Raw genomic sequence first — 113,820 nt, forward strand, 5'->3', positions numbered from 1 at the left:
GTGACAGGCCATCAGCCAGATGCGCCGTGACCTTGCCGTCCATGATGAGCCGCCAGGCATCTTCGTTCGAGATTTTCGGCGCGTCGATGCCGAGATTGCGGCAGACGGCCTCCATCTCGATTTGCGACAGCATGCGCCCGATCACCCGCTCGCCATCGTCACTTTGCAACCGATAGACGCGGGCATTGCTCTCCGGCAGGCGCCGCCAGATCGGCAATAACAATCCCGTCACCAGATGGAAGGTGCCGGTCGAAAATTCGGGAATTCCGGCGACCTCGGCATTCCAGACCTCGGCGAATTCTGCTTCGTCGGCTTCCTTCCAGTGGCTTGATGTAAAATCCTCGACGCTGATCGTATCGGCCTGCATGGGGCGAACAAGCCGGAAGCGCCGCTGCAGACTGCCATCATCAAGCATCAGGCTGGTCGCCGCTGTGCGAACCGCCGCGCGGTGCGAGCGTTCATTGACCAGCAATTTGCCATCACTTTTTGTTTCCCTGTCGCGGGTTCCCCGCTCCCCGCCGCATTGGTTGCGTTCCCTGTCGCGGGTTCCCCGCTCCCCGCCTCTTGCGATGACCAATGCATCATCGACGGACATCGGCCTGTTGCGGTCCTTGCGTTCAATGGAGAAGAGCCGGGTTTGTGCGCCGCTGTCATGTTTCCAGACGGTGCGACGGTCGGTGACGATCAGGCTCTCGGCACGGATCGTCTCGAGCCCGGCGTCATGCACGCCCGCCGCGATTGCCGCTTCGATGCGGGCGTTCAAGAGTTCCTCAAAGGCGGCGAACAGATCATTCTGCATCGCGATGGGCAGCGCCAGCAAGCGATTGAGGAACGTCGTGATCGGCGGCAGGTCTTCCTTCAGCGTCCCACCCTCGGAGATCAGCGACAGGCCGGTCGCCTCCTCGAAACGTGTGAGCGAACACCCTTCGATACCACCCTGTGCGAGCAACATGTAAAACTGCCGCAGTGCAGCGCGGGCCTGATCACCTTCGAGATTATCTTCGGCGCGAAACAGGCCCTGACCGCCGGTCTGGCGTTGGCCACGCGTGATCGCGCCCAAGGTATCCAGGCGCCGGGCGATGGTGGAAAGAAACCGCTTTTCAGCCTTCACGTCCGTGGCGATGGGCCGGAACAGCGGCGGTTGCGCCTGATTGGTGCGGTTCGAGCGACCAAGCCCCTGAATGGCGGCATCGGCCTTCCAGCCGGCTTCCAGGAGATAATGCACCCGCAAGCGCTGGTTCTTCGCGCCCCGGTCGGCGTGATAGCTGCGCCCGGTACCGCCGGCGTCGGAGAAGACCAGGATGCGCTTGTCGTCATCCATGAAGGCTTGTGTTTCAGAGAGGTTCGCCGAAGGCGGGCGGTTTTCGACGCAGAAGCGGTCACCTATGGGGCCGGCACCCGGCTTTCGGACGATCCGGCGGGACCGGCCTGTCACCTCGGCGACCTTGTCCGTCCCGAAGTGCTGGATGATCTGGTCGAGCGCGCCGGGCACGGGATCGAGCGTCGCGAGTTGCTCGATCATGCGATCCCGCGCTGCCAGGGCCGCTTTGCACTGGATCGGGTTGCCTTGCGGATCGAATGCGGGGCGCGAACGCAGATTGCATTCATCGTCCGTGTAGGATTCAAACAATTGCGTCGGGAAGGAATGCTGGAGGTAAGAGCCGACGACCTCGCGCGGGCTCAGGTCGATGGTCAGGTCCTGCCATTCCTCGGCGGGGATGTCGGCGAGCTTCCTTTCCATCACCGCTTCGCCGGTAGAGACAAGCTGGATCACCGGTGCATGACCATCGGTGATGTCACGCTCGACGCTTTTAATCAGCGTCACCACCTTCATACCGGTGATCAGACCATTGAAGAACCGCTGCTTCGCCCCCTCGAATGCCGATTTGGCGGCGGCCTTGGCCTGGCCGTTCAGCGTCCCGCGCTCGCCGGTGACGTTTGTGGCTTCGAGCGCCTCATTCAGATTGTTATGGATCACCTGAAACGCGGCGGCATAGGCGTCATAGATCGCCACCTGCTCCTTTGTGAGGGCATGTTCGACGATCTCGACCTCGACACCTTCGTATGACAGCGACCGCGCCGTATAGAGCCCGAGCGCCTTCACGTCGCGGCTCATCACCTCCATTGCCGCAACACCGCCCGCTTCGACGGCCTGAACAAACTCGCCACGGTTGACAAACGGAAAATCCTCGCCACCCCAAAGCCCGAGCCGCTCGGCATAAGCAAGGTTACGCACATCGGTGGCGCCGGTCGCCGACACATAGACCACGCGGGCATCCGGCACAGCGCGCTGCAATCGCAACCCGGCGCGGCCCTGCTGCGACGGCGCGACATCGCCGCGCTCGCCCTTGCCCCGTTCTCCCTTGGTACCGGCGGCATTGGCCATGGCATGGGCTTCATCGAAGACGATGACGCCATCAAAGTCATGGCCAAGCCAGTCGATAATCTGCTGAAGGCGTGAGGTTTTCCCTTCGCGCCCGGCGGAGCGCAAGGTGGCATAGGTGACGAACAGGATGCCTTCGCAAAGCCGGATTGGCGTGCCCTGTTTGAAGCGCGAAAGAGGCTGGACCAGCAGCTTTTCCATGCCGAGCGCCGACCAATCGCGCTGCGCGTCTTCGAGCAGCTTATCGGACCGGCTGAGCCAGACCGCCTTGCGGCGGCCCTTGATCCAGTTGTCGAGGATGATGCCCGCGACTTGCCGCCCCTTGCCGCAACCGGTGCCGTCACCAAGAAACCAGCCACGTCGGAAGCGTACAGCGTTTTCTGCCTCGTCAGCGGCGGCATGAATATTGTCGAACGTATCGTCGAGCGTCCACGATCCTGCCAAGTGACGCGAATGGGCTTCCCCAGCGTAGATGACACTCTCAAGCTGCGCGTCGGAAAGCACGTCGCTCTTTATTATATGCACCGGCAGATGCGGTCGGTAGCTCGGCTGCGGCGGTGCGACCGAGGCCATGGCGGCGGACTGCACCAGCTTTGTCGGGTGCGGCTGCGCGCCTTCGATGCAGATGGATTGCAGCGCGTAACCTTCATAGAGCGTGTCGGCGAGATCGGCACCTTGGGTGGCCGTCCATTCGACCGGATCATAGGCAATTTCCGTGGCATCGGGAGCGGCGGAAAGCCTGGCAGACTGCGGCTTGCGCGCGACCGGAGCGGGGCGGATCGGCGTGAGTGCCTTCAACGTGCCAAGCCCAATCTCGCCCTCCACCTTCATGCGCGGCGGGACATGCCGGGTGACAGCCGCAAGCAACTCGGCGGCGGTTTGTGCCCCCGACATGATCGGTGGCATGATCGGTGGCATGATCGGGGAGATGCCACTGTCCGGGGCTTTGTCGATCACCGTCAGGCGGGTCTCGAATGTGGTGCCATGCTTGGCATAGGCGTTCCCATCGATGACGCAGGAAAAGTGCACCGCGCCGTTCAGTCGCTCATAGGGGAAATTGTGTCCGGTGATCGTCACCAGCCGCCCGCCAACGGCCAAGCGCGCCAGGGCTGAACGGACATGATGAAAGTCGGCGTCGGCTGAACGCCCTTTCACATTCATCGCCACCGAGAAAGGCGGGTTCATGATGACAACAGAGGGCGTAACATCGTCCGCCAGCCGATCATCGATGCTGGCCGCATCATGGGTGGAGGTGACGGCGTCGGGAAACAGCCGCCGCAATAGCGCCACGCGTGTCTCGGCGATCTCGTTGAGCGCCAGCCGCGCGCCCTTGGTTTCCGCGAAGATCGCCAGCAATCCCGTGCCCGCGGAAGGCTCCAGCACCACGTCATCGGGCGTGAGCCCGGCAGCGATGGCTGCCACCAGTGCCAAGGGTGCCGGGGTCGAGAATTGTTGAAGCGCCTGGGATTCTTCCGACCGGCGCGTATGGGTGGGGAGCAGCCCGGCGATGCGGCTGATCATCGACAGAAGCGCGGCGGGCGATGCCGCTTTCTCCTGGCAAGCGCGGCCATATTTGCGCAGGAACAAGACCTGGGCTACCTCACAGGCTTCATAGGCGTCTTTCCAGTACCAGAAGCCTTCGGCGTCAGAACCGCCGAAGGCCTCCTCCATCGCCTGGCGCAGGATGCGGGTTTCAATGGTGGTGCCGCGCTCCAGACCGGCAAGGATGCGGTTGGCGGCGGTGAGGATGGATGAAGCCTGAGTTTCAGGCGTGCGCCGCGTTGTAGCGGCTTTTTCAGCAGCGCAGGCGGACGTGCAGGAGCGTGCAGACGGCTTCACAGCCGCCGCAGGTAGGGCGAAATTCATGGGAGTTCTCCGATTTCAGGGAAAAGATGTGAGGCCGCGCGGGCGGCCTGCGGGTCAGTATTCGCTGGGCAGCATCAGCACGTTGTCGGTGAGATAAAAGGCGATCTCATCAAGCGGGAAGTCGGTGTAATCGATCTTCTGCGTGAACGTCACCTTGCCGTTGCCGTTTTCGCAGGTGAGGCGCGCCGTCTTGTCCTCGGCTACATTCAATTTCCAATGCTGGAAGGGCTCAAAGCGAATCGACGGGTCGAGCTGGTAGGCGGCAATGTCGCCGAGCAACCAGACGGCGCCGCCCTTTTCGGCAACGAACCGGACGCCCTCGGTGTAGCGAAGGCCAGTGAGCGGATAACGGTAATGGCAGGTGCTGCCGATGAACTGCGCAAGGTCTTCGCGCGTGAGATCGTGCGTGTCGAGCATGGGATGTCTCCGGGTTGAGGGTTTGAAAACCGAACCGGAACAGGCTTTCTCTCACCCGCTCCGGTTCACCCTTCCCGGAAACGCCTCTCACTTTTTAACCGAACGGTTGTTCACCCGAACCGCCCACCGCTGCTGGTGCCACTGCTGGTGAAGGTGTAGGCATTGGCGGTGATGCTTTCCTCGACCATCTCGTCGGCGTTCCGGAACTCGTATTCCGTTTCCAGCCGCGCATAGAGCCAGCGGGCAAGATCACGCATTGCCTCGGCGATGATGTCCTCGGCATCGGCGGTCGCCTCGGCATCATCGCGGCGCACGTCGAATTGCATGGTGTTCTCGTGGCAATAGGGACCACGCTGGGTGATGATGGCGTAGAGCTGATAGAAGTTGCGTTTCTGGACAGCGGCCAAACGCGCGGCGATGTCGTGCAATTCGGCATCCTTGGGCGCATAGGCTTTGATCCTGGCGGCGCTGCCCTTGGCGTAAGTCAACCTGCCTTCGAAGCTCGCGCCATCGCCTTGGCTGTAAAAGCCGGAAAACCGGATGCCGGGCTTTTGCCGCGTGCCGCCGCCCATCAACCGGACGGGGTGGGCTTTCAGTTCGACGCCGAGGATTTCGCAGATGGTGGAAAAATCATCGCAGGTGCAATCCCACCATTCATAGTCGAGGTTGCTGATCCGATACCATTCGCGGGCGCGTTCCCTGGCAGCGTCGGAGAGTTCATCGAAAGGGAAGACGGTGGTTTCAATGACGGTCGGCATATGAGCCTCCAAAAATGAAAGGTCCGGCCCCTCATTTGATCTGCGCAGTCTGTGCCGCACAAATTAACCAGGGCGCCGGGCCGTGATGGACAGGAATTGACGGAAGGTTCACTCGGCGGCGGTGAGGAATTCCGGCAGATCCTCCGCGGAAACGTCGGCCTCCGGCGCCTCCGTTGCATCCGTGGTCCCCATGGACTCGACACCGGACGTCCTCAGCGGTTCGGGCAGCCAGCCGGTGCCCTCAAGCAGCCGTTCGGCCTGTTCGGCCATGTCGGATTTCCTGAGGCCTTCGATCAGTTCCGCCATACCAGCGCCCCTGGCCTCGGTCACCGCCTCCAGAATGCGCGCCTTGGGCACCCGGTTCAGATAGTTATCGGCGGTCGGTTCCCACCCGCCGGCGGCCATGTCGAGCGACAGGGCGCAGGCAAGCTGGTCGGCATGGTGCCGGCGGTCCTGTGCGCGGTTCCACGGCTCATGCACCGCGTTGACGGTGAGCGCGGCGCAATGGGCGAAGAGCGCCATCCGGCTGTCATGATCGAAATCGCAAAGGAACTCCCAGAGCAACTCGGGCTCGTCCGGCAATTGCTTTTCCCAGTTGGCGTGCCGGTCATCGATGGCCTTCGCCGAGACGCATTCCTTCAGATCCGGTCCCTGCACGGAAAAGCCGCTGCTCTTGCCCGTGATCTCCAGGCAGCTATCGGTGGCGTAGCGGTAGAAGGTCTGGAGCACCAGCCCATGCAATACGGCGATGAAGGCGATGTCCGGGTCATTCGCCAGGGCATCGCGCAGGGCGAGCGTCCGATGCGCCGTCAGTTCCATCACGAGACGCTCCGAGAGCGGTTTCAGGTCGTCCTCGTCCTCTTCGATGGGCTGGGCGGTATCGCCGGACAGGGCCGCCGCGGGATCGACCCGTCGGGTCTCGCCGTCCGCACCGACATGGACGATTTCTTGCGTGTCGCGGACAAAAGCGTCGGCGTCGGCTGCATCGCCATCGGCCTCATGCGCCTCGTCCCCCCTGGCTTCATCTTCCGGCCGGACATAGCCGCGCTCGACCTTGAGCCTGCCGTCGCTGTCGATGCTGACGAACACGCCCGCGCAAGCGATATCGGCGGGATCGTAGATGACGGGCCTGTCTTCGAAACCGTCGAGTTCAGCTTCGATCTCATCCAGTCGCTGGTCGACCCCCTCGGGCAGATCCTCGTCCGCGCCGGAGTAGCGCTTCTCGAAATCCGCCATTTCATCGCGCAGGACTTCACGACGGGCGTGTTCCTCGTCGGTCAGCGGTTCCATCTCGCCCATGGCGCGACGCAGTCCGGCAGTGTGGCCGTAGGGAAAATCCTGGGCCGTCCGGGTCCATTTCCACCCTTCCGCCTTCACCGCGTCGGCCTTGGCGGTGAGCTTTTCGCCGACCAAGCGCTCCAGCAGCGCCACATCCTGCAACCAGCCATCGTCATTCTGCGAAAACAGATCGCGCAGGACGCTGCCCCCTTCGGCTTCATAGGTATCGAGGCCGACGAAACGAACCCGCTTGTCCGATACCCGAACGGCGTCTTCCGTCAGCAGTTTGCGGATATAGTATGGTTCCTGGTTGTAGCCGCGCTGCACAGCCTCCCACACTTGCTCCTGCCGCTCATGGTTGGTTGCGATGCTGAAGGCCATGAGCTGTTCCAGCGTCATCTCGTCAGCAGCATAGATGTCGAGCAGCCTGGGCGACACACTGGCCAGTTTCAGCCGCTGCCTGACGATCTGCGGCGTGACGAAAAAGCGCGCGGCGATCTCGTCTTCGCCCAGTCCCTGGTCCTTCAGGGACTGGAACGCGCGGAACTGGTCGAGCGGATGGAGCGCCTGCCGCTGGACATTCTCGGCGAGGCTGTCCTCTTAGAGAATGCCGTCTTCGCGGATGACGCAGGGGACGGGCGCGGTTTTATTGAGACGCTTCTGCTTGACCAGCAGCTCCAGCGCCCGGTAACGGCGCCCACCCGCCTGCACCTCATATCGGTCCAAAGGCTGACCGTCCTCGCCAAGGATGGGCCGCACGCTCAGGGATTGCAACAGCGTGCGCCGGGCGATATCCTCGGCCAGATCCTCGATCGACACGCCCGCCTGAACGCGGCGGACGTTGCGGTCTGAAAGCACCAGCTTGTTGAAGGGAATATCCCGGGACCGGGACAGGGTGATTTTCCTGGATGTGTTTTTGGGGCTTGCCATGTCGGTTTCTCCAGAACGGGCGGAGAAAGCCTTCTTTCCCCTTCCAACCCGTTCACGGAAAACCCGAACTTCCCTCTCACTTTCAGGCCACTGACTGGTTCAGGTCGGGATTGCAGACCTCCGCCCCCGCCGTCGCGCAGGACTGCGCCACCACGATCAGCGGGGCACAGGAAAAGGCGTGCCGAGGTTCCGGATCGGGGGTTCTTCCGACCGCGATCATCGGACCGCTGATGGCGAGCTTCATTACCCGGTCGAACTTGACGCAGCAACTATCGATCACCGGCAGCCCGGCGGCAATGGCCTGGACCTTGACGGTTTCGCATTCATAGCCAGAGAGGCTTGCGTTCAGATAGTGCAGCGAAAAGCCGCCGCGGCCGACCGTCAGATGACCACCCAACGTGGCGAGTGCCCAGTGATGCACTTTGGCGATATCGGCGCTGTCATCAAGATTGCGCATATATGGATACCCCCAGTGTCAAGCGATCTTTGAACGGTATAAGCGTGTGATCGGATGCGGTCATATATCAGGCCTCAATGTTGCGGCGCTTTGATGACCGCGGGCCGGTATGGTGATGCGCGGAGGCGGGTCCAAATCATGAATGAATGCTTCGACGCCTGTTGCGTAGAAATGGTTTTCCCGCTCCGGATCTTTCCGATCAGTAATCTCCCATGCTATTCGTCGATCTCTTCACACGTCCCGGATGCCGGGGCGAGGCGTTGCGCGAGTCGCGCTTACACCACTGCCTCCGGATTCCGATAATTTTCCTGTTTTGTCAGCATGGCCCAGATACCCCTCGCCATCCTGTTGGCCAGTGTGATCGCGACCAACATTTTCGGTTTGCGGTCCAGCATTCTGGCAAGCCAGCTGCCCTTGCGGACACCAAACCGCGTCGCTGCGGTGATCACCGACATGGCCCCGGTGATCAACAGGCTTCGAATGTCCTTCTGCCCCATCTTCGAGACCTTGCCGAGCCGGTCCTTGCCGCCCGTCGAGTGTTGCATTGGCACCAGGCCGAGCCAGGCCGCAAAGTCCCGCCCTCGTTTGAAGCAACTCATGTCCGGGGCAAAGGCCTCGATCGCCAGAGCGGTCTGCAACCCGACGCCCGGCATGGTCGTCAATATTCGCACCTTGCCGGATGATTTTGCCTCAGCCTTGAACTGGTTTGTCAGATCGGAAATCCTGGCCGACAGCGCCTCAATGTGCTCAAGGTACATCCGCGCAGTATCGCGCACGAGGTCGGGTAAGCCGTTGCTTTCGTCGTCCAGCGCAGCAATCAGCTTTTTCAGCCCGGCCTTGCTCTTCGGACCGATCACGCCGTATTCGGCAAGATGATCGCGCAGGGCGTTGATCGATTGCGTGCGCTGGCCGATGAACATCTTGCGGGACCGGAACAGCATGGCCCGAGATTGTTGCTCTATGGTTTTCACCTCGACGAACCGCATGGTCGGCCGGGATGCCGCCTCGGCGATCGCCTCCGCGTCCGCCCTGTCATTTTTCTGACGTTTGACATACACCTTTGCATACTGAGGTGGAATCAGCTTCACCTCATGGCCCAGCTGGCCGATCTCACGACCCCAGCCATGCGCTGTGGCACATGCTTCCATTGCAACCGTGCATTCGGGCTGTTCGGCCAGGAACGGCATGAATTGGGCGCGGCTCAATTTCTTGCGGTAGGCAACCGAGCCGTCAGCGCGCGCCCCGTGCACCTGAAAAACCTGCTTTGCAAGATCAACGCCGATGACGCTAACTTCCGACATGTGGTTACCTCCTCCATTTTCTATATCGATGCCGTCCAATGTAACGGCATCTGGCACATTGTGATGCCTTGGGCGGGGGTATCCACACTATCATGAATGATCTGCCGCGACGGGCGGCGCGGACCCGTTGCACGCCTGTCGACCCGTCATTGGGAAAAGGCCGCCCCCGGAAATCGGGAACGGCCAGCATCGGAAAAGATGAAAGGGGGAAACAGCACTACACGCCACACATGCCGTCGCATTCATCAGCGAAGATATCGAGCTGTCCTTTGTCCGCCAGTGTGTCGATGTCGGCATCATTGAGCGGCAGGCAGGAACGGTGCAGGAAAACCTCACCGCGCAGTTTGATGATGGCCGGGTCAGCCGGTCGATGGCGACAGCGTCGTCCCAGGATTCCGGATCTTCCTCGCGCATCCGCCGCCACGGCTCCATCGACATTTTCAGGCGTACGATTTCGTCGAAGGATATGCCAAGCCATTGCTCGACGACCGGGTGTTTGGGCGAATGTTTCCCTGCTATCCCGACCATCTCGCGAACCTTGCGCCGGATTGGCACAATTTTATACTCCGTCGTGCACTGGCGGCGGATCATGCCGATCTTGCCGGATGCGGATCGGGTAAAGGCCTGGATTGAGGCCCAGTGCTCACCGCGTGCGCAACGCACAAGCCCGTCGCGGATATTGCCGTTCGAGACCACATGCACCGGAAACGGCAACAAGTTCGGCGAGCGCAGCCAGGCAAGATGATCATGGACGGCCTTCGGCTCCCAGCCGGTATCGGCGAAGACAGCGCAATCGGCATCGGGGTGATCTCACCATGGGCCGCCATCAGCGCCAGCGTGGTCGATTGCACCCCGGCCCCGAGCGACAGCACCCGCAGCCGGATGGCGGACGGATCAGCCGGTGGCGGAAACAACACGTTCATGACCGACCTCCTGCGCGACTGCGCCGCCATGTGGCGGGTAGCTCGAAGGTGCAGGTCCAGATGCCCTTGCCAAGAAACCGCGCCTACCCTCGGCGGCGGTGTAGTTGTAGAGCCGGTTGGCGTCCCGGTCGGCAATCGCCCAGCCGTTCCACGCGACCCATTCGGACAGATCCTCGCCTCCGGCATAACAGACCGAGACATAGCGGTCCTGAATATCGGGGGTCGTGTTCTGCCAGACCTCGCAATTGACCGGGCGACCGTAGAGGAATGCGGCGAGCGCGGCTGCTTCTCTGCCGCAGGGTCAGGCGGCACCATCGCGGCAATGGCGGGTCTGGTCAATCTCCATGGCATCGACCCCGTAGAGGCGGTACTCGTTGCCTGCGATCTCGATCGTATCTGCATTGATCACATTGGCCAGACCGGAATGTTCATCATCAAGCGCGGGCCAGAAGGACACCAGGACAAAAAACACCATGCCGAGTGCAGCGCTCGTTCTGACAGGTTGAAACATCGGGAAGTCTCCTATTTCGGGTTGCGGACAAACAGGCTCTCTACTGGCCGCCGGCCCTTCACCCGCCCTGGACAGGCCTCTCGCTCCGACCGCTCACTCCGGTACCGGTTTCCCCTGCGGGTCCAGCAGTTGCCGGTAACCGCCCCGCACCATGGTGCGTGCTCCGGCCAGCAGACGCTGGACGCGGGTGCGGTAGCCCGCATCCCAGTCCTGACCTGCCGCCCGGCTCCCGAACAGGATGCCGGCGATCTCGCACTGGCTCGCCCCGGACGCCGCCCCGTCCAGGGCGCGCAGCATCAGAACCCAGCGCGGCGCGCGGCGTTCGGGCACCCAGAGGCGCCTGAGCAACCGGCCCCGGTGCGCCAGGCCGTAAAGGCGGCTTACGCTGAGCGGCTTGTTGCCGAATTCCGTCAGGCCGCGCAGGGTGCAGCCCGGCAGCACCGGACCGGCAAGCGCATCCCCGCCAGTCACCATCAGTTGCAGGTGCCGGGCGCCATCGCTGAACAGAAGATGCTGGCCGTCACCGCCCCGCACAACACCCCTGAGCAACGGAAGGCGGCCGCAGCAGAGCGCATCCGGATTGTCGGGAACTGTAGCGGCCAGGGGGTCGATCAGCGGCCCTGCCTCAAGCTGCAACACCTGCGGATTGCACGACGCCAGCCAGAAGAACAGTCCGCCGCCCACGACGCGGCAACAGCGCACGCCCCAAGGGGCAAGCGGACAGTCCATGTCGCAGATGACATGGCTGCTTGTGTCGAAAGGGCAGCAGCACAGACCGGTCAGATCGGCTACAAACGCCGGATTACGCCGCAGCCATTCGCCGGCCCAGCGATGCCGGTCGCCTGCCAGCAGCGGTCGGTAATGGTCGGGGTTGCGCCAGTCGGCGCATGGACTTATGCCGGGCTCGGATTCCTTCTCCTGCATGGGCGTTTCCTCCTCTTAAGTCGCCTGCCGAAGGCGAGCAGAGAAAGAAACGGCGGCGATCTGTTCGTTGTCTGTGTGTCTGCGCCTCCGCCGCCCGTATCAAGTATGACCGATACGGCAAGGGAAACGCGTCTGCGCGCGACCCGCGGAATTCTGTTTACCCGGTATGTTTATCCGGTATTGATCTGCAAACGGCGATATGTATTATGGGTACCTATTTGTATGTACAAAGGGTGTACTTGTCTCATGGCTCGCAAGGACGTTGCATTCAAGATCAGGATTGACAAAGAGTTGCGCCGTGCCTTCGTTGACGCATGCCGGGATCAGGACCGCCCTGCCGCGCAGGTACTCCGTGAGTTCATGCGCAGCTTTATTGCCGGGCAGGCCGAACATATCATGCCGACCGTACAGCCAATGGTGACTACGCGAGACACAAAAGCAGGTCGAAAGACGGGGGACTAAATGGCACGTGCCAGCCAGAACGAAGGAAACGGACCGACAGCCGCCAGCGAGAATGTCAGAAATCTAGATGGCTTCGTGTGGTCGGTCGCGGATATTCTGCGCGGAGATTTCAAACAGTCGGAATACGGCAAGGTCGTGCTGCCCTTCGTCGTGCTACGCCGCCTCGATTGTATTATTGCCAGGTTTCAGGGTGGGGGGAGCGTGGCGATTCCGAAAGAGCGAAATCGATCAATGGACGAAAGAGCAATCGACCAAAGGAGAAGATGCCGGCTCCTCGGGCAACACGGATCAGGAGAACAGATAATGTCTATATATTGGGTGATAGGCGGATGGAATCGGCGCTGCGATGCGGCAGGAAGGTTACAAAGGGCAGGCTGAATGAGTACTACCAGGGAAACTGAGCGTGCGGAACTGCACAAGACCATCTGGCGTATTGCCAATGACCTGCGCGGCAGCGTCGATGGCTGGGACTTCAAAAGCTATGTCCTCGGCATGCTGTTCTACCGCTTCATCTCCGAAAACCTGACCGGCTATCTCAATGAGCAGGAGCGCAAGGCGGGTGAACAGCGCTTTAACTACGCTGCCCTGAGTGACGAAGATGCCGAATTTGGTCGCACAGAGACAGTCAGGGAAAAAGGATTCTACATTCTGCCGTCAGAACTGTTCGCGAACGTAAGGAAACGGGCAAGACTTGATGACAATCTCAATGAAACCCTGAGCCGGATTTTTGCCGACATTGAGGGGTCTGCGGCAGGCACCGACAGCGAAGACGACTTCAAGGGCCTGTTCGATGATCTTGATGTGAACTCAAGCAAACTCGGAGCAACGGTGGCCAAGCGAAACGAGAAGCTGGTCAAACTGCTGGAAGCCATCGGTGATCTGCCGCTCTCCAACGGGTCGGGCAGTTTTAGCGAAAACACCATCGACCTGTTCGGCGATGCCTACGAATATCTGATGCAGATGTACGCCTCCACCGCCGGCAAGTCAGGTGGCGAGTTCTACACCCCGCAGGAGGTGTCCGAACTGCTCGCCCGCATCACCGTGGTGGGCAAGGACGAGATCAACAAGGTTTACGACCCGGCCTGCGGTTCCGGGTCGCTGCTCCTGAAGTTCGTCAAGGTGCTGGGGCACGACAAGGTGCGCCAGGGGTTCTTCGGTCAGGAGATCAACCTGACCACCTACAACCTTTGCCGCATCAACATGTTCCTGCATGATGTGAACTACGAGAAGTTCGACATCGCCCATGGCGACACCCTGACCGACCCGGTGCACTGGGATGACGAACCTTTTGAAGCCATCGTCTCCAATCCGCCTTATTCAATCAAATGGGACGGCAAGGACAACCCCCTGTTGATAAATGACCCGCGCTATGCCCCGGCGGGTGTACTGGCTCCGAAGAGCAAGGCCGATCTGGCCTTCACCATGCATATGCTTTCCTGGTTGGCGGTGAATGGCACGGCGGCCATTGTCGAGTTTCCCGGCGTGCTCTATCGCGGCGGGGCCGAACAGAAAATCCGCCAGTATCTGATTGACAACAACTACATTGACGCCGTCATCCAGTTGCCGCCCGATCTCTTTTTCGGCACGACCATCGCGACCTGCATCATCGTGCTGAAGAAATCCAAATCCGACAATGCCGTGCTGTTCATAGATGCATCGGCAGAGTTCGAGCGCAGCGGCAACAAGAACAAACTCACTGAGGAACACCAGAAAAAGATTTTGGATGCCTTTAACGACCGCAAGGACATCGAACATTTCGCGCAAGTGGTGCCAAACGAAACGATTGCCGAAAATGATTACAACATTTCCGTATCCTCCTACGTCGAACAGAAGGATGACCGAGAGGAAATCGACATCGCTGAGCTTAACGCCGAGATAGTCCGCATCGTTTCAAGACAATCAGAACTGCGGACGCAGATCGACGCCATCGTGGCTGACCTGGAGGGAAACTGAGCATGAGCCGGATTGACGACCTGATTGCGGAGTATTGTCCGGAGGGGGTGGAGCTTAAAGAGATTGGAGAAATCGCGGAATTGGTTCGTGGGAACGGAATGCCGAAGTCAGATTTTGTTGAGACTGGAGTTGGATGTATCCATTACGGTCAGATCTACACGCGCTACGGAATTTGGGCCACAGATACGATTTCCTTTGTGCCGCCTAAAAAGGCAGAGATTTTGGCAAAAGTCGATCCAGGCGATCTCATAATTACGAACACAAGCGAAAATCTTGAGGATGTTTGTAAGTCTGTTGCCTGGCTTGGGAATTCTCAAATCGTAACAGGCGGCCATGCAACGGTAATCAAGCACCAGCAAAATCCAAAGTACCTATCCTATTATTTTCGCACACCGGAGTTTTTTGCGCAGAAAAAGAAATGGGCCTTCGGAGCGAAGGTAGTCGATGTTTCAGCAAAGAGCCTCGCGAAAATCCGCATCCCCGTCCCCCCTCTTGAAGTACAGCGCGAGATCGTGAAGGTGCTCGACACTTTCACGGAACTTGAGGCTGAACTTGAGGCTGAACTTGAGGCGCGTCGGCGGCAGTACCAGTACTACCGCGACGCGCTATTGACCTTCGATGAGCACACTACTGCCGAAAGCAAGCAAGCAAGCAAGCAAGCAAGCAAGCAAGAATAAGGTGGGCGACATTGGGTGAGATTTGCAAGATAAATCGTGGCCGGGTGATGTCCAGGGATTATCTGAGGGACCATGCCGGGCCATATCCGGTCTACTCGTCGCAAACCGGCAACGAAGGTATCTTTGGCTTCATTGATACCTATGACTATGATTTTGAATCCATCACATGGACAACCGATGGTGCCAATGCCGGATCAGTTTTTTATCACGGCGGCGAGAAATTCAGCATCACCAATGTTTGTGGCTTTCTCAAAGTTGAAGACGACAACACAGTCGTTCCCAAGTATCTGTATTATACGTTAGGGCGGCTGACCAAACGTCATGTGAGTAAAGGCATGGGCAATCCGAAGCTGATGAGCAATGCCATGTCGAAAATTCGCATTCCAGTCCCACCTCTTTCCGAGCAGGCCCGCATCGTCGCTATTCTCGACAAGTTCGACGCGCTGGTGAATGATCTTTCCAGTGGCCTGCCCGCCGAAATCGCGGCCCGCCGCAAACAGTATGAATACTACCGAGACCGGTTGCTCACGTTCAGGGAGGCGGCCTGATGCCGGTTTGCCGGATCATCGCCGGGCCGAACGGTGCCGGCAAAACCACCTTCGCGCTGGAATACCTGCCGCTGGTGACGGGCTGTGCAAGTTTTATCAATGCCGACCTGATCGCCGCTGGCTTATCCCCGCTCGCACCGGAACGAAAATTTGTTGCTGCCAGTCGTATCTTTCTGCAGGAAATCGAACAACGCATCGCCGCGCGCGAGGATTTTGCCTTTGAGACCACATTGGCGGGGCGTGCCTATCTGCGATTGGTCAAGCGCCTGCAAGCCGAAGGCTGGCGGGTGGCGTTGATCTATCTGGCCTTGCCCGGTGTCGGGATGTCGAAACAGCGCGTGGCTGAGCGCGTCGCCCATGGCGGGCATGATGTTCCTGTAGCGGATGTGAAGCGGCGCTTTCCGCGCAGCCTGCGTCACCTGCTTGACGATTTCAGCCATCGCGTCGACAGTTGTACGTGCTTCATGAACGATGGCGAAAGCCCGGTATTGGTGTTCGAGCAACACGGCAAAGACCGGCATATTATCCACGACGATTACTACCAGCTTCTGCTTGAGGAGAGCCATCAATGAACACAACACAAAAACCCACACCTTCGCCAGAAGGACAATGGCAATTGGAAACGCTTCGCCTGGCCGTTCGTAAAGACTTGGAGAGAAAGCGGCGTCTGGGTCAATATGCTGTCATCTGGCAGAACGGCCAACCCGTCGGAATGGGTGAGGATGCGCCGGACCATGCCCCAGGCCCCAGGCACCGGAAACCTGCATGAACGAAGACATCGCGTCATACCGCATCGAACCGGTTGCGCTTTCAAGCGAAAGTACGGTCGTTGCCGAATACCTTGCCAATGAAGTACGGGAAACGGCGTATCAGTCGGAGGCCGAACTGGAACAGGTCTTTATCAGACAGTTGCAAGCACAGGCCTATGAATATCTTCCGATTACCTCGGAGTCCGACCTGATCGTTAATCTGCGCCGCCAACTGGAAACGCTCAACAGGATGACATTCACTGATTCGGAGTGGGAACGTTTTTTTGGCGCATCCATTTCCGCAGCAAACGACGGCATCAGGGAAAAGACCGCGCGGGTCCAGGAAGACCATGTTCAGGTCCTCAACCGGGATGACGGCACGATCAGGAACATTCGCCTGATCGATAAGCAGCATGTTCACAATAACAGTCTGCAGGTCATCAACCAGTATGAGGCAGGGGACGATACCGAGGGAGCACGGGCGGGTCGCTATGATGTGACGGTGCTGGTGAACGGCCTGCCGATGGTGCATGTGGAACTGAAACGCCGTGGCGTGGATATCCGCGAAGCCTTCAACCAGATCAACCGCTACCAGCGCGACAGTTTCTGGACCGGGTCCGGCTTGTTTCAGTATGTGCAACTGTTCGTCATCAGCAATGGCACGCTAACCAAGTATTACAGCAACACGGTCCGCGACGGGCATATCGCTGAACAGCGCGGCGGCAGACGCAAGCCCGGGAAAACATCCAACAGCTTTGCATTCACCAGTTGGTGGGCCGACGCCAGAAACAAGCCTATCACCGGCCTGACCGACTTTACCCGAACCTTCTTCGCCAAGCATACAGTGTTGAACATCCTGACCCGCTACTGCGTGTTCGATGTGGACCGCAAGCTGTTGGTCATGCGGCCCTATCAGATCGTGGCGGCCGAAAAGATACTGCAACGCATCGCAACCAGCACGAACCATCGGCAGTTGGGCACAACGGCGGCGGGCGGCTATATCTGGCACACGACGGGCAGCGGCAAGACGCTGACCAGCTTCAAGGCCGCACAACTCACCCGCGACCTGCCGGACATCGACAAGGTGCTCTTTGTGGTTGACCGCAAGGATCTGGATTACCAGACCATGCGCGAATATGAACGTTTTGAGAAAGGGGCTGCCAACTCCAATACGTCGACAGCGGTGCTGCAACGGCAACTGGAAGACCCGAACGCTCGCATCATCATCACGACTATCCAGAAGCTCAGCCGCTTCGTGGCAACGAACAGAAAACACCCGGTCTATGATGCACATGTGGTGGTGATTTTCGATGAGTGCCATCGCAGCCAGTTCGGCGACATGCATGCCGACATCACAAGAGTCTTCAAATGCCACCACCTGTTCGGCTTTACAGGCACGCCGATCTTTGCCGACAACGCAGGCACTCACGGTAACCCGCGCAGGCGCACAACCGAACAGGCATTTGGAGAAAGGCTACACACCTATACGATCGTCGATGCCATTAACGACAAGAATGTTCTGCCCTTCAGGATCGACTACATCAATACGATCAAGACATCGCCAGGCCTCAAAGATAAAAAGGTATCGGCCATTGACACGGAGCGGGCGTTAATGGCTCCTGAGCGCATCACCCAGGTCGTCAGCTACATCCGGGAACACTTTGATCAGAAAACCAGGCGACAAACCCACTACCGCCATGACGGCAAGCGTCTGGCTGGTTTCAACTCTTTGTTTGCCACCGCCTCCATCGAAGCCGCAAAACGCTACTACACCGAGTTCGCAAAACAACAGCAGGGTGTTCCACTCGTCCGGCAACTGAAGATTGCTCTGATCTACAGCTTTGCCGCCAACGAAGAGGAGGGCGATGGTTTGCTGGGCGAGGAAGCGTTTGAGACCGAAAGACTGGATCAAGGGTCGAGAGATTTTCTGGGGGATGCGATCAGGGACTATAATGCCTTGTTCGCCACCAGCTTCGATACATCGGCTGACAAGTTTCAGAATTACTACAAGGATGTTTCGGAGCGTCTCAAAAAGCGCGAACTGGATCTGGTAATTGTGGTTAACATGTTCCTGACCGGCTTTGACGCCACCACGCTCAACACGCTATGGGCGGACAAGAACCTGCGCACCCACGGGCTGATCCAGGCCTGGTCGCGCACCAACCGCATCCTCAATTCGGTCAAGACATATGGAAACATCGTTTCCTTTCGCGATCTTGACCAGGAAACCAACGAGGCCCTGGCGCTTTTCGGGAACAAGGATGCGAAGGGTATCGTGCTCCTGAAACCATACGGAGAATACTACGAGGAGTACCGGACGCTCATAGAGGAATTGCTCGAAACGTTTCCACTCAACGTGGGTGTTGCGGGCGAAGCAGATCAGAAAGAGTTCATCAAGCTGTTTGGCGCGATCCTGCGGCTGAAAAATATTCTCACGGCATTCGATGATTTTGCCGGCAACGAAATCCTCAACGACCGTGAGTTTCAGGACTACCAGAGCCTGTATCTGAATCTCTACGCCGAGTTCCGCAGCGCTTCCGAAGCGGAAAAAGAGTCGATCAATGACGATGTGGTATTCGAGATCGAACTGATCAAGCAGGTCGAGGTCAATGTCGATTACATTCTGATGCTGGTCGAAAAGTACCTGCGGAAGAAAGGCACGGGCGAAGATAAGGAAATCCGGGAGACAATCGGGCGTGCAGTCAATGCCAGCCCGAGCCTGCGCAACAAGAAAGACCTCATCGAACAGTTTGTGGATTCCGTTTCAGCAAACACGAGGGTCGATGCAGAGTGGGCTGCCTTCATTGCGGCCAGAAAGGCGGCGGAACTTGACCGGATCATCGCGAACGAAAGTCTCGATGCCGAAGAGACAAAGGCATTTGTTGACGATGCGTTCCGCGACGGCGCGATCCCGGTCACCGGTAAGGCCATCATGAAAATCTTGCCACCAGTTTCGAGATTCAACAAAAACAACGACCACGCGGTGAAGAAGCAAACTGTGCTGGACAAGCTCAGCACATTTTTCGACCGCTTCTTCGGGCTCTGAATATGGCACGCAACACTCTCTTCGCAACGATGATCGCCGACCATAACACCTGCCTCATTCCAGCAACCTCACCACTGTTCAATGCTCAACATCACCATGGCGGCGCACGTTTCTGGCCGGTCGGGCGATTAAGGGAGCGGTTGAACTTACATAAGGGCCATAGGCGTTTTTCACACCCCGGGCGATCCTTTGGCAAGGATTTCCGCAGTGAGGATGACTATGGTAGAAACCGAAAATTTCGAAACGGGCCCGACTGGTCAACCGGCTTCCGACGATACATCGGACCGACCGGTCCTGTCAGTGGATTGCGAGCGGTATGAACGCTTTTTGCGGGACAATAACCTTACGGACGACGAGAAACGGGAATTCCTGAAGGCACTCTGGACCATCATCGTCGACTTCGTCGATCTCGGCTTCGGGGTCCATCCGTTACAACAAGCCTGTGAGCAGCCAGCAGGAAAGACTACGGATGCGACGGTGGCCATAGTATCTTCGAACCCGAGAGACACCAAACAAGACATTGTGGCCGCCAGCGACCCGCAGGATAGAAAGATGGCCCAAGAGGAAGACCTGAGCCCATGATACCAACTACAGATGAAGACATTTCACCTGGCACCAAAGCCGTCATTTACGCACGTGTCTCGTCCGCCAAACAGGCAAAAGTCGGAGACGGTCTCGGATCACAAACAACACGCTGCTCGGAATATGCTTGTAGAAAAGCGTGCAATTTTGACCCCCTAAGCGGGGAAATCGGCGTCCAAATTTGACCCCTCCCTATGGTTGTAGACATCCTTTTCATTGAGCAGTCGATGGAGAGGCAAGCGGGATGATTTGCGTGGAAACTATTAGAAAAGTGCGTCGCTTACACCTGATCGAAAAAAAGAGCATCAAGGAAATTTGCCGTTCGCTCAATTTGAGCCGTGCAACGGTTCGAAAGATAATCCGATCGGGAGTGACGGAGTTCAAATATGAGCGCAAATCGCAGCCATACCCGGTGCTCGGGCCTTGGCGCGCGCGTCTGGATGAAACGCTTGAGGAGAACGAGGCGCTTCCGAAGAAACACCGCAAGCGGATGACCAAAATCTGGAAGGAACTCTCCGATGATGGTTTTGGCGGCGGGTATGACAGTGTTCGACGCTACACAAAGAATTGGCGCATTGCGCACGGCCGACAACAGGCGCAGGCGTTCATCCCGCTGATCTTTGATCCTGGGGAGGCGTACCAGTTCGACTGGAGTGTGGAGACGGTTTTGATGGACGGTGCACTCACGACCGTGAAGGTTGCCCATTTCAAACTTTGCCATAGCCGCATGCCATTCTCCATTGCCTATCCGCGCGAGACGCAGGAGATGGTCTTTGATGCCCACGACGAGGCCTTCAAATTCTTTGGTGGAGGCTGCATCAACGGGATCTACGATAACATGACGACCGCCGTCGATGCGATCCTGTCGGGCAAGGAAAGAAAGTTCAACAAGGCATTCTCCCGGATGTGTTCTCATCATCTGGTGAACCCGATCGCCTGTACGCGCGCGGCCGGTTGGGAGAAGGGTCAGGTTGAGAATCTGGTCAAGGAGAGCCGCGCCTATAGTTTTACACCGCGTCTGGAGGTGGCCGACTTCGATGAATTGAATGCCCGGCTGCAAAAAGACGCGATCAAACGCGCAAAAGAACTGCGGCATCCGGAAAACCTGGAGGTGACGGTCTGGGAGGAGTTCCAGCAGGAAAAGCCGCTGCTGACGCATCTGCAGAAGCCCTTCGTCGGGTTCCGTGAAAAGACGGTCGCCGTGAGCCGAACCTGCCTGATCAACTTCGAAAGAAACAAATACAGCGTTGAGGCAAGAGCTGTTGGACGTCAGGTCCAGTTGCAGGTCTACGCCACGCGGATTGTCCTGCGCCAAGACGGTGAGATTGTCGGAGAGCACGAACGGTGCTTCGGCCGAGGAAAAACGATCTTCAACCCTTGGCACTATGTGCCCGTCCTCAAGCGCAAGCCTGGCGCTCTGCGCAATGGAGCACCGTTCCGTGACTGGGACCTACCACCGGCAATGACGCAGATCTGGACCCATCTGCGGGGCACATCCGACGGAGACCGGCAACTTGCCGATATTCTTTTCGCTGCTTACCAGCACGACATTGATGTGGTCGAGGCTGCCTGCGAAGAAGCTCTAAAATCTGGCCTGCGCAAGGCCGATGCGATCCTGAACATTGTCTCTCGGCGCACCAATCCCCCGCCGCCAAAGGCGATTGAGCCGCCTGCCCACCTGCAGCTGAAAATGGCACCGATCGCGGATTGCGCTCGCTATGACAGGCTTGGAGGCTCCCATGCAACTGCGTAAGGAAATTCTCGAACTTGCCCGTCAACTGAAGTTGCCAGGCATCGTCAACTGCTTTGACGAAGTGATGCAGGCCGCAGCCAAAAACAACTGGCGGCCCCAACAGGTCGTGGCCGAACTCCTCACGGCCGAACTGGCCGAAAAGACTGCGCGCTCGATCCGGTATCAGATGGGTGCCGCAAAGTTCCCGGTCTGCAAGTCCTTACCTGAGTTCGACTTCACGGTCAGCCCCGTCAACGAGGAAGTCGTGCGCAATCTTCATGACGGCGATTTTATGGACCAGGCCAGGAATGGCGTGCTGGTCGGTGGAACCGGATCGGGCAAAACGCATCTCGCAACAGCGATCGGGGGCCACGCGGTCAATAACCGCCGGCGGGTCAGGTTCTTCAGCGCTGTGGATCTCGCGAACAAGCTGGAGGCTGAACATCGCGAAGGCAACGCCGGGCGGCTCAGCGAGCAGCTGATCCGCGTCGACCTCGTGATTATAGACGAACTCGGTTATCTGCCGTTCGCAGAGTCTGGTGGACGATTACTCTTCCATCTCATCAGCAAACTGTACGAGCGAACGTCTATTCTGCTAACAACCAACCTCGCATTTGCTGAATGGCCGAGTGTGTTCACAGATGCCAAAATGACCACTGCTCTCCTGGATCGACTGACACACCATTGCGATATCATCGAAACCGGGAACGAAAGCTGGCGAATTAACCACCGCGACTAACCTCGAAATCGGGGAATAAATTCAAAACAGACAGCAGGTCAAACCTTCAGTCGAGCTACGCTCTCTTTTCGGTTTGACCTGCTGTCCACCCCCTCCTGAATCAACCTAAACACGACCCCCTCAACGCCCCTCTTAGCTCCAAGGGGGGTCAAATTTGGACGCCGATGGGGGGTCATTATTCAATGCCGATTGACAATATGCTCGCTACAAGGGTTTGGTTGTTGCAGAAACCTTTACCGACGATCTGAGCGGGTCGCTCACAACCCGCCCCGGTATGAAGGCGATGCTCGCATTCCTCAGTAAACACAGGGGTCGGGAACCGATCGTCGTCATCATCGACGATATCTCCAGGCTGGCCCGCGGGATCGAGGCACATCTGCAACTGCGTGCCGCGATCGGTGAGGCCGGCGGTGTCCTCAGAAGCCCGTCGATTGAATTCGGCGAAGATTCCGACTCCATACTGGTCGAGAATATGCTCGCCAGCGTCTCGCAACATCAGCGCCAGAAAAACGCCGAACAAACCGTCAATCGCATGAAGGCCCGCACGCTTAACGGCTACTGGTGCTTTCAGGCGCCCGTCGGCTACAGGTACCAGCGCATGGCCGGACACGGAAAGCTTCTGGTCCGGCACGAACCCCATGCCTCGGTCCTTCAGGAAGCGCTTGAAGGATTTGCTTCCGGTCGTTTCGATGCCCAGGTCGAGGTCAAGCGTTTTCTGGAGCGTCAGCCAGACTTTCCCAAAGACCTGCCGAACGGTGAGATCCGAAACCAGAGGGTCAAGGACATTCTCACGCGGCCCATCTATGCCGGTTTCGTCGAGGTTCCCAAATGGAATGTATCCTTGCGAAAAGGTCACCATGAGGGTCTGATCACTTTTGCAACGTTCGAGAAAATTCAGTCAAGGTTACGCGAAGGCGCAAGGGCTCCAGCCCGTAAGGACATCAACGAGGATTTTCCATTGCGCGGGTTCATCCGGTGCGGTGACTGCGATAAGCCACTGACCGCATGCTGGTCGAAAAGCAAGACCGGCAGGAAACACCCCTATTATCTTTGTTACAACAAGGCGTGTGTCAGCAATCGCAAATCAATTCCCCGGGACCGGCTGGAAGGCGAATTCGAGGGTATCCTCAAAGCCATACAACCAACAGAAAACCTGTTTTCGCTCGCGAAGGCCATGTTCAAGGATGCCTGGAACCAGAAACTGTTGCAAACCCAGCACGCAGCGGCTTCCCGCAAAAAGGAAGCCGCAAAGCTCCAGAAGCAGATCGACCGACTGCTGGAAAGAATCGTTGAAACGGACAATGCGTCCGTCATTACCGCTTACGAAAACAGGATAGCGGCCCTTGAAAGACAAAAGCTGGTCGTAAACGACGATATTGAAAACCGAGGCAAGCCGAAACGAGCTTTCGATGAAATGTTCGAACTCGCGTTCACCTTCCTATCAAACCCTTGGAATCTCCTGACTTCCGACATTTTTTCGTATAAGTCATTGATATTATTATGCCTTGGTTGCCAAAAGGCACTACACGGACTTTTTTCGCCAGCGATTGTTTCGGAGTGTTGAGGGAGCTCAGGCTTTGGTCTGGCCAGTTTTTCGGGTGCGCCCGGGGGGTATCTTGAAAGGGGCTTCGTTCCAGGTCAGGCCGACGCAGGTGAGGATGCGTCTGGCATCGACCGTGGCATGGCTTGGCATGCCGTAGCGGTCAGGGGTGCCTTTGTGGCGCAGGATCGAGAGCTGCAATGCGTTCAACTCGTTGCGGATACGAGCCGGGCTCATCGGGTGTCCGAGCAGGTCCAGATGCTTGCGCAGGTGCTGCAGGCAGCAGAAGGCCATGTAGCAGATGGCGATATGGGCCCGGACCCGACGCGGCGACCAGTGATAGATGGGCCGGATTTTCAGATCGTGCTTGTTGGTGCGGAAGCAGGCTTCGATCTCCCACAACTGGTGATAGCGGGCAATGACGTCCTGTGCCTCCAGTTCGTCCGCACCATGAACAACAATGGCATGCAGCCCGTCCCATTGTGCCGCTGCCTTGATCTTTGCATCATCCAGCGTGACGTCCCCGCTGTCGGGGAAGGCCAGGAAGCGGCCATATCCCCGGCTGCTGAAGCTGCCGGGTTTGCGAGAGCGCTTGAGCTTCTTGTGCAGCTTTTCGATTGCCTTGTCGCGCTTGTGGGCATCATTGCGTGCCCGGGTGGGTGACCAGGTCACAATGACCCGCGCTCCCTCCTGGTCGATCACCTTGTACCAGCCCTTCTCGGTTGCCTCTTCAGAACCGTGTCCAGCCCAAGGCTGGCGTCCCTCCGGGCTCAAAATGTTCGCCTTCACGGCGGCCGGGGCGGACTTCATGCGATAGCCGAGGATGTAGGGCAGACCCTTGTTCTGCAACATCTGCTGGTTGTCCTTGCTGAGCATGGCGGCATCGGCCACGAACGTGACCCTGGCCACGTCGAAGCGTCCCTCCAACGCCTTCAGCGCAGCTTCCAGCGTATGACCTTCCCAGGTGTTTCCCGGGAAGAGTTCATAGCCCACAGGCAGCCCATCGGAGGTGACGATCAGCGCCAGCATGACCTGAGCGCGGTGATGCTTGCCATCCTTGCTGAAGCCCTTGGCCAGAAGATGATCCTGCTCGACCCCGTCCGCATCCTCGGCCGGGTCCTCGCGCTCGGTGTCAAAGGCCAGGGTCGTGCAATCGTAGAACAGCACGGTCACTGGCCCGCCCAGCAACTTCTCTGCCGCCGCGTGAGAGGTTTTGCAAATCCCGTCTATCACCGGCGTATTGATGTAATCCATGCTCCGATAGACCACGTCCAGATTGAGCGTGATGCCTGCCTGGTTCTCCAACGCCTCCACGGTCGCGCGCTTGCTCTCGGGCTGTGCGATCCGCGCCATAACCAGCTCTTTCACAATGCGATTGGCACTTTTACGCGCCGCCCCCAGAAGGGCCCCCCAACCCAGTTGGTCATACATCGTCCCCATGACATCCCGCAGACCCAGAGAGACCCGCGCCTCCTCACGGCACTCGGCAAGATCAACGCCAAGCTTGTCCGGCCGCGGAGCGCGGCGCACCAGCGCCTGCAGATCGGCATATTCCGTGGGCGTGAACAGTTCCATTTGCGGCGAGCGATCAATGCGTAATTGCTCCATCAAGCGGCCCGCCAGACGCTTGATATCCTCAATCTCGCTGTCGTTATGGGCCACACCCACATGGCGCAGGATCTTCTGGCGTACCTTGGAGCCGGTGCGGACGGATTCAACGATCTGGATCCGTGTGCGGTTGAGCTTTGCGTCATGTTTGGTGCGGATGAACATGGGCGAAGAGGTTAGCCATCTGAAGGCCCATGTCAATACTTTTTATAATAATGGGGCACTACAACGCGCCTCTGAGCAACCACACCTGAAAACAAACCAAAAACCCAGTCAGATCAACAAAAAGGTCGGAAGTCAGGAAACTGTTGCAAACCCAGCACGCAGCGGCTTCCCGCAAAAAGGAAGCCGCAAAGCTCCAGAAGCAGATCGACCGACTGCTGGAAAGAATCGTTGAAACGGACAATGCGTCCGTCATTACCGCTTACGAAAACAGGATAGCGGCCCTTGAAAGACAAAAGCTGGTCGTAAACGACGATATTGAAAACCGAGGCAAGCCGAAACGAGCTTTCGATGAAATGTTCGAACTCGCGTTCACCTTCCTATCAAACCCTTGGAATCTCTGGAATTCAGGACAAATGCACCTGCGCAAAACGGTCCTCAGGCTGACATTTGCAGACCGTATGGCCTACCGCCGGGAACAGGGGTTTCGAACCCCGCAAGTCACTGAACCTTTTAGGGTTTTGGGGAATATGACCCAAAATTGTGAAATGGCGCACCTGAGAGGATTCGAACCTCTGGCCTCTGCCTTCGGAGGGCAGCGCTCTATCCAGCTGAGCTACAGGTGCCTTGGCCGTTAACTAACCTTGTTCCGAGCCGGGTGCAACTGGAAAACGGACCGGCTGGGCCCAGGTTTAGGCAAAGAGATCATGCGCCAGTTCAAGCGCGTCGATCAGGGTGTCGACCTCATCCGTGGTGTTATAGAGGCCAAAGCTGGCGCGGCAAGTGGCCGTAACACCAAGATGATCCATCAAAGGACCAGCGCAATGGTGACCGGCGCGAACCGCGACGCCTTTCTTGTCGAGAATCGTCGCGACATCATGCGCATGCCCCGCCCCATCCAGCGTGAAGCTGAAAATCGCGGCCTTGTCCGGCCGTGTGCCCTGAACCTGTAGCCAGTTCAGACCGTTCAAACGCTGCATGGCATAATCGCGCAGACCTGCCTCGTGACTCGCGATATTTGCCATCCCCAGATCCATCATGTAGTCTAGCGCAACGCCCAGTCCGATGGTTTGGACGATGCCCGGTGTGCCGGCCTCAAACTTCATCGGCGGATCATTGTAGATGACCTGATCCTTGCTGACCTCTTTGATCATGTCGCCGCCGCCGATGAAGGGGCGCATTTCGGCCATGCGTTCGGATTTGATATAGATCGCACCGGAACCCGAGGGGCCATAGAGCTTGTGCCCAGTGATGGCATAGAAATCACAGCCGATATCCTGCACGTTAACTGGCATGTGAACCGCACCCTGGCTACCATCAACCAAGACCGGCACGCCCTTGGCATGCGCGCCTTCGGCGATGGCCTTCACGTCGACCACGGTGCCCAAAACGTTCGAACATTGCGTGACCGCGACCAGTTTGGTTTTGGGGCCGATCGCGTCAATCACGGCTTGCGGATCAAGTCCGCCATCCGCATCAACATCGACCCATTTCAGGACCACGCCCTGACGCTCACGCAGGAAATGCCAGGGCACGATGTTGGCGTGATGCTCCATCACGCTGAGGACGATCTCATCCCCCGCTTCAAGCCGCGGCATGGCCCAGCCATAGGCGACCAGATTGATCCCCTCGGTCGTGCCGGAGTTCAGAACAATCTCATCCTCATCCGCAACACCTAGAAAACGCGCAACGGTGCCGCGCACGGACTCATATTTCTCGGTCGCGAGGTTCGAGAGGTAGTGAAGCCCGCGATGCACGTTGGAGTATTCCTCGGCATAGGCGCGCGTTACGGCATCAATCACGACCTGAGGTTTCTGCGCCGACGCGCCATTGTCCAGATATGTCAGGGGTTTGCCGTTCACCTGCCGCGACAGGATCGGGAAATCGGACCGGGTTTTCTGCACATCATACATGAGAGATCTTTCTAGACAGGACCCAACGGGTTCAGAAATAGGACAAAAGGTACCGCCAGCAACGCCGACAACAATATGACACCAAAGGACTTGCCCAGAGACCCAAACTTGTGCGCCTCATTCAGAAAATGAAGCGTTATGTAGAGGCTGTAGATGGCCGTCGCCAAGATCAGAGGGGCCATCAAAGCGACCGCGATCAAGCTCAGCGCGAGGGTCGCGACCAGCGCTGCGATTTGAAGAAACTGCAACCAGATCGTCAGGATCATCAGATCTTCAAAACGCCCCGTTCCGCCCAGAAAACGCCCGACATAGAGAAAAGCCAGGATGCTGAACAGCATCGTCCCGGCAGACCGGATCAGCACAACCGGAATCGACTGGGATACAGTCGGGCCACCCGATGCGGCGATCGACATATCTATGCCCATCTGCGCGATGCAATTGAGGACAACGGCCAGAAAGAATGCCAACCACAGAACCTCTCGCCCCGGGTTGAGGGCCAAAATCTGTCGCGCCGCTTCGGCAGGTTTTCTGAGCGTCAGGCTCGTCAGCGGGCCCAGGGGAGGTATCGTCATTCAGCCGACCTTTGTGCTTGTCGCAATCCGGATAACCAGAACCAGACAAAAACGGCAACCCAAATCAATCCGACCAAAGTTTGAGTCGGACCAGGGCCTATGAACCCGGCGACCAGTCCGTTAAGCAAAACCAAAGGTGCTGAGGACAAGAGCGCCCAGAACAATGCCAATCGGGCACCATAGGCACTGCCCTGCCCGCCCACCAGTCGCGCGACCCAATGAGACACCAAAGCCAGCGTGTAGAAGAACAGCGGCAGGATGAAGACCGAGCCCAAAAGTGCTCCGCCCAAAAGCATGTTCAACTCGACCTGCTCCAGATGCGCGCGGCGCGCTAAGCTGGGCATTTGCGCGATGAAAGACACCACGCAAAAGGCCATGACGAAGATCAGCGCCCTATCTTCGCGCGGCCCCATATCCAGAAGCCGGCGCACAACGCGCCCCGGCCCCCGGTATGTGGCGACGATATCTGATGAGACGGGCATATCAGCTGTGACGCGAAAGCCAGCCTTCCAGACGGGTCACGATCTCTTCGGCCAGTGTTTCGTCCTCGATCTCATCCACCGCCTCGGCAAGGAAAGCCAGCGTCAGCATATTGGTGGCGTCCTTCATCGGAACCCCGCGCGAGCGCAGGTAGAACAAGGCGGTCTCATCAATCGCGCCCGAGGTCGACCCGTGCGAACAGGCAACGTCATCGGCGTAGATTTCAAGCTCGGGTTTGGCGAGGAACTGGCTGTCATCGTCTAGCAAAAGCGACTGGCTGATCTGGTAGCCATCGGTCTTTTGCGCGCCTTCCTTCACAAGGATCTTGCCTTGGAACACGCCTGTCGCGCCGTTGCGCAGGACTTTCTTGAACACCTGTCGGCTTTCGCAATTCACCGCGTCATGGGTGACAAAAACGGTGTCGTCATGGTGAAAGTCACCGTCCCCGACGCAGGCACCGGCCACATGGGCCACTGCATCGTCACCGGTAAGCTCTACCACCTGCTCGTTACGGGTCAGCACTCCGTTGGCGGTCAGAGTGAACGACTTGTAAGTCGATTCCTGACCAAGACGCGTGAACATATGGGTCACGGCTCGGCGTTCGTGATCGCGGCCCTGAGCCCGGACGTGGTGCAAAGTCCCGTTGTCGGCGATGTCGATCTCCATGCATTTGTTGAAGCGCGACGCGGCCGGACCAGCCTCGAGGATCGTGGCCTCGGCATCGCTTTCCACGCGGATCACGTGGTGCAGGATCGCATCCGAGTCTTCCGACTCGTGCCGGTACACCAGATTGATCGGCTTCGACGGTTTGCCGGTTACATGGATGGCAACGCCGTCGGTCGCGAATGCGGTGTTCAAAGCGGCCAGAGGGCGCTGAACCGGGGTTTGGCCCCGCTCCTCGAGCTTGCCGTAGAGATCCTTGGCCCAGTGGATATCCTTGCAGCAGATATCCTCCAGCCGGTCGATCTTGACCCCTTCGAGGCTCAGATCATCCGAGGCTTCGGCATCGAACACACCATCGACGAACACGATCTGCAGCCGATCGACATCGTTGAACACCATCGGCTCGCCCGAGTCGAAAATGGCAGCCTTGGGCGCATCGGCCGAGACCAGCGTATCCGGACGCGTGTATTTCCAGTACTCATCGCGCCGACTTGGCAGCCCCATTTCGCGCACTCGGGCCAAAGCCCCTTGGCGCGCGGCCTTGGTGCAGCCGGGATCAGGCATTGTCAACGAGGTCAGACGCTCTTCGGTTGCGGTCTGTTTTGCTTGCGGTAAGGCCATCAGTTCACCTCGGCAAGAATGTCGGAGTAGCCGTTGTTTTCAACTTCCAGCGCCAGCTCAGGACCGCCCGATTTCACGATACGCCCATCGGCCATAATGTGAACGACATCCGGTTTGATGTGGTCCAGCAGGCGCTGGTAGTGGGTGATGACCAGGAAACCACGGCCCTCATCCCGCAGCGCGTTCACGCCTTCGGAGACCAGCTTCATCGCATCCACGTCGAGGCCCGAGTCGGTCTCGTCCAGAATGCACATTTTGGGCTCTAGCATCGCCATCTGAAGGATCTCATTGCGCTTTTTCTCACCGCCCGAGAAACCGACATTGACCGGACGCTTCAGCATATCCGCGTCGATCTTCAGCGATTTCGCCTTTTCGCGCACGAGTTTCAGGAAGTCCGCGGCCGATAGCTCCTCTTCCCCGCGCGCTTTGCGTTGCGCGTTCACAGCGGTTCGCAGGAAGGTCATGTTGCCGACGCCCGGGATCTCAACCGGGTATTGGAAGGCGAGGAACACACCAGCTGCGGCGCGCTCTTCCGGCTCCATCTCTAGCAGGTCTTCACCGTCCAGAGTGGCCGAGCCTTCGGTGACCTCATAGCCATCGCGCCCTGACAGCACATAGCTGAGCGTGGACTTGCCCGAGCCGTTTGGCCCCATGATCGCATGCACCTTGCCAGCCTCGACCGTCAGGTCCACACCTTTAAGAATTTGCTTGTCTTCTTCTTCAAGCTGTACGTGCAGGTTCTTGATTTCCAGCATGTTTTGTCCTTTTGCGTATCGCAAGAGGGCGCGCGGCCCCCGCGTAAATTCTGATTTCAGAGAAGCTTGGGTTTAACCCACAGACCCTTCGAGACTTATGGCCACCAACTGCTGGGCCTCCATCGCAAATTCCATCGGCAGCGCCTGCAGCACGTCCTTGCAGAACCCATTGACGACTAGCGCCACGGCCTCTTCCTCGTCCATGCCACGTTGACGACAGTAGAAAAGCTGATCGTCGTCCACCTTCGAGGTCGTCGCCTCGTGCTCAACGCGACTCGAGTTGTTTTTGACCTCGATATAGGGAACAGTATGCGCCCCGCATTTGTCGCCGATCAGCAAGCTGTCACACTGGGTGTAGTTGCGGCTGTCTTTGGCTTTCGGGTGCATCGAGACCAGTCCACGATAGGTGTTCTGTGCCTTACCCGCACTGATGCCTTTGGAGACGATGCGCGACTTGGTGTTCTTACCCAAGTGAACCATCTTGGTGCCGGTATCGGCCTGCTGGTAGTTGTTGGCAATCGCGATCGAGTAGAATTCACCTTGGCTTTCCTCACCACGCAGGATGCAGGACGGGTATTTCCACGTCACGGCCGAGCCGGTTTCCACCTGCGTCCACATCACCTTGGAGCGATCCCCACGGCAATCGGCGCGCTTGGTCACGAAATTATAGATGCCGCCCTTGCCGTTCTCGTCGCCGGGGAACCAGTTCTGAACGGTTGAGTATTTTACCTCTGCGTCTTCTTCGACAATGATCTCGACTACGGCCGCGTGCAGCTGTGCTGTGTCGCGCTGAGGTGCGGTGCAGCCTTCCAAATAAGACACGTAAGAACCCTTATCAGCGATGATCAGGGTGCGCTCGAACTGGCCGGTGTTTTCCGCGTTGATACGGAAATAGGTGCTGAGTTCCATCGGGCAGCGGACGCCCGGTGGGATGTAAACGAACGAACCATCCGAGAATACAGCCGAGTTCAGAGTGGCATAGAAATTGTCTGACACCGGAACCACGGTGCCCAGATATTTCTTCACCAGTTCAGGATGCTCTTTGATCGCTTCCGAGATCGAGCAAAAAATGACACCTGCCTTCTTCAGTTCAGCTTGAAAAGTTGTACCAACGGAAACCGAGTCAAAAACGGCGTCGACGGCCACTTTACGACCCTCGGCGGGCATATCCTCGGCGCCTTCGACACCTGCCAGAATCATCTGTTCTTTCAGAGGGATACCGAGCTTTTCGTAAGTCGCCAGAAGCTTGGGATCGACATCGTCCAGAGATTTGGGTTTCTCTTCCATAGATTTCGGACGGGCATAGTAATACTGGTCCTGAAAGTCGATCTCAGGGTAGTTGACCATGGCCCATTTCGGCTCTTCCATCTTGGTCCAGCGTTCGAAGGCCGACAGACGCCATTCGGTCATCCATTCGGGCTCTTCGTTCTTCTCCGAGATCAGTCGAACGATATCTGGATTCACGCCTTTGGGCGCGTATTCCATCTCGATCTCGGTTTCCCAGCCGTATTTATAAGTGCTGACCTCGCGTACCGCATCCACGGTTTCCTGATCGACACCCTCTTTTACCTGGGTCTGGTCCAAAGCGGCCATTGTTTACCCTCCGTCAGATCACGCGGCCCGCGCGCGATGCTTTTTCTCTTTCTCAAGCCACGTTTCGGCGAAACGCAGCACATCTTCCTTGGTAGTCCGAGGTCCCAGCGACACGCGGATCGCGCTAGCTGCCGTCCCCTCATCAAATCCCATCGCAGTCAGAACAGCGCTGGCGCGGACCTTTCCGCTTGAGCAGGCCGAACCCGCGCTGACCGCAAAACCAGACAGGTCCATCTGCATGACCTGCGTTTCACCCTTCCAACCCGGTGACGCGAAACATGACGTGTTTGGCAGGCGAGTCTGGTCTTTCCCGACAAAAATAGGTGATCTTTCACCAGCCTCAAGGGCGTTTTCTAGAATATTTCTAAATTCTTCGACCTGCTCCCAAACGCCATTGGCGAGATCTCTGGCAGCTGCTTCAGCAGCGGCCCCGAACCCCGCTATTCCAATGACATTTTCGGTTCCAGAGCGCCGCCCCATCTCTTGCCCGCCGCCCTTGATCTGAGCAGGCAGATCCGTGCCGCGCTTCATCACGACGGCTCCGACCCCTTTCGGCCCAGCCAGTTTATGCGCGGACACAAGCGCCATCTGAACGTCCATCCAGTTGAACGCAATCGGCAGTTTGCCAAATGCCTGGGTCGCATCGGTCACCGCCAGCCCCTTGGGCAGCGTTTGCACGATACCCGTTTCCGAGTTCGCAACTTGCAGCGTCGCATTCGCTGGATCGCTCACAGTGGCCATCCCGTCCGAAGAAACCAAGATATCCCTGGCAATCCATGCTCTTACCGCGTCATGTTCAATTGATGCACCGTGCAGATTTCGACCCGCCAAAGCCAAAGCGGCGCCTTCGGTCGAGCCGGAGGTAAATACAATATCCGCACCATCAGCCCCAAAAGCCGATGCCACCTGCGCTCGTGCGCGTTCGACCAAAGCCTTCGCCGCGCGCCCCTCTGCATGGACCGACGATGGGTTGCCGCAGACATCCATTGCCGCGATCATCGCGTCCCGCGCTTCGGGCCGCAAAGGCGTTGTGGCGTTGTGATCGAGATAAACACGATTCATGGAGTCATCTTTTCCCAGATATTTCTGAAACTTGCACTCAGAGGCTACGGATCACTCATCCACAACGGCAAACAGGTTCGGAACCGCCGGACAGGGCGCGAGGTCGTTCTTGATAACGTCAGACAATCTAGTCTGATGCAGGAACACATAGACATGTGCGCTGAGGCTTTCCCAAAGACGGTTCGTCAGGGATTGCGCCCGGCTTCCCGAGGACGCGCCCGAGGCCCCGGCGCCCTTGGCCATTGCATCCACCGTTTCATCGACGGCGGACAGAATCTCGACCACGCGGATCTCAGATGGCTGCCGTGCAAGGCGGTATCCCCCACCCGGACCACGGGTCGAGGTCACAAGCTCGGCCCGGCGCAATTTCACGAACAACTGCTCAAGATACGGCAGCGAGATATCCTGCCGTTCCGAGATTTCGCCCAGTGTCACGATCTTGTCCGAGGGCTGCAGCGCAATGTCCGCCAGCGCCACCATGGCATACCGGCCCTTTGTCGACAGCTTCATTGTCATTTCCCTTCGGCAAGCTGGACGCGAAATCATTGACGCCGCCGCCGCCAGTGCGTATCTCCGACTGACAGCGCGTTGCGCAGGATATCACATTTAGAACCGTTCTAAGGTGCCCAACGAATACAGTCAAGTATTTCCCGGCGCCCAAGATAAAGACAGGACCAAAGCACACATGCCCGAGGTGATTTTTCCCGGACCCGAAGGCCGCCTGGAAGGCCGCTACCACCCGCAAAAGGAAAAAGACGCACCGATCGCCATCGTGCTTCACCCGCATCCTCAGTTCGGCGGGACAATGAACAACAAGGTGGTCTACAATCTACACTATGCGTTCTACAACATGGGATTCACCGTGTTGCGCTTCAACTTCCGCGGTGTGGGCCGCAGCCAGGGCGAATATGATCAAGGCGTAGGCGAGTTGAGCGATGCCGCCTCGGCTCTCGACTATCTGCAGTCGATGAACAACAACTCCAAGCATTGCTGGGTAGCCGGCTTCTCGTTCGGTGCGTGGATCGGAATGCAGTTGCTGATGCGCCGCCCGGAAATCACCGGTTTCATCAGCGTGTCGCCCCCGGCGAATATGTACGACTTCTCGTTCCTCGCGCCCTGCCCGTCTTCGGGCCTGATCATTAACGGCTCGTCCGACCGCGTGGCGCCTCCGGCGGATACAACCGCGCTTGTCAACAAGTTGCATGAGCAGAAGGGCATCACGATCACTCATAATGAGGTCGAAGGCGCGGATCATTTCTTCCAGGATCAGCACATGGATACGCTCATCACCGATGTCAGCGACTATGTAAAACGACGCCTGACTGAGAACACGCGCTGATGACAGACACCATCAATACCCTCGCTGCCAAACTGGCCGAGGATACATTGAAGGTCATGGATGAAACCGGCGACGATCGGTTTTACATGGAGGTCGGCAATTTGCTGGCGGCCTCCTCCCAATCTCTGGAAGAGGCCTTTCTGACCGAAATCCGCGTGCGCTTGTCCGAGCGCCAGGCCCGCCAATTCGTGATCAAACGCCTGACAGATCACCGCTCCAAACTGAAAGCGATTGAAAAACAATGAATGATCGACTGTCCGCGCAAATCGCGTTTCTGAAACAAGCGGACAAGTTGAAGACGGTGGATCGGGCAAACACCCTGCTGGATCAGTCTCGCCCGGAAAACTCTGCAGAACATAGCTGGCATCTGGCGCTTTGGGCGCTGGTCATGGGGCCTCTGGCCGGGCCGGATGTGTCAATTGATCGGGTCATCCGCATGTTGTTGCTGCATGATCTGGTCGAGATCATCGTGGGTGACCATCCAATCCATCTCGAGACCGACTGGCAGAGCGTCGCGAACGCCGAACACGCAGCGGCTTTGGATTTGTTCGGTCTGTTGCCGTCGGACCAGACCCAAAGTTTTTTGGACCTGTGGAAGGAATTCGAAGCCGATCAGACGCCCGACGCCAAGTTCGCCAAGATGCTCGACCGGTGTCAGCCCCTGTTTCAGGTGCTGTATGCTTCTCCTAAACGGTCCGACCATATTGAGATCGCCCGTGAGAACCTCGCGACCGGGCGCGCGGCTTATCTGAGTGAGGCGCTGCCTCAGGCCTATGAGCACGCGGTTGCGTTATTGTCGGAAGCACCGACCGAGGATAACAGCTTCACCCAACGGTTGGTGTTTCTGGTTGAGGCGGATCAGTTGAAATCCGTCATGCGCGCGTCACGCCTGATGGCGGCTGATCGGTTCGAAAACTCGGCCGAGCACTCGTGGCACATCATGCTGTACGCATGGGTTCTGGCGGAACATTCCGACGATGAGGTACAGTTGGACCGTGTCCTGCAAATGCTGCTGCTTCACGACATTGTCGAGATCGACGCCGGAGATCACCCGATCCACGGTCAGGTCGATCACGCAGCACAAGCCGAAAAGGAAGAGGCCGCAGCCCGACGCCTGTTCGGACTATTACCCCAGGATCAGATGCAGGCATTTTCCGATCTCTGGCATGAGTTTGAGAGTGCCAGTTCATCCGATGCGCGGTTTGCAAAGGCTGTTGACCGGTTTCAAACCCCAATCGCAAATTTGGAAACGGGCGGCGGCTCATGGGTTGATTATGCCGTGACCTACCCTCAGATCGAAGCGCGGGTAAGGCCCGCCATCGAACGCGGTGCGCCTGGTCTTTGGGATTGGTTGCAACCGTATTTGGCAGATTACTTCACGGTTTCAGCGAGGGGCTAGGCAAAAGAAAAAGGGCCAATAAGGCCCTTTTCCCTGCTAGGATCTTGATTAACGCCAAAACTACAAAACAAAGAAACCAACTAACAATTGGGTTGCATCAGAACTGACGGACCCCCCGTCTGCAAGCCACCCTAGCGCCGCAATAAGAGTCGAAGCAAAAACGACGTATTTCCTGACTTCCGACCTTTTTGTTGATCTGACTGGGTTTTTGGTTTGTTTTCAGGTGTGGTTGCTCAGAGGCGCGTTGTAGTGCCCCATTATTATAAAAAGTATTGACATGGGCCTTCAGATGGCTAACCTCTTCGCCCATGTTCATCCGCACCAAACATGACGCAAAGCTCAACCGCACACGGATCCAGATCGTTGAATCCGTCCGCACCGGCTCCAAGGTACGCCAGAAGATCCTGCGCCATGTGGGTGTGGCCCATAACGACAGCGAGATTGAGGATATCAAGCGTCTGGCGGGCCGCTTGATGGAGCAATTACGCATTGATCGCTCGCCGCAAATGGAACTGTTCACGCCCACGGAATATGCCGATCTGCAGGCGCTGGTGCGCCGCGCTCCGCGGCCGGACAAGCTTGGCGTTGATCTTGCCGAGTGCCGTGAGGAGGCGCGGGTCTCTCTGGGTCTGCGGGATGTCATGGGGACGATGTATGACCAACTGGGTTGGGGGGCCCTTCTGGGGGCGGCGCGTAAAAGTGCCAATCGCATTGTGAAAGAGCTGGTTATGGCGCGGATCGCACAGCCCGAGAGCAAGCGCGCGACCGTGGAGGCGTTGGAGAACCAGGCAGGCATCACGCTCAATCTGGACGTGGTCTATCGGAGCATGGATTACATCAATACGCCGGTGATAGACGGGATTTGCAAAACCTCTCACGCGGCGGCAGAGAAGTTGCTGGGCGGGCCAGTGACCGTGCTGTTCTACGATTGCACGACCCTGGCCTTTGACACCGAGCGCGAGGACCCGGCCGAGGATGCGGACGGGGTCGAGCAGGATCATCTTCTGGCCAAGGGCTTCAGCAAGGATGGCAAGCATCACCGCGCTCAGGTCATGCTGGCGCTGATCGTCACCTCCGATGGGCTGCCTGTGGGCTATGAACTCTTCCCGGGAAACACCTGGGAAGGTCATACGCTGGAAGCTGCGCTGAAGGCGTTGGAGGGACGCTTCGACGTGGCCAGGGTCACGTTCGTGGCCGATGCCGCCATGCTCAGCAAGGACAACCAGCAGATGTTGCAGAACAAGGGTCTGCCCTACATCCTCGGCTATCGCATGAAGTCCGCCCCGGCCGCCGTGAAGGCGAACATTTTGAGCCCGGAGGGACGCCAGCCTTGGGCTGGACACGGTTCTGAAGAGGCAACCGAGAAGGGCTGGTACAAGGTGATCGACCAGGAGGGAGCGCGGGTCATTGTGACCTGGTCACCCACCCGGGCACGCAATGATGCCCACAAGCGCGACAAGGCAATCGAAAAGCTGCACAAGAAGCTCAAGCGCTCTCGCAAACCCGGCAGCTTCAGCAGCCGGGGATATGGCCGCTTCCTGGCCTTCCCCGACAGCGGGGACGTCACGCTGGATGATGCAAAGATCAAGGCAGCGGCACAATGGGACGGGCTGCATGCCATTGTTGTTCATGGTGCGGACGAACTGGAGGCACAGGACGTCATTGCCCGCTATCACCAGTTGTGGGAGATCGAAGCCTGCTTCCGCACCAACAAGCACGATCTGAAAATCCGGCCCATCTATCACTGGTCGCCGCGTCGGGTCCGGGCCCATATCGCCATCTGCTACATGGCCTTCTGCTGCCTGCAGCACCTGCGCAAGCATCTGGACCTGCTCGGACACCCGATGAGCCCGGCTCGTATCCGCAACGAGTTGAACGCATTGCAGCTCTCGATCCTGCGCCACAAAGGCACCCCTGACCGCTACGGCATGCCAAGCCATGCCACGGTCGATGCCAGACGCATCCTCACCTGCGTCGGCCTGACCTGGAACGAAGCCCCTTTCAAGATACCCCCCGGGCGCACCCGAAAAACTGGCCAGACCAAAGCCTGAGCTCCCTCAACACTCCGAAACAATCGCTGGCGAAAAAAGTCCGTGTAGTGCCTTTTGGCAACCAAGGCATAATAATATCAATGACTTATACGAAAAAATGTCGGAAGTCAGGAGATGCAGGCATTTTCCGATCTCTGGCATGAGTTTGAGAGTGCCAGTTCATCCGATGCGCGGTTTGCAAAGGCTGTTGACCGGTTTCAAACCCCAATCGCAAATTTGGAAACGGGCGGCGGCTCATGGGTTGATTATGCCGTGACCTACCCTCAGATCGAAGCGCGGGTAAGGCCCGCCATCGAACGCGGTGCGCCTGGTCTTTGGGATTGGTTGCAACCGTATTTGGCAGATTACTTCACGGTTTCAGCGAGGGGCTAGGCAAAAGAAAAAGGGCCAATAAGGCCCTTTTCCCTGCTAGGATCTTGATTAACGCCAAAACTACAAAACAAAGAAACCAACTAACAATTGGGTTGCATCAGAACTGACGGACCCCCCGTCTGCAAGCCACCCTAGCGCCGCAATAAGAGTCGAAGCAAAAACGACGTATTTAATAAACACAGTCATTGAAAAACTCGAAAACAAATCAACAAATACTGTTCTGTTATTTGCATAAATTGTGATCAGATCGTAGTCAGGTATACCCGACCTTTATCTTGTGGTGTCACGCACCCAAGCAACCGAATGTGCTTGCCGGGGCGGCCTGTTTCATGTTGAGAATTCGCGCGTGATTTGCATGCAAAAGGTTGAGATCATGCCCAAAGCCTACCTGATCCTGCTGATGGCCGTCTTTGCCGAAACCGTAGGCACAACGGCCTTACAGGCCAGTCAGCAATTCTCGCGCTTCTGGCCTTCGGTTCTGGTCGTAGTTGCTTACGGAGTGGCGTTCTACCTATTGGGATTGACGTTGAAATACATGCCAGTGGGCATCGTCTATGCGATCTGGTCCGGGCTTGGGATTTTCTTCATCGCCATCATCGGCTTTGTGGTGTTTGGGCAAAAGCTCGACCTTTGGGCGGTTCTGGGGCTGACCCTGATATTGGCCGGAATCCTGATCATTCATCTGTTTTCAAAGACCGCAGGCCACTGAACGCCGGTTTGGGCTGGTATATTGCGTCAAGCCGCGCTATGCGCCGGGCAACTTCCCGTTCAAAGGCTGACCTCTCATGGACCTGCGCAATATCGCAATCATCGCTCACGTGGACCACGGTAAAACGACCCTGGTGGATGAGCTGCTCAAACAATCCGGCGCGTTCCGGGAAAATCAGGCCGTGGCGGAACGCGCCATGGACAGCAACGATCTGGAACGCGAGCGCGGCATTACCATTCTGGCCAAGGCGACCTCGGTCGAATGGAAAGGCACGCGCATCAACATCGTCGACACCCCCGGCCACGCCGATTTCGGTGGCGAGGTTGAGCGTATCCTCAGCATGGTGGACGGTGTTGTCCTGCTGGTTGACGCGGCTGAAGGCCCGATGCCTCAGACCAAGTTCGTGACCTCCAAAGCGCTGGCACTGGGCCTGCGCCCCATCGTAGTCCTGAACAAGGTCGACAAACCCGATGCCGAACCCGACCGGGCTCTGGATGAGTGTTTCGACCTCTTCGCAAACCTCGGCGCCATTGACGATCAGCTGGACTTCCCGGCCATGTATGCCTCGGGCCGGTCTGGCTGGGCGGATATGGAGCTGGACGGGCCACGCAAGGACCTGACCGCGCTGTTCGATCTGGTTGTCGATCACGTGCCTGCGCCGAAACAGGCCGAAAAGAAGGACGAACCGTTCCGTATGCTGGCCACCACCTTGGGCAGCGACCCTTTCATCGGTCGCATCCTGACGGGCCGCGTGGAAAGCGGTACTCTGAAAGCGGGCGACAGCCTCAAGGCGCTGTCCCGTGATGGGACATTGATTGAGAACTTCCGCGCGTCGAAAATCCTGGCCTTCCGCGGTCTGGCCCAACAACCGATCGACGTAGCCGAAGCCGGTGACATCGTGACCATCGCAGGTATGAGCAAAGCTACCGTCGCGGACTCGCTGGTGGCCCCGCAGGTTGAAGAGGCCCTGCCCGCTCAGCCCATCGACCCGCCGACCATCACCGTGACTTTCGGCATCAACGACTCGCCTCTGGCTGGTCGTGACGGCAAGAAGGTGCAATCCCGAGTCATCCGCGACCGCCTGATGAAAGAGGCGGAGTCGAACGTCGCGATCCGCATCACCGACACTCCAGGAGGCGAGGCGTTCGAAGTGGCAGGCCGTGGCGAACTTCAGATGGGCGTTCTGATCGAGAACATGCGCCGCGAAGGGTTCGAGCTCAGCATCTCTCGTCCGCAGGTTTTGTTCCGCGAGGAAGACGGTCAACGGCTGGAGCCTGTCGAAGAAGTCACGATCGACGTGGATGACGAATATTCCGGTGCGGTCATCGAAAAGATCACCGGTGCGCGTAAGGGCGAACTGGTCGAGATGCGCCCTGCCGGTGCCGGAAAAACCCGGATCATAGCGCATGTGCCGTCCCGTGGCCTGATCGGCTATCACGGAGAGTTCCTGACGGACACCCGCGGCACTGGTGTTCTGAACCGCGTGTTCCATGGCTGGGCTGCGCATAAAGGGCAGATCCCGGGCCGTCGTGCTGGCGTTTTGATCTCGATGGAGAATGGCCAGGCCGTCGCTTACGCCCTGTGGAACCTCGAAGAGCGTGGCCGCATGTTCGTTGGCCCTCAGACCGATGTCTATCAGGGCATGGTGATTAGTGAGCATTCCCGCGACAACGATCTGGAAGTGAACCCGCTGAAAGGCAAGAAACTGACCAACGTGCGGGCCAGCGGCTCGGACGACGCGGTGCGCCTGACGCCCCACATCCAGTTCTCATTGGAAGAAGCCATCGCCTATATTGATGACGACGAACTGGTCGAGGTGACGCCTAACGCAATCCGTCTTCGCAAGCGATTCCTTGACCCGCATGAGCGGAAACGGATGGCGAAAGCCGGATAAATCGCCGTTCTCGATTGGGAAACAATGCCATTTTTGTGACATTATTTCCTCAATCTTGAAAAATGGCATTCAAGGAACGGTCAGCCCTCGGCTGGCCTTTCTTATTGGTTTTAAGTGATTTTTGCGATTTTTCCGGTCTTTTAGCAATCTCGCCAAGTGGGCGGCGACTGTCGAGAACATTCTGAATTGTCCGGTGTAGGTAACATGCCAATTGTCCGCTTCAGTTGATTGCGCGGTGGCCCAATTCGGAGGGAGCCGTAGGCGACCGTAGATTTGGGCCACCGCGTTCGCGCCACGTCGAAGCGGGTCACGCGACTTTGTGTTTGCTATCCTCCTGTGTGATGGGTGATCCGTCAGGCTGGTAGCGGCCAATGCATCTCGGGCCGTGGAAGATGACCAGTTGACCATCGGGGTATTCGTGGACCCTGACCTTCGCCTTGACGAAATGATGACGGTGCCTGTCTGCCGCGATCTGCATGACCAGGCCCTTGTAGCGCACCGTATTGTCGTTGCCGACGACGCGGTCTTCCTGCACACACAGGGTGTCGCGCACATTGCCTGTAAACGGCACGAAGGCCGAGGTCGTATCCTCCGGCTCCTTTGCAAACAGGGCATTGTGTTCGGGAAGATAGACCTCTTTCAGGAACTGATTGGCCTCTTCAATGGTTGTGATCCCATGGGACCGCAGTTCCTGCGGCAATCGGTTCTGGAACGTGCCAAACATGCGTTCAGACCGTCCACGGGCCTGCGGTGAATAGGCCGGGATCAGCTCAATGCCGAGTTGCTGCAAGGCGCGCCCGACCTGGGTCAGATTGTCCTTGTCCACTTTGCCGCCCGCTTCGGGCGTATGCCAGTAATGAGAGCCCCGATCGGCATAGAGCGAGCAAAACAGACCTTGCGCCTCGATCACCTCTGTCAGCCCCTGAAAACTGCTCATCGTCCCTTCTTCCTCGACAAAGAATGCCGAATAAACCCGGTTGGTGGCATCGTCCATTGTAGAAAAGCGTGCAATTTTGACCCCCTAAGCGGGGAAATCGGCGTCCAAATTTGACCCCTCCCTATGGTTGTAGACATCCTTTTCATTGAGCAGTCGATGGAGAGGCAAGCGGGATGATTTGCGTGGAAACTATTAGAAAAGTGCGTCGCTTACACCTGATCGAAAAAAAGAGCATCAAGGAAATTTGCCGTTCGCTCAATTTGAGCCGTGCAACGGTTCGAAAGATAATCCGATCGGGAGTGACGGAGTTCAAATATGAGCGCAAATCGCAGCCATACCCGGTGCTCGGGCCTTGGCGCGCGCGTCTGGATGAAACGCTTGAGGAGAACGAGGCGCTTCCGAAGAAACACCGCAAGCGGATGACCAAAATCTGGAAGGAACTCTCCGATGATGGTTTTGGCGGCGGGTATGACAGTGTTCGACGCTACACAAAGAATTGGCGCATTGCGCACGGCCGACAACAGGCGCAGGCGTTCATCCCGCTGATCTTTGATCCTGGGGAGGCGTACCAGTTCGACTGGAGTGTGGAGACGGTTTTGATGGACGGTGCACTCACGACCGTGAAGGTTGCCCATTTCAAACTTTGCCATAGCCGCATGCCATTCTCCATTGCCTATCCGCGCGAGACGCAGGAGATGGTCTTTGATGCCCACGACGAGGCCTTCAAATTCTTTGGTGGAGGCTGCATCAACGGGATCTACGATAACATGACGACCGCCGTCGATGCGATCCTGTCGGGCAAGGAAAGAAAGTTCAACAAGGCATTCTCCCGGATGTGTTCTCATCATCTGGTGAACCCGATCGCCTGTACGCGCGCGGCCGGTTGGGAGAAGGGTCAGGTTGAGAATCTGGTCAAGGAGAGCCGCGCCTATAGTTTTACACCGCGTCTGGAGGTGGCCGACTTCGATGAATTGAATGCCCGGCTGCAAAAAGACGCGATCAAACGCGCAAAAGAACTGCGGCATCCGGAAAACCTGGAGGTGACGGTCTGGGAGGAGTTCCAGCAGGAAAAGCCGCTGCTGACGCATCTGCAGAAGCCCTTCGTCGGGTTCCGTGAAAAGACGGTCGCCGTGAGCCGAACCTGCCTGATCAACTTCGAAAGAAACAAATACAGCGTTGAGGCAAGAGCTGTTGGACGTCAGGTCCAGTTGCAGGTCTACGCCACGCGGATTGTCCTGCGCCAAGACGGTGAGATTGTCGGAGAGCACGAACGGTGCTTCGGCCGAGGAAAAACGATCTTCAACCCTTGGCACTATGTGCCCGTCCTCAAGCGCAAGCCTGGCGCTCTGCGCAATGGAGCACCGTTCCGTGACTGGGACCTACCACCGGCAATGACGCAGATCTGGACCCATCTGCGGGGCACATCCGACGGAGACCGGCAACTTGCCGATATTCTTTTCGCTGCTTACCAGCACGACATTGATGTGGTCGAGGCTGCCTGCGAAGAAGCTCTAAAATCTGGCCTGCGCAAGGCCGATGCGATCCTGAACATTGTCTCTCGGCGCACCAATCCCCCGCCGCCAAAGGCGATTGAGCCGCCTGCCCACCTGCAGCTGAAAATGGCACCGATCGCGGATTGCGCTCGCTATGACAGGCTTGGAGGCTCCCATGCAACTGCGTAAGGAAATTCTCGAACTTGCCCGTCAACTGAAGTTGCCAGGCATCGTCAACTGCTTTGACGAAGTGATGCAGGCCGCAGCCAAAAACAACTGGCGGCCCCAACAGGTCGTGGCCGAACTCCTCACGGCCGAACTGGCCGAAAAGACTGCGCGCTCGATCCGGTATCAGATGGGTGCCGCAAAGTTCCCGGTCTGCAAGTCCTTACCTGAGTTCGACTTCACGGTCAGCCCCGTCAACGAGGAAGTCGTGCGCAATCTTCATGACGGCGATTTTATGGACCAGGCCAGGAATGGCGTGCTGGTCGGTGGAACCGGATCGGGCAAAACGCATCTCGCAACAGCGATCGGGGGCCACGCGGTCAATAACCGCCGGCGGGTCAGGTTCTTCAGCGCTGTGGATCTCGCGAACAAGCTGGAGGCTGAACATCGCGAAGGCAACGCCGGGCGGCTCAGCGAGCAGCTGATCCGCGTCGACCTCGTGATTATAGACGAACTCGGTTATCTGCCGTTCGCAGAGTCTGGTGGACGATTACTCTTCCATCTCATCAGCAAACTGTACGAGCGAACGTCTATTCTGCTAACAACCAACCTCGCATTTGCTGAATGGCCGAGTGTGTTCACAGATGCCAAAATGACCACTGCTCTCCTGGATCGACTGACACACCATTGCGATATCATCGAAACCGGGAACGAAAGCTGGCGAATTAACCACCGCGACTAACCTCGAAATCGGGGAATAAATTCAAAACAGACAGCAGGTCAAACCTTCAGTCGAGCTACGCTCTCTTTTCGGTTTGACCTGCTGTCCACCCCCTCCTGAATCAACCTAAACACGACCCCCTCAACGCCCCTCTTAGCTCCAAGGGGGGTCAAATTTGGACGCCGATGGGGGGTCATTATTCAATGCCGATTGACAGTCCATGGTGACGATCAGATCCCACCACTGACCCGGAACCCATTCATGGCTGGAGCCGTCCTGATGCAACATCATGCCAACCATCGGACGGCGGGGCCGCTTGCGCCGATGGGCACCTCGTCGGGGTGCTGCCTGAACCCGGCCGTGGCGCTGCAGTGTAAGCCGCACCCAGTTGTAGCTCTGTGTGAAACCATGGTGGGCCACCAGCTTCTCGTGGAAATGCTTCGGCGTGTAATCCCAGTACTTGGTATCAAACAGTTCAAGCATCTCCATGACCTTATCCGTGGCAACACGATTGTTGGCCAGTTTGCCAAGCCGACGGTCGTACAGACCTTCTGCACCATCCGCCTCAAATCGATCCTCCCAACGCCTGACGGTGCGCACGGATACACCCAGTATCTCAGCCGCCTGTTCTTGCGTCAGCTTGTTCGCGCTTCGCCGCGAATACACATCTTCAAACTTCATCAGTCGAACTTCCTGTAACACTTCTGCTCGGTTCATAACGCCTCCTCTCAGAGACAGAATAGAACCGGACAGATCGCATGTTACATACACCGGACATATCGCGTGTTAGCGACAGCCAAGTGGGCGGCGACTTGTAAGTTCGACCTTAAAAAGGTGTAATCTTGTCCAAAGTGTGACGTCGTTCATACAAGCCCATTTGGTTTTGGTGCATAAGTTCGACGCAGAGATTAACGAGTACCGAGGAGTTCCATCATGGGCATCCATTCCAGCAAACTAAAAGTAGTCGCCGCAGCTGTTGCCGTTCAAATGGTAGGCGTTACAGCCGCACAAGCCGCATGTACTGTCTCAACGGCACGTCAGGCTGCAAGCTCGCCCGAGATCCTCTGCGAATGTGACGCCGTCACATCGGGCATGATCCGTTACATTCAGCGTCGCGCCGATTTCGGCAACTTCCTGGCCCGTACCGGTGCGGAATGCCCGCAACTGGCCGCGCTGCTTTCGGACTTACCAACCGCATCCACAGGGTTCGCTGATCAAAGATCCGGCGATGGAAAACCTGATGGAAATCCCGGTACTACGGGTGGTCCGTCTGGAAATCCTCCGGGTGAAGATAGTGGGCCCGATGACAAGGGTGACGATGGCGGCAAGAAAGGCGGCGACGGCGGTAAGAAAGGTGGCGACGGCGGCAAGAAAGGTGGCGACGGCGGCAAGAAAGGTGGCGACGGCGGCAAGAAAGGTGGCGACGGCGGCAAGAAAGGTGGCGACGGCGGCAAGAAAGGTGGCGACGGCGGCAAGAAAGGCGGCGACGGCGGCAAGAAAGGCGGCGACGACACCAAGAAAGGCGACGAAGCTACACAGTAGAGCCTTAAGGTTTAAGATCTAAGCAAGATCAAAATTGGCGATAGCGAATTGTTCGTACCGAAGATTTAAAAAGGGCGCCGCAATCGGCGCCCTTAACCCTTTGGGTGCGAGATTTAATCAACTGTTCCCATAAACCCCAACCCAACGGCGCGGCTGTTTTGGGTCTTGCATCCTCAGAAACAGATACCGGGTCGCTTTCCACGGTTTGATGCTGTTGGTCAAGTTGTCCAGAACCAGATCACCCTGAGCTGATCGATACACCAACACAGCATGCGCGTTCCGACGCGTATCCAAAACAGTCGCAATCAAAAGCTTGCTCGGATCAATTCCTGCTTTGATCAGGTTGCGCTTTTTCAACAAGGCAAAGTCTTCGCAATCACCGCCCCGTGTCGTCGGCAAGGCCCAAAACTCACGCTGTCGGTATTGAGATTGGTCTGTAATTGCACGGGTGGACGCGTTGACTTGCAAGTTCACTTTCTTGACGATCTGCATTTCCTGTTTGCTCGTCAACGAAGCCGCTCTTTGGCCTGAACAGGCCCAGCTGTACTGACGGCAAAGCTGCTGCGCTCCGGACGGTGGCGGAGAGGTTGAAATCGCGGTGATGAACGCGCCCTCTGATGCCTGCGCGACAGAGGCGGTGAAAAACGACGTCAGGACCAAAGCGCAAATCGCAACGGAGCGCCCTGAAAATCTGACGACCGACCGAAGACCCGCCGAAAAACCTACTGCCGAATATTTCATACCCGTTCCTCAATCCATGTTGCCCGCGTGAGTCCGGCCAATCAGGGTGTCGAAGTTTTCCGACTTTAACCGCAACTGGCTTTGGTGACGCAATCAATGTTGAAGATCAGGGGTAAAAAAGGCGGAAATTCGTCACAATCCGCGGCAATTTCGGGCAAGAATTGAGGGCAATTCGCCACATTTATAACTAGGTTAGATTGTTGAAGCGTTGTAATGTATTGTTTTTTATTAAACTTTTAATGTAATCGCGACCCCCAAGAAAGAAATGGAAGCCGCGCGGGATTTTGTGTGCTGATTTTCGCTGAGTCTGTCAAACCGACCCGGCTGAAACAGCTGATTCTCAGTCGGTGATCTCAACAACGACCAATTCGCGCTCGCTCGCCCCGCGGGCGTGATCGAGCGCTTCTTGGTATGCGGCGGAGTTATAGCACTCGACCGCGGCCTCGACTGAGGGGAAACGTGCGACCACATTTCGCGGACGCTCCTTCCCTTCGAGCTGAACGTAACGCGCCGCACGCGCAATGAATTCTCCGCCATGCGCAGCGATCGCAGGCCCCGCCAGCTCGGCGTATTTTCCATAAGCTTCGGTGTCAGTCACCGTGACATGTGCAATCCAAAGAGCAGCCATCTTACCCCTCCAATACCTGTTCCGCGGCTTTGATCGCCGCATCAGCGTTACTCGCGTCTTTGCCGCCACCTTGGGCCATATCCCGGCGACCTCCGCCGCCCTTACCGCCCAGCTCAACCACTGCGGCTTTGACCAGACTAACGGCAGAAACCGTATCGGTCAGGTCCGCGGTGACCCCAGCCGCGACGGCCGCTTTGCCGCCTGTGTCCGCGATCAGAAGAACCGCGCCAGATCCCAGCCGGCTTTTGTGTTCGTCAATCAATGCTGGAAGATCCTTGCCGGATACACCGCTGAGTGTCTGGGCCAGAAACTTGACGCCGTTGACTTCGGTCGCTTCCGCGCCGCCGCCCTGCCCGGCCCCGCCTGCCATAGCGAGATCGCGGCGCAGCTGAGCAACTTCGTTTTGCAGGGCTCTCCGCTCATCCAGCAGAGATTTCACGCGTGTGACCACGTCATCCGGCTGTGCTTTCAACTCTAACGCGACCTGTGCCAAGCGGTGATCTTGCGCGGACAGATAGCGGAAGGCTTCATCGCCCGTGAGCGCCTCAATCCGCCGGACACCTGCACTGCTTGCACTGTCGCCCAGTACAACGAACGTGCCGATATCGCCGGTTTGGCGGACATGCGTGCCACCGCAGAGTTCAATCGACCAAGTCTCGCCATCCTGGCCCTTGCCGGTCGGCGCCTTACCCATCGAAACAACGCGAACTTCGTCGCCGTATTTCTCACCAAACAAAGCCTGAGCACCCAGTTCACGTGCGTCGTCCGGCGTCATGATCCGGGTTTCTACGCTCGAGTTCTGGCGGATGAAATCGTTCACCTCACGCTCGACCTTTTGGATTTCCTCCAGAGTCAGAGCCTTGGAATGGCTGAAATCGAACCGCAAACGATCCGAGGCATTCAAAGAACCCCGCTGAGCTACGTGATTGCCCAAAGTCTCTCGTAGAGCTTCGTGCAAAAGGTGCGTGGCAGAATGATTGGAACGAATGGCCGAACGGCGCGCATGATCCACTTCTAGCTCAACCGCGTCACCTTTGGATAGGGTGCCATGATCCACGGTCACCTTGTGTGCATAGACTTTGCCATCGGCGAATTTCTTGGTGTCTTCAACGCGCGCAATTTCTTCGCGCGCATCGAGGCGGCGTAGCTCACCACTGTCGCCGACCTGACCACCAGCCTCGCCATAGAACGGTGTTTGGTTCACGACGACCCAGCCACTGCCACCCTGTTCGATCTTGTCGACCAGAGCGCCATCGACGATCAGCGCCGCGACCTGAGCCTCGGCTTTTTCGGTGTCATAGCCCAGGAAATCGGTCGCGCCAGCGCTGTCGGCCACGTCAAACCAAACCGCCTGATCCGCAGCCTCGCCGGAACCGGCCCATGCCGCGCGGGCCTTGACTTTCTGCTCTGCCATGGCCGCATCGAACCCGTCAGTATCGACGGTCCGGCCTTTTTCCCGCAGGGCATCCTGGGTCAAATCGAGTGGGAACCCATAGGTGTCATAGAGCTTGAACGCCGCATCACCGGACAAAGCAGCACCGTCGGGCAGGCCCGCGACCTCGTCATCCAGCAACTTCAGGCCGCGATCCAGCGTTTGCTTGAACCGTGTTTCTTCCAGCAGCAGAGTCTCTTCGATCAACGCCTGCGCCTGCCCCAGTTCCGAGTATTGAGCGCCCATCAGTTGTACGAGCGAGGGCACCAGCCGGTGCATCACCGGATCCTTGGCGCCCAAAAGGTGTGCGTGACGCATGGCGCGGCGCATGATCCGGCGCAGAACATAGCCACGTCCGTCATTGCTGGGCATCACGCCGTCAGCAATCAGGAACGAGGTTGAGCGCAGGTGGTCCGCGATCACGCGGTGGTGAACGTTCTGATCGCCATAAGGATCAACGCCGGTCGCCTCCGCCGAAGCCTCGATCAGTGTCTTGAACAGGTCGGTGTCGTAGTTGTCATGGCTACCTTGCAGCAGCGCGCCGATCCGCTCCAGCCCCATGCCAGTGTCGATCGACTGCATGTCAAGCTCCACCATCGAGCCGTCCTCGAACTGCTCGTTCTGCATGAAAACGATGTTCCAAATTTCGATGAACCGGTCGCCATCTTCCTCAGCCGATCCCGGAGGGCCGCCCCAGATGTGATCGCCGTGGTCATAAAAAATCTCGGTGCAGGGACCGCAGGGTCCGGTCGGCCCCATCTGCCAGAAATTGTCGCTGGTAGCGATACGGATGATGCGATCCTCGGGAACGCCGACTTTCTTCCAGATTTCAAAGGCTTCGTCGTCGGTGTGATAGACCGTGGTCAGCAGACGGTTTTTGTCGATGCCGAATTCCTTGGTGATCAACTCCCATGCGAAGGGAATCGCGTCGTGCTTGAAATAGTCACCGAAGGAGAAGTTCCCCAGCATCTCAAAGAAAGTGTGGTGGCGCGCGGTATAACCCACATTGTCGAGGTCATTGTGCTTGCCGCCTGCCCGCACACATTTTTGCGCGGTGGTCGCGCGCTGGTAGTCGCGCGTTTCAACACCGGTGAACAGGTTCTTGAACTGCACCATGCCCGAGTTCACGAACATCAAAGTCGGATCGTTGCGCGGCACCAGAGGGCTGGACGCCACCACTTCGTGCCCCTGCTTGGCAAAGTAGTTCAGAAAGGTCGATCGGATGTCGTTCAACGTTGGCATGGGGCTCTCTCAGCGCGCAATCAGAATGGTCTGCGCAGGTTTATCGCCGCGCCCGCAAAGTGTCCACAGCATTGACCTTCCAAACGAAACAAGGCGGCCCCGATGGACCGCCCTGTACCGGGTATTCTCAGCACCAATGGGGTGCCGGGGGATTTAGGCTGTTCCCGTCAGCGTTCTCTAGGCCTCAAGGATATCGTCATCCTCGGCCGCTCCGGGCGGCATGTCGAAGTCCAGACCATGGGCCGCGCGGATCTTGTCCTCGATTTCCAAAGCGACCCGAGAGTGATCGCGAAGATACTGCTTGGCGTTTTCGCGACCCTGCCCGATCCGTTCGTCCCCGTAGCTGAACCACGAACCCGACTTCTCGACCACACCGGCCTTGACGCCAAGATCCAGCAGTTCACCCATTTTCGAGATGCCTTCGCCATACATGATGTCAAATTCCACCTGTTTGAACGGAGGGGCCACCTTGTTCTTAACGACTTTGACGCGGGTCTGGTTCCCGACCACTTCATCTCGATCTTTGATTGCGCCGATACGGCGAATGTCCAGACGAACCGAGCTGTAGAATTTCAGCGCATTACCACCAGTCGTGGTTTCCGGGCTGCCAAACATCACGCCAATCTTCATCCGAATCTGGTTGATGAAGATCACCATGCAGTTCGAACGGCTGATCGAGCCGGTCAGTTTGCGCATCGCCTGGCTCATCAGACGGGCCTGAACACCTACATTGCTGTCGCCCATGTCGCCTTCCAATTCGGATTTCGGCGTCAGCGCCGCCACCGAGTCGACCACGACCATGTTAACCGCGCCAGACCGAACCAGTGTGTCGGTGATTTCCAGCGCTTGTTCGCCGGTGTCAGGCTGCGAGATCAGCAACTCGTCCAGATCAACGCCCAGCTTGCGGGCATATTGCGGGTCAAGCGCATGCTCTGCGTCGACAAACGCACAGACACCGCCGCGCTTTTGCTGTTCGGCAATACAATGCAGCGTCAGCGTTGTCTTGCCCGAGCTTTCAGGTCCGTAAATCTCAACAATCCGGCCCATCGGCAGACCGCCGATTCCCAGCGCGATATCCAGACCCAGAGACCCGGTCGAGCTTGCCTCGATATCCTGCTTGGCATCCTCGCCCAGCTTCATGATCGAGCCTTTACCGAATTGCCGTTCGATCTGGGCCAGCGCGCTATCGAGCGCCTTTTGCTTGTCCGCGTTTTTCTTGTCGCTCATCGTCAGAAGATCCGCCATTGTCCTGTCGCCTTCCCTTTTGTCACACCCTTTGCCGGGCGGCAATCGCTGCTTTGTTCGCCTCTTGTTCCTTATGGGACCAAAAAGAGAACATTTCAACTAAAACTTACAGAACCTACTCTTGGCCAATTGTGTTAAAGATCAGTTTACGTCAATCTGTTATCCGAACTATCATCGACGTGGGAACACTAAATGCTTGTTTTCTATAAGGAACGCCTTGCGTTTTTATCTGTTCCCAAAACCGGCAGCACCGCCTATCACTCCGCATTGCGTGCCCGCGCGGATCTTGTGATCACCCACCCGCCCGAGCTGAAACACGCACCGGTGCGCCGATATGACCGCTTTATCCAGAACATGTTCCGCAAAATGTACCACACGGAGATGGAGATCATGGCCGTAGTCCGTGAACCCATCGACTGGCTGGGTAGTTGGTACAGGTTTCGTCGGCGTGAAGATCGCTTCGGGCATCCTCATTCGACACGAGATATCAGCTTTGACGCGTTCGTGCAGGCCTATATGCAGACCCCTCAGCCCGAATTTGCTAATGTCGGCAGTCAGAGTCAGTTCTTCCGCCCCCGAAACAACGGCGTTGGGGCCAGCTATGTTTTCAAATACGACCATCAGGACAGAATCGTGGAATTCCTGCAAAGCCGATTGAACTACGACTTCACTTTGAAGCGCGAGAACGTCTCGCCACCCGCAGAGACAATTCTGTCTTCTGAAACCGAAACGGCATACCGCAAGCATTCTAGGGCCGATTTTGCGGTCTATGACGCGGCGCAATAGGCGTCAGTTCATCTGCTGAAAAACGGCCTCAGTCAGTTGCGTCAAAGAGAATGGTTTGGGCAGAAAGGTCGAGTTCGGAACCTGGGGGCCCGAGTCGCCAAACGCGCCCTCGGTATAGCCCGAGACAAACACGACCCGGACATCTGGCCGCGTCTCCATGGCTCCTGACTTCCGACATTTTTTCGTATAAGTCATTGATATTATTATGCCTTGGTTGCCAAAAGGCACTACACGGACTTTTTTCGCCAGCGATTGTTTCGGAGTGTTGAGGGAGCTCAGGCTTTGGTCTGGCCAGTTTTTCGGGTGCGCCCGGGGGGTATCTTGAAAGGGGCTTCGTTCCAGGTCAGGCCGACGCAGGTGAGGATGCGTCTGGCATCGACCGTGGCATGGCTTGGCATGCCGTAGCGGTCAGGGGTGCCTTTGTGGCGCAGGATCGAGAGCTGCAATGCGTTCAACTCGTTGCGGATACGAGCCGGGCTCATCGGGTGTCCGAGCAGGTCCAGATGCTTGCGCAGGTGCTGCAGGCAGCAGAAGGCCATGTAGCAGATGGCGATATGGGCCCGGACCCGACGCGGCGACCAGTGATAGATGGGCCGGATTTTCAGATCGTGCTTGTTGGTGCGGAAGCAGGCTTCGATCTCCCACAACTGGTGATAGCGGGCAATGACGTCCTGTGCCTCCAGTTCGTCCGCACCATGAACAACAATGGCATGCAGCCCGTCCCATTGTGCCGCTGCCTTGATCTTTGCATCATCCAGCGTGACGTCCCCGCTGTCGGGGAAGGCCAGGAAGCGGCCATATCCCCGGCTGCTGAAGCTGCCGGGTTTGCGAGAGCGCTTGAGCTTCTTGTGCAGCTTTTCGATTGCCTTGTCGCGCTTGTGGGCATCATTGCGTGCCCGGGTGGGTGACCAGGTCACAATGACCCGCGCTCCCTCCTGGTCGATCACCTTGTACCAGCCCTTCTCGGTTGCCTCTTCAGAACCGTGTCCAGCCCAAGGCTGGCGTCCCTCCGGGCTCAAAATGTTCGCCTTCACGGCGGCCGGGGCGGACTTCATGCGATAGCCGAGGATGTAGGGCAGACCCTTGTTCTGCAACATCTGCTGGTTGTCCTTGCTGAGCATGGCGGCATCGGCCACGAACGTGACCCTGGCCACGTCGAAGCGTCCCTCCAACGCCTTCAGCGCAGCTTCCAGCGTATGACCTTCCCAGGTGTTTCCCGGGAAGAGTTCATAGCCCACAGGCAGCCCATCGGAGGTGACGATCAGCGCCAGCATGACCTGAGCGCGGTGATGCTTGCCATCCTTGCTGAAGCCCTTGGCCAGAAGATGATCCTGCTCGACCCCGTCCGCATCCTCGGCCGGGTCCTCGCGCTCGGTGTCAAAGGCCAGGGTCGTGCAATCGTAGAACAGCACGGTCACTGGCCCGCCCAGCAACTTCTCTGCCGCCGCGTGAGAGGTTTTGCAAATCCCGTCTATCACCGGCGTATTGATGTAATCCATGCTCCGATAGACCACGTCCAGATTGAGCGTGATGCCTGCCTGGTTCTCCAACGCCTCCACGGTCGCGCGCTTGCTCTCGGGCTGTGCGATCCGCGCCATAACCAGCTCTTTCACAATGCGATTGGCACTTTTACGCGCCGCCCCCAGAAGGGCCCCCCAACCCAGTTGGTCATACATCGTCCCCATGACATCCCGCAGACCCAGAGAGACCCGCGCCTCCTCACGGCACTCGGCAAGATCAACGCCAAGCTTGTCCGGCCGCGGAGCGCGGCGCACCAGCGCCTGCAGATCGGCATATTCCGTGGGCGTGAACAGTTCCATTTGCGGCGAGCGATCAATGCGTAATTGCTCCATCAAGCGGCCCGCCAGACGCTTGATATCCTCAATCTCGCTGTCGTTATGGGCCACACCCACATGGCGCAGGATCTTCTGGCGTACCTTGGAGCCGGTGCGGACGGATTCAACGATCTGGATCCGTGTGCGGTTGAGCTTTGCGTCATGTTTGGTGCGGATGAACATGGGCGAAGAGGTTAGCCATCTGAAGGCCCATGTCAATACTTTTTATAATAATGGGGCACTACAACGCGCCTCTGAGCAACCACACCTGAAAACAAACCAAAAACCCAGTCAGATCAACAAAAAGGTCGGAAGTCAGGAAACACGACCCGGACATCTGGCCGCGTCTCCATGGCTTTGGCAACCCAGGTCGGGCCGTCCATTCCGGGCATGACCACATCCGTTACGAACACGTCTACGTTCAGGTCGACATCTTCCAGCAAGGCCAGGGCGTCCTCGGCAGATTCAGCCTCGAGCACCGTATAGCCTTTCAGGCGCAACGCGCGAGTCGCGAAGGCCCGAACCGGTGCTTCGTCTTCGACCAAAAGAACAACGCCCTCGCCCTGGCGCGCCGTTTTGGAATCCGGCACATTTTCGGCCTGCTCTTCGACGGGTTTCGCTTCGACGCAAACCGGCAGGAGCAGGGAAAACTCAGTGCCGCGACCGACAGCGCTGTCGACAAAGATGAATCCACCCGTCTGTTTGACGATCCCGTAAACGGTGGAAAGGCCAAGACCTGTGCCCTCGCCCGTTCGCTTAGTCGTGTAGAACGGCTCGAATACTTTTTGCAGTTTGTCGGCGGGAATACCGACCCCACTGTCGATCACCTTGACGGTCATGTAATCGCCGGGCGGAACCGTGGCCCGGTCTTGGCGTAAGGGCTCGGTCAGGCTCAGCACCTCGGTTTCGATGCGAATCTCACCGCCTTCAGGCATTGCATCGCGCGCATTAACGACGAGATTCATCAACACCTGCTCCAACTGCCGTTTATCCGCACGCACAGGCTTAAGGACAGGATCATGGCTGAGCGTCAATTGAACTTTCTCACCGACCAATCGATTCAATAGGTGGATGAGGTCCGAGATGGTGTCGCGCACGTCCAGAACCTCAGGCCGCAAGGTCTGTTTGCGCGAAAAGGCCAGAAGCTGGCTGACCAGAGCCGCCGCGCGATTGGCATTCTGATTGATTTGAACGAGGTCACCATAGTTGGGATCGTTTTGATCATGGCGCAGCAGCAGCAGATCGCAATGACCTGATATCGCGGTCAATAGATTGTTAAAATCATGCGCAACCCCACCGGCCAACTGGCCGACAGCCTGCATCTTCTGTCCCTGAACAAATTGCGCCTCGAGTGTTTTCAACTCGGTCGCGTCGTTCAGAACCGCGATGAGGTGGGTTTTCCCGTCGATCTGAACACGGTCCAGAGTGACCTGCACAAACAGTTCTTTGTCGTCGCGGGTCAGTCGCTGGAATTCGGATCGGGCGGAATCCTCGCCCGATGCCGTTTGCGCCAGCCACTCGAGAATTGGATGGTTCAGCCCCTGCAGGATCTGGTCAATATTGGTCTCATTTAGGCAGAGATCACCCAAGAGAGCCAACGCCATCTGGTTTGCCTGCAGTATGGTCCCCTCGGGCGTCATGCAAATGATCGGGACGGGCAGTTCGGCAAGTGAGGATCCATGCTCGGGTTGGACAGGCTGAGAAACCGGCATCAAAACAAGGTGCCGTTCCGCCCCCGATGCTGATACGCCAGTGACCGCGACGCGTCTTTCCCCCTCAAAAGCAGGGACCGAGCACATCTGACCATCGTGGGGCAATCCGTTCGGAAAGATATTGTCAATCGAACCCGGTACCGTGCCAAAAAAAGCCCTTGCGGCGGTATTAAGGTGTAACAGGCGCCCACCCCGACCGATGGTCAGTACGGGAAGGGCGATTTTATCGCACTGCCCTTGGCGACCAAGTTTGAACCGCCAGCAGAACAGATGGTCTGCCAATCGAACAACCGAAACCGGGACATTCTCGCCAACTGTGATGATGTCCTCATCCGCTGAGCCATTTGCTTGGGCCAGTGTCTGCAACCTCAGTAGAAGGCTCGACGGGTTGGCGAAGACCGAGCGCAGGACCTCGGGCAGCGTTGCCTCCGGCTTGGCTTTCAACTGTTCGCGCGCAATTGGATTGGCGACCAGAACAGTGCCCTCTTCATCGGCAATAACGCTTGCGCAATCGTCCTGATCCACAAAAACTGCCAGCATATCAAGGGTTTGATGAGCGACCTTGTCGGCAAAGAGGCCATCGATCAGAATCCAGAGTGTCGCAAAAAGGACCGAGACTCCGACGACGATCATGCCTTGCGTCCAGTCCGCCGGCACCCGACCCGTATATGGCGCGACATATAAAAGGGCGGCCAGTCCAACCAGCGCTAAAACACGTGCAACAGACGGCGTTCTCCGCGAGCGGGGATAGGAGAACGAATATGTTGAATCGGACATGAATGACCCGGGTAGCTTTTTTGAGAGCAATAACGATCCCCTGACTTCCGACATTTTTTCGTATAAGTCATTGATATTATTATGCCTTGGTTGCCAAAAGGCACTACACGGACTTTTTTCGCCAGCGATTGTTTCGGAGTGTTGAGGGAGCTCAGGCTTTGGTCTGGCCAGTTTTTCGGGTGCGCCCGGGGGGTATCTTGAAAGGGGCTTCGTTCCAGGTCAGGCCGACGCAGGTGAGGATGCGTCTGGCATCGACCGTGGCATGGCTTGGCATGCCGTAGCGGTCAGGGGTGCCTTTGTGGCGCAGGATCGAGAGCTGCAATGCGTTCAACTCGTTGCGGATACGAGCCGGGCTCATCGGGTGTCCGAGCAGGTCCAGATGCTTGCGCAGGTGCTGCAGGCAGCAGAAGGCCATGTAGCAGATGGCGATATGGGCCCGGACCCGACGCGGCGACCAGTGATAGATGGGCCGGATTTTCAGATCGTGCTTGTTGGTGCGGAAGCAGGCTTCGATCTCCCACAACTGGTGATAGCGGGCAATGACGTCCTGTGCCTCCAGTTCGTCCGCACCATGAACAACAATGGCATGCAGCCCGTCCCATTGTGCCGCTGCCTTGATCTTTGCATCATCCAGCGTGACGTCCCCGCTGTCGGGGAAGGCCAGGAAGCGGCCATATCCCCGGCTGCTGAAGCTGCCGGGTTTGCGAGAGCGCTTGAGCTTCTTGTGCAGCTTTTCGATTGCCTTGTCGCGCTTGTGGGCATCATTGCGTGCCCGGGTGGGTGACCAGGTCACAATGACCCGCGCTCCCTCCTGGTCGATCACCTTGTACCAGCCCTTCTCGGTTGCCTCTTCAGAACCGTGTCCAGCCCAAGGCTGGCGTCCCTCCGGGCTCAAAATGTTCGCCTTCACGGCGGCCGGGGCGGACTTCATGCGATAGCCGAGGATGTAGGGCAGACCCTTGTTCTGCAACATCTGCTGGTTGTCCTTGCTGAGCATGGCGGCATCGGCCACGAACGTGACCCTGGCCACGTCGAAGCGTCCCTCCAACGCCTTCAGCGCAGCTTCCAGCGTATGACCTTCCCAGGTGTTTCCCGGGAAGAGTTCATAGCCCACAGGCAGCCCATCGGAGGTGACGATCAGCGCCAGCATGACCTGAGCGCGGTGATGCTTGCCATCCTTGCTGAAGCCCTTGGCCAGAAGATGATCCTGCTCGACCCCGTCCGCATCCTCGGCCGGGTCCTCGCGCTCGGTGTCAAAGGCCAGGGTCGTGCAATCGTAGAACAGCACGGTCACTGGCCCGCCCAGCAACTTCTCTGCCGCCGCGTGAGAGGTTTTGCAAATCCCGTCTATCACCGGCGTATTGATGTAATCCATGCTCCGATAGACCACGTCCAGATTGAGCGTGATGCCTGCCTGGTTCTCCAACGCCTCCACGGTCGCGCGCTTGCTCTCGGGCTGTGCGATCCGCGCCATAACCAGCTCTTTCACAATGCGATTGGCACTTTTACGCGCCGCCCCCAGAAGGGCCCCCCAACCCAGTTGGTCATACATCGTCCCCATGACATCCCGCAGACCCAGAGAGACCCGCGCCTCCTCACGGCACTCGGCAAGATCAACGCCAAGCTTGTCCGGCCGCGGAGCGCGGCGCACCAGCGCCTGCAGATCGGCATATTCCGTGGGCGTGAACAGTTCCATTTGCGGCGAGCGATCAATGCGTAATTGCTCCATCAAGCGGCCCGCCAGACGCTTGATATCCTCAATCTCGCTGTCGTTATGGGCCACACCCACATGGCGCAGGATCTTCTGGCGTACCTTGGAGCCGGTGCGGACGGATTCAACGATCTGGATCCGTGTGCGGTTGAGCTTTGCGTCATGTTTGGTGCGGATGAACATGGGCGAAGAGGTTAGCCATCTGAAGGCCCATGTCAATACTTTTTATAATAATGGGGCACTACAACGCGCCTCTGAGCAACCACACCTGAAAACAAACCAAAAACCCAGTCAGATCAACAAAAAGGTCGGAAGTCAGGAAACACGTGCAACAGACGGCGTTCTCCGCGAGCGGGGATAGGAGAACGAATATGTTGAATCGGACATGAATGACCCGGGTAGCTTTTTTGAGAGCAATAACGATCCAAAATGGTTAATGCCCGCTTAACAGAGTTAAGGGGCTAAGAAAACTACCTGAGGTTGTTTTAATGGGTTCCTATCTTATCAGATGCGCCGTGAAAAACCCGTCGACGCCATCCGTAACACGCCAATTCCGTTGCAGCTTCGCCGTCCAATCGGGGTTCTCCGACACAAAGCTTCCAATAACCTGTGTGTTTTCGTCCTGAAGCATCGAACAGGTTGCATACGCGAGAAGGCCCTCGGGATGAACCAGTGGCGCGACCTCACCCAGAATCGCACGTTGCAGCTCAGTCAATTCGATCAAACGCTCTTCGGTCAGGGCCCATTTTCCGGCCGGAACGCGCCTCCAAGAGCCACTGCCCGAGCAAGGTGCATCGACCAGTACGATGTCAAAGGGCGCGAAACCCGCTAGTTCCGCGGTCTCAACGCAGGTTACTCTTACGCCCGCGCGGTCAGCGCGGTTCGGCAGGTCCTGCATGCGCTTCGGGTTGATGTCATGCGCAAACACCTCGACTCCTTGATGAGCCGCAAGGGCCAGCGATTTCCCACCACCACCGGCGCAATAGTCAAGTACACGCACACCAGGCTTAAGGGGCAAAGCTGCCACAACCGCCTGACTGGCTGCGTCCTGTAGCTCGACCAGACCGTCCAGATAAGCCCGGCTTTGCGCAACCTTGCGTGCGCCCTCAATCACGGTAAGAGCCGTCTCGCAGGCTGGATGAAGTTCAGTTTGAATACCCTCAGCCCCCAAAGCACGGGCGGCGCCTTCCACGTCTGTCTTGCGCAAATTGACCCGCAGATGAGCCGGAGCGCGGCTTTGCAGCGCAGTTGCAGCCTCAGTCGCTGCATTCCCCAAGGACGCCGTAAACCGGGGCCAGAGCCAGTCTGGAATATCAAACTGCTCGGCCAGTGACACGAAACCGCGACCCTGCTCAGACGCTTCAATCGGCTCAGGCGCGTGGCGTTCGCCAGTGAAGAGAGTGGCAGGCGCCTGCCCCGCAGCACGCAGCGCTCCGATCATCAGTCCCCGACCCGTCTCAGCCCCCCCAAGAGCCGCAAAGGACCGTTTGCAGCGCAAGGCCGTAAAAACGTGATCCCGCACCGCTGCGCGATCCTTGGAGCCTGCGAACCGGCTGCGCCGCGCCCACCCAGTCAGGGCTTTTTCAACGGGCGCGCCGTCCAGAATTTGGTCAAGGATCTCGATTGAGGCCTGAACACGGGCTGCCGGGGTCATCTTTCCCTCCGTCGGGTTTTCCAAGAACGCAAAACGGCGCCCGCGTCGGGGCGCCGCCTACAACAGATCACCAGATCACATAACCCGGTAGTTCGGGCTTTCGCGCGTGATCTGCACGTCATGCACGTGGCTTTCCTTCAGACCCGCCCCGGTGATTTTGACGAAATTGCAGTTCTTGCGCATCTCTTCGACCGTGGCGCAGCCGGTATAGCCCATGGCCGCGCGCAGACCGCCGACCAGTTGGTGAACAACCGCTCCTGCAGAGCCTTTATAGGGCACCTGCCCTTCGATCCCTTCCGGCACCAGCTTGTCATTGGCGGCATCTTTCTGGAAATAGCGATCCGCCGAGCCACGCGCCATGGCGCCCAAGCTGCCCATGCCGCGATAGGATTTGAAAGAGCGGCCCTGATACAGGATCACCTCACCCGGGCTTTCATCCGTACCCGCGATCATCGAACCGACCATGGCGCATGACGCACCCGCCGCGATGGCCTTGGCGAAATCGCCCGAGAACTTGATACCACCATCGGCAATCACCGGCACATCTCCGGCGGCTGAGGCGCAGTCCATGATCGCCGTCAGCTGAGGCACCCCGACACCGGCCACCATCCGCGTGGTACAGATCGAGCCCGGCCCGATGCCAACCTTGATCGCATCCGCGCCCGCATCAATCAGCGCTTTGGTGGCGTCAGCCGTTGCGACGTTACCTGCAATGATCTGAACTTCGTTCGACAGCGTTTTGGCGCGTTTGACCGCCTCAAGAACACCTTCGGAATGGCCGTGAGCGGTATCGACGACGATGATATCGACACCCGAGTCGACCAGTAGTTCCGAACGCTCAAACCCTGCATCCCCGACCGAGGTCGCGGCGGCGACGCGCAGACGGCCCAGATGGTCCTTGCAGGCCGTTGGGTTCAGAACGGCTTGTTCCGTGTCTTTCAGGGTCAACAAACCGGTCAGCTTGCCCTCACCATCAACGACCAGCAGTTTTTCGATCCGACGAGCGCGCATCAGGGATTTGGCCTCTTCCAGATCGGCAGGTTCTTGCAGCATCGCCAGATTGTCCGAGGTCATCATGGCCTTGATGGGCGTGTCATCCGACGTGGCAAAGCGCATGTCCCGGTTGGTCACGATGCCGACAACGCGGCCCTGCTCATCCACAACCGGGAAACCCGTGAAGTTGTAGCGCTGAACCAACGCCTGCGCGTCTGCCAGCGTCTGATCAGCGCGCAGCGTCACCGGGTTGTAGACGATGCCGGATTCGAACCGTTTCACACGGCGGACCTCGCGGGCCTGTTCCTCGACCGAGAGGTTCTTGTGGATCACACCGATCCCACCGGCCTGCGCCATGGCGATGGCCATGCGCGCCTCGGTCACAGTATCCATGGCCGAGCTGAGCAGCGGGATGTTCATGGAAATCTGACGCGTCACGCGCGTCGTCGTATCCGCCGTTGCCGGCAGCACTGAAGATGCGCCCGGAACAAGAAGTACGTCGTCAAAGGTAAGTGCCTCACGAATCTGCATCATCAAACCCCATGCAAAAGCCCGTTTGGCGGTGACCCTATTGCATGGATTGACCCGAAGGAAAAGCCCCAGAACCCAAGTTGTTTGTCCTTGGGTAGGAATAGCAGGTCACAAAACGACGCTCGTTGTACAAAACGTGCCGCTGTCAGGGCTTTCCCTTTGTGAATAAATTCATATCTTCCCCGGCATACGCGCGAACACTTTAAAGGCAGGCCGACCATGACCACCGACCCCCTTGTCGTCTTTACCCCCTCGGGCAAACGCGGGCACTTTCCCATTGGCACCCCGATTCTGACCGCCGCCCGACAGCTTGGCGTCGATCTGGATTCGGTTTGCGGGGGGCGCGGCATCTGCTCGAAATGTCAGATCACGCCTAGCTACGGCGAGTTTCCCAAGCACGGCGTGACGGTCTCGGAAGACGCGCTGAGCGAATGGAACGCGGTCGAGCAGCGCTATGACGACAAACGTGGCCTGAAACCCGGTCGTCGTTTGGGCTGTCAGGCCTCGGTTCAGGGTGATGTTGTGATCGACGTGCCGCCCGAAAGTCAGGTTCACCGTCAGGTTGTCCGCAAGGCCGCAGCTGCGCGCGCCATCACCATGGACCCGGCCACGCGGCTATATTTCGTCGTAGTCGAGGAACCCGATATGCACTCGCCCACCGGCGATCTGGAGCGTCTGGAACGTGCCCTGCGCGAGCAGTGGAAGATCGAGGCCGTCACCGCAGATCTGTCCCTGATGTCGAAGCTGCAACCGGTTCTGCGCAAAGGTAAATGGGAAGTCACTGTTGCCGTTCACAAAGGTCATAAGGACCCGGTGGCCCGCATCGTCGAAATCTGGCCCGGCCTGCACGAAGGGGGTCTCTTTGGTTTGGCCATCGACCTCGGCTCGACCACGGTTGCGGCGCATCTGACCGATCTGGAGACAGGTGAGGTCAAGGCATCCTCGGGCCTGATGAACCCCCAGATCCGCTTCGGCGAAGACCTCATGAGTCGCGTCTCCTACGCCATGATGAACCCCGGCGGCGATCAGGAGATGACCAAGGCCGTGCGTGAGGCGATCAATGACCTGACCACCTCAATCGCTGAAGAAGCGGGCATTGACGCCAGTCTGATCGTTGAGACTGTTTTTGTCTGTAACCCGGTCATGCACCATCTGCTTCTGGGTCTGGACCCGGTCGAGCTGGGACAAGCTCCGTTTGCGCTGGCGACTTCGGAAAGCATGTCCCTGCCCGCGCGTGAGATGGACCTGACCACGATGAACCCGCGCGCGCAGATCTACATCCTGCCCTGTATCGCCGGTCACGTGGGTGCCGACTGTGCTGCCGTTGCCTTGTCGGAAGAACCCGGCAAGTCCGAAGATCTGGTGCTGATCGTAGACGTGGGTACCAATGCCGAAATCCTGCTCGGCAATACCAGTCGTGTTCTGGCTTGCTCGTCGCCCACAGGGCCTGCCTTTGAAGGCGCGCAGATCAGTTCGGGCCAACGCGCCGCGCCCGGTGCGATTGAGCGGATCGAGATTGACCCCGTCACCAAGGAACCCCGCTTCCGCGTGATCGGATCCGAGAAATGGTCCGATGAGGACGGCTTTGATCAGGACATCGCCACCACTGGCATCACCGGCATCTGCGGCTCGGGCATCATCGAAGCCGTGGCCGAGATGCGCATCGCCGGTCTGTTGGACGAAAGCGGCCTGATCGGGTCGGCCGAGCAAACCGGCACGCCCCGCTGCGTTCCCGAAGGGCGCACACACGCCTATCTGATCCATGATTCCAGCGCGGAAGGTGGCCCTCGGATCACCGTCACCCAAGGCGATATCCGGGCCATCCAGCTGGCAAAATCGGCGCTTTATGCCGGTGCGCGCCTGTTGATGGACGAGATGGAGGTCGACCGCGTGGATCGCGTGGTTCTGGCCGGGGCCTTTGGGGCGCATATCTCGACCAAACACGCGATGGTTCTGGGCATGATCCCGGATGCGCCGCTCGACAAGGTTTCTAGCGCGGGCAACGCGGCTGGCACCGGCGCCCGGATTGCCCTGTGCAACATCGGATCGCGCGCCGAGATCGAACGTGTGGTGCGCGAGATCACCAAGATCGAAACCGCCATCGAGCCGAAGTTCCAGGACCACTTCGTCGCCGCCAACGCGATCCCGCACAAGACCGACCCCTTCCCGGAACTCGCACAGGTCGTCACCCTGCCCGCACCGTCCTTCAACACCGGTGGCGGCGATGAGGAAAAGACTGGCCGCCGTCGGCGCCGGAGGTCATAGTTCCCCTCAAAAGGGGGCTGCGATGCTGAACATCAACGGTGATCAGGAAGAGTTCTGGGGCAAGTCTGAAATGGGTGCCCGCTGGCTGACCTTTGAAGATCAGCTGGACACCTTGTTTCAGCCCGTCCTGGAACTGGTCCTGAAACGATCTGGCCTGTCACGGGGCATGCGGATTCTTGATATCGGCTGTGGCACTGGCGCATCTGCGCTGGCCGCTGCGCAGCTTGTCGGGGCTGAGGGTGCGGTGCGCGGCATCGACATATCGGAACAGTTTCTAGAGCGCGCGCGCCAGCGGGCCAGCAATGCTGGTCTGGGCAATCTTTCGTTTCAATATGCCGACGCTCAGACCACAGAGCTTTCGCGGGGCGATATTGACGCGATGATCTCAAGGTTCGGCGTCATGTTCTTTGCCGACCCGACCGTCGCCTTCGCCAACATGGCTCGCGCCCTGAAGCCCGGTGCGCAGATGACCTTTGCCGCCTGGGGCGGTCTGTCTGACAACCCTTGGTTCAAAACCCCGCATATCGCTGCCACAGCGCGGCTGGGTCAGCCGCCTAAAGTTGACCGCAATGCCCCTGGGCCGCTCGCCTTCCATGACAAGGACAGAGTCGCTGGTCTGATGACCGATGCGGGGCTGGTGGATGTTCAGGTCACGACGGTTTCGCTGATGTTAAACGGGCCACTATCGGTCGAAGACGCAGCCCTGCTTTGCACCCGTGTGGGACCTGCTGCGCGTGTGATCGCGCATTTCAACGGCACCGAAGAGGATGTGCGCGCGATCGTCGATACTGTTGTGCTACAGTTCGAGGAATACCTCACTTCGGAAGGAACGCGTGTCCCGGCCGCTATCAACCTGCTGCAAGCGCGCCGTTCACAATAGACATTGAAGTTGGAGCGGGTAGCGGGAATCGAACCCGCGCGTTCAGCTTGGGAAGCTGACAGGCTACCATTACATCATACCCGCCGCGAAATTTGAGATACCATCGCCACCTGAGGAACTGCAAGCGCCTTTCGGTGAGGTTTATGGATTACTCTGTCCTCGCCCGCAGAGAGTCGATCAATGATTGGTCAACATCCAATGCCTTACACGCCGCGTCCAAAGTCCGTTTGTCCAAATGCTGTGGGTTTAGATCTATGTCCTTTGAGAACGCATCAACGATGGCTTGCATTGCCGTGATTCTCGCAGATTTTTTGTTGTTAGCCGGAATAACGTGCCACGGTGCAATCGCCGTTGACGTACGCGCCAGCATCTCATCGACGGCGATCCCGGCCTCGTCCCAACGCTCGCGATTGCGGAAATCCTCATAAGTCAGCTTCCAGCGCTTCAATGGGTTGCGCAGGCGTTCGGTGAAACGCGCCATTTGTTCGTCTTGTGAGATATGAAAGAACAGCTTTACGATCCGGGTGCCGTCATCAACAAGCATGCGCTCGAAATCGTTGATCTCTCGATATCCCGCGCGCCACCGTTTCTCCGGTGTGAACTTCTCGATCCGTTCCACCAGAACACGCCCGTACCAACTGCGGTCAAAGGCCGAGATTGCACCTTCTGGCGGCAAGCGCTCCCAAAACCGCAGCAGATAGTGGCGATTGAGATAGTAGTTGCGCGGCGCGCCGATCGGCCAGACTTTGAAACTGCGCGGATCAAGCGCCTGGCTGATACGGCGGATCGTGCCACCTTTGCCAGCGGCATCCCAACCTTCAAAGACGATTACACCCTTGGTTCCATGGAAGAGAAAAGCTTGCTGAATACGTGCCAGTTTCGCCTGCAGATCGATCAGCTTGTCGAAATAGACCTTCTTGCCCAACTTCTCACTCAGGTCTGCGTCGGCCAGTTTTGGAGGGTGATGTTTGGACATGAAAGCACCTGATCGTTGCGGAAAGGACCGCCCCAGTCTCTACGATATCACGCTTGCTGCATTGATCAGGGTCAAACGAAAAAGGCCGGACGTAATGCCCGGCCTTTGGTCTAATAGCTCAGAAAATCAAGCTCGACGGCGGCGGCCACCGCCGCGACGACCGCCTGCTCCACCGGCCGCAGCCGCTTCTTCAGGCGATTTGTTAAACTTGATCCATGCCCCGCCGTGCGGGTCGTTGTTTGTCAGCAGGTTGGCGGCGCGGATGGCCTCCATCTCCTTGCCGGCGCGCGGTTGGGTCGAGCCCAGACCGAACATCTGAACGAAGGCCTCATCGTCCATACCTTCGGGCAGGATGATACCGGCGGCGGCAACGGCCTCTTTCTTCTCGGCGATTTTCTTCTGCGTCGTCGGCAGAGCAACCGGGTTCATGATCGCAGAGGTCATGCCAGCACCCATCGCCATCGGCAGGAAGGCGTTGTTGATGCCGTGACGGTTCGGCAGACCGAACGAGATGTTGGACGCACCACACGTGGTGTTCACGCCCAGTTCCTCACGCAGACGACGGACCAGAGCGAAGACCTGTTGGCCAGCAGTTGCCATCGCGCCGATCGGCATAACCAGCGGGTCAACCACGATGTCATGCGCTGGGATGCCGAAATCGGCAGCGCGCTCAACGATTTTCTTGGCCACGTCGAAACGCACATCGGGGTCTTCGGAGATGCCGGTATCGTCGTTCGAGATCGCAACAACCGGAACGTTGTATTTCTTGACCAGCGGCAGAACCAGCTCCAGTCGCTCTTCTTCGCCGGTGACCGAGTTCAGCAGCGGACGGCCTTCAGCCGCCTCGAGACCGGCCTCCAGCGCACCGGGAACCGACGAGTCGATGCAGAGCGGGACGTCAACCAGACCCTGAACCAGCTCAACGATTTGGCGCATCAGCGGCGGCTCGGTCTCGTTCGGGTTGGGGTTCGAATTGTAGACAACGCCTGCGTTGATATCCAGAACGGTCGCGCCAGCGGCGACCTGCGCCAGGGCGTCTTTCTCAACGGTTGAAAAGTCGCCTGCCTCAAGCTCAGCGGCCAGTTTCTTGCGGCCTGTGGGGTTGATCCGCTCGCCAATCACGCAGAACGGTTCGTCAAAGCCAAGAACGGCGGTTTTTGTTTTTGATTCTACGACTGTACGGGTCATGTCCGTTCCTTAAGCGTTGACCGGCTTCGCCGAAGCGCCGCCGTTGTTGATGGCCCAGTTGGCGTTGGTCTTGATGCCGCCAAGGGGGAAGAAGTGTACGTTGGTGATGTTGAAATCCGGGTTGGCAGCTTTGTATTCGGCCAGCTCGGTGATCACATCATTTGGCTCATAGGGCAGCAGCAGTTTGGAGACATCCATGGCGCGCTTTTGCAGAACTTTCAGCGACGGGCCAACGCCACAGGCGATAGCGAACTTGATCAGGGTCTGCAGCTTGGCAGGACCCGCGATACCGATATGGACGGGGATGTCGATCCCCGCCTCTTTCAGACCGTTCGCCCATTCGATGATCGGCTTTGCGTCGAACGCGAACTGAGTGGCCAGCGCCATCTCGGCGTCGGTGGTTTCGCTGAATTTCTGTTTCCAGCGCAGCGCGTCATCAACGTTCTTGGTCGAGCCGTCCGGGTCGATGTCCTTGTTGCCCTCGGGGTGACCGGCAACATGCAGGCGCTTGAAACCGGCTTTGTCGAACAGGCCTGACTCCAACAGTTGCATCGAGCTGTCGAAATCACCATGGGGCTTGGCCACGCCGCCAGCCAGCAGCAGCGCCTGATCAACGCCCGCTTCGCCCTGATACATCGAGATCCAGTTCTCCAGCGTCACGGCATCCTTGATGATGCGCGCCGGGAAGTGCGGCATGACCGGGTAACCTTCGGCGGAGATGCGCTTGGCGGTTTTCACCATGTCTTCGATCGGCGTGCCTTCGATGTGGGCGATGTAGACACGGGTGCCTTCGGGCAGCAGCGCGCGGAAATCTTCGACCTTTTCGGCGGTCCGGGGCATTACCTCGATCGAGTAGCCCTGCAGAAAGGCTTCGACGGTCGGGTTTACAGGGCCGTTTTCGGCGGCATCACGTTTCTTGAAGTTCAGCAAAGCCATTGCGGCCTCCCATATAGATTTCGGGCTCATGCCCAACCGTCATTCGCGATCAGTGCCTTGATGCGGTCCTGATCGTATTCCGTTTCCAGACGCACAGCCTGCGCTTCGGCAATCTCGGACGGGTCGCCCTCAACCGCGAAAGACTCAGCCTTGCGCCATTCGGCCAGGTAGGCATCGCTGTCCTTGGCATTCACCTTCATGGCGGCGCGGTCGATGGCCTGTTCAAACCGTTCTTCCAACTGCCGCTTTGCGCCACGACGGCCTTTGCCGACGATGACCTGAGCGGGGATGTCGCGCCAGTACACGATGGTGACGTCAGGCATAGCTGTGATTCCTCCTAACCAATGGGGCGGTTCTAAACGTCTATATTGGGCTAAGGAGGTCGGTTTTCGACACCCAGCGCCTTCCAAGCGACCTTTTTGCCTATGACGGTGTACAGTGGTTTTAGCCGGGTTTCACAGAAAACCAGATATCAAAACTTTCAACGCTTGTATGAGGATGGCTCAACACAAGCAAAAACCCCGGGCGGCAACACCGTCCGGGGCCTATTTTTAAGGGCGTTTTCGGCCTTAGCCGACCAAGCCACCATCGTCGCGCGTGACCGCGATGATGGCCGAGCGCGGCACGGCATCGCCGCCTTCGGGCCAGTGGCTGTTGCCGTCCTCACCGGGGTGCTGGACGCCTACGAACATGGTGCGGCGATCCGGCGACCAGCTGAGGCCGGTGATCTCGCACTCATTCGGGCCGACCAGGAAGCGACGAATTTCGCCGGTGACCGGGTCACCTGCCAGCATCTGGTTGTTGCCCTGACCTTCGAAATCACCTTCGTTGCCATAGTTGCCGTCGGTCTGGATCCACAGCAGGCCGTTGCTGTCGAATTTCAGACCATCGGGTGAGTTGAACATGTTCTCGGCATTGACGTTGTCCGACCCGCCATAGGTGTCCTGATGGACATTCGGGTTGCCCGCCAGCACATACAGATCCCAGGCAAAGCCGGGCGCGGTATGATCGCCACCTTCGGGGCGCCAGCGTACGATCTGGCCATAGTTGTTAGCCTCGCGCGGGTTCGGACCGTTGACCGAGGTGTCATCCCCACCGGCATTCGGCTTGACGCCCCGGTTCTTGTTGTTGGTCAGACAGCAATAGACCTCGGCCACGTTCGGGTTGGCGGCCACCCATTCGGGGCGGTCCATGGTGGTCGCGCCCACAGCAGACGCGCCCTGGCGGGTGTGGATGCTGACCTCAGCTTGCGAAGCCAAACCGGTTGTCTCGGGCGTCAGGTCCAGCCATTCACCGGTGCCGTCATCGTTGAACTTGGCAACCGACAGCGTACCGTTTTCCAGCAGCGCGTTGGTATCGACGCCTGCTGCATAGACACCGTCCGAAACGAAGCGGTACAGGAACTCGCCGCGCTCATCATCGCCCATATAGACAACAACGCGACCGTCATTATTCACTACAGACTCGGCATTTTCATGCTTGAAACGTCCCAGAGCGGTCAGCTTGCGCGGGGTCGAGGTTGGGTCGGTCGGGTCGATCTCAACAACGTAACCGGCACGGTTCGGTTCATAGGGGTTCTTCGAGACGTCAAAACGCTCGTCGATCTTGGCCCAGCCATAGCCCCAATCCTTGGACGAGACGCCATAGCGCTTCAGCTCGGCGCTGACTTCGTGCGCTTCGTCTTCTGCCGAGAAGTAGCCGTTAAAGTTCTCTTCACAGGCCAGATAGGTGCCCCAAGGCGTCATGCCGTTGCCGCAGTTGTTCCACGTCCCCTTGGAGGTCGTGCCGGTTGGATCAGCGGCGGTTTTCATCAGGTCATGGCCCGCAGCCGGTCCGGTGATGGTCATGTCGGTCTGCGGCGTGATACGGCGGTTATACGGGCTGTCCTTGACGATGCCCCATTTGCCGTCGGTATTGGCAATCTCGACCACCGTCACACCGTGGGCCATCATGCCCTTGGCGACATCGTCATCCGAGGCCGCCTTGGCGTCCGGATTGTTGCCCCACAGAATGTCACGGTTGGTGTATTCGTTGTTCACGACCAGCAGAACGTGACCGTCATGGAAGAAAACGTCCTGACCGTCGGTGTTGTCGCCAAAGGCGCGTTCCTGGCTGGCGGCGGTGCCACGAGTCGCAGGATCGAATTCAGGTGCGTCGGACCACAACGGATCGCCCCAGCGTACCATGACTTCGGCCTTGTAGCCTGCGGGCACGACCACTTCATCGGCAGTGGAGACTGGAATCGCCTCGAACGAGAACCGATCAGCTGACGCGCGTGCACCGGTAGGCAGAAGCGAGCCGCCTACTGCGGTAAAGCTGCCCATGGCCAAAACGCCCCCCAGAAAGCCACGTCGCGACAAGGCGCGCTCGACCACTCGGTCAAATTCACATTCCTCGGGGCGCGGATTTACGACTTCATCAAATTCATCGAAGGACAGGGTGCGCTCATCTTTCATGGCAGTCTCCGTATCTGGCTGTAAGCTTGTAGAGAATCCCGAAATGGGGATCGGCACGGGAATTGCATTTCAGTATGAACGCTGTGTGACACTCACGTTAAATTCAAAATTGAAATCACTGTCGAGAACATTCTGAATTGTCCGGTGTAGGTAACATGCCAATTGTCCGCTTCAGTTGATTGCGCGGTGGCCCAATTCGGAGGGAGCCGTAGGCGACCGTAGATTTGGGCCACCGCGTTCGCGCCACGTCGAAGCGGGTCACGCGACTTTGTGTTTGCTATCCTCCTGTGTGATGGGTGATCCGTCAGGCTGGTAGCGGCCAATGCATCTCGGGCCGTGGAAGATGACCAGTTGACCATCGGGGTATTCGTGGACCCTGACCTTCGCCTTGACGAAATGATGACGGTGCCTGTCTGCCGCGATCTGCATGACCAGGCCCTTGTAGCGCACCGTATTGTCGTTGCCGACGACGCGGTCTTCCTGCACACACAGGGTGTCGCGCACATTGCCTGTAAACGGCACGAAGGCCGAGGTCGTATCCTCCGGCTCCTTTGCAAACAGGGCATTGTGTTCGGGAAGATAGACCTCTTTCAGGAACTGATTGGCCTCTTCAATGGTTGTGATCCCATGGGACCGCAGTTCCTGCGGCAATCGGTTCTGGAACGTGCCAAACATGCGTTCAGACCGTCCACGGGCCTGCGGTGAATAGGCCGGGATCAGCTCAATGCCGAGTTGCTGCAAGGCGCGCCCGACCTGGGTCAGATTGTCCTTGTCCACTTTGCCGCCCGCTTCGGGCGTATGCCAGTAATGAGAGCCCCGATCGGCATAGAGCGAGCAAAACAGACCTTGCGCCTCGATCACCTCTGTCAGCCCCTGAAAACTGCTCATCGTCCCTTCTTCCTCGACAAAGAATGCCGAATAAACCCGGTTGGTGGCATCGTCCATGGTGACGATCAGATCCCACCACTGACCCGGAACCCATTCATGGCTGGAGCCGTCCTGATGCAACATCATGCCAACCATCGGACGGCGGGGCCGCTTGCGCCGATGGGCACCTCGTCGGGGTGCTGCCTGAACCCGGCCGTGGCGCTGCAGTGTAAGCCGCACCCAGTTGTAGCTCTGTGTGAAACCATGGTGGGCCACCAGCTTCTCGTGGAAATGCTTCGGCGTGTAATCCCAGTACTTGGTATCAAACAGTTCAAGCATCTCCATGACCTTATCCGTGGCAACACGATTGTTGGCCAGTTTGCCAAGCCGACGGTCGTACAGACCTTCTGCACCATCCGCCTCAAATCGATCCTCCCAACGCCTGACGGTGCGCACGGATACACCCAGTATCTCAGCCGCCTGTTCTTGCGTCAGCTTGTTCGCGCTTCGCCGCGAATACACATCTTCAAACTTCATCAGTCGAACTTCCTGTAACACTTCTGCTCGGTTCATAACGCCTCCTCTCAGAGACAGAATAGAACCGGACAGATCGCATGTTACATACACCGGACATATCGCGTGTTAGCGACATTCAAAATTGAAATCACTTGCGCGTCGGCGAGACCCCGCCTAGGGTCAACTTAACTCGAAAATCGGAGGGCGTTACGAATGGCGCCCAAGCGTCCCAAAGGTGCGGGCGCGTTCCCGAAGGCGGTCGAAAGCCCCGCGCCGGCAAGACCCGATCCAGATGCACTCTATGCGGCGTTGGATCTGGGGACAAATAGCTGCCGCATGTTGATAGCCCAACCCAAGGGGAGCGGGTTCCATGTGGTCGACAGTTTCTCCAAATCCGTGCAGTTGGGCGCGGGTTTGGAACGCACGGGACGGCTGTCCCGGGCATCAATGTCGCGCACTGTTCAAGCGCTGCGAATCTGCCAGCAAAAGCTGAAGCGCAACAAGGTTAAACGGATGCGTCTGGTCGCAACCGAGGCCTGTCGCCGCGCCAAGAACTCACGGGATTTCATCCGGCAGGTGCGGCGTGAAACCGGCCTGAACCTTGAGATCATCCAACCCGAGGAAGAGGCCCGTCTGGCCGTCATCTCCTGCGCGCCTCTGGTGTCGACCAAGACCGAGCAGTTGCTGGTCGTTGATATCGGCGGCGGCTCGACCGAGCTGGTGTGGATCGACATCTCGTCCGTGCCGCGTCGCGATCGGCCTGCGGCGATCATGCGCTTGCATAACGGATTTCACACCGCCGACAGCCCCTTCCCGGCCGCCAAGGTCGTGGACTGGATCAGCGTCCCGCTGGGCGTCGCAACCCTGCGCGACCAGTTTCATGACGTCGAGGATGACTCGGCCCGGTTTGCGCTCATGAGCTGGTTTTTCGAGGAAAACCTCGCCGACTTCGCCCCTTACAAGGACGAACAGACCCGAGCGGGTTTTCAGATCGTCGGTACAAGCGGTACTGTCACGACCGTAGCCGCCTCGCATCTGGGCCTGAAGCGCTATGACCGGACCAAGGTGGACGGTTTGCGCATGACCAGCGATCAGATTGACAAAGTCATACGCGGGTATTTAGAACTCGGCCCTCACGGGCGACGCCGGGACCCTCGGATTGGGGATGACCGGCAGGCCCTGATCATGTCCGGCTCGGCCATTTTGCAGGCCCTTTTGCGTTGCTGGCCCACCGACCGCCTGTCTGTGGCGGACCGGGGGCTGCGTGAAGGGTTGCTTTATGCGCAGATGAGCGCGGACGGCGTATTGGAAGACGGACCGTTCTGATGGCGAAGACACCGAGTGGAAAAAACACCTCAGGCCGCGGACAGCGCGACCTGAAGGTCAAGGTGAAGACAGCGCGTGGGCGCAAGCTCAGCTCGACCCGGTGGCTTGAGCGGCAGTTAAACGACCCCTATGTCAAACGCGCGAATGCCGAAGGTTATCGCGGGCGAGCGGCATTTAAGATCCTCGAACTGGATGAGAAGTTCCGCTTTCTGGTCCCCGGTGCGCGCGTTGTTGACTTGGGTTGTGCGCCTGGTGGCTGGCTGCAGGTCGCGGTCAAACGGGTGAATGCTTTGGGCGAGAAAAGCGGCAAGCGTATTGGCACCGTTCTGGGTGTTGACCTGCAAGAGGTCGAACCTGTTGCAGGCGCGACGGCTCATGTGCTGGATTTCATGGAAGATGACGCGGATCTCAAGGTCAAAGAGTGGCTGGGCGGCAAGGCTGACGTTGTGATGTCGGACATGGCTGCCGCGTCTTCGGGTCACAAGCAGACCGACCACTTGCGGATCATGGCATTGTGCGAAACCGCCGCTTATTTTGCCTTTGACGTGCTGGAGGATGGCGGCACGTTTGTGGCCAAGGTTCTGGCCGGTGGCGCCGAGGGCGATCTGCAAAAGCTGCTCAAGCAGAAGTTCGAGAAAGTCGCAAACGTCAAACCGCCTGCATCGCGTTCGGACAGTTCCGAGAAGTTCGTGGTTGCGACCGGATTCCGAGGCGGCGCCTAGTCCTCAAGTACGATCTGACCGGCCAACCGCTGTTCGCGAAGCGACGCGGCTGCAATGCCTTGCAGCATCAGCCCCTCACCATGGTTAAGATCAATCGGCTTGCGGCCCCGAAGTTCCGCGATCCGTTGATCCATTGAGACCTGCCTGCCCCGTGCAGCTGGCTGTTTCAAAACATGTTCCGACATGTGACACCTTTTACAACCCGTTGACCTGACACCCTCGGACATAGGTCTACAGGTGAATTCTGCCGGGATGATGGCGCGAAACGGGCGCGCGAGGGCCGTTCTTATGGCCCGAGTGTCGCTAACACGCGATATGTCCGGTGTATGTAACATGCGATCTGTCCGGTTCTATTCTGTCTCTGAGAGGAGGCGTTATGAACCGAGCAGAAGTGTTACAGGAAGTTCGACTGATGAAGTTTGAAGATGTGTATTCGCGGCGAAGCGCGAACAAGCTGACGCAAGAACAGGCGGCTGAGATACTGGGTGTATCCGTGCGCACCGTCAGGCGTTGGGAGGATCGATTTGAGGCGGATGGTGCAGAAGGTCTGTACGACCGTCGGCTTGGCAAACTGGCCAACAATCGTGTTGCCACGGATAAGGTCATGGAGATGCTTGAACTGTTTGATACCAAGTACTGGGATTACACGCCGAAGCATTTCCACGAGAAGCTGGTGGCCCACCATGGTTTCACACAGAGCTACAACTGGGTGCGGCTTACACTGCAGCGCCACGGCCGGGTTCAGGCAGCACCCCGACGAGGTGCCCATCGGCGCAAGCGGCCCCGCCGTCCGATGGTTGGCATGATGTTGCATCAGGACGGCTCCAGCCATGAATGGGTTCCGGGTCAGTGGTGGGATCTGATCGTCACCATGGACGATGCCACCAACCGGGTTTATTCGGCATTCTTTGTCGAGGAAGAAGGGACGATGAGCAGTTTTCAGGGGCTGACAGAGGTGATCGAGGCGCAAGGTCTGTTTTGCTCGCTCTATGCCGATCGGGGCTCTCATTACTGGCATACGCCCGAAGCGGGCGGCAAAGTGGACAAGGACAATCTGACCCAGGTCGGGCGCGCCTTGCAGCAACTCGGCATTGAGCTGATCCCGGCCTATTCACCGCAGGCCCGTGGACGGTCTGAACGCATGTTTGGCACGTTCCAGAACCGATTGCCGCAGGAACTGCGGTCCCATGGGATCACAACCATTGAAGAGGCCAATCAGTTCCTGAAAGAGGTCTATCTTCCCGAACACAATGCCCTGTTTGCAAAGGAGCCGGAGGATACGACCTCGGCCTTCGTGCCGTTTACAGGCAATGTGCGCGACACCCTGTGTGTGCAGGAAGACCGCGTCGTCGGCAACGACAATACGGTGCGCTACAAGGGCCTGGTCATGCAGATCGCGGCAGACAGGCACCGTCATCATTTCGTCAAGGCGAAGGTCAGGGTCCACGAATACCCCGATGGTCAACTGGTCATCTTCCACGGCCCGAGATGCATTGGCCGCTACCAGCCTGACGGATCACCCATCACACAGGAGGATAGCAAACACAAAGTCGCGTGACCCGCTTCGACGTGGCGCGAACGCGGTGGCCCAAATCTACGGTCGCCTACGGCTCCCTCCGAATTGGGCCACCGCGCAATCAACTGAAGCGGACAATTGGCATGTTACCTACACCGGACAATTCAGAATGTTCTCGACACGTTCTTATGGCCCGAGTTGCCGGGATAGCTCTTGAAGGTTCGGATCATTGGGAATGCGCTGCAAGCCTTCCAGCACGACCTCACGAGCAGCTTGCGGCCCGCGATTGATCTGTGCCAGTTGCACTAGCATCGGCCATGCTTCCGAACGCTGGGGGTCGAGGGTCACAACCTCACGAAAGGCACGCTCTGCTGCTGGAGCGTTGCGAAAGGTCAGCGCCATGCCGCCCAGCACCATATGGGTTTCAGGGAAATCCAGACGGTTTGAGATTGCCCCCTGCCATTCGGCGGTAGCCTGTCCTGCCAAGACCCGTTGTTCCTCGGTCATCGCCTCGGGCGGAATTGTCAGGACCTCTTTGGCAGCTGAAATCCGGACGTTGCGCAATGGGTCCGAAAGCAGCGCCTCCAACCGCTGCAACTGATCGCGGGGAGAGGCCTGACGCTGCAAAGTCACAGCGTTGGCCCTAACCAGCGGATCGGCATCCGTAAGCAACTCCGCCGTGGCGTCGGCCACCTGACGGGAGCCGAAGGGTTGCAGCAGATACGCTGCTGTTGCGCGCACGATCCCGGCCTGAGACGGATCGGTGGCAATGGCCAGCAGCCCTTCTGGACTGTCCGCCTGCCCCGCCATCGCTGGCGCAAAGACCGAACCGAAATGCGGGCCGCGATGGGTTGAGGTCGGAAACCAGCCCTCGATTTGCGCCGCGGCCCATGGCTGGTCGTTGTCGGTGTGGCAATCGGTGCAGGCATCCTGCCCAAGTCTCAAATCAGGGCGCGGCACACGGAAACTGTGATCCCGCCGACCGTCGACGCCCATATAGACACGTTCGATCATGTGGCAGGTCTTGCATTGCGCACCTGCGCTGTCTTCGGGGTGATGGTGATGATCAGGGGTGTCATAGTCCTTGCGGGCCAGAGTTGGGAAATCCGGATTGCCCGCCGGTGAATGGCATTGCGTGCAGACCCCGTTGCCCTCCGCCCTCAACGTTGCGCTATGGGGTTCGTGGCAGTTCATGCAGCCCACGCCCTGTGCGTACATCTTGGATTGCAGGAAGGACCCATAAACATAGACCTCATCCAGAATCTGACCGTCGGGGTGATAGGCCCCCGGTCGCAGAAGCGCCAGATTGTAGGCGTCGTGATAGGGCGTTCCGGGCAGGGGGTTGCCCTGCTCATGCGCCTCGCGCCGGGAATGGCAGCCCGCGCATTGCTGAATTTCTGCCTCGGTCTGGCCCTTGCCCCATGACATCGCGAAGCCGGCCTCGCCTACCCCTTCGGGCAATATACGGCCATTGACCCAGTCGATATGTGCCGAGCCGGGACCGTGGCAGGCCTCACACCCGACACCGATCTCAGCCTGGCGAGACTGATAGCTGCGGGTTTGCGCGTCGTAGTTCTTTTCAAAGCCGGTTGCGTGGCATTCGGCGCAGCGGGCGTTCCAGTTCTTGTAGGGCCCAGTCCAGTGCAGCCCGTCATCAGGGGGTAAATCCTGATCCGGATAGAGGTGGAACCAGCGTTTGTTTTCCGTGTCCCAGACCACATCAAAGCTCTGCAGTCGGCCGGGATCGGTTTCGAACAGGTATTGCTGCAAGGGCTCAATGCCGACGACCGAGTGGACGTCATATTCGGTCATCACACCGTCTTTTTCTGTGACCTGGGCGGTTGGGACCTCGCCGCTAGGGCCGAACAGGACCGACATGCCGTCATGCTGAAAACGGGTGCCATCAAAATCGGCAACCATCTTCCCTGCCCCTACCTCGGTCCAGGCCAGCGCGTGGTGCGAGTTGGCCCAGGCCTCGGCCTCATCCACGTGACAGGCAGTGCATTGATCCGAACCGACATAAGACTGCGCGTTGGCGGCCCCGGCCAATGCAACAAAAAGCATCACCCACCTCATGCCGGAGCACTTTCTTCGTCGCGCTGTATATCCATTAGAGCGCCGTTATACTCGGCACCGAGGATCAGGATCGCCGCGCACAGATACAGGAAAATCAACGCCGCCATGGCCCCCGCCAACCCGGCATAGGTGGCGCTGTAGCTGGCGAACTGGCCTATATAGATGGAAAACCCCCACCCTCCTGCCCCCAGCAGAACGAGTGTCAGAACAACGCCGGGCAAGATCTGCGTCACCCGATGGCGACCGGTCGGCAGGATCAGATGCGCCAGCAGGATCGTACCCGCCGGAACCGCAATCGTGAAAGTCCAGCGCAAACGGTCCACCGACAACCAATTCGAGACATCCACATCCGTATGCTCGGACACGAGCTGCGTGTAGACGGGCAAGACAACCTCGACTGCGGCAATGATCAGGATCGCAGCGCCGCCCAGAATGACCAAGCCAATGCACAGCAGCCGCGTTTTCCAGAACGGCCAGCTGTCCTGATCGTGATAGGCCTGATTCATCGCCGCGCGCACCGCGGCCACGCCGTTGGAAGCGAAATAGACCGCCAACAGACCGCCGATGGTGATCACGCCCGAGCTGGAGCTTTGCAACACCGCACGCAGCTCGGAGACGATCGGTTCAGCCACATCCTGTGGCCAAGCGCCGAAAATCAGCTCGATCAATTCGTCATTCACATAGCCTTGAGACAAGGCGCCCGCCAGCGCCACGGTAAACAGAACAAAGGGAAAAAGCGCCATCATCATCGACATGGCGACATGGCTGCTCATGACAAAGCCGTTCTTCTCGCCAAAGCGCCGAACGGCCAGGAAAAACGCCTTTATCAATCGGCTTGATATGGGATTCGCAGCACTGGACATACCGAACTCTACCCTGCGCACCCTACGGGTAGAAGCCACCCAAGCGGAAAATCAATCATATAAATAATTGAGCGCATTGCATAAACTCTTTGCCCTGTGCAGGATCGTATCAAGCACCTTTTGCCAAACTGGTTTGCACATGCCTCTGGACCCGAACACCACCAAGGAAGTCCCCCGCGCCACACTGCCTGTGGTGCGTGATACCTGTATTATCGCAACCCTTTTGGTTTTGGGGCTGTACGCCGGGGCCGCATTCCTGATCCCGCTGACCATGGCCCTTCTGGTAAACGTGCTGATCATCGCGCTGAGCGACCGGATCGCCGCCCTGACACGTGTCCCCGTCTGGCTCGCCAACATCGCGGGCGTCACCGTCGTTTTGGCTGGCCTGTTCATGATCATGTATATCCTCGGCAGCCAGGCCACCCAGTTCGCCCGCACCGTCGGCACCTACGAGGAGCAATTCGACAATGCCGTGAACCGCGTCGCCGGATTGGTCGGCAGCGACGTGACGCGTTTTATCCGGGACAATCTGGTCAGCATCGACATGTCCTATGTCGCCCGCATCCTGCTAGGCAGTGCTACATCCCTGTTGAACCAGTTCTTCCTGATCAGTCTCTATGTCGCGTTTCTGATGGCCGAGCGTCTTGCGTTTCGAAAGAAAATCCAGATGGCCGCCGGAAACCCTCAAACCGGTCGAGAATTCGCGGCCATGCTGGATGCGATCTCGATTAGTCTGCAACGCTATGTCGGGGTCAAAACGCTGATCAGCCTGATCACGGCAGGCATCAGCTACAGCATTTTTCGCTTGCTGGGCCTTGAGTATGCCGAGACATGGGCGGTGCTGACCTTTGCGCTGAATTTCATCCCCTCAATCGGGTCGATTATTGCCGTCATCTTCCCCGCGATGATCGCCCTGGTGCAGTTCGAAAGCATCGCTCCGTTTCTGGTGGTGGTACTGGGCTGCGGCACCATCCAGTTCCTGATCGGTAATTTCCTCGATCCGGCGTTGTTGGGCCGGTCGCTGAACATGTCGACTTTTCTGGTCATCCTCGCCCTGATGTTCTGGACCACCGTATGGGGCCTGATCGGAGCCTTCCTGAGCGTCCCCCTGACCGTTTGTATCCTGATCGTCTTCAGCCATATCCCGGCGCTGAGGCCTGTTGCGATCCTGATGTCTCTGGATGGCAGGCTTGGGGATGCCAGCAACGACGCGGTTTCCCGCTAGTCTCGCCGCCTTACGAAAACAATCAAATATTAGGAAGTCGGAATTCCTGTTGGTCTGCGCGGTGTCGCGCTGATAACTTGTTCTCATTACTTGAAAATCCCGAATCCGGGCCTTTGCAGGAACTAGGCTGCATGGTCTGCCTTTCGGGCCGGAACGGGATATTTTTATGAGCGCACTCAATCAGATCATGGATCTCAGATCCCGCATGGCGCATTCGATCATTGGACAGACCGAGGTGATTGATCGCCTGTTGATCGGTCTTCTGGCCAACGGCAACCTGCTGATCGAAGGGCTGCCGGGTCTGGCAAAAACGCGCGCGGTCAAGGCCATGGCCAAGAACATGGACGCTCAGTTCAGCCGCATTCAGTTTACGCCGGACCTGCTGCCCTCGGACGTGACAGGGACCGAGATTTACCAACAGACGGATAAAGGCAGCGAATTCAAATTCGAACCCGGCCCCATCTTTGCCAACATCGTCCTCGCCGACGAAATCAACCGTGCACCCGCCAAGGTGCAAGCCGCTTTGCTTGAGGCGATGGAGGAACGCCAGGTCACCGTGTCCGGCACCACCCACAAGATGGAGCCGCTGTTCATCGTCATGGCCACCCAAAACCCGATCGAGCAAGAGGGCACCTACCCACTGCCTGAGGCGCAGATGGACCGGTTTCTGATGCATGTGCAGATCACTTACCCTCCGGTCGAGGATGAGGTTGAGGTCATCCGCCTAGTACGTGGCGAGGACATCGCCGTAGGCAATGATGCCCCCAAAGAGCATCCGCCAGCGATCCCGCAAGACGCCATCTTTGACGCGCGATCCGAGATTGGACAGATCCATGTCTCGGATGCGATGGATCGCTATATGGCTGATATCGTGCAGGCCACCCGCACGCCCGAAGCACTCAGCCCCGAACTGGCCAGTTGGATAGAGATCGGTGCCAGCCCCCGCGCCTCGCTTGCGTTGGACAAATGCGGGCGCACGCATGCGTGGATGAACGAACGCGACTATGTTGACCCCGCAGATATCCGCGCCATCGCCTATGACGTGCTGCGCCATCGCGTGACCCTCAGCTTCGAGGCGCAAGGTTCCGGCAAATCCGCCGATGACGTGATCGCCGAGTTGTTGCGTTTGGTTGCATTGCCCTGACCCTTAAGGATACCGGCCGCATGAGCCAGACTGCGCCAAATTCCAAAGACCCGCGCATTCATGTGGATGCTTACCAGCTTGTGCGTCTTGGCCCCCGCGCCCGAGCGCTCAGCCTGTTGCCCCGTCAACCTGCACGGTCGATCCTGAATGGCCGCCATGCCTCGCGCCTGCGCGGGCGTGGCCTGAACTTTGAAGAACTGCGCGGCTATCTGCCCGGGACGACATCCGGACCATCGACTGGAAGGTTACCGCCCGCACCGGAGACCCCCATGTGAGGGTCTATACCGAAGAGCGCGACCGCCCGGCCCTGTTGCTGGTCGATCAGCGTGTTTCGATGTTCTTCGGAACCGTTGCCTACATGAAATCCGTCGTCGCCGCCGAGGCCGCAGCGATCGCAGCGCATCGCGTATTGGGCCAGGGAGACCGTGTAGGCGGCCTCGTCTTCAGCGACACCAACGTGGCCGAACATCGCCCTCAGCGCCGCGCGACCGCCCTGACGCGATTGTTGTCTTCCATAGCGGCAGCCAACTCCGCCCTGCATGCGGGCCTGACGCCGGAACCGACCGTATCATTGAACGATATGCTGACCGAAGCCGCGCGCGTCTGCCAAACTAGCGGCTTGATCTGTCTATTCTCGGACTGCGACGGGCTGGATGACCGGTCGGAAGCCCTGCTCCGTCGTCTTGCGGCGTCGAACGATCTGATTGTGTTCAACGTCGCCGATCCGACATCGCGCAGCTTGGCGCCGGACCTTAAATTGACCGTCTCTGACGGGGACACGCAGATCGAAATCGACAGCTCCGATCCCGAGCTTTCAGCGAAAATCCGCGCCTCCATGGAGGACCGCCTTGAGCAGCTCCACAAATGGTCGCGCCGATACGGGTTCCCTGTGGTTCCTCTGACAACCTCGGAACCGGCGCTGGATCAGTTGCTGCGCTTGTTCGGACATGGCGGAGCACGGCGATGAGCATCGACACCACCTGTAGATCTCTCGTCGACTTGCTGAACATGCTAGAACCCGCGCCCGAGCCTTCGCCTATTTCAATGACGCCTCAGACATGGGGATGGGCTGCTTTGGCAATCCTGCTGTTGATCGTCTTGTTCGCCGCGGTCTCGGTAATTCGCAAACACAGACGCGCCAACGCTTATCGACGGGCTGCTCTGGCAGAGTTGTCGGTGCCGGATATCCCGACAGCAAAGATCGCCGAGGTTCTACGGCGGACGGCTTTGGCCGCATATCCGAGGGACCAGGTCGCAGGTCTGTACGGCGAAGATTGGATCAAGTTTTTGAACCAATCCTCTGATATACTGCCATTAAATCAAACGTTAAGCCATGCGTTGACCGAAGCGCCATATAAAACAACACCCTCGAACGAAGACCTGAGGCAAATGGCCCGGCACTGGGTCAAGTCTCATAAACCGTATCGGAGCGCATGATGTTTTCCTTCGCCGCGCCTTGGGTCTTTCTCTTGCTGCCATTGCCCGCAGCTGTGTATTTCCTCGCCCCACCTCGGCGTGAGAAGACGGCCTCCGTCCGTATTCCCTTTTTTCGCCGTATCGCGCGAGCCGCTGGTGTTGAGCCCAAATCTGGCTCCGTGATCCGAAACCGCGCCAGACTGCAAACAGCCAGTATCATCACTATCTGGGTGCTTCTGGTTCTGGCCCTCGCCAGACCGGAGCGTTTGGGCGAGCCAATTGTGATCGAGAAATCCGCGCGGGATGTTGTTCTTGCCTTGGATATCTCAGGCTCGATGGATCAGCGCGACTTTCAGACTGACTCTGGGGAGCCGATGCAGAGGCTGGATGCAGTCAAAGGCGTTTTGAAACAGTTCATCGCCGAACGCGACGGCGACCGGATGGCGTTGATCATCTTCGGTACACGCGCATTCATTCAGGCACCCTTCACCGAAGACCTCAATACTTTGAATGGGTTCCTGGATCAAACTCAAGTCGGCATGGCCGGTCCAAACACCGCGCTTGGCGATGCGATTGGTCTAGGAATTCGCACATTCGACTCCAGCGAAGTGGATCAGCGCCTGATGATCGTTCTCAGCGATGGGGCCGATACGTCAAGCCGCATGACGCCGGTAAACGCCTCAGCCATTGCTGCCGAGAAAAACGTGGTCATCTACACGATTGGCGTCGGAGACCCGAACGCCTCTGGCGAAGATCGCGTCGACCTGCAGGCCCTGCAAGACATAGCCGACCGGACGGGCGGAGAGTATTTCTTTGCAGACGATACAACAGCTTTGGCGCAGACCTACGCGCGTATTGATGAGTTGAACCCGCGAACCGTTGAAACCCAAAGCTATCGGCCCCGTCAAAGCTTGTCCCATATTCCTTTGCTGCTGGCGCTGATGGCCATTCTGATCAGCACAGCCGGGTTCCATATCTCCCACCGAAAAAAGGGAGTTAGCTGAAAATGGATCTCACGGATTTTCATCTTATTCGAATGTATTACCTCTTGCTCCTCATCCCTATGGCGTTCCTGTGGTGGAGGATCAGACGCAAGCCTACCCGTCAATCCATTCAGACTGCAGGGATCGCACCACATCTTGCTGCCGCCCTGCAATTGGGCGCGGAGGAGACCCGTCGAATTCATCCCATCGACGTTGCCATGATCATCGCCACGCTCATCACTCTCGCGGCGGCGGGGCCGACTTGGTCGCGCGCACCCAACCCGTTGATCGCGGATACCGCGCCGCTGGTGATCGCTCTCAAAGTCACCGAAAGTATGGAGACCACCGATCTTGCGCCTTCGCGCCTTGACCGGGCCAAGTTCAAAATCGCCGACCTGATCACCGAACGCGCCGGAGCACGCACCGCCCTGATCGCCTATGCAGGTACCCCGCACCGCGTTGCGCCTCTGACCGAGGATGCAAACATCCTTCGCCCGCTGCTTGAAGGGCTGACGCCAGCCGTAATGCCCAAACAAGGTGACGCCGCCGCTGATGCGCTGACGCTGGCGCAATCCATTTTGGGCGAAAGCGAGAGCCCGGGCGCAGTTTTGTTTGTTCTGGACGATCTTGATCCGTCTCAGGTTCCTGCTCTAAGCAACTCAACCCATGATCTTTTCTTCCTGACCATGCTGCCCGACGGCGACCGGATTGCGCAGTTGGGAAATGTCCAAGGCGCTTCGACTGTTGCGTTCACGGATGACGACCGGGATATCTCTCGGCTGCAACGCCAAATTCAGTCGGCCTATACCGCAGCGCTGGACGATGACGATCGGCTGGACTGGCAAGACAAGGGTTGGATGCTGGCCTGGCCCGCTGCGCTGCTGTCGCTTTTGTGGTTCCGAAAGGGTTGGGTGATCCGTTGGGCTCTTTTGGCGTTGTTCGTCCTTCCGCCCTCGGGCGCACGCGCCGAAGGTTGGCGGGATTGGTTCCTGACACCGGATCAGCAGGGGCAAATTGCGATGAACCAGAAGCGGTTTGGAGACGCAGCCGAGCTGTTTGATGACCCATATCACAAGGGCTATGCGTATCTCAAAGACGGTCAATATGAACAGGCCTCTGAGATTTTCGCCGGTTTGAATACGGCCGAGGCTGCCTTTGCCGAAGGCATGGCCCGTATCCGAAACCGCGAATACCGCCCGGCAATTGCAGCGTTTGAAACCGCTCTGGAACGTCGCCCGGATTGGCCAGAGGCCCAACATAACCTCGAGGTGTCCAAGGCCATCTTGGACTATGTCGAAACGACACGGGAGCAGTCCGATACGGGCGAAGAAGCTGGCATCGGCGCGGACGATACGGTCTTCGACAACGACGAAGCGCGGGGCAGTGAAACGACGGTCCAAGCGCCACAGGACGGACCGCAAACGCTAAATGCGGAGCAATGGATAAGCACCATTGATACCGACATGCAGGATTTCCTACGCAATCGCTTCCTGTTGGAAAATCAGGAGCGAGCAGAATGAGATACGCGCTCCTCTTCATTCTCCTCTTCCCTGTATCCGTCTTCGCGCAAGGCAACGAAGAAACCGCCCCGCAGATCACTGTGGAGGGTCCGAAGGAGCCCGTCATCGTCGGCCAACCAGCGATTGTTCGGATCAAGGTTCTGGTGCCGACCTTCATGCCGCAACCGCCGGAATTTCCCTCTCTGGAGCAGCAGAACCTTTTGGTGCGCCTGCCCGAACGCGCCTCAGGGCCGGTTAGCGAGACCGTGAACGGCGAGACATGGTCGGGTGTTCAGCGTAGCTATCGAGTGTATCCTCTGATCGCCGGCGACATCACCTTCGATGCGCAGACGGTTGCCGTGACCTATGCCGATCCCGCCACAAACGCCCCTGTTCAAGCCACGGTCGACCTGCCTCCGGTCAAAATCACTGCAGAAATACCGGGTGGCGCGGAAGGCCTCGATCCGTTGATCATCGCAACCGGTTTTACCCTCGAGCAGAAACTCGAAGGCCCAACCGACATGCAAGCCGGTGACGCCATCACGCGCGAATTGACTGCGCGTATCTCTGGCACAACGCCGCTGTTGGTCCCGGTTCTGACACCTCAACAGCAAAGCCCGCTGTTGCGCGCTTATCCCAAAGAACCTCGGATATCAGAATCCGAGGAACGTGGAGTGTTGTCCGGCCAACGTCAGGAAGAGGTCGTTTATATCGCGCAGCAAGAAGGTGAAGCGCAGTTGCCCGAGGTTTCCATCGATTGGTTCAACCTGCAGACCAACCAAGTCGAAACCGCCTCAGTTCCCGCAACAGACCTGACCCTTGCGCCGCCGAAATGGCAGCCGCCCAGTCTGGATGAAGTTCTGAAGATCGTTGCCTTCGCCGCAATCGCCGTTGTCGCAATTGGAGCTGTGTGGCGTTTTCTTTCCCCACGCATCCGCGATTTGAGAGAGGCACGCCGTGGTCGGTATCTGGCGTCGCGGAGATATGCTGAAGACGCTTTGAAGACCGCCGTACAAGCTCATGATTTAAATGCGACTTATACCGCGTTGGAGCTTTGGAGATCACGTGGCGGGAACTCCAAAAATGCAGAAAAGCTGGAGGACTGCCTGACCCGTATCGGTGCTGCTCGTTACTCCGGTCGCGATCAATCGGAAGACTGGAGTTCCGCCTTGCAAAGCCTAACCTCCCTGCGAGACGCGGCAGCGCGCGACAAGGATGCTTTGCCGCCGCTCAACCCCTAGATCAACTCTGGCAATTGGCAATCAGTTTGCTGCGGTCGATCAAGCGCAGGCGCCCATAGCCGAGCTCGACCAGACCCAGATCCACCAGACGATGCAGGTTGCGATGCAAGGTCGGTTGAGAAACCGCAACCATCGCGGCCAGCTCCTCTTGCGATACGATGATCCATCCGTCGGCTTTCGCGGCACCCTCGTCCAGATGCAACAGACGCAAAACGAGGCGTTTCTCGGTGCCCGTTACGGCGAGATTGGCCATGATGCGCAGAGAGGTCTTCATGTTCTCGCGCGTCAAGGCATAGAAATCGCGGATGTATTCCGGGTTGTCTTGGACCAGCCTCTCGACCCGCGAGGTGGGAAAGAACAAGGCCCGGGTTTTTTGGGTCGCCATCACACTGATCAGACGTCGCGCTTCGGCAAACAGCGCCAAATCTCCAACCCAAAATCCGCGCCCATCGCGATGCACGACAAATTCCTGCCCGTCATCGGCCGGGGCGGTGATCTGAACAGCGCCGCTGAGAACCGCGTGAATTCCATTTGCCTCATCGCCGTAAAGATAGAGCGTTTCCCCCGCATCAAAGGTTTTTCGAACGGCGCAGGTCATAAGATCGCTCTGAAATTTGTGGCCGCGCGCGCCAAACCAATCCGACTGGGTCAGCGTTCGGATATCCTCATCAACATCAAACATTAGTATCTTTCAAAGCGATCATATGATAAGTTTTCGATACGTTTCATAGCCTAATCTAGTTCTGTTCGATTCTCGGACCAATAGATAGTTTTTTGTCTGACAATCAACACCTTGCTTGCGGTCTTTTCCTTAAGTCGGCCGCTGCCATTAACGATAAAATTAGGGAATTATATACTTAAGTAACATTTTTATAGTGGACTGTCGCATATTGACGCGATAAAAACGAAAACCGCGCAAGGTATTTTAGCACTCTGCGCTCTCTTTAATCAGGCTTCTTGATACTCATTGGCCGCATGAATGCAGCCCTGATTTCATCCAATGACATTTCAGGCATGTCGATTTCTTCTTCCAACTCAGCCTTGGTCGGTTGATATTTGTTCGATCTGATGTGCAGATCGGCGGGTTCAGGCAGGTCTGCATTGTAACGTTGGTTTGTCATGCGAATTCCTAAATTGAATACATTGGTTTTAGCCGAGAAGTTCTCGCAAGCGGGTTTGGATTGGTTCAATTTTAGCCAGTTCGGTCAACAAAAACTCTACGTTGTCGGGGCCGTCGGCCTGACGCGCCCGCACAATACTGTCGTAATCAATTTCCAACAAATCACAAAACTCCCGACCTGTCATTGCCTCATCGATTGAAATTCTCTTCTTGAATCCTTCCCAGATCGCTTGCTTGTCTTCTTGATTGAAAGCACAAAAGTGTGCCTGGAACCGATATTGAATATGCTGGGCGTTGCGTTGAATGAACCCGTGCATTGACTGCCTCTCTGCGCTAGCTTTTTTTGTGTCGAACACATGACCGTCCTTCAACTCAACTATATGGCAGTTTTGCTCGCCTTTTCGGCGCTTGAAAACCATAAAGTCAGGCTCTGATCCCGAAAAATCCAAGGTCCGACTTCGTTTAATTTCACGTTTTCGGGCAAGCAACACGCCCTCAGGCATGATTTCTTGTTCCAAAAAGGTGTCCAGATTAGGGATGTTGGGAACAGCTTCCACGATCATCGATTCCAGTTCTGACCCCGATGAGATTACAGCTGACTGTATCTTGCTGGCCAATTCACCTAACGCTTCATTCCCAAACAACCGGGCGTAAGAACCAGATGTGTTCTTTGGTTTGGCATCCCGTAATCGTGCCATAATCTAACCGTTCAAGTCGCAACCAAGGAAGGTGCGGCCATGGTTTCGTGCCGCTTGCAGAACCGAAAACGACCCGGCAGCCGGATCAATTACAAAATCGCCTTCGTGGCTCACGGCGGCCATGAGTTGACCTTGTATGTCTATTGGTTTGGAATGTGGGTGATCCCGCTGGGATACTTGTTCTTGAATTACATCTGGAATGTTATGTATTTTCCACACGCCTTTTGCCTTACGCGGCTGTTTCTGTAGTACTATGCAGTATTCTCCTCTGCGCCGAGTGCGATAGCCCATACCAAATGTACCCTTGTTCCACGTTAAAAGATCCACAATGTCCAGCCTCGTTCCGTCCAGCCACGGGTGAATACCTTGGCAAAGGTGAAACTTATCCACCCATAAAAAGAGATGGCCTGATGGGATAAGCGTACGATCTATTCCGCGAATAAAATTGGCGATGGCCTCCTCCGGCATTTGCTGTAGGGCGCTGCGGCGTTTTCCACGAACTTTGCCTTCGTTCCCATATGCCAGCTTTTCAAGCACGCCACGGTATTGGGGATCGAAGAATGCGACTGGAACTGCGTCCGCAGGTATAGCGGAAAGGAACTCAAGACCGTCCATCTTAAGGCGCGTGTTGGGCTTAAGGACATCGGGAAGCACCAGCTTTGGCACGGTCACCGTGCGCGTGTTGGAAAATACCCCGGCAGTACTTTGCGAAGTTCCGACGCTCATGACCGCGCTCCGCTATTCAATCCGTTATCCTCGATTAGCTTCTTGTAAGGCAGGTTCTTTCCAGCCATCCCATGCACAACGCCGCCCATTTGGTCGATTGTATCCTTTGGCCTGTTGTTGTGACGGTGCTGAAACTCGTCCACATAGCGTTGCAGATGCTTGGGCGACATCTTGTGATAGACGCCATTATAACCCCGCTTCATAGGAGCCCAAAAGCTTTCCAGCCCGTTGGTGTGCGCCTGATCGCGGACATATTCACCCACTGAGTGCTTTACCACCTCATGCGGCCTGTCAATGCCCTTGTAGGCACTAGCCTCATCGGTATAGAGTGTTGCTCCTTCGACGGCATGCTCGTTCACAAACCCCTGCAAGGTCTCTTTGTCTGTGCTCTCTACCACTTTGGCAACAACCTGACCCGTTTCGCGATCCCTGATACCAGCAACAGCAGCCTTGCCAACAGCGCCACGTCCAGCCTTGAGTTTCTTCTTCGCGTGTTTGTTGCCTTCCTTGCCGCCTATGTAGGTTTCATCTGCTTCGACTGGGCCATTAAACCAAGGCATGTTTGCCTCCATTGCAGCCCGAAGACGATGCAGCATGAACCACGCGGACTTCTGCGTAACACCAAGCTCACGGTGCAACTTCATCGAAGATACGCCCTTAAGGTTAGTTGTGAACAAGTAAATACCAATGGCCCATGTGCGATATGGTAGCCGGGTATTCTCAAGGATCGTGCCGACCCGAACCGTAAACATGGGTTTTTTGGAGCACTCACGACACCTGTGCGTCATGCTTGGATGCCTGATGCCTGACTGCACGTTGAAAGAACCGCAATGCGGGCAAAACGGACCATCTGGCCAATGTAGTTCCTCAATCCACTTACGCGACTTTTCTTCATTACCGAACATTGCAGCAACCTGTAGGAAGGTCAGGCCCTTGCGGTTTGATTTTCCCGGTGCTTTTGTCATTTTTACACTCCTGAATGTTATTAAAATGTAACAAATGCGTCGGAGTCCGTCAATCATAAATGTTACTTAAGTATATAATTCCCTAAAATTACCGGGCCATTAATTCCCGTTTACTGAGGAGTACTACATGTCACCTCCACGAATGATTGCTAACAATTGGCGCAGTGCAGTGCGCAGGGTCGCTGTTGCCACCGTAGCCGTTGCCCTTGCCCTGCCGGCTTGGGCGCAGGATCAAAAGCCCAATATTCTTGTGATATGGGGCGATGACATTGGTCAGTCGAATATCTCGGCCTACACGATGGGCCTAATGGGATATCAGACACCCAATATCGACCGCGTCGCCAAAGAAGGCATGATCTTCACCGACTACTACGGTGAGCAGTCCTGTACTGCGGGCCGGTCCTCCTACATCATGGGTCAGTCCGTGTTCCGGACCGGTCTGTCCAAGGTTGGCCTTCCCGGTGCTGATCTGGGAATGCAGGTCGAGGATCCGACCATTCCTGGCCTGCTGAAAGACCACGGCTATGTGACGGGTCAGTTCGGTAAGAACCATCTGGGTGACAAAGATGAACACCTGCCAACAAACCATGGATTTGATGAGTTTTTTGGCAATCTTTACCACCTGAATGCCGAAGAAGAGCCGGAAAACGAAGACTATCCCGGTGATCGCGTATTGGCCGATGGCCGCACCTTCCGCGAGGCGTATGGCCCACGTGGCGTGATCAAATCCAAATCAGATGGTACGATCGAGGACACCGGTCCTCTGACCCGCAAGCGCATGGAAACCGTAGATGATGAGACCGTGGCCGCCGCCATCGATTTCATCACCCGAGCGCATGAGCAGGGTCAGCCCTTCTATGTCTGGTGGAACGGGACCCGGATGCACTTCCGGACCCACGTCAAGGACGAGATGCGCACCAAGGCTAACGAAATATCGGGTCGTGTTGCCGATGAGTACACCGCAGGCATGATCGAACATGACATGCATGTCGGTCAACTGCTGGACTTGCTGGACGAACTTGGCATCGCCGACAACACGATCGTTCACTACTCCACCGACAACGGTCCTCACATGAACACGTGGCCAGATGCCGCCGCAACGCCATTCTGGGGTGAGAAGAATACCAACTGGGAAGGCGGATGGCGTGTGCCCTCGATGGTGCGCTGGCCGGGCCAGATTGAGGCCGGTTCTGTCACCAACGAGATCGTTCACCATATGGACTGGCTGCCCACCTACCTTGCAGTTGCCGGCGATCCGGACATAAAGGAAAAGCTGAAAGCGGGCTATAGCTCGTCTGGTATGGGCCGTGACTACAAGGTGCATCTGGATGGCTACAATATCCTGCCCTTGCTGACCGGTGAGTCCACCGAAAGCCCCCGGAAAGAGATCTTCTACTTCTCGGATGATGGCGACCTGACGGCGCTTCGTTTTGAGGACTGGAAGCTGATCTTCCTGGAGCAGAAAGCATGGGCAACCCTGCGCGCCTGGATCGAACCCTGGACCGAGCTGCGCATTCCGTTGATCATCAACCTGCGCCGCGACCCTTATGAGCGCGCATACCGGACCTCGAACACATACTATGACTGGCTGTTGGATCGGGCCTATTTCCTGGTTCCCGCCCAGCAGTATGTCGGTACGTTCCTGAGCACGTTTGAGGAATTCCCACCGCGCCAGAAAGCGGCAAGCTTCAACCTGGACCAGGTTATGGAGAAGCTGACAACGCCGACCAACAACTAAAACTGGCGTTCAAATATACCGGGCCGCCCGTCATGGGGCGGCCCTTTTCCATTCCAAAACCACCGAGAATTTCATGAAACACGCTGTTCTAGGCGCCCTTTTGTCCGTCGCCCCTTTTTCATTGTTGGCGGACCCTCTGCCCAGTTGGACGCAAAGTGAATCGAAGGCGGCGATTGTAGAGTTTGTCGAGGCCGTGACCGACCCTGACGGCCCGGATTATGTCACCCCTGCGGACCGGGTCGCGGTCTTTGACAATGACGGCACGCTTTGGGCAGAACAGCCTGTCTATTTCCAGTTCATCTTTGCTATGGATCGGCTGGCCGAGTTGGCTGAGCAGGACCCAGGCATCCTGGCCACTCCGACCTTGAAAGCTGCCGCAGAGGGTGATCTTGCTACCATCCTAGAAGGCGGTCACGACGCGTTGATCGAGGTCGTCAACGCCTCGCATTCCGGCGTCAGCGTCGAGGCGTTTCAGGCCGCGGTAGCCGATTGGCTGGACAATACGCAGCACCCCGATACCGGTTTACCCTTTGATCAGATGACCTACCAACCAATGGTCGAGTTGTTGCGCTATCTGCGTGATGAGGGGTTCACGACGTACATTGTCTCGGGCGGCGGTCTTCATTTCATGCGGGTGTTTGCCGAACAGGCCTATGGTATCCCGCCTGAACAGGTTCTGGGCACCTATGGCACCACCAGCTATGCGCAGGTCGATGGCGTTCCGACCATCGTCAAAGAACCGGGTATCGCCTTTATCGACGACAAAGAGGGCAAGCCGATCAACATCGAACGCACGCTTGGCAAACGCCCCATTCTGGCCGGAGGGAACTCGGACGGTGATTTCGCCATGATGGAGTGGACCACGGCGGGCGATGGCCCGCGTCTCGGGGTCCTTGTCCACCACACGGATGCCGAACGGGAATGGGCCTATGACCGCGAAAGCCCGATTGGTCGCTTGGCTGACGGGCTGGATAAAGGCCCCGACATGGGCTGGGTCATTGTGGATATGGCGCAGGACTGGTCTCGCATCTACACTGGCGCTAACTAACCTGCGCCGGAGGCCCTAAGCCCATGTGGACATTGCTTGTTTCTGCCCTCGTTTTTTGTCTCTACGTGACAGCAGGCGTGTTCTCGCTACGCGCGGCACAAACTGCGCGCACCCCTCAGGGGGCAGTGGGCTGGGTGGTCTTCCTGATCTCGGCCCCCTTCTTTGCGGTACCGATGTATTTGTTTCTCGGCCACCACCGCTTTCGCGGCTACCGCATCGCGCGGCAGGAAAGCGAGCGCGTCGTCGAAGGCATCAAGACCTTTGCCGACTATTCGAAACCCGATCCCTCGACTATGACACTCAACCCACGTCCGTTTGAGGTTCTGGCTCACCTGCCCGTCTCACGTGGGAACGGGGCTGAGTTGCTGGTCGATGGGCAGGCCACGTTTGATGCGATTTTCAAGGCCATTGACGCCGCTAAAAACTACATCCTGATTCAGTTCTACATCGTCCGGGATGATACGCTTGGGCAAGAGCTGCAGAAAAAGCTGATCGCCGCGGCCAAGCGCGGGGTACACGTTCGGTTCATGACGGATGCCGTCGGCAGCTACGGCCTTCCTCCCACATATCTCGAAACGATGCGCGAGGCTGGGATAGATGTAGCCGACCCCAAAGAACAACGTGGCCCGAACTTCCGGTTTCAGCTGAACTATCGCAATCACCGCAAAACGGTAATCATTGATGGCGAATCCGGATTCATTGGCGGCCACAATGTAGGGGTCGAGTATCTGGGCCAAAGCGACAAATTTGGCCATTGGCGTGACACACACCTGAAGATGACCGGCCATATCGTGCGGCAGCTACAGCTGATTTTCTGCGAAGACTGGCACTGGGCGCGCGATGAGGATCTGATTGACCACCTTGATTGGGCAGGAAGCGAGGCCGAGCAGGACATGAACGCCCTATTGGTGGCAACCGGGCCGGGAGATGACACCGAAACCGGTGCCATGCTGTTCTTTGCTGCGATCGCAGAGGCCAAGGAAAGGCTGTGGATCGCCTCGCCCTATTTCGTGCCGGATATCGACATAATGACCGCCTTGCAGCACGCGGCCATGCGCGGCGTAGACGTCCGTATTCTGTTACCAGACGTAATCGACCACCGCCTGCCCTGGCTGGCTGCCTTCGCCTATTTCGATGAGATCCGAGACTGTGGCGTGCGCGTGTTCCGCTACACTGACGGCTTCATGCATCAAAAGGCGTTTGTGGTCGACGATGCCCTGGCTGCGGTTGGAACGACAAATCTGGACAACCGCTCATTCCGGCTGAATTTTGAGGCGATGGCGCTGTTCTTCGACCCACGCGCGGCGGAAGCCGTCAGTGAGATGCTCTCAGCCGATTTCGAGAACTGCTACGAGCTAACGCGATCCATGCCCCAGCAACCAGCCCATATCCGTTTTGGTGCCCCTCTGGCGCGGCTCTTTGCCCCTATTCTTTAAGAGAAAATTCGGTCCTGAAATACCCGCGTCATCATGGCAACCATGTAAGCGGTCGACAGGCCAAAGGCCAATAGCCCCGCCACGGAAGCGAAAGACCCGAAAATCCGAAGTGCCTCACCCAGAACAATGTCGCCGTAGCCCAGGGTCGTGAAGGTCACCAAGGAAAAGTAAATCGCGGTGTTCCAATCCGGCAGAACGTCGAGCAACACCCAGACGATCGCCCAAATCCAAACCTGAATGGTGTGGATCGCGACAATGAAAACGAGAGCCACCGCAATCGGCATCGCCGTGCCCATAAAAACGCCTCTCTTTTCCAGATTGGTTTCCATCTTCATGATAACCACGGTACACCATGTCAAAAGCAGGATTTCGACCAGAAAACAAAGGCCCAGAAACGTGCTTCCCCAGACAATCTGATGTAGCAAGGTCATGTTTTTACGTCCTGAATCAAGCTGCGGTAAGGTCGTCTCAGCATGACCTTTGCGGCCCGCAAGCACAAGGGCACAGGCCGATGTCAGGTATCAAGACCCAGTCGGCACTGGACAGCGGGTCAAACAGTTGCACATCTAGGACGAAAAGCGAGGCGGATCATGCTGTTGTCGATTGAACATGTTCACAAGACCTATCCCGGTGGACGGCCTGTGCTGCAGGATGTTTCGCTGTCGCTGGACCACGGCCAAACCTTGGCGCTAACCGGTGAAAGCGGCAGTGGCAAATCCACCCTGCTGAACCTTTCGGCTGCGCTGGATCATTTTGATGCCGGAGAGATCACGCTGGACGGTATTGCTCTGTCACATCTGGATGATGCCGGGCGCGCCGGGCTACGACGGAAACACGTCTCGCTGGTATTTCAGCAGTTCAACCTGATCCCATCGCTGACGGTCGCCCAGAACCTGTCCTTCCACGCGCGGTTGGCTGAGTGCCACGACCCCGAATGGGAGGTTCATCTAGCTGATCGCCTCGGCCTAAGTGATCTTCTGTCCCGCTTCCCTGAGCGACTGTCCGGCGGTCAACAACAACGCGTCGCCATAGGGCGCGCGATGGCCGTCAGACCCAACTTACTGCTCGCGGATGAGCCAACGGGAAATCTGGATGAAACCGCCAGTGCGGCCGTTCTGGATCTGATGCTGTCCCTCGTGACTGAGTCAGGTGCCGCGCTGCTATTGGTGACGCATTCGCAAGATATCGCAGGCCAACTGGATCGCAGAGTTCATCTGGCAGGCGGGCGTATTCAATGACGGCTGCCATAATACAGGCGCTGTTATCTCATTGGCGAAGCCATTGGTTGCAGCTTGCAACGCTTCTAATTGGGATCGCGTTGGCAACCGGGCTTTGGTCGGCGGTTCAGGCGATCAATGCTGAGGCCCGCGCCAGCTACGCCCGTGCCAATGCGCAGCTTGCCCTCGGCCAGTTTGATGAGCTGCGCGATCCTTCGGGCGGGATCCCTTTGGCCCGCTATGCCGACCTGCGCCGCGCCGGTTGGCAGGTCGCAGCGGTGCTCGAGGGGCCCTATCGCATCCACGGCCGAACGCTGCGCGTGTTAGGCGTCGACATGGTCGCCTATCCGGCCCTCCCTGCGATCACCGAGGCTGAGGCCGAAACGGATCCCGCTGATATCCTTACGGCGCCAGGTCGCTTGCTGGCCTCGGCTGAGTTGGCCACCCTATTGCAGACACAAGACGATCTGCCGCAGGTCCTGATCACAACCGAACTTCCACCCGATGTCATACTGACCGACATTGGAGTTGCCGAAACCTTGCTCGAGGCGCCCGGTCAGATCTCTCGCCTTGTCGTTCTACCGAACCAACCTCGCTCGGTCCCTCCACTGTCCGAAATCGCGCCAGAGTTGGAGCGGGTCAGCCCCGCCTCACAAGTCGATACCGCGCAGCTGACCGACAGTTTCCACCTGAACCTGACCGCGTTTGGAATGCTGTCCTTTGCCGTGGGGCTGTTCATCGTGAACGGCACGGTTGGTCTGGCCTTTGCACAGCGTCGCGGCATGATCCGAACGTTGCGGGCGCTTGGTGTCTCGATGCGGCGGCTGGTCTGGTTGATCCTGGCTGAGCTGACCCTGCTGGCCCTGATCGGAGGCATCATCGGCTTGATCCTAGGCTTCTTCCTCGCCGGAGCGCTTTTACCAGATGTGGCCGCCACATTGCGCGGCCTCTACGGCGCACCTGTGACCGGGCAATTGACCCTCCAACCCGCATGGGCGTTGGCCGGATTAGGAATGGCGCTCGGAGGCACTCTGATCGCGAGCGCACAAGCCCTTTGGCGCCTGTCACGAATGCCGTTATTGGCTGGCCCGGGCGTGCAGGCCTGGCGCGGAAGCGGGCAAGGCCAACGGCTAGCGGCCTACTGCGGCTTGGCGCTGCTTGTCTTCGGGGGCCTCGCTTACACCACGGTCGGAGGCCTCCTCGGCGGTTTCGCACTATTGGCGGGCCTGTTGACGGGGGCGGCCTTGCTGTTGCCGATTAGCCTGTCTGTAGCGCTAAACCTCTGCGCCCGTCGCGCCCACGGCCCGGTGGCGCAATGGGTCTGGGCAGACATGCGCGCGCAACTGCCCGGTCTGTCGCTCGCATTGATGGCCCTACTGCTGGCCCTCGCGGCGAATATCGGCGTGGGAACGATGGTCTCCAGCTTCCGCCTCACCTTTGTCGGCTGGCTGGATCAACGACTAACCTCCGAGCTTTACCTGACCGCCGAAAGCGACCAACAAGGGCGTGAGATCACCCAGTGGCTAGAGCCGCAAGTCACAGCTACCCTCCCCATCCGCAACGTGGAACTGGCGCATGAAACCGGGCCGTTGTTCCTGTATGGCGTGGTCGACGACCCGACCTACCGCCAGTATTGGCCATTGATCGCGCGCACAGATGATAGTTGGGATCGGGTCATGTCGGGTGATGCGGTTTTGATAAACGAACAGCTTGCACGACGCGCCGACCTTTGGCCCGGTGACGTACTACGCCTTGGTCCGAACCACCAACTGCCAGTCGCAGGGGTTTACTCGGACTATGGCAACCCGACCGGGCAAGCGATTGTTTCGATGGCGCAACTGGACCAAATCGCACCGGGGCAAGAGGCGCGCCGGTTCGGCATTCGGCTCGACCCAAACCGCGCGACCGAGTTGGCGCAAACCCTGCGCGAGCGGTTCGATCTTGCGCCTCAGGCCGTCGTTCAACAGGCCGCGATGAAAGCCCAATCGCGCGCGATTTTTGAAAAGACCTTTGTAGTTACCTCGGCCCTCAATGTCCTAACGCTTGGAGTTGCCGGGTTTGCCATCCTCACCAGCCTCCTGACACTTTGGACGCAGCGTCTGCCCCAGATCGCCCCGGTTTGGGCGCTTGGACTAGACCGCGCGCAGTTGGCGCGGCTGGAGCTATCGCGCAGCGCCATTCTGGCCGCGATGACGGCTTGCCTTGCGCTGCCACTCGGTCTGATCCTCGCCTGGGTGCTGCTGGCCGTAATCAATGTCGAGGCCTTCGGTTGGCGGCTGCCCATGTATGTCTTCCCATGGGACTGGCTTGTTCTCTTCCTGCTGACCCTCGTTGCCGCGCTGGCCGCGGCCGCCCTGCCCGCCCTGCGTCTGCTGCGTCTGCCACCCGCTGACTTGCTGAGAGTATTTGCCAATGAACGCTAAGGCCTTTTTGATTGCGGTGCTGCTTCTCTTCCCCTTTGGCGCATTGGCTCAGGGGTATGCAGGGCTTGGCGGTTCCGCCGAAGGATTCGAAGTCCCTCAGCGCGGCTACACGTTCGAATTCCCCGCAGATCACGGCCCTCATCCCGCGTATCGGATCGAATGGTGGTATTTGACGGCCAACCTGAAGGGCGATGACGGGAAAGACTATGGCATTCAATGGACCTTGTTCCGATCAGCCCTGAAACCCTTTGAAACCGAAGGCTGGCAGAGCCCTCAGATCTGGATGGGCCATGCGGCCGTCACCACGCCTGAACGCCACTTCTTTGCGGAACGCCTGTCACGCGGCGGCGTGGGACAGGCGGGTGTCACCGCCCAACCATTTGCGGCGTGGATCGACGAATGGAGGATGAGTGGCCCGGACTTCGATACTCTATCCCTTACGGCCCATGGCGCCGACTTTGGCTATGACCTTGCGCTGAACGCTCAAGGGCCGTTGGTTTTTCATGGGGATGCTGGTTATTCCGTAAAATCCGCCGACGGACAGGCAAGCTATTACTATTCGCAACCGTTCTACACCGTCGAGGGCACATTGCACCTGCCGGACCGGGACGTCACGGTCACCGGTCAGGCATGGTTGGATCGTGAGTGGTCCTCGCAACCACTGGCCGAGGATCAGAGCGGTTGGGATTGGTTCTCGCTCAGCTTTGATACCGGCGAGAAGCTGATGGGTTTTCGCCTGCGTGGCGATCGTCAGGACTTTACGCCCGCCACATGGATCAATGCGGATGGCACCACGCGGGCGTTGCCTGACGGGTCGGCCTCGTTCAAGCCGCTTGAAACCGCGCCGGTTGCCGGGCGCGACGTGCCTATACGCTGGAACGTTGCACTGCCGGACTATGACCTGAATGTTGAGGTCGAGGCATTGATCCCCGATGCCTGGATGGGAACGCGATTTGAGTACTGGGAAGGTCCGGTCACCGTCTCAGGCAGCCACGCCGGGCGCGGTTATCTGGAGATGACCGGATACTGATCTACCGCACGACGTAAACCGAGACATTTGCGTGCCGCACCACACGGGCGGCGTTCGGTCCCAGAAGATAGTCCTTCAGATCTGGCTTGTGCGCCCCGATTACGATCAAATCGGACCCCGCACTTTCCGCTGTTTTCAGGATCTCTTGATAGGCGGTCCCGGTGGCGACGACATGCCGGACGGAGGCGTTGCGCTCTGCACCCAAGGTCGCCACGCATAACTCGGTCAACTCAGCCTGTGCCTGTTCCAACGCCTTCTCGTGGTGGTCGGCCTCGAAGAATCCCGAGACCCAGCTTTCGCCATAGTCTGGAAGGACTGTCAATCGGCATTGAATAATGACCCCCCATCGGCGTCCAAATTTGACCCCCCCTTGGAGCTAAGAGGGGCGTTGAGGGGGTCGTGTTTAGGTTGATTCAGGAGGGGGTGGACAGCAGGTCAAACCGAAAAGAGAGCGTAGCTCGACTGAAGGTTTGACCTGCTGTCTGTTTTGAATTTATTCCCCGATTTCGAGGTTAGTCGCGGTGGTTAATTCGCCAGCTTTCGTTCCCGGTTTCGATGATATCGCAATGGTGTGTCAGTCGATCCAGGAGAGCAGTGGTCATTTTGGCATCTGTGAACACACTCGGCCATTCAGCAAATGCGAGGTTGGTTGTTAGCAGAATAGACGTTCGCTCGTACAGTTTGCTGATGAGATGGAAGAGTAATCGTCCACCAGACTCTGCGAACGGCAGATAACCGAGTTCGTCTATAATCACGAGGTCGACGCGGATCAGCTGCTCGCTGAGCCGCCCGGCGTTGCCTTCGCGATGTTCAGCCTCCAGCTTGTTCGCGAGATCCACAGCGCTGAAGAACCTGACCCGCCGGCGGTTATTGACCGCGTGGCCCCCGATCGCTGTTGCGAGATGCGTTTTGCCCGATCCGGTTCCACCGACCAGCACGCCATTCCTGGCCTGGTCCATAAAATCGCCGTCATGAAGATTGCGCACGACTTCCTCGTTGACGGGGTGTCGAGAACATTCTGAATTGTCCGGTGTAGGTAACATGCCAATTGTCCGCTTCAGTTGATTGCGCGGTGGCCCAATTCGGAGGGAGCCGTAGGCGACCGTAGATTTGGGCCACCGCGTTCGCGCCACGTCGAAGCGGGTCACGCGACTTTGTGTTTGCTATCCTCCTGTGTGATGGGTGATCCGTCAGGCTGGTAGCGGCCAATGCATCTCGGGCCGTGGAAGATGACCAGTTGACCATCGGGGTATTCGTGGACCCTGACCTTCGCCTTGACGAAATGATGACGGTGCCTGTCTGCCGCGATCTGCATGACCAGGCCCTTGTAGCGCACCGTATTGTCGTTGCCGACGACGCGGTCTTCCTGCACACACAGGGTGTCGCGCACATTGCCTGTAAACGGCACGAAGGCCGAGGTCGTATCCTCCGGCTCCTTTGCAAACAGGGCATTGTGTTCGGGAAGATAGACCTCTTTCAGGAACTGATTGGCCTCTTCAATGGTTGTGATCCCATGGGACCGCAGTTCCTGCGGCAATCGGTTCTGGAACGTGCCAAACATGCGTTCAGACCGTCCACGGGCCTGCGGTGAATAGGCCGGGATCAGCTCAATGCCGAGTTGCTGCAAGGCGCGCCCGACCTGGGTCAGATTGTCCTTGTCCACTTTGCCGCCCGCTTCGGGCGTATGCCAGTAATGAGAGCCCCGATCGGCATAGAGCGAGCAAAACAGACCTTGCGCCTCGATCACCTCTGTCAGCCCCTGAAAACTGCTCATCGTCCCTTCTTCCTCGACAAAGAATGCCGAATAAACCCGGTTGGTGGCATCGTCCATGGTGACGATCAGATCCCACCACTGACCCGGAACCCATTCATGGCTGGAGCCGTCCTGATGCAACATCATGCCAACCATCGGACGGCGGGGCCGCTTGCGCCGATGGGCACCTCGTCGGGGTGCTGCCTGAACCCGGCCGTGGCGCTGCAGTGTAAGCCGCACCCAGTTGTAGCTCTGTGTGAAACCATGGTGGGCCACCAGCTTCTCGTGGAAATGCTTCGGCGTGTAATCCCAGTACTTGGTATCAAACAGTTCAAGCATCTCCATGACCTTATCCGTGGCAACACGATTGTTGGCCAGTTTGCCAAGCCGACGGTCGTACAGACCTTCTGCACCATCCGCCTCAAATCGATCCTCCCAACGCCTGACGGTGCGCACGGATACACCCAGTATCTCAGCCGCCTGTTCTTGCGTCAGCTTGTTCGCGCTTCGCCGCGAATACACATCTTCAAACTTCATCAGTCGAACTTCCTGTAACACTTCTGCTCGGTTCATAACGCCTCCTCTCAGAGACAGAATAGAACCGGACAGATCGCATGTTACATACACCGGACATATCGCGTGTTAGCGACACTTCCTCGTTGACGGGGCTGACCGTGAAGTCGAACTCAGGTAAGGACTTGCAGACCGGGAACTTTGCGGCACCCATCTGATACCGGATCGAGCGCGCAGTCTTTTCGGCCAGTTCGGCCGTGAGGAGTTCGGCCACGACCTGTTGGGGCCGCCAGTTGTTTTTGGCTGCGGCCTGCATCACTTCGTCAAAGCAGTTGACGATGCCTGGCAACTTCAGTTGACGGGCAAGTTCGAGAATTTCCTTACGCAGTTGCATGGGAGCCTCCAAGCCTGTCATAGCGAGCGCAATCCGCGATCGGTGCCATTTTCAGCTGCAGGTGGGCAGGCGGCTCAATCGCCTTTGGCGGCGGGGGATTGGTGCGCCGAGAGACAATGTTCAGGATCGCATCGGCCTTGCGCAGGCCAGATTTTAGAGCTTCTTCGCAGGCAGCCTCGACCACATCAATGTCGTGCTGGTAAGCAGCGAAAAGAATATCGGCAAGTTGCCGGTCTCCGTCGGATGTGCCCCGCAGATGGGTCCAGATCTGCGTCATTGCCGGTGGTAGGTCCCAGTCACGGAACGGTGCTCCATTGCGCAGAGCGCCAGGCTTGCGCTTGAGGACGGGCACATAGTGCCAAGGGTTGAAGATCGTTTTTCCTCGGCCGAAGCACCGTTCGTGCTCTCCGACAATCTCACCGTCTTGGCGCAGGACAATCCGCGTGGCGTAGACCTGCAACTGGACCTGACGTCCAACAGCTCTTGCCTCAACGCTGTATTTGTTTCTTTCGAAGTTGATCAGGCAGGTTCGGCTCACGGCGACCGTCTTTTCACGGAACCCGACGAAGGGCTTCTGCAGATGCGTCAGCAGCGGCTTTTCCTGCTGGAACTCCTCCCAGACCGTCACCTCCAGGTTTTCCGGATGCCGCAGTTCTTTTGCGCGTTTGATCGCGTCTTTTTGCAGCCGGGCATTCAATTCATCGAAGTCGGCCACCTCCAGACGCGGTGTAAAACTATAGGCGCGGCTCTCCTTGACCAGATTCTCAACCTGACCCTTCTCCCAACCGGCCGCGCGCGTACAGGCGATCGGGTTCACCAGATGATGAGAACACATCCGGGAGAATGCCTTGTTGAACTTTCTTTCCTTGCCCGACAGGATCGCATCGACGGCGGTCGTCATGTTATCGTAGATCCCGTTGATGCAGCCTCCACCAAAGAATTTGAAGGCCTCGTCGTGGGCATCAAAGACCATCTCCTGCGTCTCGCGCGGATAGGCAATGGAGAATGGCATGCGGCTATGGCAAAGTTTGAAATGGGCAACCTTCACGGTCGTGAGTGCACCGTCCATCAAAACCGTCTCCACACTCCAGTCGAACTGGTACGCCTCCCCAGGATCAAAGATCAGCGGGATGAACGCCTGCGCCTGTTGTCGGCCGTGCGCAATGCGCCAATTCTTTGTGTAGCGTCGAACACTGTCATACCCGCCGCCAAAACCATCATCGGAGAGTTCCTTCCAGATTTTGGTCATCCGCTTGCGGTGTTTCTTCGGAAGCGCCTCGTTCTCCTCAAGCGTTTCATCCAGACGCGCGCGCCAAGGCCCGAGCACCGGGTATGGCTGCGATTTGCGCTCATATTTGAACTCCGTCACTCCCGATCGGATTATCTTTCGAACCGTTGCACGGCTCAAATTGAGCGAACGGCAAATTTCCTCCTGACTTCCGACCTTTTTGTTGATCTGACTGGGTTTTTGGTTTGTTTTCAGGTGTGGTTGCTCAGAGGCGCGTTGTAGTGCCCCATTATTATAAAAAGTATTGACATGGGCCTTCAGATGGCTAACCTCTTCGCCCATGTTCATCCGCACCAAACATGACGCAAAGCTCAACCGCACACGGATCCAGATCGTTGAATCCGTCCGCACCGGCTCCAAGGTACGCCAGAAGATCCTGCGCCATGTGGGTGTGGCCCATAACGACAGCGAGATTGAGGATATCAAGCGTCTGGCGGGCCGCTTGATGGAGCAATTACGCATTGATCGCTCGCCGCAAATGGAACTGTTCACGCCCACGGAATATGCCGATCTGCAGGCGCTGGTGCGCCGCGCTCCGCGGCCGGACAAGCTTGGCGTTGATCTTGCCGAGTGCCGTGAGGAGGCGCGGGTCTCTCTGGGTCTGCGGGATGTCATGGGGACGATGTATGACCAACTGGGTTGGGGGGCCCTTCTGGGGGCGGCGCGTAAAAGTGCCAATCGCATTGTGAAAGAGCTGGTTATGGCGCGGATCGCACAGCCCGAGAGCAAGCGCGCGACCGTGGAGGCGTTGGAGAACCAGGCAGGCATCACGCTCAATCTGGACGTGGTCTATCGGAGCATGGATTACATCAATACGCCGGTGATAGACGGGATTTGCAAAACCTCTCACGCGGCGGCAGAGAAGTTGCTGGGCGGGCCAGTGACCGTGCTGTTCTACGATTGCACGACCCTGGCCTTTGACACCGAGCGCGAGGACCCGGCCGAGGATGCGGACGGGGTCGAGCAGGATCATCTTCTGGCCAAGGGCTTCAGCAAGGATGGCAAGCATCACCGCGCTCAGGTCATGCTGGCGCTGATCGTCACCTCCGATGGGCTGCCTGTGGGCTATGAACTCTTCCCGGGAAACACCTGGGAAGGTCATACGCTGGAAGCTGCGCTGAAGGCGTTGGAGGGACGCTTCGACGTGGCCAGGGTCACGTTCGTGGCCGATGCCGCCATGCTCAGCAAGGACAACCAGCAGATGTTGCAGAACAAGGGTCTGCCCTACATCCTCGGCTATCGCATGAAGTCCGCCCCGGCCGCCGTGAAGGCGAACATTTTGAGCCCGGAGGGACGCCAGCCTTGGGCTGGACACGGTTCTGAAGAGGCAACCGAGAAGGGCTGGTACAAGGTGATCGACCAGGAGGGAGCGCGGGTCATTGTGACCTGGTCACCCACCCGGGCACGCAATGATGCCCACAAGCGCGACAAGGCAATCGAAAAGCTGCACAAGAAGCTCAAGCGCTCTCGCAAACCCGGCAGCTTCAGCAGCCGGGGATATGGCCGCTTCCTGGCCTTCCCCGACAGCGGGGACGTCACGCTGGATGATGCAAAGATCAAGGCAGCGGCACAATGGGACGGGCTGCATGCCATTGTTGTTCATGGTGCGGACGAACTGGAGGCACAGGACGTCATTGCCCGCTATCACCAGTTGTGGGAGATCGAAGCCTGCTTCCGCACCAACAAGCACGATCTGAAAATCCGGCCCATCTATCACTGGTCGCCGCGTCGGGTCCGGGCCCATATCGCCATCTGCTACATGGCCTTCTGCTGCCTGCAGCACCTGCGCAAGCATCTGGACCTGCTCGGACACCCGATGAGCCCGGCTCGTATCCGCAACGAGTTGAACGCATTGCAGCTCTCGATCCTGCGCCACAAAGGCACCCCTGACCGCTACGGCATGCCAAGCCATGCCACGGTCGATGCCAGACGCATCCTCACCTGCGTCGGCCTGACCTGGAACGAAGCCCCTTTCAAGATACCCCCCGGGCGCACCCGAAAAACTGGCCAGACCAAAGCCTGAGCTCCCTCAACACTCCGAAACAATCGCTGGCGAAAAAAGTCCGTGTAGTGCCTTTTGGCAACCAAGGCATAATAATATCAATGACTTATACGAAAAAATGTCGGAAGTCAGGAAATTGAGCGAACGGCAAATTTCCTTGATGCTCTTTTTTTCGATCAGGTGTAAGCGACGCACTTTTCTAATAGTTTCCACGCAAATCATCCCGCTTGCCTCTCCATCGACTGCTCAATGAAAAGGATGTCTACAACCATAGGGAGGGGTCAAATTTGGACGCCGATTTCCCCGCTTAGGGGGTCAAAATTGCACGCTTTTCTACATGGAAGGACGGTCACCACATCCAGTTGCGCGCCGTCCATATCTGCCAGTGCGGCCGCTTTCTTCAGCACCGGGCTGTCCAGATCACCATTGCTGATATCTACGGCGCAGAGAACCGATTGTGTCATGCCGCCACCTCTTCTTGTCTGGCGGCCCGGCCGCGTTGCAGGAAGGCGATCAGGCCCAACAAGAGCATCGCCGGGATATAGATCAGCTGTTTCGGAGGCTGAGCGGACGGCAGGCTGACCGAGCTCAGACGCACCGCGTCATCGCCGTAATAGTCGAATATGCCAAGCTCATCCGCGACAGGCGAACCGAACAGAGGCTCTTCGAGCTTGACCAGTCCGTCCTCTTCCAAGAGCAGTAGGCCCATGGCGTCAACGCGCGCGGCACCGCCCTCTTCATCGCCGACAGTCACGACAACGGTAGTGTCCGTCATCTCGAGCGTGTCGAAGTCCGGTCCACTGACAACAACGCGGACCTCGGTGCCCGGAGGCGTTTCTCCGATGGTTTCCACGAAGGCGGCTGGCTCGACCGAGCTAAAGGGTGGCGAGATCCGGTCCATGAAGAAGTCTGGCCGGAACAGCGCAAAGGCCACCGCGATCAGAGCAACGCTTTCATAGATGCGGTTATGGGTCAGGAAATAACCCATGGTACCCGCCGTGAAGACCAAAATCGCAATCGTAGCAAATATGGCAACGGTGATCCCTTCGACCCATGTCACGTCGATCAGCAGCAGGTCTGTGTTGAAGATAAACACAAACGGCAGCGCAACGGTCCGCAGGCTATAGAAGAAGGCCGTGAAACCGGTACGGATCGCATCACCACCGGACACAGCCGCAGCCGCAAAGCTCGCCAACCCAACCGGAGGCGTCACGTCCGCCATGATCCCGAAGTAGAACACGAACAGATGCACGGCGATCAGCGGCACGATCAGTCCGCTCTGCGCGCCCAGCTCAACAACCACACCCGCCATCAGAGAGCTTACGACGATGTAGTTCGCCGTGGTCGGCAGGCCCATACCCAGGATCAGGCTGAGGATACCAACCATCACCAGCATTAGGATCAGGTTGCCGCCCGACAGGAATTCGACCAGATCGGCCATCACTTGGCCCACACCGGTCAGGGTCACGGTTCCCACGATCACGCCCGCCGTGGCTGTAGCCAGAGCGATCCCGATCATGTTGCGCGCGCCGTCGATCAGGCCCTGCCACAGATCGGCAACACCATCGATGAAGCGGTTGTAGACCTCGCTCTCGTCCCGGAAGATCGCCTTGAGCGGCTTCTGCGTCAGCAGGATCACGAACAGTAGCGCCGTTGCCCAGAAGGCAGACAGACCGGGTGATTTCTGCTCGATCATCAAGAAGTAGACCAGCACGATGATCGGCAGCAAATAGTGCAGACCCGCCTTGTAGATGTCTGCGATGACGGGCAGTTCCACCTCTTTGGCATTTGGATCATCCGGCTCAAGGTCAGGGACCTGCGCAGCCAGATACAGCAGCGCCACATAGACTGCGCAGACGATCAGGCTAAGCACCATGCCAGCGGCGGTTGGCACCATGCTGGTGACCGCTTCGACCGGGTATTGCGAGCCATAGCACAGGCCAGCAAAGACGATGAAGAAGGACAGCATCCCGACCACGGTCCGCGCGAGGTGAACCTCACGGTTGCCCAATGTCGGCATGTTCCGCTTAACGGCTTCCAGATGCACGATGTAGACTAGCGCGATGTAAGAGATCGCAGCCGGCAGGAAGGCATGGGTGATGACCTCAACGTAGGAAATACCCACATATTCCACCATCAGGAAGGCCGCGGCCCCCATGACAGGTGGCATGATCTGGCCGTTCACGGATGAGGCAACCTCGACCGAGCCCGCCTGTTCGCTAGAGAAGCCGACGCGCTTCATCAGCGGAATGGTGAACGTACCGGTGGTCACAACATTGGCAATCGACGAACCAGAGATCAGACCGGTCGCCGCCGAACCCACGACAGCCGCCTTGGCCGGGCCACCGCGTAGATGGCCGAGGGCGCCGAAGGCCATCTTGATAAAGTAATTCCCTGCCCCGGCCTTATCGAGCAACGCTCCGAATAACACGAACAGGAAGACGAATTTCGTCGAGACTCCAAGCGCGATGCCGAACACGCCCTCGGACGTGATCCACATATGGCTCATAGCTTTTTTAAGACTCGCGCCTTTCCAGCGGATCACCTCAGGCACCCATTCGGACGAGCCGAAGAAGACATAGGCAAGGAAGATCGTCGCGATGATCGCCATGGCCGGGCCAAGCGCACGACGCGCGGCCTCGAACAGCAACAGCAACCCACCCAACGCGACCCATTTATCGGTGTCGTCCGCCAGACCGCCTGCATTCACGATCTTGTCGTAGAAAAAGTAGCCGTAGAGCGCCACAAACGCGCCCAGCAGCCCCATAATCCAGTCCTGCACGGGGATATAGTTCCGAGGGCTGGATTTCAGCGCCGGATAGGCCGCAAAAGCCAAGAACATCGCAAAGGCCAGGTGGATCTGGCGCGAGTTGTTGACCACGCTGCCAGGCAAAACGACGTTTGATACCGGCGAGGCCAAAACGACCTGAAACACCGACCAAAGCGCGGCGACAATCGCCAGAAAGATCCCGACACTACCGACCGGGTTACGACCGCCCGCGTCGGAGGAGGCAACAAGCTCCTGCAGCTCTTCTTCGGATAGCGGTCGGTTGGATTGCGTGTCGGAACTCATATAAATGTCTCCCCGTCATGTGGCCTTTTTGGCCTTATTTTTGCCCGTTCGATCCGGGCTTGGGTTGCAGGGCGCCCTTGGGCACCCTGCTTCAGGTCTGGTTTACTGAACCCAGCCTTTTTCTTTGTAGTACTTTTCAGCACCCGGATGCAGCGGAGCCGACAGGCCGTCCGCGATCATCTCTTCGGGCTTCAGGTTTGCAAATGCAGGGTGCAGCTTTTTGAAGTCGTCGAAGTTCTCGAAAACCGAGCTGACAACTGCATATACAGCATCTTCCGACACATCTGCCGATGTTACGAAGGTCGCGCCAACACCGAAGGTGGTGGTGTCACCGTCCGAGCCACGGTACATGCCACCCGGAATGGTCGCAGTACGGTAGTACGAGTTGCCGTCGATCAGGCCGTCAATCGCGTCGCCAGTGACGTTCACCAGAACGGAATCACACGCGGTGGTCGCTTCCTGGATCGAACCCGACGGGTGACCCACAGTGTAGATCATCGCGTCGATCTGGTTGTCACACAGAGCTGCCGACTGCTCGGCCGCTTTAAGCTCAGATGCCAGTTCGAAGTCGTCCAGCGTCCAGCCCATAGCTTCCAGAACAACGTCCATAGTGCCGCGCTGACCGGAACCGGGGTTGCCGATGTTTACGCGCTTACCTTTGAGGTCTTCAAAGCTGGCGATGCCGGAATCGGCACGGGCCACAACGGTGAAGGGCTCGGGGTGTACCGAGAATACGGCGCGCAGGTTTTCGAAGGGGCCAGCCTCTTCGAATTTCGATGTGCCGTTATATGCGTGGTATTGCCAGTCGGACTGGGCCACACCAAACTCCAGCTCACCCTCACGGATGGTGTTGATGTTGTAGACCGAGCCGCCGGTCGATTCGACCGAGCAGCGCACGCCGTGTTCCTTGCGGCCTTTGTTGACCAGACGGCAGATCGCACCACCGGTGGGATAGTACACGCCGGTTACGCCACCTGTACCGATGGTGATGAACTCTTCCGCATAGGCGGCAGGTGCCATCATCGCAGCGGTCACAAACGCGCCGAGGCTAAGCTTGCTGCTGTTTTTCATTTAAGAACTCCCATTATTATGACTTGGGCGGGAAAAGGCTGACGCCTCCCTTTCGGGACCCGCATTGGGGATTGTGCCGATAGGTCAGATCAATCCGCATTGCAACAGGGCCAGCTATATAGATTTTCCGATATCTCCCAACAGGTCCGAGGTTTCATTCAGATACGCTGAAAGTCAAGGCCAGCCCTTCAACAGAACGCCTCTCGCATCAGATATGAGGTTGTTTTCAAATCTTTCCCCATCGAGCGGCGGCTTCTAAGCTATTTTACCCGCAGCGAGATAAAACCGTTTTATTCAGAGGATCGCGGGTTAAATGCCCAATAAGGGTGCACATGCGTAGCAAGACATCACTTGAAAAAGAAAAAACAGAGAGCAGGTTCCCCTAACCCTCTGTTTTTACTTTGGTACCCAAGGCCGGACTCGAACCGGCACGGTATCACTACCGGGGGATTTTGAATCCCCTGCGTCTACCATTCCGCCACTTGGGCCACGGACATTGGATTAGCGCCCCTAACCGGGAAGGTCCAGAGGCAAAAACACACTGCCCCGTCGATTGTTGGCCGCACGGCAGTTGACCCTTCCGCACGCCCGTGGTTTGCCTGTCACGACCTGAGACGCGACTGTGAGAGTGTGATGCTGCGATCCCTGTATGACTGGACCATTCGGCTGGCCGAGCACCCTCGTGCCCTATGGGCTCTTGCAGTCGTGGCTTTTATCGAAAGCTCATTCTTTCCAATCCCACCCGATGTCCTGATGATCCCGATGATTCTGGCGCGCCCCTCGAAGGCGTGGCTCATTGCAGGCGTTGCCCTGGTGGCCTCGGTTCTGGGCGGTATGCTGGGCTATGCGATTGGCGCCTTTGCCTATGAAAGCATCGGACAACCCATTCTCGAATCTATGGGCAAGGCCGACGCGATGGAAGAGTTCAACACCCGCTTCAACGATTTCGGCTTCTGGGCCGTGCTGGCCGCCGGTGTGACCCCCTTCCCCTACAAGGTAATCACCATCATGTCCGGCTGGACCGGCATGCCGCTGGGTACCTTCATTGCGACCTCGATTCTGGCGCGTGCGTTGCGGTTCTTCCTTGTGGCAGGCCTGCTGTGGAAGTTCGGAGAGCCGATCCGGGACTTCATCGAAAAGCGCCTCGGGCTTATGTTCACCCTGTTCATCATCCTGCTGTTCGGTGGGTTCCTGGCGGTTAAATATCTATGACAAAACGATCAACTTACGTGATCCTCGCAGCCGGAGGGTCGGCGGCCCTGTTGTTGGGCGCCTGGGGATTTCAGTATCTTGGCGGTCTCGCCCCCTGCAAAATGTGCATCTGGCAACGCTATCCCCATTTTGCTGCAGTCGTGATCGGTGCTTTGGCCTTGATGCTGCCAAAACTCAACCCGCTACCGCTGATTGGAGCCTTCGCTGCGTTGATCACAGCCGGAATTGGCTTCTTTCACGCGGGCGTTGAGCAAGGATGGTGGGAAGGTCCCTCAACCTGCACCTCGGGTGATATCGGAGGGTTGTCGGCAGAAGAGCTGATGAACCAGATCATGGCAGCCCCGCTGGTGCGATGCGATGAGATTCCGTGGGAAATGTTTGGTCTGTCCATGGCCGGATGGAACGCAGCCATATCTGCGGTTTTGGTATTGCTCTGGCTGGCCGCGTGGCGGGCGAAGGCTTAAGCCTCGTCCAGTTCCGCGTCCCAATAGAGGAAGTCGATCCAGCTGTCATGCAGGTGGTTCGGCGGGAATTTCCGTCCAATATTGCGCAAGGCCTCCGCATCGGGCTGACGCGGTGGTTTGCGCAGGTTCATGCCTGCCTGACGCAGCGACTTGGAACCTTTGCGCAGGTTACATGGGCTGCACGCGGCAACCACGTTCTGCCAACTCGTCACCCCTCCGGCGGCACGCGGCACAACGTGGTCAAAGGTCAGGTTGTCGCGGCTTCCGCAATACTGGCAGCGGAATTCATCCCTCAGAAATAAATTAAAGCGCGTGAAGGCCACGCGCTTTCTGGGTTTTACATAGTCTTTGAGGACAACCACCGACGGTATTCGGATCTCGGTACTCGGGCTGCGGACCACTTCGTCATATTCAGCCACGATGTCGACCCTGTCCAACCAGGCCGCCTTGACCGCCTCCTGCCACGGCCACAGAGACAAGGGATAGTAAGATAAAGGGCGGTAATCGGCATTCAAAACCAAGGCCGGATGCTGTTTGAGCATACCCGGTTCTCTTACAAAATCGGTCCTGAAGTCTCCGTCCATCACAGAATCGCTCCTCGCTCTCAGCTGCCCGTTTGTGACACCAGAGCGGGGAGCACCCGCCCCGGCCTTAAGATAACTATATATCGTGTTAAAACTCTGACAAGCCCTGAGTTTCACACATCTTGTCCAGTTCCGTGTCGCTAACACGCGATATGTCCGGTGTATGTAACATGCGATCTGTCCGGTTCTATTCTGTCTCTGAGAGGAGGCGTTATGAACCGAGCAGAAGTGTTACAGGAAGTTCGACTGATGAAGTTTGAAGATGTGTATTCGCGGCGAAGCGCGAACAAGCTGACGCAAGAACAGGCGGCTGAGATACTGGGTGTATCCGTGCGCACCGTCAGGCGTTGGGAGGATCGATTTGAGGCGGATGGTGCAGAAGGTCTGTACGACCGTCGGCTTGGCAAACTGGCCAACAATCGTGTTGCCACGGATAAGGTCATGGAGATGCTTGAACTGTTTGATACCAAGTACTGGGATTACACGCCGAAGCATTTCCACGAGAAGCTGGTGGCCCACCATGGTTTCACACAGAGCTACAACTGGGTGCGGCTTACACTGCAGCGCCACGGCCGGGTTCAGGCAGCACCCCGACGAGGTGCCCATCGGCGCAAGCGGCCCCGCCGTCCGATGGTTGGCATGATGTTGCATCAGGACGGCTCCAGCCATGAATGGGTTCCGGGTCAGTGGTGGGATCTGATCGTCACCATGGACGATGCCACCAACCGGGTTTATTCGGCATTCTTTGTCGAGGAAGAAGGGACGATGAGCAGTTTTCAGGGGCTGACAGAGGTGATCGAGGCGCAAGGTCTGTTTTGCTCGCTCTATGCCGATCGGGGCTCTCATTACTGGCATACGCCCGAAGCGGGCGGCAAAGTGGACAAGGACAATCTGACCCAGGTCGGGCGCGCCTTGCAGCAACTCGGCATTGAGCTGATCCCGGCCTATTCACCGCAGGCCCGTGGACGGTCTGAACGCATGTTTGGCACGTTCCAGAACCGATTGCCGCAGGAACTGCGGTCCCATGGGATCACAACCATTGAAGAGGCCAATCAGTTCCTGAAAGAGGTCTATCTTCCCGAACACAATGCCCTGTTTGCAAAGGAGCCGGAGGATACGACCTCGGCCTTCGTGCCGTTTACAGGCAATGTGCGCGACACCCTGTGTGTGCAGGAAGACCGCGTCGTCGGCAACGACAATACGGTGCGCTACAAGGGCCTGGTCATGCAGATCGCGGCAGACAGGCACCGTCATCATTTCGTCAAGGCGAAGGTCAGGGTCCACGAATACCCCGATGGTCAACTGGTCATCTTCCACGGCCCGAGATGCATTGGCCGCTACCAGCCTGACGGATCACCCATCACACAGGAGGATAGCAAACACAAAGTCGCGTGACCCGCTTCGACGTGGCGCGAACGCGGTGGCCCAAATCTACGGTCGCCTACGGCTCCCTCCGAATTGGGCCACCGCGCAATCAACTGAAGCGGACAATTGGCATGTTACCTACACCGGACAATTCAGAATGTTCTCGACAGCCCTGAGTTTCCACAATATGTCGCAGACTGGGTAAGCCGAATCCGTAACAGACAGATGACAGTTATCCACAGGTTGCACACAGCGTGTTTTGCAGGCTATGGCGGTGGCATGAGCTGGTTCATTCGATTCAACAAACCCTTTGACGTGCTGCCGCAGTTCACAGACCGCGCAAACGCCGAGTCGCCGCGCAGCACCTTGTCGGATTTCATCGACCCGCCCGGCGTCTATCCCGCCGGTCGGTTGGACCGTGACAGCGAAGGGCTGATGTTGTTGACCGACAATGGCAAGCTGCAGGCGCAGATATCAGACCCGAAACACAAGATGGCCAAAACCTATTGGGTGCAGGTCGAAGGCGAGCCGGATATGGCGGCCCTCAAGGCCCTGCGCGATGGGGTCGAGTTGAAGGATGGCCTGACCCGCCCCGCCAAAGTACGTCAGATTGATGAGCCCGAGGACCTCTGGCCCCGTATTCCTCCAATCCGCGAACGCAAGACCGTGCCGGACAGCTGGATTGAGCTGACGATTCGCGAGGGCAAAAACCGGCAGGTGCGCCGGATGACAGCGGCGGTTGGTCTGCCGACCCTGCGCCTGATCCGCTGTCGCATCGGAGACTGGACGCTTGAAGGGCTGAAGACGGGTCAGTGGGACAGCCTGCCGATGCCGCAGATACAGGCTACGGCTCAGCGCAAACGGGATCGACGCCCCCGACGGTGACAGACCACACGCGCCGGGCTAAACTGAACCACATGAAGGTGACACCCGAGATACCGGCCCCCTCTGCCATCTTGGAAGCGGCGCTTTATGTCGATGATCTGGACGCCGCCGAACGGTTCTACGGTGAGGTTCTGGGGCTGGAAAAGATACAGCGCATTGAGGATCGCCACGTGTTTTATCGGGTCGGAGCCTCTGTTCTGCTGATATTCAATCCTGAAAAGACCCAGCAGCCGCCACTGAACCCAGACCTGCCTGTCCCTCCGCACGGCGCGCTTGGGCCAGGGCATGTGTGCCTCGTCCTGACGCGGGATGAGATGGCTGCAATGCGAAAGCACCTGTTGGATTGGAACATCCCCCTGGATGCCGAGTTCGATTGGCCAAACGGCGCGCGGTCCCTTTACGTGCGCGATCCTTCTGGCAACTCAGTCGAATTTGCCGAAGGGCACCTTTGGGCCCGAAACCGTCAGCGCAAGGGCTGCTTTTCTCCGCCCACAAAGCGATAGATCTCGCTTGAGATCACCCCAACCTCAGCCAATACGGCTTGGAATGTAGCCATATGCGGGGCGGCGAAATGCGCCTCTAACGCGGCCTGATCCTGCCATTCTTCATAGACCCGGAAGAGGTTCGCATGGCCCAGAACCTGGCTGAATTCATAGATCAGGCAGCCCGGTTCTTTCACCGTTTCAGCGACCATCGCCCTTGCAGCCTCTGCTGCCTTGTCAACATGATCGGCCGAGACTTCGACGGTTCCGGTGACAATCAACATGCGTTGCCCTTTCCAAGATCAAAGCGTTTCGAAATTCGATTGACCGGTGTGCCATCCCGCAGTGGGCGGCCATAGTCCACAGAATAGTCAACGAACCCCATTTTTCCGTAGTAGCCAAGGCCCGGCGAATTGTCCGCGCGTATGGTGGCGTTGATCGCCTTGAACCCCAAGGCCGCCGCAGTTTTCGAGGTTTCTTGAAACAACGCACGCCCTGCGCCACGCAACGGAGGATCGCGCCGGGTAAAGGTGGCAATATCCGCACAATCTTCGGGCAGTGCATCATGAGTACCCAACCACTGAAACCCGGCCACCGCGCCTTGGTCATCCAAAGCGACATGGCAGCAGATTTTGTCAGCCCCGGTCAGATAGCTCTGTGAAAACAACGCCTCTGAAAAGGGAATTTCATGCGCGGTCGTTCCACCTGCGGCGATGATATCGTTGAGGATGCGGCAGGCGTCGGCCACATCCTCGGGCATCATGGGGCGAACCGCGATCATGCCTACAGACTCAGCTTGTCGCGCATGAAGGCTAGCGCCACGCTCAGGCCGTCCGGCGCGATACCGTGGCCGGTGCCTTTCATGACATGGGCGTAGACTTCTTTGAAATCCGCCGCTTGCAGGGCCTCGGCCGCCTCAGGCAGCGATTGCGGAGGCACCACGTCATCCGCATCGCCATGGACCAGCAGGATCGGCATCCGACTTACGGTTTCGTCAGGCAACAAGTCTGGCTCCAGCAAGCGGCCCGAGAACGCGACGATCCCGGCCACAGGGTCCTCACGGCGTGGCGCGACGTGCAGGCTCATCATCGTGCCTTGGCTGAACCCGAACAATACAACCTGCT

At 57.9% G+C, this 113,820-nt stretch carries 107 protein-coding genes, 3 tRNA genes and 3 pseudogenes (2 of these 113 only partly in view); 50 read left to right on the forward strand and 63 right to left on the reverse strand.

The genetic code is table 11. The features are described 5' to 3' along the window. From ACOERD_RS15025 to ACOERD_RS15070, 10 genes are all read right to left on the reverse strand, one after another. Positions 1–4,249 carry the 5' portion of a strawberry notch-like NTP hydrolase domain-containing protein gene (locus tag ACOERD_RS15025; protein WP_419739571.1) on the reverse strand. It extends 239 nt beyond the left edge of the window, so 4,249 of the gene's 4,488 nt are visible here — the first part of the coding sequence; it begins with the start codon at positions 4,247–4,249; its stop codon lies beyond the left edge, outside the window. 54 nt (positions 4,250–4,303) lie between these two features. Beyond that, the gene (locus tag ACOERD_RS15030) at positions 4,304–4,666 is read right to left on the reverse strand and encodes a DUF6876 family protein (protein WP_419739572.1); all 363 of its coding nucleotides are present in this window, start codon (positions 4,664–4,666) and stop codon (positions 4,304–4,306) included. 110 nt (positions 4,667–4,776) lie between these two features. Then, entirely contained in the window at positions 4,777–5,424 is a 648-nt protein-coding gene (locus ACOERD_RS15035; RefSeq protein WP_419739573.1) for an antitoxin of toxin-antitoxin stability system, read from the reverse strand. Between the two features lie 108 nt (positions 5,425–5,532). Then, entirely contained in the window at positions 5,533–7,101 is a 1,569-nt protein-coding gene (locus ACOERD_RS15040) for a DNA-binding protein (protein WP_419739574.1), read from the reverse strand. Between the two features lie 201 nt (positions 7,102–7,302). Next, positions 7,303–7,632, reverse strand: coding sequence for a ParB/Srx family N-terminal domain-containing protein (locus tag ACOERD_RS15045; protein WP_419739575.1), 330 nt, complete (start codon positions 7,630–7,632; stop codon positions 7,303–7,305). Between the two features lie 82 nt (positions 7,633–7,714). Then, a complete protein-coding gene (locus ACOERD_RS15050; RefSeq protein WP_419739576.1) occupies positions 7,715–8,089 on the reverse strand; it encodes a hypothetical protein in 375 nt (124 codons plus the stop codon). A 275-nt stretch (positions 8,090–8,364) separates the two neighbouring features. After that, positions 8,365–9,390 (reverse strand): IS110 family transposase, encoded by a 1,026-nt coding sequence (locus ACOERD_RS15055; protein ID WP_419739577.1) that lies wholly within the window; start codon positions 9,388–9,390, stop codon positions 8,365–8,367. A gap of 90 nt (positions 9,391–9,480) precedes the next feature. Next, positions 9,481–10,104, reverse strand: coding sequence for a hypothetical protein (locus tag ACOERD_RS15060; RefSeq protein WP_419739578.1), 624 nt, complete (start codon positions 10,102–10,104; stop codon positions 9,481–9,483). A gap of 510 nt (positions 10,105–10,614) precedes the next feature. Then, complete coding sequence (locus tag ACOERD_RS15065) at positions 10,615–10,824, reverse strand: hypothetical protein (RefSeq protein WP_419739579.1); 210 nt, start codon at positions 10,822–10,824, stop codon at positions 10,615–10,617. Positions 10,825–10,917: 93 nt separating this feature from the next. Continuing rightward, positions 10,918–11,748 carry a DUF2285 domain-containing protein gene (locus ACOERD_RS15070; RefSeq protein WP_419739580.1) on the reverse strand — a complete coding sequence of 277 codons (831 nt, stop codon included), beginning with the start codon at positions 11,746–11,748 and terminating at the stop codon, positions 10,918–10,920. A gap of 462 nt (positions 11,749–12,210) precedes the next feature. Between ACOERD_RS15070 and ACOERD_RS15075 the strand changes: the two genes are divergently transcribed. From ACOERD_RS15075 to ACOERD_RS15125, 11 genes and pseudogenes are all read left to right on the forward strand, one after another. Further along, entirely contained in the window at positions 12,211–12,588 is a 378-nt protein-coding gene (locus tag ACOERD_RS15075) for a type I restriction-modification system subunit M N-terminal domain-containing protein (protein ID WP_419739581.1), read from the forward strand. Beyond that, positions 12,589–14,163, forward strand: coding sequence for a type I restriction-modification system subunit M (locus ACOERD_RS15080; protein WP_419739582.1), 1,575 nt, complete (start codon positions 12,589–12,591; stop codon positions 14,161–14,163). 2 nt (positions 14,164–14,165) lie between these two features. Beyond that, positions 14,166–14,840 (forward strand): restriction endonuclease subunit S, encoded by a 675-nt coding sequence (locus ACOERD_RS15085; protein ID WP_419739583.1) that lies wholly within the window; start codon positions 14,166–14,168, stop codon positions 14,838–14,840. A gap of 11 nt (positions 14,841–14,851) precedes the next feature. Continuing rightward, complete coding sequence (locus tag ACOERD_RS15090; RefSeq protein ID WP_419739584.1) at positions 14,852–15,388, forward strand: restriction endonuclease subunit S; 537 nt, start codon at positions 14,852–14,854, stop codon at positions 15,386–15,388. Continuing rightward, a complete protein-coding gene (locus tag ACOERD_RS15095) occupies positions 15,388–15,960 on the forward strand; it encodes a hypothetical protein (protein ID WP_419739585.1) in 573 nt (190 codons plus the stop codon). The genes ACOERD_RS15090 and ACOERD_RS15095 overlap by 1 nt, the downstream gene beginning before the upstream one ends. Before the next feature lie 193 nt (positions 15,961–16,153). Beyond that, positions 16,154–19,183, forward strand: a complete 3,030-nt coding sequence (locus tag ACOERD_RS15100) for a type I restriction endonuclease subunit R (RefSeq protein ID WP_419739586.1) — start codon at positions 16,154–16,156, stop codon at positions 19,181–19,183. Between the two features lie 219 nt (positions 19,184–19,402). Next, positions 19,403–19,765: a hypothetical protein gene (locus tag ACOERD_RS15105; protein WP_419739587.1), complete on the forward strand. Its 363-nt coding sequence runs from the start codon at positions 19,403–19,405 to the stop codon at positions 19,763–19,765. Between the two features lie 244 nt (positions 19,766–20,009). Next, positions 20,010–21,518: an IS21 family transposase gene (gene istA / locus ACOERD_RS15110; RefSeq protein ID WP_419737605.1), complete on the forward strand. Its 1,509-nt coding sequence runs from the start codon at positions 20,010–20,012 to the stop codon at positions 21,516–21,518. Next, the gene (gene istB / locus ACOERD_RS15115; RefSeq protein ID WP_419737606.1) at positions 21,505–22,236 is read left to right on the forward strand and encodes an IS21-like element helper ATPase IstB; all 732 of its coding nucleotides are present in this window, start codon (positions 21,505–21,507) and stop codon (positions 22,234–22,236) included. The genes istA (ACOERD_RS15110) and istB (ACOERD_RS15115) overlap by 14 nt, the downstream gene beginning before the upstream one ends. Positions 22,237–22,444: 208 nt before the next feature. After that, positions 22,445–22,783, forward strand: a pseudogene (locus ACOERD_RS15120) (recombinase family protein); the annotation flags it as partial. Between the two features lie 51 nt (positions 22,784–22,834). Continuing rightward, positions 22,835–23,800 carry a recombinase zinc beta ribbon domain-containing protein gene (locus tag ACOERD_RS15125; protein WP_419740148.1) on the forward strand — a complete coding sequence of 322 codons (966 nt, stop codon included), beginning with the start codon at positions 22,835–22,837 and terminating at the stop codon, positions 23,798–23,800. 6 nt (positions 23,801–23,806) lie between these two features. On the opposite strand, the gene ACOERD_RS15130 is transcribed toward ACOERD_RS15125, so the two are convergent. Then, positions 23,807–25,549, reverse strand: coding sequence for an IS1634 family transposase (locus tag ACOERD_RS15130; protein WP_419737624.1), 1,743 nt, complete (start codon positions 25,547–25,549; stop codon positions 23,807–23,809). Between ACOERD_RS15130 and ACOERD_RS15135 the strand changes: the two genes are divergently transcribed. Further along, positions 25,542–25,781 carry a hypothetical protein gene (locus tag ACOERD_RS15135; protein WP_419739588.1) on the forward strand — a complete coding sequence of 80 codons (240 nt, stop codon included), beginning with the start codon at positions 25,542–25,544 and terminating at the stop codon, positions 25,779–25,781. The genes ACOERD_RS15130 and ACOERD_RS15135 overlap by 8 nt on opposite strands. 314 nt (positions 25,782–26,095) lie before the next feature. Here the strand turns inward: ACOERD_RS15135 and ACOERD_RS15140 are convergent. The 9 genes from ACOERD_RS15140 to ACOERD_RS15180 form a co-directional block, all read right to left on the reverse strand. Beyond that, positions 26,096–26,172: transfer RNA gene (locus ACOERD_RS15140), tRNA-Arg, on the reverse strand. Positions 26,173–26,238: 66 nt separating this feature from the next. Beyond that, positions 26,239–27,459, reverse strand: coding sequence for a cysteine desulfurase (locus ACOERD_RS15145; RefSeq protein WP_419739589.1), 1,221 nt, complete (start codon positions 27,457–27,459; stop codon positions 26,239–26,241). 11 nt (positions 27,460–27,470) lie between these two features. Continuing rightward, positions 27,471–28,031, reverse strand: a complete 561-nt coding sequence (locus tag ACOERD_RS15150; protein ID WP_419739590.1) for a Yip1 family protein — start codon at positions 28,029–28,031, stop codon at positions 27,471–27,473. Continuing rightward, complete coding sequence (locus ACOERD_RS15155) at positions 28,028–28,513, reverse strand: YIP1 family protein (RefSeq protein WP_419739591.1); 486 nt, start codon at positions 28,511–28,513, stop codon at positions 28,028–28,030. The genes ACOERD_RS15150 and ACOERD_RS15155 overlap by 4 nt, the downstream gene beginning before the upstream one ends. Position 28,514: 1 nt before the next feature. Beyond that, the gene (sufD, locus tag ACOERD_RS15160) at positions 28,515–29,795 is read right to left on the reverse strand and encodes a Fe-S cluster assembly protein SufD (protein ID WP_419739592.1); all 1,281 of its coding nucleotides are present in this window, start codon (positions 29,793–29,795) and stop codon (positions 28,515–28,517) included. Next, positions 29,795–30,550 (reverse strand): Fe-S cluster assembly ATPase SufC, encoded by a 756-nt coding sequence (gene sufC / locus ACOERD_RS15165; protein ID WP_170373689.1) that lies wholly within the window; start codon positions 30,548–30,550, stop codon positions 29,795–29,797. The genes sufD and sufC overlap by 1 nt, the downstream gene beginning before the upstream one ends. A 72-nt stretch (positions 30,551–30,622) precedes the next feature. Then, the gene (gene sufB / locus ACOERD_RS15170) at positions 30,623–32,143 is read right to left on the reverse strand and encodes a Fe-S cluster assembly protein SufB (protein WP_170764253.1); all 1,521 of its coding nucleotides are present in this window, start codon (positions 32,141–32,143) and stop codon (positions 30,623–30,625) included. 18 nt (positions 32,144–32,161) lie between these two features. Then, positions 32,162–33,205: a cysteine desulfurase family protein gene (locus ACOERD_RS15175; protein ID WP_419739593.1), complete on the reverse strand. Its 1,044-nt coding sequence runs from the start codon at positions 33,203–33,205 to the stop codon at positions 32,162–32,164. Positions 33,206–33,256: 51 nt separating this feature from the next. Further along, entirely contained in the window at positions 33,257–33,715 is a 459-nt protein-coding gene (locus ACOERD_RS15180) for an Rrf2 family transcriptional regulator (protein WP_170373686.1), read from the reverse strand. A gap of 175 nt (positions 33,716–33,890) precedes the next feature. On the opposite strand from ACOERD_RS15180, the gene ACOERD_RS15185 reads away from it, so the two are divergent. The 3 genes from ACOERD_RS15185 to ACOERD_RS15195 are packed head-to-tail and all read left to right on the forward strand — an operon-like array spanning position 33,891 to position 35,943. Next, a complete protein-coding gene (locus tag ACOERD_RS15185) occupies positions 33,891–34,544 on the forward strand; it encodes an alpha/beta hydrolase (protein ID WP_170373685.1) in 654 nt (217 codons plus the stop codon). Continuing rightward, a complete protein-coding gene (locus tag ACOERD_RS15190; protein WP_170373684.1) occupies positions 34,544–34,789 on the forward strand; it encodes a hypothetical protein in 246 nt (81 codons plus the stop codon). Before ACOERD_RS15185 ends, ACOERD_RS15190 begins: the two co-directional genes overlap by 1 nt. Beyond that, positions 34,786–35,943, forward strand: a complete 1,158-nt coding sequence (locus tag ACOERD_RS15195) for an HD domain-containing protein (RefSeq protein ID WP_419739594.1) — start codon at positions 34,786–34,788, stop codon at positions 35,941–35,943. Before ACOERD_RS15190 ends, ACOERD_RS15195 begins: the two co-directional genes overlap by 4 nt. Positions 35,944–36,040: 97 nt before the next feature. Here ACOERD_RS15195 and ACOERD_RS15200 read toward each other — a convergent pair whose 3' ends face one another. Then, complete coding sequence (locus ACOERD_RS15200; RefSeq protein WP_419739595.1) at positions 36,041–36,259, reverse strand: hypothetical protein; 219 nt, start codon at positions 36,257–36,259, stop codon at positions 36,041–36,043. Between ACOERD_RS15200 and ACOERD_RS15205 the strand changes: the two genes are divergently transcribed. From ACOERD_RS15205 to typA, 4 genes are all read left to right on the forward strand, one after another. After that, positions 36,252–37,994: an IS1634 family transposase gene (locus tag ACOERD_RS15205; protein WP_419737624.1), complete on the forward strand. Its 1,743-nt coding sequence runs from the start codon at positions 36,252–36,254 to the stop codon at positions 37,992–37,994. The genes ACOERD_RS15200 and ACOERD_RS15205 overlap by 8 nt on opposite strands. Before the next feature lie 87 nt (positions 37,995–38,081). Beyond that, a complete protein-coding gene (locus ACOERD_RS15210) occupies positions 38,082–38,366 on the forward strand; it encodes an HD domain-containing protein (protein WP_419740149.1) in 285 nt (94 codons plus the stop codon). A gap of 373 nt (positions 38,367–38,739) precedes the next feature. After that, complete coding sequence (locus ACOERD_RS15215) at positions 38,740–39,075, forward strand: DMT family transporter (RefSeq protein WP_419740150.1); 336 nt, start codon at positions 38,740–38,742, stop codon at positions 39,073–39,075. 76 nt (positions 39,076–39,151) lie between these two features. Beyond that, positions 39,152–40,969: a translational GTPase TypA gene (gene typA / locus ACOERD_RS15220; protein WP_419739596.1), complete on the forward strand. Its 1,818-nt coding sequence runs from the start codon at positions 39,152–39,154 to the stop codon at positions 40,967–40,969. Positions 40,970–41,276: 307 nt separating this feature from the next. Here the strand turns inward: typA and ACOERD_RS15225 are convergent, their stop codons facing one another. After that, entirely contained in the window at positions 41,277–41,963 is a 687-nt protein-coding gene (locus ACOERD_RS15225; RefSeq protein ID WP_419739597.1) for a hypothetical protein, read from the reverse strand. Positions 41,964–42,079: 116 nt separating this feature from the next. Between ACOERD_RS15225 and istA (ACOERD_RS15230) the strand changes: the two genes are divergently transcribed. After that, the gene (gene istA, locus ACOERD_RS15230) at positions 42,080–43,588 is read left to right on the forward strand and encodes an IS21 family transposase (protein ID WP_419737605.1); all 1,509 of its coding nucleotides are present in this window, start codon (positions 42,080–42,082) and stop codon (positions 43,586–43,588) included. Further along, on the forward strand, positions 43,575–44,306 hold the full coding sequence (gene istB, locus ACOERD_RS15235) for an IS21-like element helper ATPase IstB (RefSeq protein WP_419737606.1): 732 nt from the start codon (positions 43,575–43,577) through the stop codon (positions 44,304–44,306). Before istA (ACOERD_RS15230) ends, istB (ACOERD_RS15235) begins: the two co-directional genes overlap by 14 nt. Positions 44,307–44,438: 132 nt before the next feature. Here the strand turns inward: istB (ACOERD_RS15235) and ACOERD_RS15240 are convergent, their stop codons facing one another. Then, a complete protein-coding gene (locus tag ACOERD_RS15240; RefSeq protein WP_419739598.1) occupies positions 44,439–45,002 on the reverse strand; it encodes a helix-turn-helix domain-containing protein in 564 nt (187 codons plus the stop codon). Between the two features lie 216 nt (positions 45,003–45,218). On the opposite strand from ACOERD_RS15240, the gene ACOERD_RS15245 reads away from it, so the two are divergent. Next, positions 45,219–45,827: a hypothetical protein gene (locus ACOERD_RS15245; protein ID WP_419739599.1), complete on the forward strand. Its 609-nt coding sequence runs from the start codon at positions 45,219–45,221 to the stop codon at positions 45,825–45,827. A 117-nt stretch (positions 45,828–45,944) separates the two neighbouring features. On the opposite strand, the gene ACOERD_RS15250 is transcribed toward ACOERD_RS15245, so the two are convergent. From ACOERD_RS15250 to recA, 4 genes are all read right to left on the reverse strand, one after another. Then, positions 45,945–46,568, reverse strand: a complete 624-nt coding sequence (locus ACOERD_RS15250; RefSeq protein ID WP_419739600.1) for a transglutaminase-like cysteine peptidase — start codon at positions 46,566–46,568, stop codon at positions 45,945–45,947. A gap of 340 nt (positions 46,569–46,908) precedes the next feature. Further along, positions 46,909–47,196, reverse strand: coding sequence for a DUF1330 domain-containing protein (locus tag ACOERD_RS15255; protein WP_170705000.1), 288 nt, complete (start codon positions 47,194–47,196; stop codon positions 46,909–46,911). Between the two features lies 1 nt (position 47,197). Beyond that, positions 47,198–49,870 carry an alanine--tRNA ligase gene (alaS, locus tag ACOERD_RS15260; RefSeq protein WP_419739601.1) on the reverse strand — a complete coding sequence of 891 codons (2,673 nt, stop codon included), beginning with the start codon at positions 49,868–49,870 and terminating at the stop codon, positions 47,198–47,200. A gap of 177 nt (positions 49,871–50,047) precedes the next feature. Continuing rightward, a complete protein-coding gene (gene recA, locus ACOERD_RS15265; protein WP_419739602.1) occupies positions 50,048–51,115 on the reverse strand; it encodes a recombinase RecA in 1,068 nt (355 codons plus the stop codon). Between the two features lie 192 nt (positions 51,116–51,307). Here recA and ACOERD_RS15270 point away from each other — a divergent pair, with 192 nt between their 5' ends. Further along, positions 51,308–51,901: a sulfotransferase family 2 domain-containing protein gene (locus ACOERD_RS15270; protein WP_419739603.1), complete on the forward strand. Its 594-nt coding sequence runs from the start codon at positions 51,308–51,310 to the stop codon at positions 51,899–51,901. A gap of 3 nt (positions 51,902–51,904) precedes the next feature. Here the strand turns inward: ACOERD_RS15270 and ACOERD_RS15275 are convergent, their stop codons facing one another. Together ACOERD_RS15275 and ACOERD_RS15280 are read right to left on the reverse strand one after the other, a co-directional pair. Further along, complete coding sequence (locus ACOERD_RS15275) at positions 51,905–52,060, reverse strand: hypothetical protein (protein WP_419740175.1); 156 nt, start codon at positions 52,058–52,060, stop codon at positions 51,905–51,907. A gap of 116 nt (positions 52,061–52,176) precedes the next feature. Then, the gene (locus ACOERD_RS15280) at positions 52,177–53,919 is read right to left on the reverse strand and encodes an IS1634 family transposase (RefSeq protein ID WP_419737624.1); all 1,743 of its coding nucleotides are present in this window, start codon (positions 53,917–53,919) and stop codon (positions 52,177–52,179) included. On the opposite strand from ACOERD_RS15280, the gene ACOERD_RS15285 reads away from it, so the two are divergent. Continuing rightward, complete coding sequence (locus ACOERD_RS15285) at positions 53,912–54,130, forward strand: hypothetical protein (protein WP_419739604.1); 219 nt, start codon at positions 53,912–53,914, stop codon at positions 54,128–54,130. The two genes, ACOERD_RS15280 and ACOERD_RS15285, sit on opposite strands and share 8 nt — an antisense overlap. Here the strand turns inward: ACOERD_RS15285 and ACOERD_RS15290 are convergent. Together ACOERD_RS15290 and ACOERD_RS15295 are read right to left on the reverse strand one after the other, a co-directional pair. Then, positions 54,033–56,081 (reverse strand): ATP-binding protein, encoded by a 2,049-nt coding sequence (locus ACOERD_RS15290; RefSeq protein ID WP_419739605.1) that lies wholly within the window; start codon positions 56,079–56,081, stop codon positions 54,033–54,035. The two genes, ACOERD_RS15285 and ACOERD_RS15290, sit on opposite strands and share 98 nt — an antisense overlap. A gap of 295 nt (positions 56,082–56,376) precedes the next feature. Then, positions 56,377–58,119, reverse strand: coding sequence for an IS1634 family transposase (locus ACOERD_RS15295; protein ID WP_419737624.1), 1,743 nt, complete (start codon positions 58,117–58,119; stop codon positions 56,377–56,379). On the opposite strand from ACOERD_RS15295, the gene ACOERD_RS15300 reads away from it, so the two are divergent. Continuing rightward, positions 58,112–58,297 (forward strand): hypothetical protein, encoded by a 186-nt coding sequence (locus tag ACOERD_RS15300; RefSeq protein ID WP_419739606.1) that lies wholly within the window; start codon positions 58,112–58,114, stop codon positions 58,295–58,297. The genes ACOERD_RS15295 and ACOERD_RS15300 overlap by 8 nt on opposite strands. 135 nt (positions 58,298–58,432) lie before the next feature. Here ACOERD_RS15300 and ACOERD_RS15305 read toward each other — a convergent pair whose 3' ends face one another. Both ACOERD_RS15305 and guaB read right to left on the reverse strand, forming a co-directional pair. Next, the gene (locus ACOERD_RS15305; protein WP_419739607.1) at positions 58,433–59,590 is read right to left on the reverse strand and encodes an RsmB/NOP family class I SAM-dependent RNA methyltransferase; all 1,158 of its coding nucleotides are present in this window, start codon (positions 59,588–59,590) and stop codon (positions 58,433–58,435) included. A gap of 75 nt (positions 59,591–59,665) precedes the next feature. Further along, positions 59,666–61,114 carry an IMP dehydrogenase gene (gene guaB / locus ACOERD_RS15310; protein WP_170374314.1) on the reverse strand — a complete coding sequence of 483 codons (1,449 nt, stop codon included), beginning with the start codon at positions 61,112–61,114 and terminating at the stop codon, positions 59,666–59,668. Between the two features lie 219 nt (positions 61,115–61,333). On the opposite strand from guaB, the gene ACOERD_RS15315 reads away from it, so the two are divergent. Next, positions 61,334–63,379: an ASKHA domain-containing protein gene (locus ACOERD_RS15315; protein WP_419739608.1), complete on the forward strand. Its 2,046-nt coding sequence runs from the start codon at positions 61,334–61,336 to the stop codon at positions 63,377–63,379. 22 nt (positions 63,380–63,401) lie between these two features. Then, the gene (locus ACOERD_RS15320; RefSeq protein ID WP_419739609.1) at positions 63,402–64,259 is read left to right on the forward strand and encodes a class I SAM-dependent methyltransferase; all 858 of its coding nucleotides are present in this window, start codon (positions 63,402–63,404) and stop codon (positions 64,257–64,259) included. A gap of 10 nt (positions 64,260–64,269) precedes the next feature. Here the strand turns inward: ACOERD_RS15320 and ACOERD_RS15325 are convergent. The 7 genes from ACOERD_RS15325 to ACOERD_RS15355 all read right to left on the reverse strand — a co-directional run bounded on the left by ACOERD_RS15325 (position 64,270) and on the right by ACOERD_RS15355 (position 71,255). Next, positions 64,270–64,343 (reverse strand) — tRNA-Gly (locus ACOERD_RS15325). 64 nt (positions 64,344–64,407) lie between these two features. Then, a complete protein-coding gene (locus tag ACOERD_RS15330; protein ID WP_419739610.1) occupies positions 64,408–65,235 on the reverse strand; it encodes a polyphosphate kinase 2 family protein in 828 nt (275 codons plus the stop codon). Between the two features lie 126 nt (positions 65,236–65,361). Further along, positions 65,362–66,423 (reverse strand): methyltetrahydrofolate cobalamin methyltransferase, encoded by a 1,062-nt coding sequence (locus ACOERD_RS15335; RefSeq protein ID WP_170373670.1) that lies wholly within the window; start codon positions 66,421–66,423, stop codon positions 65,362–65,364. 9 nt (positions 66,424–66,432) lie between these two features. Continuing rightward, complete coding sequence (locus ACOERD_RS15340; RefSeq protein WP_419739611.1) at positions 66,433–67,359, reverse strand: methylenetetrahydrofolate reductase; 927 nt, start codon at positions 67,357–67,359, stop codon at positions 66,433–66,435. 26 nt (positions 67,360–67,385) lie between these two features. Then, positions 67,386–67,682, reverse strand: a complete 297-nt coding sequence (locus ACOERD_RS15345) for a virulence factor (RefSeq protein WP_419739612.1) — start codon at positions 67,680–67,682, stop codon at positions 67,386–67,388. Between the two features lie 246 nt (positions 67,683–67,928). Then, positions 67,929–69,815 (reverse strand): PhoX family protein, encoded by a 1,887-nt coding sequence (locus tag ACOERD_RS15350; RefSeq protein WP_419739613.1) that lies wholly within the window; start codon positions 69,813–69,815, stop codon positions 67,929–67,931. Between the two features lie 258 nt (positions 69,816–70,073). Next, complete coding sequence (locus ACOERD_RS15355; protein ID WP_419737631.1) at positions 70,074–71,255, reverse strand: ISNCY family transposase; 1,182 nt, start codon at positions 71,253–71,255, stop codon at positions 70,074–70,076. 156 nt (positions 71,256–71,411) lie between these two features. Here ACOERD_RS15355 and ACOERD_RS15360 point away from each other — a divergent pair, with 156 nt between their 5' ends. Next, complete coding sequence (locus tag ACOERD_RS15360; protein ID WP_170373666.1) at positions 71,412–72,524, forward strand: Ppx/GppA phosphatase family protein; 1,113 nt, start codon at positions 71,412–71,414, stop codon at positions 72,522–72,524. Then, positions 72,524–73,246, forward strand: a complete 723-nt coding sequence (locus tag ACOERD_RS15365; RefSeq protein WP_170548820.1) for an RlmE family RNA methyltransferase — start codon at positions 72,524–72,526, stop codon at positions 73,244–73,246. Before ACOERD_RS15360 ends, ACOERD_RS15365 begins: the two co-directional genes overlap by 1 nt. Here ACOERD_RS15365 and ACOERD_RS15370 read toward each other — a convergent pair. Continuing rightward, positions 73,243–73,380, reverse strand: coding sequence for a hypothetical protein (locus ACOERD_RS15370; protein WP_419739614.1), 138 nt, complete (start codon positions 73,378–73,380; stop codon positions 73,243–73,245). The genes ACOERD_RS15365 and ACOERD_RS15370 overlap by 4 nt on opposite strands. A 242-nt stretch (positions 73,381–73,622) precedes the next feature. On the opposite strand from ACOERD_RS15370, the gene ACOERD_RS15375 reads away from it, so the two are divergent. Next, positions 73,623–74,804 (forward strand): ISNCY family transposase, encoded by a 1,182-nt coding sequence (locus ACOERD_RS15375; RefSeq protein ID WP_419737631.1) that lies wholly within the window; start codon positions 73,623–73,625, stop codon positions 74,802–74,804. A gap of 144 nt (positions 74,805–74,948) precedes the next feature. On the opposite strand, the gene ACOERD_RS15380 is transcribed toward ACOERD_RS15375, so the two are convergent. Beyond that, positions 74,949–76,826: a cytochrome c3 family protein gene (locus ACOERD_RS15380; RefSeq protein ID WP_419739615.1), complete on the reverse strand. Its 1,878-nt coding sequence runs from the start codon at positions 76,824–76,826 to the stop codon at positions 74,949–74,951. Positions 76,827–76,834: 8 nt separating this feature from the next. Then, on the reverse strand, positions 76,835–77,701 hold the full coding sequence (locus tag ACOERD_RS15385; protein ID WP_170638743.1) for a YihY/virulence factor BrkB family protein: 867 nt from the start codon (positions 77,699–77,701) through the stop codon (positions 76,835–76,837). A 139-nt stretch (positions 77,702–77,840) separates the two neighbouring features. On the opposite strand from ACOERD_RS15385, the gene ACOERD_RS15390 reads away from it, so the two are divergent. The 8 genes from ACOERD_RS15390 (at position 77,841) to ACOERD_RS15425 (ending at position 85,209) form a co-directional block, all read left to right on the forward strand. After that, positions 77,841–78,926 (forward strand): AI-2E family transporter, encoded by a 1,086-nt coding sequence (locus tag ACOERD_RS15390; RefSeq protein WP_419739616.1) that lies wholly within the window; start codon positions 77,841–77,843, stop codon positions 78,924–78,926. 166 nt (positions 78,927–79,092) lie between these two features. Next, a complete protein-coding gene (locus ACOERD_RS15395; RefSeq protein ID WP_419739617.1) occupies positions 79,093–80,070 on the forward strand; it encodes an AAA family ATPase in 978 nt (325 codons plus the stop codon). 20 nt (positions 80,071–80,090) lie between these two features. Beyond that, positions 80,091–80,345, forward strand: a complete 255-nt coding sequence (locus ACOERD_RS15400; RefSeq protein WP_419739618.1) for a hypothetical protein — start codon at positions 80,091–80,093, stop codon at positions 80,343–80,345. Continuing rightward, entirely contained in the window at positions 80,342–81,037 is a 696-nt protein-coding gene (locus ACOERD_RS15405; RefSeq protein WP_419739619.1) for a DUF58 domain-containing protein, read from the forward strand. Before ACOERD_RS15400 ends, ACOERD_RS15405 begins: the two co-directional genes overlap by 4 nt. Then, a complete protein-coding gene (locus ACOERD_RS15410) occupies positions 81,034–81,507 on the forward strand; it encodes a DUF4381 domain-containing protein (protein ID WP_419739620.1) in 474 nt (157 codons plus the stop codon). The genes ACOERD_RS15405 and ACOERD_RS15410 overlap by 4 nt, the downstream gene beginning before the upstream one ends. After that, positions 81,504–82,490, forward strand: a complete 987-nt coding sequence (locus tag ACOERD_RS15415; RefSeq protein WP_419739621.1) for a vWA domain-containing protein — start codon at positions 81,504–81,506, stop codon at positions 82,488–82,490. The genes ACOERD_RS15410 and ACOERD_RS15415 overlap by 4 nt, the downstream gene beginning before the upstream one ends. Before the next feature lie 197 nt (positions 82,491–82,687). After that, positions 82,688–83,989 carry a VWA domain-containing protein gene (locus tag ACOERD_RS15420; protein WP_419739622.1) on the forward strand — a complete coding sequence of 434 codons (1,302 nt, stop codon included), beginning with the start codon at positions 82,688–82,690 and terminating at the stop codon, positions 83,987–83,989. A gap of 80 nt (positions 83,990–84,069) precedes the next feature. Beyond that, on the forward strand, positions 84,070–85,209 hold the full coding sequence (locus tag ACOERD_RS15425; RefSeq protein WP_419739623.1) for a hypothetical protein: 1,140 nt from the start codon (positions 84,070–84,072) through the stop codon (positions 85,207–85,209). 1 nt (position 85,210) lies between these two features. Here the strand turns inward: ACOERD_RS15425 and ACOERD_RS15430 are convergent, their stop codons facing one another. The 5 genes from ACOERD_RS15430 to ACOERD_RS15450 form a co-directional block, all read right to left on the reverse strand. After that, positions 85,211–85,891 (reverse strand): Crp/Fnr family transcriptional regulator, encoded by a 681-nt coding sequence (locus ACOERD_RS15430; RefSeq protein WP_170373655.1) that lies wholly within the window; start codon positions 85,889–85,891, stop codon positions 85,211–85,213. A 262-nt stretch (positions 85,892–86,153) separates the two neighbouring features. Next, positions 86,154–86,330, reverse strand: a complete 177-nt coding sequence (locus ACOERD_RS15435; RefSeq protein ID WP_419737675.1) for a hypothetical protein — start codon at positions 86,328–86,330, stop codon at positions 86,154–86,156. 28 nt (positions 86,331–86,358) lie between these two features. Then, positions 86,359–87,027 (reverse strand): hypothetical protein, encoded by a 669-nt coding sequence (locus ACOERD_RS15440; protein WP_419737676.1) that lies wholly within the window; start codon positions 87,025–87,027, stop codon positions 86,359–86,361. A 3-nt stretch (positions 87,028–87,030) separates the two neighbouring features. Beyond that, positions 87,031–87,753 (reverse strand): DNA methyltransferase, encoded by a 723-nt coding sequence (locus tag ACOERD_RS15445; protein WP_419737677.1) that lies wholly within the window; start codon positions 87,751–87,753, stop codon positions 87,031–87,033. Next, the gene (locus tag ACOERD_RS15450) at positions 87,750–88,718 is read right to left on the reverse strand and encodes an IS1595 family transposase (protein ID WP_419737678.1); all 969 of its coding nucleotides are present in this window, start codon (positions 88,716–88,718) and stop codon (positions 87,750–87,752) included. The genes ACOERD_RS15445 and ACOERD_RS15450 overlap by 4 nt, the downstream gene beginning before the upstream one ends. Before the next feature lie 127 nt (positions 88,719–88,845). Between ACOERD_RS15450 and ACOERD_RS15455 the strand changes: the two genes are divergently transcribed. The 3 genes from ACOERD_RS15455 to cls all read left to right on the forward strand — a co-directional run bounded on the left by ACOERD_RS15455 (position 88,846) and on the right by cls (position 92,940). Continuing rightward, entirely contained in the window at positions 88,846–90,456 is a 1,611-nt protein-coding gene (locus tag ACOERD_RS15455; RefSeq protein WP_247748279.1) for an arylsulfatase, read from the forward strand. A 73-nt stretch (positions 90,457–90,529) separates the two neighbouring features. Next, positions 90,530–91,504 carry an HAD family hydrolase gene (locus tag ACOERD_RS15460; RefSeq protein WP_419739624.1) on the forward strand — a complete coding sequence of 325 codons (975 nt, stop codon included), beginning with the start codon at positions 90,530–90,532 and terminating at the stop codon, positions 91,502–91,504. Positions 91,505–91,527: 23 nt separating this feature from the next. After that, positions 91,528–92,940 carry a cardiolipin synthase gene (cls, locus tag ACOERD_RS15465; RefSeq protein WP_419739625.1) on the forward strand — a complete coding sequence of 471 codons (1,413 nt, stop codon included), beginning with the start codon at positions 91,528–91,530 and terminating at the stop codon, positions 92,938–92,940. Here cls and ACOERD_RS15470 read toward each other — a convergent pair. Then, entirely contained in the window at positions 92,937–93,275 is a 339-nt protein-coding gene (locus ACOERD_RS15470) for an ion channel (RefSeq protein ID WP_419739626.1), read from the reverse strand. The two genes, cls and ACOERD_RS15470, sit on opposite strands and share 4 nt — an antisense overlap. A 255-nt stretch (positions 93,276–93,530) precedes the next feature. On the opposite strand from ACOERD_RS15470, the gene ACOERD_RS15475 reads away from it, so the two are divergent. The 3 genes from ACOERD_RS15475 to ACOERD_RS15485 are packed head-to-tail and all read left to right on the forward strand — an operon-like array spanning position 93,531 to position 97,610. Then, on the forward strand, positions 93,531–94,178 hold the full coding sequence (locus ACOERD_RS15475; protein WP_419739627.1) for an ABC transporter ATP-binding protein: 648 nt from the start codon (positions 93,531–93,533) through the stop codon (positions 94,176–94,178). Then, positions 94,175–96,580, forward strand: coding sequence for an FtsX-like permease family protein (locus ACOERD_RS15480; RefSeq protein ID WP_419739628.1), 2,406 nt, complete (start codon positions 94,175–94,177; stop codon positions 96,578–96,580). Before ACOERD_RS15475 ends, ACOERD_RS15480 begins: the two co-directional genes overlap by 4 nt. Further along, a complete protein-coding gene (locus ACOERD_RS15485; RefSeq protein WP_419739629.1) occupies positions 96,570–97,610 on the forward strand; it encodes a lipocalin-like domain-containing protein in 1,041 nt (346 codons plus the stop codon). The genes ACOERD_RS15480 and ACOERD_RS15485 overlap by 11 nt, the downstream gene beginning before the upstream one ends. Position 97,611: 1 nt before the next feature. Here the strand turns inward: ACOERD_RS15485 and ACOERD_RS15490 are convergent. From ACOERD_RS15490 to istA (ACOERD_RS15510), 5 genes and pseudogenes are all read right to left on the reverse strand, one after another. Then, positions 97,612–97,932, reverse strand: a pseudogene (locus ACOERD_RS15490) (universal stress protein); the annotation flags it as partial. 190 nt (positions 97,933–98,122) lie between these two features. Continuing rightward, positions 98,123–98,614, reverse strand: a pseudogene (gene istB, locus ACOERD_RS15495) (IS21-like element helper ATPase IstB); the annotation flags it as partial. A 140-nt stretch (positions 98,615–98,754) separates the two neighbouring features. Then, positions 98,755–99,936 carry an ISNCY family transposase gene (locus tag ACOERD_RS15500; protein ID WP_419737631.1) on the reverse strand — a complete coding sequence of 394 codons (1,182 nt, stop codon included), beginning with the start codon at positions 99,934–99,936 and terminating at the stop codon, positions 98,755–98,757. Next, on the reverse strand, positions 99,890–100,270 hold the full coding sequence (locus tag ACOERD_RS15505) for an ATP-binding protein (protein WP_419739630.1): 381 nt from the start codon (positions 100,268–100,270) through the stop codon (positions 99,890–99,892). The genes ACOERD_RS15500 and ACOERD_RS15505 overlap by 47 nt, the downstream gene beginning before the upstream one ends. Beyond that, positions 100,257–101,846 (reverse strand): IS21 family transposase, encoded by a 1,590-nt coding sequence (istA, locus tag ACOERD_RS15510; protein ID WP_419739631.1) that lies wholly within the window; start codon positions 101,844–101,846, stop codon positions 100,257–100,259. The genes ACOERD_RS15505 and istA (ACOERD_RS15510) overlap by 14 nt, the downstream gene beginning before the upstream one ends. Here istA (ACOERD_RS15510) and ACOERD_RS15515 point away from each other — a divergent pair. Continuing rightward, positions 101,839–103,581: an IS1634 family transposase gene (locus ACOERD_RS15515; RefSeq protein WP_419737624.1), complete on the forward strand. Its 1,743-nt coding sequence runs from the start codon at positions 101,839–101,841 to the stop codon at positions 103,579–103,581. The genes istA (ACOERD_RS15510) and ACOERD_RS15515 overlap by 8 nt on opposite strands. Before the next feature lie 6 nt (positions 103,582–103,587). Here the strand turns inward: ACOERD_RS15515 and ACOERD_RS15520 are convergent, their stop codons facing one another. The 5 genes from ACOERD_RS15520 to ACOERD_RS15540 form a co-directional block, all read right to left on the reverse strand. Further along, positions 103,588–103,782, reverse strand: a complete 195-nt coding sequence (locus ACOERD_RS15520) for a hypothetical protein (RefSeq protein WP_419739632.1) — start codon at positions 103,780–103,782, stop codon at positions 103,588–103,590. 59 nt (positions 103,783–103,841) lie between these two features. Beyond that, a complete protein-coding gene (locus tag ACOERD_RS15525; RefSeq protein WP_419739633.1) occupies positions 103,842–104,024 on the reverse strand; it encodes a hypothetical protein in 183 nt (60 codons plus the stop codon). After that, positions 104,021–106,633: a TRAP transporter permease gene (locus tag ACOERD_RS15530; protein ID WP_419739634.1), complete on the reverse strand. Its 2,613-nt coding sequence runs from the start codon at positions 106,631–106,633 to the stop codon at positions 104,021–104,023. The genes ACOERD_RS15525 and ACOERD_RS15530 overlap by 4 nt, the downstream gene beginning before the upstream one ends. 102 nt (positions 106,634–106,735) lie before the next feature. Then, entirely contained in the window at positions 106,736–107,704 is a 969-nt protein-coding gene (locus tag ACOERD_RS15535) for a TAXI family TRAP transporter solute-binding subunit (RefSeq protein ID WP_170373646.1), read from the reverse strand. A 402-nt stretch (positions 107,705–108,106) separates the two neighbouring features. Then, positions 108,107–108,192, reverse strand: a tRNA-Leu gene (locus tag ACOERD_RS15540). Between the two features lie 145 nt (positions 108,193–108,337). On the opposite strand from ACOERD_RS15540, the gene ACOERD_RS15545 reads away from it, so the two are divergent. Continuing rightward, the gene (locus tag ACOERD_RS15545; protein ID WP_419739635.1) at positions 108,338–108,916 is read left to right on the forward strand and encodes a YqaA family protein; all 579 of its coding nucleotides are present in this window, start codon (positions 108,338–108,340) and stop codon (positions 108,914–108,916) included. Further along, positions 108,913–109,380, forward strand: coding sequence for a disulfide bond formation protein B (locus ACOERD_RS15550; protein WP_419739636.1), 468 nt, complete (start codon positions 108,913–108,915; stop codon positions 109,378–109,380). The genes ACOERD_RS15545 and ACOERD_RS15550 overlap by 4 nt, the downstream gene beginning before the upstream one ends. On the opposite strand, the gene ACOERD_RS15555 is transcribed toward ACOERD_RS15550, so the two are convergent. Next, the gene (locus tag ACOERD_RS15555; protein ID WP_170458136.1) at positions 109,377–109,964 is read right to left on the reverse strand and encodes an HNH endonuclease; all 588 of its coding nucleotides are present in this window, start codon (positions 109,962–109,964) and stop codon (positions 109,377–109,379) included. The two genes, ACOERD_RS15550 and ACOERD_RS15555, sit on opposite strands and share 4 nt — an antisense overlap. A gap of 213 nt (positions 109,965–110,177) precedes the next feature. Here ACOERD_RS15555 and ACOERD_RS15560 point away from each other — a divergent pair, with 213 nt between their 5' ends. The 3 genes from ACOERD_RS15560 (at position 110,178) to ACOERD_RS15570 (ending at position 112,717) form a co-directional block, all read left to right on the forward strand. Further along, the gene (locus tag ACOERD_RS15560) at positions 110,178–111,359 is read left to right on the forward strand and encodes an ISNCY family transposase (protein WP_419737631.1); all 1,182 of its coding nucleotides are present in this window, start codon (positions 110,178–110,180) and stop codon (positions 111,357–111,359) included. 249 nt (positions 111,360–111,608) lie between these two features. After that, positions 111,609–112,214, forward strand: coding sequence for an rRNA large subunit pseudouridine synthase E (locus tag ACOERD_RS15565; protein ID WP_419739637.1), 606 nt, complete (start codon positions 111,609–111,611; stop codon positions 112,212–112,214). A gap of 32 nt (positions 112,215–112,246) precedes the next feature. Continuing rightward, positions 112,247–112,717: a VOC family protein gene (locus ACOERD_RS15570; RefSeq protein WP_419739638.1), complete on the forward strand. Its 471-nt coding sequence runs from the start codon at positions 112,247–112,249 to the stop codon at positions 112,715–112,717. Here the strand turns inward: ACOERD_RS15570 and ACOERD_RS15575 are convergent. The 3 genes in view from ACOERD_RS15575 to ACOERD_RS15585 are tightly spaced (at most 2 nt apart) and all read right to left on the reverse strand, a layout consistent with a single transcriptional unit that may run on beyond the window. Then, positions 112,678–112,980, reverse strand: a complete 303-nt coding sequence (locus tag ACOERD_RS15575; RefSeq protein WP_419739639.1) for a putative quinol monooxygenase — start codon at positions 112,978–112,980, stop codon at positions 112,678–112,680. The two genes, ACOERD_RS15570 and ACOERD_RS15575, sit on opposite strands and share 40 nt — an antisense overlap. After that, on the reverse strand, positions 112,974–113,477 hold the full coding sequence (locus ACOERD_RS15580; RefSeq protein ID WP_419739640.1) for an N-acetyltransferase family protein: 504 nt from the start codon (positions 113,475–113,477) through the stop codon (positions 112,974–112,976). Before ACOERD_RS15580 ends, ACOERD_RS15575 begins: the two co-directional genes overlap by 7 nt. Positions 113,478–113,479: 2 nt before the next feature. Next, on the reverse strand, positions 113,480–113,820 hold the 3' portion of the coding sequence (locus ACOERD_RS15585) for an alpha/beta fold hydrolase (protein ID WP_170479682.1). Its footprint extends 325 nt past the window's final position; only the last 341 of its 666 coding nucleotides appear in the window; its start codon lies off the right edge, out of view — the gene reads right to left on this strand; its stop codon occupies positions 113,480–113,482.

Origin of the sequence: Ruegeria sp., from assembly GCF_965199275.1 — a bacterium.
Classification (GTDB): domain Bacteria; phylum Pseudomonadota; class Alphaproteobacteria; order Rhodobacterales; family Rhodobacteraceae; genus Ruegeria.

Excerpts from the sequence above, each read along its gene's own strand:
- ACOERD_RS15030 (WP_419739572.1), bottom strand. The coding sequence starts at position 4,666 with ATGCTCGACACGCACGATCTCACGCGCGAAGACCTTGCGCAGTTCATC.
- ACOERD_RS15315 (WP_419739608.1), top strand. The coding sequence starts at position 61,334 with ATGACCACCGACCCCCTTGTCGTCTTTACCCCCTCGGGCAAACGCGGG.
- ACOERD_RS15485 (WP_419739629.1), top strand. The coding sequence starts at position 96,570 with ATGAACGCTAAGGCCTTTTTGATTGCGGTGCTGCTTCTCTTCCCCTTT.
- ACOERD_RS15075 (WP_419739581.1), top strand. The coding sequence starts at position 12,211 with ATGGCACGTGCCAGCCAGAACGAAGGAAACGGACCGACAGCCGCCAGC.
- ACOERD_RS15085 (WP_419739583.1), top strand. The coding sequence starts at position 14,166 with ATGAGCCGGATTGACGACCTGATTGCGGAGTATTGTCCGGAGGGGGTG.
- ACOERD_RS15420 (WP_419739622.1), top strand. The coding sequence starts at position 82,688 with ATGATCATCGCCACGCTCATCACTCTCGCGGCGGCGGGGCCGACTTGG.
- cls (WP_419739625.1), top strand. The coding sequence starts at position 91,528 with ATGTGGACATTGCTTGTTTCTGCCCTCGTTTTTTGTCTCTACGTGACA.
- sufB (WP_170764253.1), bottom strand. The coding sequence starts at position 32,143 with ATGGCCGCTTTGGACCAGACCCAGGTAAAAGAGGGTGTCGATCAGGAA.
- ACOERD_RS15340 (WP_419739611.1), bottom strand. The coding sequence starts at position 67,359 with ATGGCTTTGCTGAACTTCAAGAAACGTGATGCCGCCGAAAACGGCCCT.
- ACOERD_RS15525 (WP_419739633.1), bottom strand. The coding sequence starts at position 104,024 with ATGACACAATCGGTTCTCTGCGCCGTAGATATCAGCAATGGTGATCTG.
- ACOERD_RS15370 (WP_419739614.1), bottom strand. The coding sequence starts at position 73,380 with ATGGATCAACGGATCGCGGAACTTCGGGGCCGCAAGCCGATTGATCTT.
- ACOERD_RS15580 (WP_419739640.1), bottom strand. The coding sequence starts at position 113,477 with ATGATCGCGGTTCGCCCCATGATGCCCGAGGATGTGGCCGACGCCTGC.
- ACOERD_RS15520 (WP_419739632.1), bottom strand. The coding sequence starts at position 103,782 with ATGATTTGCGTGGAAACTATTAGAAAAGTGCGTCGCTTACACCTGATC.
- ACOERD_RS15225 (WP_419739597.1), bottom strand. The coding sequence starts at position 41,963 with ATGGACGATGCCACCAACCGGGTTTATTCGGCATTCTTTGTCGAGGAA.
- ACOERD_RS15475 (WP_419739627.1), top strand. The coding sequence starts at position 93,531 with ATGCTGTTGTCGATTGAACATGTTCACAAGACCTATCCCGGTGGACGG.
- ACOERD_RS15560 (WP_419737631.1), top strand. The coding sequence starts at position 110,178 with ATGAACCGAGCAGAAGTGTTACAGGAAGTTCGACTGATGAAGTTTGAA.
- guaB (WP_170374314.1), bottom strand. The coding sequence starts at position 61,114 with ATGCAGATTCGTGAGGCACTTACCTTTGACGACGTACTTCTTGTTCCG.
- ACOERD_RS15455 (WP_247748279.1), top strand. The coding sequence starts at position 88,846 with ATGTCACCTCCACGAATGATTGCTAACAATTGGCGCAGTGCAGTGCGC.
- ACOERD_RS15575 (WP_419739639.1), bottom strand. The coding sequence starts at position 112,980 with ATGTTGATTGTCACCGGAACCGTCGAAGTCTCGGCCGATCATGTTGAC.
- ACOERD_RS15375 (WP_419737631.1), top strand. The coding sequence starts at position 73,623 with ATGAACCGAGCAGAAGTGTTACAGGAAGTTCGACTGATGAAGTTTGAA.
- ACOERD_RS15125 (WP_419740148.1), top strand. The coding sequence starts at position 22,835 with ATGGCCGGACACGGAAAGCTTCTGGTCCGGCACGAACCCCATGCCTCG.
- ACOERD_RS15055 (WP_419739577.1), bottom strand. The coding sequence starts at position 9,390 with ATGTCGGAAGTTAGCGTCATCGGCGTTGATCTTGCAAAGCAGGTTTTT.
- ACOERD_RS15380 (WP_419739615.1), bottom strand. The coding sequence starts at position 76,826 with ATGCTTTTTGTTGCATTGGCCGGGGCCGCCAACGCGCAGTCTTATGTC.
- ACOERD_RS15270 (WP_419739603.1), top strand. The coding sequence starts at position 51,308 with ATGCTTGTTTTCTATAAGGAACGCCTTGCGTTTTTATCTGTTCCCAAA.
- ACOERD_RS15505 (WP_419739630.1), bottom strand. The coding sequence starts at position 100,270 with ATGCAACTGCGTAAGGAAATTCTCGAACTTGCCCGTCAACTGAAGTTG.
- ACOERD_RS15535 (WP_170373646.1), bottom strand. The coding sequence starts at position 107,704 with ATGAAAAACAGCAGCAAGCTTAGCCTCGGCGCGTTTGTGACCGCTGCG.
- ACOERD_RS15515 (WP_419737624.1), top strand. The coding sequence starts at position 101,839 with ATGTTCATCCGCACCAAACATGACGCAAAGCTCAACCGCACACGGATC.
- typA (WP_419739596.1), top strand. The coding sequence starts at position 39,152 with ATGGACCTGCGCAATATCGCAATCATCGCTCACGTGGACCACGGTAAA.
- ACOERD_RS15410 (WP_419739620.1), top strand. The coding sequence starts at position 81,034 with ATGAGCATCGACACCACCTGTAGATCTCTCGTCGACTTGCTGAACATG.
- ACOERD_RS15135 (WP_419739588.1), top strand. The coding sequence starts at position 25,542 with ATGAACATGGGCGAAGAGGTTAGCCATCTGAAGGCCCATGTCAATACT.
- ACOERD_RS15045 (WP_419739575.1), bottom strand. The coding sequence starts at position 7,632 with ATGGCAAGCCCCAAAAACACATCCAGGAAAATCACCCTGTCCCGGTCC.
- ACOERD_RS15460 (WP_419739624.1), top strand. The coding sequence starts at position 90,530 with ATGAAACACGCTGTTCTAGGCGCCCTTTTGTCCGTCGCCCCTTTTTCA.
- istB (WP_419737606.1), top strand. The coding sequence starts at position 21,505 with ATGCAACTGCGTAAGGAAATTCTCGAACTTGCCCGTCAACTGAAGTTG.
- ACOERD_RS15480 (WP_419739628.1), top strand. The coding sequence starts at position 94,175 with ATGACGGCTGCCATAATACAGGCGCTGTTATCTCATTGGCGAAGCCAT.
- ACOERD_RS15305 (WP_419739607.1), bottom strand. The coding sequence starts at position 59,590 with ATGACCCCGGCAGCCCGTGTTCAGGCCTCAATCGAGATCCTTGACCAA.
- ACOERD_RS15545 (WP_419739635.1), top strand. The coding sequence starts at position 108,338 with ATGCTGCGATCCCTGTATGACTGGACCATTCGGCTGGCCGAGCACCCT.
- ACOERD_RS15290 (WP_419739605.1), bottom strand. The coding sequence starts at position 56,081 with ATGATCGTCGTCGGAGTCTCGGTCCTTTTTGCGACACTCTGGATTCTG.
- ACOERD_RS15440 (WP_419737676.1), bottom strand. The coding sequence starts at position 87,027 with ATGGCACGATTACGGGATGCCAAACCAAAGAACACATCTGGTTCTTAC.
- ACOERD_RS15280 (WP_419737624.1), bottom strand. The coding sequence starts at position 53,919 with ATGTTCATCCGCACCAAACATGACGCAAAGCTCAACCGCACACGGATC.
- istA (WP_419737605.1), top strand. The coding sequence starts at position 20,010 with ATGATTTGCGTGGAAACTATTAGAAAAGTGCGTCGCTTACACCTGATC.
- ACOERD_RS15080 (WP_419739582.1), top strand. The coding sequence starts at position 12,589 with ATGAGTACTACCAGGGAAACTGAGCGTGCGGAACTGCACAAGACCATC.
- ACOERD_RS15205 (WP_419737624.1), top strand. The coding sequence starts at position 36,252 with ATGTTCATCCGCACCAAACATGACGCAAAGCTCAACCGCACACGGATC.
- ACOERD_RS15130 (WP_419737624.1), bottom strand. The coding sequence starts at position 25,549 with ATGTTCATCCGCACCAAACATGACGCAAAGCTCAACCGCACACGGATC.
- istB (WP_419737606.1), top strand. The coding sequence starts at position 43,575 with ATGCAACTGCGTAAGGAAATTCTCGAACTTGCCCGTCAACTGAAGTTG.
- ACOERD_RS15400 (WP_419739618.1), top strand. The coding sequence starts at position 80,091 with ATGAGCCAGACTGCGCCAAATTCCAAAGACCCGCGCATTCATGTGGAT.
- ACOERD_RS15275 (WP_419740175.1), bottom strand. The coding sequence starts at position 52,060 with ATGGAGACGCGGCCAGATGTCCGGGTCGTGTTTGTCTCGGGCTATACC.
- ACOERD_RS15365 (WP_170548820.1), top strand. The coding sequence starts at position 72,524 with ATGGCGAAGACACCGAGTGGAAAAAACACCTCAGGCCGCGGACAGCGC.
- ACOERD_RS15530 (WP_419739634.1), bottom strand. The coding sequence starts at position 106,633 with ATGAGTTCCGACACGCAATCCAACCGACCGCTATCCGAAGAAGAGCTG.
- ACOERD_RS15145 (WP_419739589.1), bottom strand. The coding sequence starts at position 27,459 with ATGTATGATGTGCAGAAAACCCGGTCCGATTTCCCGATCCTGTCGCGG.
- ACOERD_RS15240 (WP_419739598.1), bottom strand. The coding sequence starts at position 45,002 with ATGAACCGAGCAGAAGTGTTACAGGAAGTTCGACTGATGAAGTTTGAA.
- sufD (WP_419739592.1), bottom strand. The coding sequence starts at position 29,795 with ATGGCCTTACCGCAAGCAAAACAGACCGCAACCGAAGAGCGTCTGACC.
- ACOERD_RS15095 (WP_419739585.1), top strand. The coding sequence starts at position 15,388 with ATGCCGGTTTGCCGGATCATCGCCGGGCCGAACGGTGCCGGCAAAACC.
- ACOERD_RS15450 (WP_419737678.1), bottom strand. The coding sequence starts at position 88,718 with ATGACAAAAGCACCGGGAAAATCAAACCGCAAGGGCCTGACCTTCCTA.
- ACOERD_RS15190 (WP_170373684.1), top strand. The coding sequence starts at position 34,544 with ATGACAGACACCATCAATACCCTCGCTGCCAAACTGGCCGAGGATACA.
- istA (WP_419737605.1), top strand. The coding sequence starts at position 42,080 with ATGATTTGCGTGGAAACTATTAGAAAAGTGCGTCGCTTACACCTGATC.
- ACOERD_RS15550 (WP_419739636.1), top strand. The coding sequence starts at position 108,913 with ATGACAAAACGATCAACTTACGTGATCCTCGCAGCCGGAGGGTCGGCG.
- ACOERD_RS15385 (WP_170638743.1), bottom strand. The coding sequence starts at position 77,701 with ATGTCCAGTGCTGCGAATCCCATATCAAGCCGATTGATAAAGGCGTTT.
- ACOERD_RS15350 (WP_419739613.1), bottom strand. The coding sequence starts at position 69,815 with ATGAAAGATGAGCGCACCCTGTCCTTCGATGAATTTGATGAAGTCGTA.
- ACOERD_RS15250 (WP_419739600.1), bottom strand. The coding sequence starts at position 46,568 with ATGAAATATTCGGCAGTAGGTTTTTCGGCGGGTCTTCGGTCGGTCGTC.
- recA (WP_419739602.1), bottom strand. The coding sequence starts at position 51,115 with ATGGCGGATCTTCTGACGATGAGCGACAAGAAAAACGCGGACAAGCAA.
- ACOERD_RS15105 (WP_419739587.1), top strand. The coding sequence starts at position 19,403 with ATGGTAGAAACCGAAAATTTCGAAACGGGCCCGACTGGTCAACCGGCT.
- ACOERD_RS15255 (WP_170705000.1), bottom strand. The coding sequence starts at position 47,196 with ATGGCTGCTCTTTGGATTGCACATGTCACGGTGACTGACACCGAAGCT.
- ACOERD_RS15430 (WP_170373655.1), bottom strand. The coding sequence starts at position 85,891 with ATGTTTGATGTTGATGAGGATATCCGAACGCTGACCCAGTCGGATTGG.
- sufC (WP_170373689.1), bottom strand. The coding sequence starts at position 30,550 with ATGCTGGAAATCAAGAACCTGCACGTACAGCTTGAAGAAGAAGACAAG.
- ACOERD_RS15050 (WP_419739576.1), bottom strand. The coding sequence starts at position 8,089 with ATGCGCAATCTTGATGACAGCGCCGATATCGCCAAAGTGCATCACTGG.
- ACOERD_RS15445 (WP_419737677.1), bottom strand. The coding sequence starts at position 87,753 with ATGAGCGTCGGAACTTCGCAAAGTACTGCCGGGGTATTTTCCAACACG.
- ACOERD_RS15415 (WP_419739621.1), top strand. The coding sequence starts at position 81,504 with ATGATGTTTTCCTTCGCCGCGCCTTGGGTCTTTCTCTTGCTGCCATTG.
- ACOERD_RS15300 (WP_419739606.1), top strand. The coding sequence starts at position 58,112 with ATGAACATGGGCGAAGAGGTTAGCCATCTGAAGGCCCATGTCAATACT.
- ACOERD_RS15185 (WP_170373685.1), top strand. The coding sequence starts at position 33,891 with ATGCCCGAGGTGATTTTTCCCGGACCCGAAGGCCGCCTGGAAGGCCGC.
- ACOERD_RS15195 (WP_419739594.1), top strand. The coding sequence starts at position 34,786 with ATGAATGATCGACTGTCCGCGCAAATCGCGTTTCTGAAACAAGCGGAC.
- ACOERD_RS15295 (WP_419737624.1), bottom strand. The coding sequence starts at position 58,119 with ATGTTCATCCGCACCAAACATGACGCAAAGCTCAACCGCACACGGATC.
- ACOERD_RS15470 (WP_419739626.1), bottom strand. The coding sequence starts at position 93,275 with ATGAAGATGGAAACCAATCTGGAAAAGAGAGGCGTTTTTATGGGCACG.
- ACOERD_RS15390 (WP_419739616.1), top strand. The coding sequence starts at position 77,841 with ATGCCTCTGGACCCGAACACCACCAAGGAAGTCCCCCGCGCCACACTG.
- ACOERD_RS15435 (WP_419737675.1), bottom strand. The coding sequence starts at position 86,330 with ATGACAAACCAACGTTACAATGCAGACCTGCCTGAACCCGCCGATCTG.
- ACOERD_RS15330 (WP_419739610.1), bottom strand. The coding sequence starts at position 65,235 with ATGTCCAAACATCACCCTCCAAAACTGGCCGACGCAGACCTGAGTGAG.
- ACOERD_RS15355 (WP_419737631.1), bottom strand. The coding sequence starts at position 71,255 with ATGAACCGAGCAGAAGTGTTACAGGAAGTTCGACTGATGAAGTTTGAA.
- ACOERD_RS15175 (WP_419739593.1), bottom strand. The coding sequence starts at position 33,205 with ATGAATCGTGTTTATCTCGATCACAACGCCACAACGCCTTTGCGGCCC.
- ACOERD_RS15035 (WP_419739573.1), bottom strand. The coding sequence starts at position 5,424 with ATGCCGACCGTCATTGAAACCACCGTCTTCCCTTTCGATGAACTCTCC.
- ACOERD_RS15070 (WP_419739580.1), bottom strand. The coding sequence starts at position 11,748 with ATGCAGGAGAAGGAATCCGAGCCCGGCATAAGTCCATGCGCCGACTGG.
- ACOERD_RS15180 (WP_170373686.1), bottom strand. The coding sequence starts at position 33,715 with ATGAAGCTGTCGACAAAGGGCCGGTATGCCATGGTGGCGCTGGCGGAC.
- ACOERD_RS15335 (WP_170373670.1), bottom strand. The coding sequence starts at position 66,423 with ATGACCCGTACAGTCGTAGAATCAAAAACAAAAACCGCCGTTCTTGGC.
- ACOERD_RS15320 (WP_419739609.1), top strand. The coding sequence starts at position 63,402 with ATGCTGAACATCAACGGTGATCAGGAAGAGTTCTGGGGCAAGTCTGAA.
- ACOERD_RS15360 (WP_170373666.1), top strand. The coding sequence starts at position 71,412 with ATGGCGCCCAAGCGTCCCAAAGGTGCGGGCGCGTTCCCGAAGGCGGTC.
- ACOERD_RS15215 (WP_419740150.1), top strand. The coding sequence starts at position 38,740 with ATGCCCAAAGCCTACCTGATCCTGCTGATGGCCGTCTTTGCCGAAACC.
- ACOERD_RS15040 (WP_419739574.1), bottom strand. The coding sequence starts at position 7,101 with ATGACGCTGGAACAGCTCATGGCCTTCAGCATCGCAACCAACCATGAG.
- ACOERD_RS15150 (WP_419739590.1), bottom strand. The coding sequence starts at position 28,031 with ATGACGATACCTCCCCTGGGCCCGCTGACGAGCCTGACGCTCAGAAAA.
- ACOERD_RS15565 (WP_419739637.1), top strand. The coding sequence starts at position 111,609 with ATGAGCTGGTTCATTCGATTCAACAAACCCTTTGACGTGCTGCCGCAG.
- ACOERD_RS15570 (WP_419739638.1), top strand. The coding sequence starts at position 112,247 with ATGAAGGTGACACCCGAGATACCGGCCCCCTCTGCCATCTTGGAAGCG.
- ACOERD_RS15395 (WP_419739617.1), top strand. The coding sequence starts at position 79,093 with ATGAGCGCACTCAATCAGATCATGGATCTCAGATCCCGCATGGCGCAT.
- alaS (WP_419739601.1), bottom strand. The coding sequence starts at position 49,870 with ATGCCAACGTTGAACGACATCCGATCGACCTTTCTGAACTACTTTGCC.
- ACOERD_RS15500 (WP_419737631.1), bottom strand. The coding sequence starts at position 99,936 with ATGAACCGAGCAGAAGTGTTACAGGAAGTTCGACTGATGAAGTTTGAA.
- ACOERD_RS15555 (WP_170458136.1), bottom strand. The coding sequence starts at position 109,964 with ATGGACGGAGACTTCAGGACCGATTTTGTAAGAGAACCGGGTATGCTC.
- ACOERD_RS15155 (WP_419739591.1), bottom strand. The coding sequence starts at position 28,513 with ATGCCCGTCTCATCAGATATCGTCGCCACATACCGGGGGCCGGGGCGC.
- ACOERD_RS15345 (WP_419739612.1), bottom strand. The coding sequence starts at position 67,682 with ATGCCTGACGTCACCATCGTGTACTGGCGCGACATCCCCGCTCAGGTC.
- ACOERD_RS15285 (WP_419739604.1), top strand. The coding sequence starts at position 53,912 with ATGAACATGGGCGAAGAGGTTAGCCATCTGAAGGCCCATGTCAATACT.
- ACOERD_RS15200 (WP_419739595.1), bottom strand. The coding sequence starts at position 36,259 with ATGAACATGGGCGAAGAGGTTAGCCATCTGAAGGCCCATGTCAATACT.
- ACOERD_RS15100 (WP_419739586.1), top strand. The coding sequence starts at position 16,154 with ATGAACGAAGACATCGCGTCATACCGCATCGAACCGGTTGCGCTTTCA.
- ACOERD_RS15245 (WP_419739599.1), top strand. The coding sequence starts at position 45,219 with ATGGGCATCCATTCCAGCAAACTAAAAGTAGTCGCCGCAGCTGTTGCC.
- istA (WP_419739631.1), bottom strand. The coding sequence starts at position 101,846 with ATGAACATGGGCGAAGAGGTTAGCCATCTGAAGGCCCATGTCAATACT.
- ACOERD_RS15065 (WP_419739579.1), bottom strand. The coding sequence starts at position 10,824 with ATGTTTCAACCTGTCAGAACGAGCGCTGCACTCGGCATGGTGTTTTTT.